This is a genomic window from Micromonospora sp. HM134, from assembly GCF_007833915.1.
In the GTDB taxonomy this organism is placed as follows: domain Bacteria; phylum Actinomycetota; class Actinomycetes; order Mycobacteriales; family Micromonosporaceae; genus Micromonospora; species Micromonospora wenchangensis.
On sequence record NZ_CP041061.1, the window covers coordinates 2,230,845 to 2,342,171 of the forward strand.

General features: G+C 73.8%; 107 protein-coding genes and 3 pseudogenes (2 of these 110 running past the window's edge). 54 read left to right on the top strand and 56 right to left on the bottom strand.

Going from position 1 to position 111,327, the window contains the following annotated elements; genetic code table 11:
• Window positions 1-131, bottom strand: partial view of a hypothetical protein gene (locus tag FJK98_RS09940; protein ID WP_145918765.1) — the 5' end (the start) only. 1,900 nt of this gene lie to the left of the window's left edge; 131 of the gene's 2,031 nt are visible here — the first part of the coding sequence; it begins with the start codon at window positions 129-131; its stop codon lies off the left edge, out of view.
• Between the two features lie 238 nt (window positions 132-369).
• Here FJK98_RS09940 and FJK98_RS09945 point away from each other — a divergent pair, with 238 nt between their 5' ends.
• The 4 genes from FJK98_RS09945 (at window position 370) to FJK98_RS09960 (ending at window position 5,240) form a co-directional block, all read left to right on the top strand.
• Window positions 370-1,326 carry an NAD-dependent epimerase/dehydratase family protein gene (locus FJK98_RS09945; RefSeq protein WP_145918766.1) on the top strand — a complete coding sequence of 319 codons (957 nt, stop codon included), beginning with the start codon at window positions 370-372 and terminating at the stop codon, window positions 1,324-1,326.
• A gap of 184 nt (window positions 1,327-1,510) precedes the next feature.
• The gene (locus tag FJK98_RS09950) at window positions 1,511-2,794 is read left to right on the top strand and encodes a lipopolysaccharide biosynthesis protein (protein WP_145918767.1); all 1,284 of its coding nucleotides are present in this window, start codon (window positions 1,511-1,513) and stop codon (window positions 2,792-2,794) included.
• A complete protein-coding gene (locus FJK98_RS09955; protein WP_145918768.1) occupies window positions 2,779-3,981 on the top strand; it encodes a glycosyltransferase in 1,203 nt (400 codons plus the stop codon). Before FJK98_RS09950 ends, FJK98_RS09955 begins: the two co-directional genes overlap by 16 nt.
• A 5-nt stretch (window positions 3,982-3,986) precedes the next feature.
• Entirely contained in the window at window positions 3,987-5,240 is a 1,254-nt protein-coding gene (locus FJK98_RS09960) for a glycosyltransferase (protein ID WP_145918769.1), read from the top strand.
• Window positions 5,241-5,300: 60 nt separating this feature from the next.
• On the opposite strand, the gene FJK98_RS09965 is transcribed toward FJK98_RS09960, so the two are convergent.
• Genes FJK98_RS09965 through FJK98_RS09975 form a run of 3 tightly spaced genes read right to left on the bottom strand, consistent with a single transcriptional unit; the run spans window position 5,301 to window position 8,774 of the window.
• The gene (locus FJK98_RS09965; RefSeq protein WP_145918770.1) at window positions 5,301-6,755 is read right to left on the bottom strand and encodes an O-antigen ligase; all 1,455 of its coding nucleotides are present in this window, start codon (window positions 6,753-6,755) and stop codon (window positions 5,301-5,303) included.
• 55 nt (window positions 6,756-6,810) lie between these two features.
• Window positions 6,811-7,800, bottom strand: coding sequence for an SDR family oxidoreductase (locus FJK98_RS09970; protein WP_205789410.1), 990 nt, complete (start codon window positions 7,798-7,800; stop codon window positions 6,811-6,813).
• The gene (locus FJK98_RS09975) at window positions 7,797-8,774 is read right to left on the bottom strand and encodes a polysaccharide biosynthesis protein (RefSeq protein WP_305070093.1); all 978 of its coding nucleotides are present in this window, start codon (window positions 8,772-8,774) and stop codon (window positions 7,797-7,799) included. Before FJK98_RS09975 ends, FJK98_RS09970 begins: the two co-directional genes overlap by 4 nt.
• A gap of 340 nt (window positions 8,775-9,114) precedes the next feature.
• Here FJK98_RS09975 and FJK98_RS09980 point away from each other — a divergent pair, with 340 nt between their 5' ends.
• The 3 genes from FJK98_RS09980 to FJK98_RS09990 are packed head-to-tail and all read left to right on the top strand — an operon-like array spanning window position 9,115 to window position 12,100.
• A complete protein-coding gene (locus tag FJK98_RS09980; protein WP_305070094.1) occupies window positions 9,115-9,876 on the top strand; it encodes a sugar transferase in 762 nt (253 codons plus the stop codon).
• Window positions 9,873-10,823, top strand: coding sequence for an NAD(P)-dependent oxidoreductase (locus FJK98_RS09985; protein ID WP_145918773.1), 951 nt, complete (start codon window positions 9,873-9,875; stop codon window positions 10,821-10,823). Before FJK98_RS09980 ends, FJK98_RS09985 begins: the two co-directional genes overlap by 4 nt.
• Window positions 10,824-10,828: 5 nt before the next feature.
• Window positions 10,829-12,100, top strand: coding sequence for a glycosyltransferase family 4 protein (locus FJK98_RS09990; protein WP_145918774.1), 1,272 nt, complete (start codon window positions 10,829-10,831; stop codon window positions 12,098-12,100).
• Here FJK98_RS09990 and FJK98_RS09995 read toward each other — a convergent pair.
• Window positions 12,063-12,497: a hypothetical protein gene (locus tag FJK98_RS09995; RefSeq protein WP_145918775.1), complete on the bottom strand. Its 435-nt coding sequence runs from the start codon at window positions 12,495-12,497 to the stop codon at window positions 12,063-12,065. The genes FJK98_RS09990 and FJK98_RS09995 overlap by 38 nt on opposite strands.
• Window positions 12,498-12,564: 67 nt before the next feature.
• A complete protein-coding gene (locus FJK98_RS10000; protein WP_240762727.1) occupies window positions 12,565-15,027 on the bottom strand; it encodes a Tex family protein in 2,463 nt (820 codons plus the stop codon).
• 165 nt (window positions 15,028-15,192) lie between these two features.
• Between FJK98_RS10000 and FJK98_RS10005 the strand changes: the two genes are divergently transcribed.
• The gene (locus FJK98_RS10005; RefSeq protein ID WP_145918776.1) at window positions 15,193-16,704 is read left to right on the top strand and encodes a deoxyguanosinetriphosphate triphosphohydrolase family protein; all 1,512 of its coding nucleotides are present in this window, start codon (window positions 15,193-15,195) and stop codon (window positions 16,702-16,704) included.
• Between the two features lie 15 nt (window positions 16,705-16,719).
• Here FJK98_RS10005 and FJK98_RS10010 read toward each other — a convergent pair whose 3' ends face one another.
• From FJK98_RS10010 to FJK98_RS33930, 3 genes are all read right to left on the bottom strand, one after another.
• Window positions 16,720-17,865, bottom strand: coding sequence for an MBL fold metallo-hydrolase (locus FJK98_RS10010; protein ID WP_145918777.1), 1,146 nt, complete (start codon window positions 17,863-17,865; stop codon window positions 16,720-16,722).
• Window positions 17,866-18,042: 177 nt separating this feature from the next.
• Window positions 18,043-19,059, bottom strand: a complete 1,017-nt coding sequence (locus tag FJK98_RS10015; protein ID WP_145918778.1) for a serine hydrolase — start codon at window positions 19,057-19,059, stop codon at window positions 18,043-18,045.
• A 79-nt stretch (window positions 19,060-19,138) separates the two neighbouring features.
• Window positions 19,139-19,390, bottom strand: a complete 252-nt coding sequence (locus FJK98_RS33930) for a hypothetical protein (RefSeq protein WP_240762729.1) — start codon at window positions 19,388-19,390, stop codon at window positions 19,139-19,141.
• A 53-nt stretch (window positions 19,391-19,443) separates the two neighbouring features.
• Here FJK98_RS33930 and FJK98_RS34520 point away from each other — a divergent pair, with 53 nt between their 5' ends.
• Window positions 19,444-19,569 (top strand): hypothetical protein, encoded by a 126-nt coding sequence (locus FJK98_RS34520; RefSeq protein ID WP_255470229.1) that lies wholly within the window; start codon window positions 19,444-19,446, stop codon window positions 19,567-19,569.
• 144 nt (window positions 19,570-19,713) lie between these two features.
• On the opposite strand, the pseudogene FJK98_RS33935 reads toward FJK98_RS34520, so the two are convergent.
• From FJK98_RS33935 to FJK98_RS10040, 5 genes and pseudogenes are all read right to left on the bottom strand, one after another.
• Window positions 19,714-19,848: pseudogene (locus FJK98_RS33935) on the bottom strand (SDR family NAD(P)-dependent oxidoreductase); the annotation flags it as partial.
• Complete coding sequence (locus FJK98_RS10025; protein WP_145918779.1) at window positions 19,845-21,029, bottom strand: zinc-dependent alcohol dehydrogenase; 1,185 nt, start codon at window positions 21,027-21,029, stop codon at window positions 19,845-19,847. The pseudogene FJK98_RS33935 and the gene FJK98_RS10025, both read right to left, overlap by 4 nt.
• A 162-nt stretch (window positions 21,030-21,191) precedes the next feature.
• The gene (locus FJK98_RS10030; protein ID WP_145918780.1) at window positions 21,192-21,953 is read right to left on the bottom strand and encodes a succinate dehydrogenase/fumarate reductase iron-sulfur subunit; all 762 of its coding nucleotides are present in this window, start codon (window positions 21,951-21,953) and stop codon (window positions 21,192-21,194) included.
• Complete coding sequence (locus FJK98_RS10035) at window positions 21,950-23,887, bottom strand: fumarate reductase/succinate dehydrogenase flavoprotein subunit (RefSeq protein ID WP_145918781.1); 1,938 nt, start codon at window positions 23,885-23,887, stop codon at window positions 21,950-21,952. Before FJK98_RS10035 ends, FJK98_RS10030 begins: the two co-directional genes overlap by 4 nt.
• Window position 23,888: 1 nt before the next feature.
• Entirely contained in the window at window positions 23,889-24,521 is a 633-nt protein-coding gene (locus FJK98_RS10040) for a succinate dehydrogenase cytochrome b subunit (RefSeq protein ID WP_240762942.1), read from the bottom strand.
• A gap of 128 nt (window positions 24,522-24,649) precedes the next feature.
• On the opposite strand from FJK98_RS10040, the gene FJK98_RS10045 reads away from it, so the two are divergent.
• Complete coding sequence (locus FJK98_RS10045; RefSeq protein WP_088646260.1) at window positions 24,650-25,588, top strand: LysR family transcriptional regulator; 939 nt, start codon at window positions 24,650-24,652, stop codon at window positions 25,586-25,588.
• Here FJK98_RS10045 and hrpA read toward each other — a convergent pair whose 3' ends face one another.
• Complete coding sequence (gene hrpA, locus FJK98_RS10050) at window positions 25,589-29,644, bottom strand: ATP-dependent RNA helicase HrpA (RefSeq protein ID WP_145918782.1); 4,056 nt, start codon at window positions 29,642-29,644, stop codon at window positions 25,589-25,591.
• A 268-nt stretch (window positions 29,645-29,912) separates the two neighbouring features.
• On the opposite strand from hrpA, the gene FJK98_RS10055 reads away from it, so the two are divergent.
• Entirely contained in the window at window positions 29,913-30,392 is a 480-nt protein-coding gene (locus FJK98_RS10055) for a cytidine deaminase (protein ID WP_145918783.1), read from the top strand.
• Between the two features lie 28 nt (window positions 30,393-30,420).
• Here FJK98_RS10055 and FJK98_RS10060 read toward each other — a convergent pair whose 3' ends face one another.
• The 5 genes from FJK98_RS10060 to FJK98_RS10080 all read right to left on the bottom strand — a co-directional run bounded on the left by FJK98_RS10060 (window position 30,421) and on the right by FJK98_RS10080 (window position 35,376).
• Complete coding sequence (locus tag FJK98_RS10060) at window positions 30,421-31,881, bottom strand: peptide ligase PGM1-related protein (protein ID WP_145918784.1); 1,461 nt, start codon at window positions 31,879-31,881, stop codon at window positions 30,421-30,423.
• Between the two features lie 181 nt (window positions 31,882-32,062).
• Complete coding sequence (locus tag FJK98_RS10065) at window positions 32,063-32,797, bottom strand: iron-containing redox enzyme family protein (protein WP_145918785.1); 735 nt, start codon at window positions 32,795-32,797, stop codon at window positions 32,063-32,065.
• Window positions 32,794-33,765 (bottom strand): U32 family peptidase, encoded by a 972-nt coding sequence (locus FJK98_RS10070; RefSeq protein WP_205789411.1) that lies wholly within the window; start codon window positions 33,763-33,765, stop codon window positions 32,794-32,796. Before FJK98_RS10070 ends, FJK98_RS10065 begins: the two co-directional genes overlap by 4 nt.
• Window positions 33,762-34,505 (bottom strand): hypothetical protein, encoded by a 744-nt coding sequence (locus FJK98_RS10075; protein WP_145918786.1) that lies wholly within the window; start codon window positions 34,503-34,505, stop codon window positions 33,762-33,764. The genes FJK98_RS10070 and FJK98_RS10075 overlap by 4 nt, the downstream gene beginning before the upstream one ends.
• 226 nt (window positions 34,506-34,731) lie before the next feature.
• The gene (locus FJK98_RS10080; protein ID WP_145918787.1) at window positions 34,732-35,376 is read right to left on the bottom strand and encodes a hypothetical protein; all 645 of its coding nucleotides are present in this window, start codon (window positions 35,374-35,376) and stop codon (window positions 34,732-34,734) included.
• Between the two features lie 604 nt (window positions 35,377-35,980).
• Here FJK98_RS10080 and FJK98_RS10085 point away from each other — a divergent pair.
• On the top strand, window positions 35,981-36,706 hold the full coding sequence (locus FJK98_RS10085) for a nucleotidyltransferase domain-containing protein (protein ID WP_145922673.1): 726 nt from the start codon (window positions 35,981-35,983) through the stop codon (window positions 36,704-36,706).
• A 180-nt stretch (window positions 36,707-36,886) separates the two neighbouring features.
• Here FJK98_RS10085 and FJK98_RS10090 read toward each other — a convergent pair whose 3' ends face one another.
• Window positions 36,887-39,400, bottom strand: coding sequence for an RNA helicase (locus FJK98_RS10090; RefSeq protein WP_145918788.1), 2,514 nt, complete (start codon window positions 39,398-39,400; stop codon window positions 36,887-36,889).
• 146 nt (window positions 39,401-39,546) lie between these two features.
• Window positions 39,547-40,173 carry a tRNA (guanosine(46)-N7)-methyltransferase TrmB gene (gene trmB, locus FJK98_RS10095; RefSeq protein WP_370517072.1) on the bottom strand — a complete coding sequence of 209 codons (627 nt, stop codon included), beginning with the start codon at window positions 40,171-40,173 and terminating at the stop codon, window positions 39,547-39,549.
• A 124-nt stretch (window positions 40,174-40,297) separates the two neighbouring features.
• Here trmB and FJK98_RS10100 point away from each other — a divergent pair.
• The 3 genes and pseudogenes from FJK98_RS10100 (at window position 40,298) to FJK98_RS10110 (ending at window position 43,282) form a co-directional block, all read left to right on the top strand.
• A pseudogene (locus tag FJK98_RS10100) lies at window positions 40,298-40,994 on the top strand (hypothetical protein).
• 160 nt (window positions 40,995-41,154) lie between these two features.
• Window positions 41,155-41,949, top strand: coding sequence for a class F sortase (locus FJK98_RS10105; protein WP_240762733.1), 795 nt, complete (start codon window positions 41,155-41,157; stop codon window positions 41,947-41,949).
• A 55-nt stretch (window positions 41,950-42,004) separates the two neighbouring features.
• Complete coding sequence (locus tag FJK98_RS10110) at window positions 42,005-43,282, top strand: lanthionine synthetase LanC family protein (protein ID WP_168222412.1); 1,278 nt, start codon at window positions 42,005-42,007, stop codon at window positions 43,280-43,282.
• Between the two features lie 18 nt (window positions 43,283-43,300).
• On the opposite strand, the gene FJK98_RS10115 is transcribed toward FJK98_RS10110, so the two are convergent.
• The 3 genes from FJK98_RS10115 to FJK98_RS10125 form a co-directional block, all read right to left on the bottom strand.
• Entirely contained in the window at window positions 43,301-43,621 is a 321-nt protein-coding gene (locus FJK98_RS10115; protein WP_145918791.1) for an antibiotic biosynthesis monooxygenase, read from the bottom strand.
• 182 nt (window positions 43,622-43,803) lie between these two features.
• Window positions 43,804-44,016 (bottom strand): hypothetical protein, encoded by a 213-nt coding sequence (locus FJK98_RS10120; protein ID WP_240762735.1) that lies wholly within the window; start codon window positions 44,014-44,016, stop codon window positions 43,804-43,806.
• Window positions 44,013-44,303 carry a hypothetical protein gene (locus tag FJK98_RS10125; RefSeq protein ID WP_370517030.1) on the bottom strand — a complete coding sequence of 97 codons (291 nt, stop codon included), beginning with the start codon at window positions 44,301-44,303 and terminating at the stop codon, window positions 44,013-44,015. The genes FJK98_RS10120 and FJK98_RS10125 overlap by 4 nt, the downstream gene beginning before the upstream one ends.
• A 459-nt stretch (window positions 44,304-44,762) precedes the next feature.
• Between FJK98_RS10125 and FJK98_RS10130 the strand changes: the two genes are divergently transcribed.
• Entirely contained in the window at window positions 44,763-45,353 is a 591-nt protein-coding gene (locus tag FJK98_RS10130; protein ID WP_145918792.1) for an XRE family transcriptional regulator, read from the top strand.
• Between the two features lie 20 nt (window positions 45,354-45,373).
• Here the strand turns inward: FJK98_RS10130 and FJK98_RS10135 are convergent, their stop codons facing one another.
• Window positions 45,374-46,186 (bottom strand): exodeoxyribonuclease III, encoded by an 813-nt coding sequence (locus FJK98_RS10135; RefSeq protein ID WP_145918793.1) that lies wholly within the window; start codon window positions 46,184-46,186, stop codon window positions 45,374-45,376.
• A 139-nt stretch (window positions 46,187-46,325) separates the two neighbouring features.
• The gene (locus tag FJK98_RS10140) at window positions 46,326-47,246 is read right to left on the bottom strand and encodes a proteasome assembly chaperone family protein (RefSeq protein WP_145918794.1); all 921 of its coding nucleotides are present in this window, start codon (window positions 47,244-47,246) and stop codon (window positions 46,326-46,328) included.
• 418 nt (window positions 47,247-47,664) lie between these two features.
• Between FJK98_RS10140 and FJK98_RS10145 the strand changes: the two genes are divergently transcribed.
• The 3 genes from FJK98_RS10145 to FJK98_RS10150 all read left to right on the top strand — a co-directional run bounded on the left by FJK98_RS10145 (window position 47,665) and on the right by FJK98_RS10150 (window position 49,745).
• Window positions 47,665-48,546, top strand: a complete 882-nt coding sequence (locus FJK98_RS10145) for a peptidase M23 (RefSeq protein WP_145918795.1) — start codon at window positions 47,665-47,667, stop codon at window positions 48,544-48,546.
• A gap of 163 nt (window positions 48,547-48,709) precedes the next feature.
• Window positions 48,710-48,859: a hypothetical protein gene (locus tag FJK98_RS33130; RefSeq protein ID WP_168222413.1), complete on the top strand. Its 150-nt coding sequence runs from the start codon at window positions 48,710-48,712 to the stop codon at window positions 48,857-48,859.
• A gap of 190 nt (window positions 48,860-49,049) precedes the next feature.
• Window positions 49,050-49,745 (top strand): EcsC family protein, encoded by a 696-nt coding sequence (locus FJK98_RS10150; protein WP_240762946.1) that lies wholly within the window; start codon window positions 49,050-49,052, stop codon window positions 49,743-49,745.
• 111 nt (window positions 49,746-49,856) lie between these two features.
• Here the strand turns inward: FJK98_RS10150 and FJK98_RS10155 are convergent, their stop codons facing one another.
• Window positions 49,857-50,711, bottom strand: a complete 855-nt coding sequence (locus tag FJK98_RS10155; protein WP_145918796.1) for a GDSL-type esterase/lipase family protein — start codon at window positions 50,709-50,711, stop codon at window positions 49,857-49,859.
• Window positions 50,712-50,961: 250 nt separating this feature from the next.
• Between FJK98_RS10155 and FJK98_RS10160 the strand changes: the two genes are divergently transcribed.
• The 8 genes and pseudogenes from FJK98_RS10160 to FJK98_RS10195 all read left to right on the top strand — a co-directional run bounded on the left by FJK98_RS10160 (window position 50,962) and on the right by FJK98_RS10195 (window position 57,379).
• A complete protein-coding gene (locus FJK98_RS10160; protein ID WP_145918797.1) occupies window positions 50,962-51,225 on the top strand; it encodes a DUF6343 family protein in 264 nt (87 codons plus the stop codon).
• A 12-nt stretch (window positions 51,226-51,237) separates the two neighbouring features.
• Window positions 51,238-52,650: an NADP-dependent succinic semialdehyde dehydrogenase gene (locus FJK98_RS10165; RefSeq protein WP_145918798.1), complete on the top strand. Its 1,413-nt coding sequence runs from the start codon at window positions 51,238-51,240 to the stop codon at window positions 52,648-52,650.
• A gap of 66 nt (window positions 52,651-52,716) precedes the next feature.
• Window positions 52,717-53,682 (top strand): TIGR03885 family FMN-dependent LLM class oxidoreductase, encoded by a 966-nt coding sequence (locus FJK98_RS10170; RefSeq protein ID WP_145918799.1) that lies wholly within the window; start codon window positions 52,717-52,719, stop codon window positions 53,680-53,682.
• A 37-nt stretch (window positions 53,683-53,719) separates the two neighbouring features.
• The gene (locus FJK98_RS10175; protein WP_145918800.1) at window positions 53,720-55,297 is read left to right on the top strand and encodes a Na+/H+ antiporter; all 1,578 of its coding nucleotides are present in this window, start codon (window positions 53,720-53,722) and stop codon (window positions 55,295-55,297) included.
• Window positions 55,297-55,554, top strand: coding sequence for a UBP-type zinc finger domain-containing protein (locus tag FJK98_RS10180; protein ID WP_145918801.1), 258 nt, complete (start codon window positions 55,297-55,299; stop codon window positions 55,552-55,554). The genes FJK98_RS10175 and FJK98_RS10180 overlap by 1 nt, the downstream gene beginning before the upstream one ends.
• A 96-nt stretch (window positions 55,555-55,650) precedes the next feature.
• Window positions 55,651-56,223, top strand: a pseudogene (locus FJK98_RS10185) (snapalysin family zinc-dependent metalloprotease); the annotation flags it as partial.
• Window positions 56,224-56,420: 197 nt separating this feature from the next.
• Window positions 56,421-57,188, top strand: a complete 768-nt coding sequence (locus FJK98_RS10190; protein WP_145918803.1) for a Scr1 family TA system antitoxin-like transcriptional regulator — start codon at window positions 56,421-56,423, stop codon at window positions 57,186-57,188.
• Window positions 57,185-57,379 carry a DUF397 domain-containing protein gene (locus FJK98_RS10195; RefSeq protein ID WP_145922678.1) on the top strand — a complete coding sequence of 65 codons (195 nt, stop codon included), beginning with the start codon at window positions 57,185-57,187 and terminating at the stop codon, window positions 57,377-57,379. The genes FJK98_RS10190 and FJK98_RS10195 overlap by 4 nt, the downstream gene beginning before the upstream one ends.
• 45 nt (window positions 57,380-57,424) lie before the next feature.
• Here the strand turns inward: FJK98_RS10195 and FJK98_RS33535 are convergent, their stop codons facing one another.
• Together FJK98_RS33535 and FJK98_RS10205 are read right to left on the bottom strand one after the other, a co-directional pair.
• Complete coding sequence (locus FJK98_RS33535) at window positions 57,425-57,835, bottom strand: hypothetical protein (protein WP_194823351.1); 411 nt, start codon at window positions 57,833-57,835, stop codon at window positions 57,425-57,427.
• A 134-nt stretch (window positions 57,836-57,969) separates the two neighbouring features.
• Entirely contained in the window at window positions 57,970-60,579 is a 2,610-nt protein-coding gene (locus FJK98_RS10205) for a glycoside hydrolase family 9 protein (protein ID WP_145922679.1), read from the bottom strand.
• 262 nt (window positions 60,580-60,841) lie between these two features.
• Between FJK98_RS10205 and FJK98_RS10210 the strand changes: the two genes are divergently transcribed.
• Complete coding sequence (locus FJK98_RS10210; protein WP_145918804.1) at window positions 60,842-61,567, top strand: PP2C family serine/threonine-protein phosphatase; 726 nt, start codon at window positions 60,842-60,844, stop codon at window positions 61,565-61,567.
• Window positions 61,568-61,589: 22 nt separating this feature from the next.
• Here FJK98_RS10210 and hrpB read toward each other — a convergent pair whose 3' ends face one another.
• Genes hrpB through FJK98_RS10225 form a run of 3 tightly spaced genes read right to left on the bottom strand, consistent with a single transcriptional unit; the run spans window position 61,590 to window position 65,221 of the window.
• Window positions 61,590-64,106 carry an ATP-dependent helicase HrpB gene (gene hrpB / locus FJK98_RS10215; RefSeq protein ID WP_145918805.1) on the bottom strand — a complete coding sequence of 839 codons (2,517 nt, stop codon included), beginning with the start codon at window positions 64,104-64,106 and terminating at the stop codon, window positions 61,590-61,592.
• Window positions 64,107-64,131: 25 nt separating this feature from the next.
• A complete protein-coding gene (locus tag FJK98_RS10220) occupies window positions 64,132-64,332 on the bottom strand; it encodes a DUF397 domain-containing protein (RefSeq protein ID WP_088644091.1) in 201 nt (66 codons plus the stop codon).
• A gap of 43 nt (window positions 64,333-64,375) precedes the next feature.
• The gene (locus FJK98_RS10225) at window positions 64,376-65,221 is read right to left on the bottom strand and encodes a helix-turn-helix transcriptional regulator (RefSeq protein WP_145918806.1); all 846 of its coding nucleotides are present in this window, start codon (window positions 65,219-65,221) and stop codon (window positions 64,376-64,378) included.
• A 142-nt stretch (window positions 65,222-65,363) separates the two neighbouring features.
• Between FJK98_RS10225 and FJK98_RS10230 the strand changes: the two genes are divergently transcribed.
• From FJK98_RS10230 to FJK98_RS10240, 3 genes are read left to right on the top strand one after another with little or no spacing between them, the layout of a single operon-like run.
• A complete protein-coding gene (locus FJK98_RS10230; protein ID WP_194822696.1) occupies window positions 65,364-65,990 on the top strand; it encodes a GPP34 family phosphoprotein in 627 nt (208 codons plus the stop codon).
• Between the two features lie 52 nt (window positions 65,991-66,042).
• Window positions 66,043-67,563, top strand: a complete 1,521-nt coding sequence (locus tag FJK98_RS10235) for an APC family permease (RefSeq protein WP_145918808.1) — start codon at window positions 66,043-66,045, stop codon at window positions 67,561-67,563.
• The gene (locus FJK98_RS10240; RefSeq protein WP_145918809.1) at window positions 67,560-68,153 is read left to right on the top strand and encodes an N-acetyltransferase; all 594 of its coding nucleotides are present in this window, start codon (window positions 67,560-67,562) and stop codon (window positions 68,151-68,153) included. The genes FJK98_RS10235 and FJK98_RS10240 overlap by 4 nt, the downstream gene beginning before the upstream one ends.
• Before the next feature lie 145 nt (window positions 68,154-68,298).
• On the opposite strand, the gene FJK98_RS10245 is transcribed toward FJK98_RS10240, so the two are convergent.
• Window positions 68,299-69,120: a SigB/SigF/SigG family RNA polymerase sigma factor gene (locus tag FJK98_RS10245; protein ID WP_088644086.1), complete on the bottom strand. Its 822-nt coding sequence runs from the start codon at window positions 69,118-69,120 to the stop codon at window positions 68,299-68,301.
• Between the two features lie 317 nt (window positions 69,121-69,437).
• Between FJK98_RS10245 and FJK98_RS10250 the strand changes: the two genes are divergently transcribed.
• Window positions 69,438-70,211, top strand: a complete 774-nt coding sequence (locus FJK98_RS10250) for an acetoacetate decarboxylase family protein (RefSeq protein ID WP_240762737.1) — start codon at window positions 69,438-69,440, stop codon at window positions 70,209-70,211.
• On the opposite strand, the gene FJK98_RS10255 is transcribed toward FJK98_RS10250, so the two are convergent.
• A complete protein-coding gene (locus FJK98_RS10255) occupies window positions 70,140-71,729 on the bottom strand; it encodes a phospholipase D-like domain-containing protein (RefSeq protein WP_145922680.1) in 1,590 nt (529 codons plus the stop codon). The genes FJK98_RS10250 and FJK98_RS10255 overlap by 72 nt on opposite strands.
• A gap of 137 nt (window positions 71,730-71,866) precedes the next feature.
• Here FJK98_RS10255 and FJK98_RS34525 point away from each other — a divergent pair, with 137 nt between their 5' ends.
• Window positions 71,867-71,995, top strand: a complete 129-nt coding sequence (locus FJK98_RS34525) for a hypothetical protein (RefSeq protein ID WP_255470155.1) — start codon at window positions 71,867-71,869, stop codon at window positions 71,993-71,995.
• Between the two features lie 59 nt (window positions 71,996-72,054).
• On the opposite strand, the gene FJK98_RS10260 is transcribed toward FJK98_RS34525, so the two are convergent.
• Both FJK98_RS10260 and FJK98_RS10265 read right to left on the bottom strand, forming a co-directional pair.
• Window positions 72,055-73,041 (bottom strand): pirin family protein, encoded by a 987-nt coding sequence (locus FJK98_RS10260; RefSeq protein WP_145918810.1) that lies wholly within the window; start codon window positions 73,039-73,041, stop codon window positions 72,055-72,057.
• Window positions 73,042-73,051: 10 nt separating this feature from the next.
• The gene (locus tag FJK98_RS10265; protein ID WP_145918811.1) at window positions 73,052-73,534 is read right to left on the bottom strand and encodes a MarR family winged helix-turn-helix transcriptional regulator; all 483 of its coding nucleotides are present in this window, start codon (window positions 73,532-73,534) and stop codon (window positions 73,052-73,054) included.
• A 114-nt stretch (window positions 73,535-73,648) separates the two neighbouring features.
• Here FJK98_RS10265 and FJK98_RS10270 point away from each other — a divergent pair, with 114 nt between their 5' ends.
• The gene (locus FJK98_RS10270; RefSeq protein WP_240762739.1) at window positions 73,649-74,197 is read left to right on the top strand and encodes a GNAT family N-acetyltransferase; all 549 of its coding nucleotides are present in this window, start codon (window positions 73,649-73,651) and stop codon (window positions 74,195-74,197) included.
• A 349-nt stretch (window positions 74,198-74,546) separates the two neighbouring features.
• Complete coding sequence (locus FJK98_RS10275; protein WP_145918812.1) at window positions 74,547-75,143, top strand: DUF1684 domain-containing protein; 597 nt, start codon at window positions 74,547-74,549, stop codon at window positions 75,141-75,143.
• A 50-nt stretch (window positions 75,144-75,193) separates the two neighbouring features.
• Here the strand turns inward: FJK98_RS10275 and FJK98_RS10280 are convergent, their stop codons facing one another.
• On the bottom strand, window positions 75,194-75,448 hold the full coding sequence (locus FJK98_RS10280) for a flavin reductase (protein WP_240762741.1): 255 nt from the start codon (window positions 75,446-75,448) through the stop codon (window positions 75,194-75,196).
• A complete protein-coding gene (locus tag FJK98_RS10285) occupies window positions 75,445-75,726 on the bottom strand; it encodes a hypothetical protein (protein WP_240762743.1) in 282 nt (93 codons plus the stop codon). Before FJK98_RS10285 ends, FJK98_RS10280 begins: the two co-directional genes overlap by 4 nt.
• Before the next feature lie 426 nt (window positions 75,727-76,152).
• On the opposite strand from FJK98_RS10285, the gene FJK98_RS10290 reads away from it, so the two are divergent.
• The gene (locus FJK98_RS10290) at window positions 76,153-76,920 is read left to right on the top strand and encodes a DUF5753 domain-containing protein (RefSeq protein ID WP_145918813.1); all 768 of its coding nucleotides are present in this window, start codon (window positions 76,153-76,155) and stop codon (window positions 76,918-76,920) included.
• Window positions 76,911-77,102 carry a DUF397 domain-containing protein gene (locus FJK98_RS10295; RefSeq protein WP_145918814.1) on the top strand — a complete coding sequence of 64 codons (192 nt, stop codon included), beginning with the start codon at window positions 76,911-76,913 and terminating at the stop codon, window positions 77,100-77,102. Before FJK98_RS10290 ends, FJK98_RS10295 begins: the two co-directional genes overlap by 10 nt.
• Before the next feature lie 160 nt (window positions 77,103-77,262).
• Here the strand turns inward: FJK98_RS10295 and FJK98_RS10300 are convergent, their stop codons facing one another.
• Window positions 77,263-77,850: a general stress protein gene (locus tag FJK98_RS10300; protein WP_145918815.1), complete on the bottom strand. Its 588-nt coding sequence runs from the start codon at window positions 77,848-77,850 to the stop codon at window positions 77,263-77,265.
• Between the two features lie 167 nt (window positions 77,851-78,017).
• Here FJK98_RS10300 and FJK98_RS10305 point away from each other — a divergent pair, with 167 nt between their 5' ends.
• From FJK98_RS10305 to FJK98_RS10315, 3 genes are read left to right on the top strand one after another with little or no spacing between them, the layout of a single operon-like run.
• On the top strand, window positions 78,018-79,865 hold the full coding sequence (locus FJK98_RS10305) for a glycoside hydrolase family 15 protein (protein ID WP_205789412.1): 1,848 nt from the start codon (window positions 78,018-78,020) through the stop codon (window positions 79,863-79,865).
• Window positions 79,866-79,905: 40 nt separating this feature from the next.
• Entirely contained in the window at window positions 79,906-80,685 is a 780-nt protein-coding gene (locus FJK98_RS10310; RefSeq protein ID WP_145918816.1) for an SDR family oxidoreductase, read from the top strand.
• 43 nt (window positions 80,686-80,728) lie between these two features.
• Complete coding sequence (locus FJK98_RS10315) at window positions 80,729-81,229, top strand: metallophosphoesterase (protein ID WP_145918817.1); 501 nt, start codon at window positions 80,729-80,731, stop codon at window positions 81,227-81,229.
• Window positions 81,230-81,231: 2 nt separating this feature from the next.
• Here the strand turns inward: FJK98_RS10315 and FJK98_RS10320 are convergent, their stop codons facing one another.
• Window positions 81,232-81,447 (bottom strand): DUF3072 domain-containing protein, encoded by a 216-nt coding sequence (locus FJK98_RS10320; protein WP_145918818.1) that lies wholly within the window; start codon window positions 81,445-81,447, stop codon window positions 81,232-81,234.
• A 93-nt stretch (window positions 81,448-81,540) separates the two neighbouring features.
• Between FJK98_RS10320 and FJK98_RS10325 the strand changes: the two genes are divergently transcribed.
• Window positions 81,541-82,479 (top strand): NAD(P)/FAD-dependent oxidoreductase, encoded by a 939-nt coding sequence (locus tag FJK98_RS10325; protein ID WP_145922684.1) that lies wholly within the window; start codon window positions 81,541-81,543, stop codon window positions 82,477-82,479.
• Between the two features lie 23 nt (window positions 82,480-82,502).
• Here the strand turns inward: FJK98_RS10325 and FJK98_RS10330 are convergent, their stop codons facing one another.
• The gene (locus tag FJK98_RS10330; protein WP_145918819.1) at window positions 82,503-83,798 is read right to left on the bottom strand and encodes a sodium:proton antiporter; all 1,296 of its coding nucleotides are present in this window, start codon (window positions 83,796-83,798) and stop codon (window positions 82,503-82,505) included.
• Window positions 83,799-83,964: 166 nt separating this feature from the next.
• Window positions 83,965-86,085: a SpoIIE family protein phosphatase gene (locus tag FJK98_RS10335; RefSeq protein ID WP_145918820.1), complete on the bottom strand. Its 2,121-nt coding sequence runs from the start codon at window positions 86,083-86,085 to the stop codon at window positions 83,965-83,967.
• Window positions 86,086-86,272: 187 nt separating this feature from the next.
• Here FJK98_RS10335 and FJK98_RS10340 point away from each other — a divergent pair, with 187 nt between their 5' ends.
• A complete protein-coding gene (locus FJK98_RS10340; RefSeq protein ID WP_145918821.1) occupies window positions 86,273-87,145 on the top strand; it encodes a hypothetical protein in 873 nt (290 codons plus the stop codon).
• A gap of 66 nt (window positions 87,146-87,211) precedes the next feature.
• Here the strand turns inward: FJK98_RS10340 and FJK98_RS10345 are convergent, their stop codons facing one another.
• Together FJK98_RS10345 and FJK98_RS10350 are read right to left on the bottom strand one after the other, a co-directional pair.
• Entirely contained in the window at window positions 87,212-87,577 is a 366-nt protein-coding gene (locus tag FJK98_RS10345) for a DUF6401 family natural product biosynthesis protein (RefSeq protein WP_145918822.1), read from the bottom strand.
• Window positions 87,578-87,767: 190 nt separating this feature from the next.
• Window positions 87,768-88,697 (bottom strand): hypothetical protein, encoded by a 930-nt coding sequence (locus FJK98_RS10350; RefSeq protein ID WP_145918823.1) that lies wholly within the window; start codon window positions 88,695-88,697, stop codon window positions 87,768-87,770.
• Window positions 88,698-88,902: 205 nt separating this feature from the next.
• On the opposite strand from FJK98_RS10350, the gene FJK98_RS10355 reads away from it, so the two are divergent.
• Window positions 88,903-89,736, top strand: coding sequence for a hypothetical protein (locus FJK98_RS10355; RefSeq protein ID WP_145918824.1), 834 nt, complete (start codon window positions 88,903-88,905; stop codon window positions 89,734-89,736).
• An 18-nt stretch (window positions 89,737-89,754) separates the two neighbouring features.
• Here the strand turns inward: FJK98_RS10355 and FJK98_RS10360 are convergent, their stop codons facing one another.
• Window positions 89,755-89,967: a hypothetical protein gene (locus FJK98_RS10360; RefSeq protein WP_145918825.1), complete on the bottom strand. Its 213-nt coding sequence runs from the start codon at window positions 89,965-89,967 to the stop codon at window positions 89,755-89,757.
• 161 nt (window positions 89,968-90,128) lie between these two features.
• Here FJK98_RS10360 and FJK98_RS10365 point away from each other — a divergent pair, with 161 nt between their 5' ends.
• Window positions 90,129-91,469 carry a sugar MFS transporter gene (locus FJK98_RS10365; RefSeq protein WP_145918826.1) on the top strand — a complete coding sequence of 447 codons (1,341 nt, stop codon included), beginning with the start codon at window positions 90,129-90,131 and terminating at the stop codon, window positions 91,467-91,469.
• Window positions 91,470-91,590: 121 nt separating this feature from the next.
• Here the strand turns inward: FJK98_RS10365 and FJK98_RS10370 are convergent, their stop codons facing one another.
• The 4 genes from FJK98_RS10370 to FJK98_RS10385 all read right to left on the bottom strand — a co-directional run bounded on the left by FJK98_RS10370 (window position 91,591) and on the right by FJK98_RS10385 (window position 93,946).
• Window positions 91,591-91,854, bottom strand: a complete 264-nt coding sequence (locus tag FJK98_RS10370) for a hypothetical protein (RefSeq protein WP_145918827.1) — start codon at window positions 91,852-91,854, stop codon at window positions 91,591-91,593.
• 115 nt (window positions 91,855-91,969) lie between these two features.
• Window positions 91,970-92,431, bottom strand: coding sequence for an SRPBCC family protein (locus tag FJK98_RS10375; protein WP_145918828.1), 462 nt, complete (start codon window positions 92,429-92,431; stop codon window positions 91,970-91,972).
• Between the two features lie 52 nt (window positions 92,432-92,483).
• Complete coding sequence (locus tag FJK98_RS10380) at window positions 92,484-92,900, bottom strand: DUF2795 domain-containing protein (protein WP_145918829.1); 417 nt, start codon at window positions 92,898-92,900, stop codon at window positions 92,484-92,486.
• A 62-nt stretch (window positions 92,901-92,962) separates the two neighbouring features.
• Complete coding sequence (locus tag FJK98_RS10385) at window positions 92,963-93,946, bottom strand: YihY/virulence factor BrkB family protein (protein WP_145918830.1); 984 nt, start codon at window positions 93,944-93,946, stop codon at window positions 92,963-92,965.
• A 167-nt stretch (window positions 93,947-94,113) separates the two neighbouring features.
• On the opposite strand from FJK98_RS10385, the gene FJK98_RS10390 reads away from it, so the two are divergent.
• Window positions 94,114-94,515: a ChaB family protein gene (locus FJK98_RS10390; RefSeq protein ID WP_145918831.1), complete on the top strand. Its 402-nt coding sequence runs from the start codon at window positions 94,114-94,116 to the stop codon at window positions 94,513-94,515.
• Window positions 94,516-94,566: 51 nt separating this feature from the next.
• On the opposite strand, the gene FJK98_RS10395 is transcribed toward FJK98_RS10390, so the two are convergent.
• A complete protein-coding gene (locus FJK98_RS10395; RefSeq protein ID WP_145918832.1) occupies window positions 94,567-96,000 on the bottom strand; it encodes an aldehyde dehydrogenase in 1,434 nt (477 codons plus the stop codon).
• A gap of 70 nt (window positions 96,001-96,070) precedes the next feature.
• On the opposite strand from FJK98_RS10395, the gene FJK98_RS10400 reads away from it, so the two are divergent.
• Entirely contained in the window at window positions 96,071-97,675 is a 1,605-nt protein-coding gene (locus tag FJK98_RS10400) for an NAD(P)/FAD-dependent oxidoreductase (RefSeq protein WP_145918833.1), read from the top strand.
• A gap of 28 nt (window positions 97,676-97,703) precedes the next feature.
• Here FJK98_RS10400 and FJK98_RS10405 read toward each other — a convergent pair whose 3' ends face one another.
• Together FJK98_RS10405 and FJK98_RS10410 are read right to left on the bottom strand one after the other, a co-directional pair.
• Window positions 97,704-98,471 (bottom strand): polyprenol monophosphomannose synthase, encoded by a 768-nt coding sequence (locus FJK98_RS10405; RefSeq protein WP_145918834.1) that lies wholly within the window; start codon window positions 98,469-98,471, stop codon window positions 97,704-97,706.
• A gap of 89 nt (window positions 98,472-98,560) precedes the next feature.
• Entirely contained in the window at window positions 98,561-99,010 is a 450-nt protein-coding gene (locus tag FJK98_RS10410; RefSeq protein WP_309236825.1) for an SRPBCC family protein, read from the bottom strand.
• A 184-nt stretch (window positions 99,011-99,194) separates the two neighbouring features.
• On the opposite strand from FJK98_RS10410, the gene FJK98_RS10415 reads away from it, so the two are divergent.
• The 8 genes from FJK98_RS10415 to FJK98_RS10450 are packed head-to-tail and all read left to right on the top strand — an operon-like array spanning window position 99,195 to window position 107,976.
• Window positions 99,195-100,892, top strand: coding sequence for an HAD-IIIA family hydrolase (locus FJK98_RS10415; RefSeq protein WP_145918836.1), 1,698 nt, complete (start codon window positions 99,195-99,197; stop codon window positions 100,890-100,892).
• Entirely contained in the window at window positions 100,889-101,851 is a 963-nt protein-coding gene (locus FJK98_RS10420) for a glycosyltransferase (RefSeq protein ID WP_145918837.1), read from the top strand. The genes FJK98_RS10415 and FJK98_RS10420 overlap by 4 nt, the downstream gene beginning before the upstream one ends.
• Window positions 101,836-103,053, top strand: a complete 1,218-nt coding sequence (locus FJK98_RS10425) for a glycosyltransferase (protein ID WP_145918838.1) — start codon at window positions 101,836-101,838, stop codon at window positions 103,051-103,053. The genes FJK98_RS10420 and FJK98_RS10425 overlap by 16 nt, the downstream gene beginning before the upstream one ends.
• Window positions 103,053-103,838, top strand: a complete 786-nt coding sequence (locus FJK98_RS10430; RefSeq protein ID WP_145918839.1) for an SIS domain-containing protein — start codon at window positions 103,053-103,055, stop codon at window positions 103,836-103,838. The genes FJK98_RS10425 and FJK98_RS10430 overlap by 1 nt, the downstream gene beginning before the upstream one ends.
• Window positions 103,835-105,319 (top strand): PfkB family carbohydrate kinase, encoded by a 1,485-nt coding sequence (locus FJK98_RS10435; RefSeq protein ID WP_145918840.1) that lies wholly within the window; start codon window positions 103,835-103,837, stop codon window positions 105,317-105,319. Before FJK98_RS10430 ends, FJK98_RS10435 begins: the two co-directional genes overlap by 4 nt.
• On the top strand, window positions 105,316-106,017 hold the full coding sequence (locus tag FJK98_RS10440) for an SDR family oxidoreductase (RefSeq protein ID WP_145918841.1): 702 nt from the start codon (window positions 105,316-105,318) through the stop codon (window positions 106,015-106,017). Before FJK98_RS10435 ends, FJK98_RS10440 begins: the two co-directional genes overlap by 4 nt.
• Window positions 106,014-106,991 carry a glycosyltransferase family 9 protein gene (locus FJK98_RS10445; RefSeq protein ID WP_145918842.1) on the top strand — a complete coding sequence of 326 codons (978 nt, stop codon included), beginning with the start codon at window positions 106,014-106,016 and terminating at the stop codon, window positions 106,989-106,991. Before FJK98_RS10440 ends, FJK98_RS10445 begins: the two co-directional genes overlap by 4 nt.
• A 1-nt stretch (window position 106,992) precedes the next feature.
• Window positions 106,993-107,976, top strand: coding sequence for a DNA topoisomerase IB (locus FJK98_RS10450; protein WP_145918843.1), 984 nt, complete (start codon window positions 106,993-106,995; stop codon window positions 107,974-107,976).
• Window positions 107,977-108,178: 202 nt separating this feature from the next.
• Here the strand turns inward: FJK98_RS10450 and FJK98_RS10455 are convergent, their stop codons facing one another.
• The 3 genes from FJK98_RS10455 to FJK98_RS10465 form a co-directional block, all read right to left on the bottom strand.
• Window positions 108,179-109,213: a helix-turn-helix domain-containing protein gene (locus FJK98_RS10455; protein WP_145918844.1), complete on the bottom strand. Its 1,035-nt coding sequence runs from the start codon at window positions 109,211-109,213 to the stop codon at window positions 108,179-108,181.
• 237 nt (window positions 109,214-109,450) lie between these two features.
• Window positions 109,451-109,954, bottom strand: a complete 504-nt coding sequence (locus FJK98_RS10460) for a hypothetical protein (protein ID WP_145918845.1) — start codon at window positions 109,952-109,954, stop codon at window positions 109,451-109,453.
• Window positions 109,955-110,017: 63 nt separating this feature from the next.
• Window positions 110,018-111,327, bottom strand: partial view of an ATP-dependent DNA helicase RecQ gene (locus tag FJK98_RS10465; protein WP_145918846.1) — the 3' portion only. It continues 322 nt past the right edge of the window; the window shows 1,310 of its 1,632 coding nt (coding positions 323-1,632); the start codon falls outside the window, past its right edge; the stop codon is at window positions 110,018-110,020.

A 111,327-nucleotide genomic window follows, 5' to 3' on the forward strand; every position in this document is an offset into this window, starting at 1 on the left:
CCGGAGTGCCACAGGCCGACCATGCTCTCGGCGTACGCCAGGTTGACGGGCATGACCACGTCCCGGGTGGCGTCGAACCGCGACCTGACCGACATCAGGGCGTTGGACCGGTAGACGATCAGTTCAGCCATCCCTCACACCTCCACCGGAAACCCGCGACGATGCTGTCACTGTGCGCGTTTGTGCAGCTGGAAGCGGTTGTCGGTCGGTTCCCGGACAGCACCACCGGCCGTTCGGGGGACCTCGGTGGGGCCACTCCGGGCCGACGAACGCGATGTTTGTCCTTTATGGGACTAAATTCCCTTTTCCGGCGTAATGTGCTGCACATCTGCTCGACAAACAGGCGACGTGCGTACTCGGGGGTCGTGCATGCGCATTCTGATTACTGGTGGGGCCGGTTTCATCGGCGCCAACCTGGCCCGCGCCGCCCTGCGCGAGCCGGCCGTCAAGGAGGTCAGCGTCCTTGACGACTTCTCGGTGGGGCTGCGGGGCAACCTCGACGGGCTGGACGTCGACCTCGTCGAGGGGTCGATCCTGGACCCGGCGGCCCTGGACGCGGCGATGGCGGGCCGGGAGGCGGTGGTCCACCTGGCCGCCCTGCCCAGCGTGCCCCGGTCGCTGCGGGACCCGCTCGCCTCCCACCACGCGAACGCCACCGGCACGCTGATGGTGCTGGAGGCGGCCCGCCGGCACGACGTCGGGCACGTGCTGATCGCCTCCTCCTCGTCGGTGTACGGGATGAACCCGGCGTTGCCCAAGGCGGAGCTGACCTGGACCCGACCGATGAGCCCGTACGCGGCCAGCAAGCTCGCCACCGAGGCGTACGCGCTGGCCCACCAGGCATCGTTCGGGCTGCCCACGCTGGCGTTCCGGTTCTTCAACGTGTTCGGCCCCGGGCAGCGCCACGACCACGCGTACGCGGCCGTCATCCCCCGGTTCACGCACGCCGCCCTGCGGGGCGAGCCGGTGCAGGTGCACGGCGACGGCAGCCAGTCCCGCGACTTCACCTACGTGGGCACGGTCTGCGAGGTCATCCTCGACGCGGTGCGCCGCCGGGTGCACCACCCGCATCCGGTCAACCTCGCCTTCGGCGCGCGGGCCAGCCTGCTCCAGGTCCTCGACGAGCTGGAGGAGCTGTTCGGCTGGCCGATCGCCCGGGAACACGTGGCCCCGCGTACCGGGGACGTCCCGCACTCGCTGGCCGACAACACCACCCTGCGGGAGTTGTTCCCGGACGTCACCCCGGTGGCCCGTCGGCAGGGGCTGCGGGCCACGGCCGAGTGGATGGCCGAGCGGCTGGCCGTCGCCCCCGCCATCCTCCGGTGACCCGGGCCGTGGGCGGGGCCGCCGCCGGCACGGTCCCCGCCGACGCGACGGCCGCCGGGAGCACGGCCGCCACCGCCACGACGGCAGCCGGCACGACGGCAGCCGGCACGACCACCACCACCGCCGCGCCGCCGGCCGGCCCCCCGGCCCCGGCATCGGGCCCGGCCGGGACCGGACCGTCACGGTGGGCATCGCCACCGCGATGGTGGCCAAGGGGATCGGCCTGGCCGCGCCGCTGGTCATGACCCCCGCCTGCTTCCGGTACCTCGGCGAGCAGCGGTACGGCCTGTGGATGGCGATCACCGCGCTCACCGGGATGGCCTGGTTCGCCGACCTGGGGCTGGGCAACGGGCTGCTCACCCGGCTCGGTCAACTCGCCGACGACCCCCGCCAGCAGGCCCGGGAGATCTCCGGCGCGTTCGCCACCCTCGGCGTGGTCGCGGTGCTGCTGCTGGCCGCCCTACTGGTGGTGACGCCGGTGGTGCCCTGGGTGGAGCTGTTCGCCGTCGGTGACCCGGGCGTCGCCGCGCAGACCCCCACCCTGGTCCTGCTCTGCTTCGGCGCCTTCGTCGTCAACATCCCGCTCTCGCTGGTCCAGCGGGTGCAGTACGCCCGTGGCCAGATGGTGCAGAGCAACGCCTGGCAGTCGGCCGGCGCCCTGGCCGCCCTGGCCGTGGTGCTCGCCGCCATCGCCGCCGGCTGGCCACCGCTTACGGTCGTCGCCGGTGCGGTGCTGGCCGTGCCGGTGACCAACCTGCTCAACACCGTCACCTACTTCTGGTCCTGCCCACCGGCCCACCGGCCGGGGCCGCGACTCGTGCACCGGGACACCGTCGTCGGCCTGCTCCGGCTGGGCGTGCAGTTCTTCGCGCTCACCACGATGTCGTCGATCGCGCTGAACGTGGACAACCCGCTGGTCGCCAACGTGCTGGGGCTCGCGGCGGCGGCGCACTACGCGGTCGTGGGGAAGCTGTTCGGCGTGCTGTGGGTCTTCGTCGGGCTGGTGGGCATGACGGTCTGGCCGGTCAACGGCGCCGCCCTGGCCCGTGGCGAGGTCGCCTGGGTACGCCGCAACACCCGGCGCATGGTGCTGCTCTACGGGGTGGTGGTGGGCTCGGTCGGGTTGGCGCTGGTCGGGACCGGTCACCGGCTCATCGCCCTCTGGCTCGGGTCCGTCGACCGGTCGACGATCCGGCTGCCCGTCCTCGTCGGACTGGCCGGCTGGTCGCTGCTGGTCGCGGTCACCTCCCCGCTGATCATGGTGCAGAACAGCATCGGCCTGCTCCGGCCGCAGTTCGTCGGGTGGGCGGCGTTCCTGGTGCTGGCCACCGTGCTGAAGGTGTGGGGGCTGCGCCAGTTCGGCCTGGCCGGGCTGCCGGCGGCGGCCTGTGTCGCGTACCTGTCGACCATGGTGCCGGCCGCACTGGTCGGATACCGGCGGGCGCTGGCCCGGTGCGGCCCGTCGTGACCGGCCGGCTGCGGGTGCTGCGGGTCGTCGGCGAGCTGAACTTCGGCGGCACCGAGATGCGTACCGCCGAACTGCTGCCCCGGCTCGCGGCCGGCGGCGTCGACCTGCACCTGGTGACGCTCAGCGACCGGATCGGGCCGGGGCCGCTGGCCGACGTGGTCGCCCGGCACGGCGGCAGCGTCACGGCGATCCCCCTCGACCCGCGCTTCCCGCTGCGGTTCCTGCGGCTGCTCGGTCGGCTGCGCCCGGACGTGGTGCACGCCGACTGCGCCAACTTCTCCGGCGTGCCGCTCGCGCTGGGCGCGCTGGGCGGCGTACCCGGGCGGGTCGCGCACTTCCGGGGCGACGACAACCGGCCCCGCACCCTGCGCCGCCGGGTCTACCGGTGGATCTGCGGGCGGCTGCTGCGGATCTGCGCCACCGACATCCTCGGTGTCTCGCCCAGCTCGCTGACGTTCGGTTACCACCCGTGCTGGCGCGACGACCACCGGTGCCGGGTGGTGCTCAACGGGCTCGACCTCGACCGGCTCCGCCGCCCCAGCCCCGACGACCTGCGGGCGCTGATCGGCGCGGGACCCACCGACCTGGTCTGCGTGACCGTGGGCCGGGCGTCGCCCGAGAAACGCCGCTGGCTGCTGCCGCCGATCCTGGCCGCGCTGCGCGACCGGGGCGTGTCCGCGCACGCGGTGCTCGTCGGACCGGGCGACCGGGCCGACGACGAGCGGGTCCGCGCGGCGGCGGACGCCGCCGGGCTCGGCGACCGGGTGCACCTGCTGGGCCCCCGCGACGACGTGGGCGGGCTGCTGCGGCAGGCCGACGTCGTCGTCCACCCGTCCTGCCTGGAGGGGCTGCCCGGGGGCGTGCTGGAGCCCGTCGCGTTGGGTATCGGCACGGTCGCCGCCGACCTGCCGGGCGTGCGCTTCATCGACGAGCGGCTGCCCGGCGTGACCGTCGTCGGGGTCGACGCCCCGCCGCAGGTGTGGGCGCGGGCGGTGGGCCGGGCGGCGGCGTACACCGCGTCGACCGCCCCCGCCGTGGCCGCCGACCGGTTCGTCCACAGTGTCTTCGCCATCGACACGGCGGCCAGCACCCACCTGGAGATCTACCACCGGTGGGCGTCGGCCCACCCCGGGCGGGACCGCACACCACGAGAGAGCAGCCGGCCACCGGTCGGCTCGGGACGGTGAGAGAGATGAACGATCAGACCGTGGTCGTAGGTCGGCGACCCCTGCCGGACGGCGGGCCGACCGGGCGGACCGGCCCACCGCGTCCGCTGCTCGTCGGCGCGTACGCCTTCCCGCACGGCGACGCCACCTCCAACCGGCTGCTGCAACTCGCCAGGTCCGCCGCGCCCGAGGGCACCCGCACGCTTGTCGTCAACGACTGGCCCTGCGAGCTGCCCTTCCCCGCCCGGCCACCCGGGGCGGCCGGCGTCGACCTGGTCACCCTGCGCGTGCGGGGCCGGCACCGGCTCACCCGGCTGCCGGCCCGGCTGGCCCGCCCGGTCCGCGTGCTGCGGGCCGCCCGCCGGCAGGGGGTACGCCGGGGCGACGTGAGCGTGGTGCTGCTCCCGATGGCGCTGATGACGCTGGGCAACTGGACGGTCCTGCGGCTCGCGCTGCGCTGCCCGGTGGTGGTCGACGCCAGCGAACGCCACGACCGGCGGCAGTTCCGTCACGGGTGGCTCACCCCGTACTACGTCCGGCACCGCTGGTCGACGTTCCTGGCCACCCGGCTGGTCGACCGGTCCACCGCGGTCTCCACCACGTTGGCCGGCTACCTCGCCGGGCACGGCATGTCGGTGCTGGTGGTGCCGCCGCAGGTCGACTGCGACGACTTCCCGGTGGCCCGGCCACCCGCGCTCTCCACCGGCCTGCGGCTGCTCTACGCCGGCACCCCCGGCCGCAAGGACATGCTGGACGTGATCCTGCGCGGGATCAGCCGGCTCACCCCGGCGCAGCAGCGACGGGTCAGCCTGACCATCGCCGGGGTCACCCGCGAGGACGCCGCCACCCACTCCGACCTGGACGTCTCGATCCTCGACGGGATCGTGGCCGAGGTGCGGTTCCTCGGTCGGGTCCCCCGTGACACGGTGCTGACGCTGCTCGCCGAGTCGCACTTCTCGATGCTGGTCCGTCCCACCGGCGGGTACGCGGCCAACGGTTTCCCGTCCAAGGTGCCGGAGAGTCTCGCCGCCGGCTGCCCGGTGCTGCTCAACCACACCAGCGACCTGGCCGCCCACGTGCACGACGGTGTCGAGGGGCTGGTGCTCGACGGCAACGGCCCGGACGACGTGCGGTGGGGCGTCGAGCGGGCGCTGCGGCTGCGCGACGAGGAGTGGACGGCGATGAGCCGGGCCGCCCGGTCGCGGGCCCGCGGGTCGTTCGACCACCGGGCCTGGCGCGACGAGGTCAGCGCCTTCCTGGTGGCCGACGACCGGCGCTGAACCGGGGTGCACACACGCCACGGTGGGCGTCCCGACCGGGACGCCCACCGTGGCGTGACCTCAGCGCAGGGCCGGGACCGGTTGGCGGGCGGGCTCGTCGGCCGGGACGCCGACCCACGGCGGGGTCGCCGCCGGGTCCGCCCCCGGTTCGTCGGCGTCGGCGCGTTCGCCGGGCAGGTGCAGCAGCACCCCGGCGGCCACGCACCAGAACACGTACGGGTACGTCTGCCCGGTGCCGAAGATGGCCGACTCGGTGATCTGGATCAGCAGGCCGGTGACGACGAGCCAGACCAGCCCGGAGTCGGCCCGGCGCACCGGTGCGCGCAGCGCGACCCGTCCGACGGCCAGCAGCAGCAGCACCAGCGGCGCCACGGCGGCGAGCCCCAGCTCCAGCAGCAGTTGCAGGTAGCTGTTGTGCACCACGCTCACCCCGGTCCCGAAGGACTCGTCGAGGCTGGCGAGGGTGAACAGGTGGTTGCGGGAGGCGTACCCGAAGCCCAGGGTGGGACGGTTCTGCCACCACAGGTCGACCGTGGCCTGCCACATCTCGGTGCGGCCGTTGGACAGGTCGCCGCCGGTGGGGTCGGTGAAGCGCAGCACGAGCTGCCGCATCCAGGGGCTGGCGAACAGGACCGGCAACAGGTTGAACAGGTACGCCACCAGCAGTCCCATGGCCAGCCCGGCGCCCAGCCGGACCATCCGGCCCAGCCCGTTGCGCAGCACCACCCAGCAGGCCCCGGCGAGTACGGCGATCAGGCCGGTGCGGGACTGCGACAGCAGCAGGCAGGCGACGGCCGGCACCATGCCGAGCAGGTCCACCCGGCGGCGGGACTGCCGGTAGACGGCCCAGCCCAGCGGTGTGGTCAGGGCGCAGACGATGCTGAGCATGTTGGGGTTGTTGTAGAGGCCCTCGAACCGGTCGGTCCGTGACAGCGCGGCGAGGAGCGTGCCGTCGGTGAACCCGACGCCGAGGCTGATCAGGGCGGAGCCGCTGAGGACCAGGTAGACCATGCGCAGGTCGGCCAGCATGACCGCGCGGTCGGGCCACCGGCGGCGTACCAGGACGTGCACCAGCGCGGCCAGCAGGAGCAGCGCCACGCCCCGTTGCAGGGTCTCCAACGGCACCACCGACCAGGTGAAGCTCAGCGTGGCCAGGCCGGCCATCGCCCAGAGCGCGCCGACGAGCAGGCGGGTCCACGGGTCGACCCGTGCCACCGTCCGGCCCGGCGCGCCCAGCGCCCAGACGATCAGGGCGGCCACCGCCGCGTACCGGGGATAGAAGCTGGCTTCCACCAGGGCCGGCAGCTTGGACGAGGCGCAGACCAGCAGCGCCATGGTCAGGCCCAGCAGCCAGCGCCAGCCGTCCATCTGCTGCGCGAGCGCGAACAGCGCGAGCAGCAGCAGCGCCACCGCGCCGACCGCGACCAGCGGGGCGGTGACGCTGGCGACGGTGGTGACCACCACGGCCATGACCGCCCCGACGACCAGGCACAGTTGACCCACTCGGTTCCCCACGTGATGTCCTTCGACTCCGACAGGCCGGCTGTGCCGGCGGTGGTCGTTTGCTGCCTCAGCGCGGCACGCCCGCCAGGCCCGGCCGGGCCGGGTCGGGCGCCCAGCGTGCCCGGGCGGCGTGCAGCGCGGTGATCATGTCCGGCCAGCCCGGTGGACGGTAACCGGTGGCGCGGGCGAGGGCGTCCGCGCGCAGCGACCGGTCGCAGACGAACCCGTCGTCCGGCACCAGCTCACCGGGCCACCCGTACACCTCGGCGACCAGCCGGAGCAGGTCGTATTTCGTGATTGGTTCGGCGGCGACGTGGTAGAGGCCGGTCAGCTCCGGCCGGGGCAGGACCACCGTGCGCAGCAGCCGGGCGAACTCCACGGTCGTCACCCCGCTGTAGACCGCCCTGGTGAAGCCGCGCACCTGACCCCGTTGGGAGAGGAACCAGTCCACCAGGGAACGGCGGGTGGTCAGCTCGTGCCCGACGATCGACGTGCGCAGGGTGAGCGCCGACGCCCCCGTCGCCTCGCCCAGCAGTTTGGACCGGCCGTAGAGGTCGGGCGGGTCGGGCAGGTCGTCCTCGAGGTAGCCGCCCCGCCGGCCGGAGAACACGCAGTCGGTGCTGACGTGGACGAGCCGGCCGCCGACCTGTGCGCAGGCGTCGGCCAGCAGGTGGGGGAGGAGCGCGTTGAGGGTGACCGTCGGCACCGCGTCCTGCACGTCGGGCCGCTGCTTGATGACGCCGACGCAGTTGACCACGACGTCCGGCCGCACCTCGTCGATGAGACGTCGGACGTCGTCGAACCGGGTCACGTCGACCGCCGGGACGATACGGGCCAGCAGGTGCGGCGGATACCAGCCCGCCCGCTCGTCGTCGATGCCGCGGGCGAGCCCGTGCACGTCGAGCGTCGGATCGTCGGCGAGTTCACGCAGCACGGCGTGCCCGAGCATGCCGGTGACGCCGACGACGAGGACCCGCCGCGCCGGGTCGGCGGCCTGCTGGTCGGTGCGGCGGCGGGGCACCCGGTCCGGGCGGGTGGGGTCGGTGGTCGCGTTCAACTCGTCACCACGGCCGGTGCGGCGGCCGCGACCTGCGCGCGTACCTCGGGCAGCGTCATCAGCAACGACTCGATCTCGGGTACGGACAGCCGGCGGGCGTTGTGCGAGTGGAAGTCGGCCAGCCCGCCGTGCTCGACGTCGCCCTCCTCGAAGTAGAGGGAGTAGTTGAGGTCGCGGCTGTCCACCGGCACCCGCAGGAAGTCGCCGAGGTCCTCGGCGAACGCGAGTTCCTCCCGGCTGGCCAGGGTCTCGTAGAGCTTCTCCCCGTGCCGGATGCCGAGCACGGTGAACTTCGCCGGCACCCCGAACAGGTTGCACAACGCGGTGGCCAGGTCGCCGATGGTGCAGGCGTCGGCCTTGCGGATGAAGACGTCCCCCGGCTGGCCGAACGTGAACGCGTGCTCCACCAGTTCCACCGATTCGGGCAACGACATCAGGAAACGGGTCATCGACGGGTCGGTGACCGTCGGCAGGCCGCCGCGCATGATCTGGTCGATGAACAACGGAATCACCGATCCGCGCGAGTACATGACATTGCCGTAGCGCACGCAGCAGACCCGGGTGCGGGCCGCCGCGTTGTTGCGGGAGTGCGCCTGCGCCACCTTTTCCATCAGCGCCTTGGTCATGCCCATCGCGTTGACCGGATAGACGGCCTTGTCGGTGCTCAGCAGCACCAGCGTCTCCACCCCGACGCGTTCGCAGGCGTCCACCACGTTGGCGCTGCCGAGCACGTTCGTGCGGACCGCCTCCAGGGGGAAGAACTCGCAGGAGGGCACCTGCTTCAGCGCCGCGGCGTGGAACACGAACTCCATGCCCCGGGCGGCCTTGAGCACGCTGTCGTAGTCCCGCACGTCACCGATGTAGTAGCGGACCCGGTCGTTGCCGAAGCGGTGGCGCATCGCGTCCTGCTTCGATTCGTCCCGGCTGAGGACCCGTACCTCGGCGGCACCGGCGTCGAGTAGTCGGGAAACCATTGTCTGGCCGAACGAACCAGTGCCCCCGGTGACCAGGAAACGCCTGTCCGCAAGCGAGGAAAGCATATCTCCTCCTGCCTTTTCCCGTCGGACCATCCTCGGGGATCACGATCTCGTCAATGGTGACCATACTGTTGCGATAACGAGACCGTGCGCGCTTCCGGTAAAGGGAGGAACAATCACGTTTCGCGTTTTGCGCGGTGCTTCGCGGCGACCATTGTCGACCCGCCGGTGCGGCAGATGTGAAACGGCGGGCCGGCCGCCCGGAAAGTGGTAGGTCTGTTCCATGTCCAAAGTTGCTGCCCCTGCGGCACAGCCGCGCGCCGGTGACGCCGGCCCGGTGACCGGACGGGAAACCGACCCGTCGACCCGCCGACCGTACGACCCTTGGAAGCGGCTGCTCGACGTGCTCGGCGCGCTGGTCGTGCTGACCCTCGGCGCGCCCCTGCTGGCGCTGGTCGCCCTGCTGGTGCTGGTCACCCACGGGCGACCGGTACTGTTCCGGCACACCCGGCCCGGCCTGCACGGCGAGCTGTTCGAGGTGGTGAAGTTCCGCACCATGCGCCACCCCGACCCGCAGCGGGGGCTGGTGACCGACGCGCAACGCCTCACCCGGTTCGGCCGGTGGCTGCGGGCGAGCAGCCTCGACGAACTGCCCGAGTTCTGGAACGTGCTGCGCGGCGAGATGAGCGTGGTCGGCCCCCGCCCGCACCTCGTGCGGTACCTGACCCTCTACACCCCCGAACAGGCCCGCCGGCACGACGTGCGGCCGGGCATCACCGGCCTCGCCCAGGTACGCGGGCGCAACGCCCTGAGCTGGGAGGCGAAGTTCGCCTCCGACGTCGAGTACGTCGACCGGCGGTCCTTCCTGCTGGACCTGCGGATCCTGCTGACCACCGTCCGGGTGGTGCTCGCCCGGGAGGGCATCTCGGCCCCCGGCACGGCCACCTGGCACGAGTTCACCGGCAACGCGCCGTCCCCCGCCGACGACCGGCCCGCCGCGTCGCCGTCCGGCGGCGACGGGTCCGCCGTGCCGTCGTCGGGTGCCGACCGGGCGTCCCGGGCGTCGGCCGACGCCCGGGATGTCGTGCCCCGCCGATGAACCGGGTGCTGCTGCTGGGCGCGGGCGGATTCCTCGGCCGGCACATCCACGCCGCGCTGGCCGCGCACGGCACCGTCCGGGCCCCGTCCCGCGCCCGGTGCGACCCGGCCCGGATGGAGCTGCCCGAGCTGACCGCGCTGGTCGCCCGGGAACGACCCGACGTGGTGGTGAGCGCCGCAGGCCGCATCGTCGGCTCCGGGCCCGACTTCGTGCAGGCGCACGTCGTGACGACCGCGAAACTGATCGAGGCGGTGGCCGTCGCCGCGCCCGGTGCCCGGCTGGTCCGGATCGGCTCGGCGGCGGAGTACGGCGTCGTGCCCCACGGTCTGGCCGTCACGGAGGAACATCCGGCGGCACCGGTGAGCGAGTACGGGCTCAGCCACCTGGCCGCGACCCGGCTGGCCGAGCTGGCGGGCGACGCCGGCCGGCTCGACACCATCGTGCTGCGGGTCTTCAACCCGGTCGGGCCGGGGATGCCGGCGGGCAACATGCTGGCCCGGGCCACCGCCATGGTCCGGGCGGCCACCGCCGACGGCGCGGACGCCATCACCCTGGGGCTGCACGACACCTACCGGGACCTCGTCGACGTCCGGGACGTCGCGGCGGCGGTGCTGGCCGCGACACGGTGCGCCCCCGTCGGCGCGCAACGGGTCGTCAACGTGGGCAGCGGGCGGGCTACGGCCACCCGCGACGTCGTCCGGCTGCTGGCCGACGTGGCCGGGTTCACCGGGGGGATCCGTCCCGGCGGCTTCCCCCCGGACGCCACCCGGTCCGCCGCGGTGCCCTGGATGTGCGCCGACGTCGAACGCGCCCGCCGGGTGCTCGGCTGGGCCCCCGCCTACGACCTGACCGCATCGCTGCGCGCCCTGTGGCGGGCCGACGGCGAACGGCCGGACCGGCACGGCGAACGGTCGGACCGGCCGGTGGCCGGCGTGGCGGCGGGGTGAGGCGGATGCGGATCGGTCTGCTCACCCAGTGGTTCGACCCGGAGCCCGGCCCGGCGGCCCTGCCCGGGATGCTCGCCCGTGCCCTCGCCGAACGGGGGCACGAGGTCCGGGTGCTCACCGGGTTCCCGAACTACCCGACGGGCCGGCTGGCCCCCGGCTACCGGCTGGCCCGCCGCCGCGACGAGGTCGACGGCGCGACCCGCATCCGCCGGGTGGCCCTCTATCCCAGCCACGACCGTTCCGCGCTGCGCCGGGTGGCCAACTACGGGTCCTTCGCGGTCTCCGCGCTGGTCTCCGGCACCCCGGCGCTGCGCGGCCTGGACGCCCTCTGGGTCGGCAACTCGCCGATCAGCGTCGCCCTGCCGATGTGGTTCACCCGCTACGTGCACCGGGTGCCGGTGCTGCTGCACGTGCTGGACCTGTGGCCGGACAGCGTGGTCGCGAGCGGTTTCCTCGGCACCGGCCGGGCGTCACGGACCGTCGAGCGGGGGATGGCCGCCTGGTGCGCGGCGATGTACCGCAGCGCCTCCCGGGTCGCCCACGTCTCACCCGGTGCCGCCGACCTGCTCGCCGACCGGGGTGTGCCCCGGGACAAGCTCGTGCACATCCCGGTGTGGGCGGACGAGACCCTGGGCGTCCGCGCCGCCGACCTGCGGGCCGAACTCGGGCTCCGGCCCGACCAGGTGGTGCTGGTGTACGCGGGTGCGCTCGGCGAGGCGCAGGGACTCGACTCGCTGATCGACGCCTGCGCCCGTACCGATGACCCCCGGCTGGTCTGCCTGATCGCCGGCTCCGGCACCACGCAGGATCGGCTGCGCCGCCGGGCCACGGCGGTGGGCGCGTCCAACGTCAGGTTCCTCGGGCAGTTGCCCCGGGAACGGATGCCCGCGCTGATGGCCACCGGGGACGTCCACTACGTGAGCCTGCGCCGGGGCGGCATGTCCGCGTACACGATGCCGAGCAAGGTGCAGGCGATCCTCGCCGCCGGGCGGGCGCTGCTGGTCGCCGCGGAGGGCGACGCCGCCGCGGTGGCCCGGGACAGCGGCGCGGGGATCACCGCCCGGCCCGGTGACCCCGACTCGATCGCCGACGCCCTGCGTGAGGTCTGCGACCTGGGCCGGGAGAAGCTGGAACTGCTCGGGCAGGCCGGCCGGGCGCACTACGACCGGATGTTCTCCGTGGCCGTCGGTGCCGACCGGGTCGAGCGGACCCTGTGCGAGATGGTGGCGGACCCGGGGTTCAGGGCCAGTCGTCGGCGGCGGCGAGCCGGCGGGTGAGCAGGTCGGCCAGCGGGATCGACTCACCGTCGCGTCCGCCGCGCCCGACGACCAGGGGTGGCCGGGCCGGTGGCACGTCGACGCCGAACAGCCGGGCGCGTACACCCGACGGCACGGTGAGCAGGTAGAACCGGCCGTCGACGGCGACCGCGCGCAGGCCGGCCCGGTCGACGTACCAACCGGTCAGCCCGGTCCGGTACCGGCCCCGGCCGTCGTAGCCCCGGGCCACCAGCCGGGTGGTGCGCAGCCCGCGCCGGGTCGCCTCGGCCGTGAACCGGGCCACCAGCTCCTCGGCCTGCGCGTGCTCGCCGTCGCGCTGGCGGGCGTCGGCCGCCGCGTGCGCCCGGACCGCCCGCTGCTGCCGCTCCCGCCACTGCGGACCGCCGTCACCATCCATGCCGCGACGGTACGCCCACCGCCGCCCCGCCCGGTCAGGTGCCGGGCGGGGCGGCGGTGGGCCGGGGTCAGGCCAGGCCGGCCCGGCGCAACGCCTCGGCCATCGCGTCGTTGGCGGGTGCCGGCGCGGAGCCGCCCCGGCCCTGCCGTTGCTGCGGCCCGCCCCGGGAACCGCCCCGCTGCTCCCGCTGGCCGCCGGACCCGCCCGAGCCGCCGGACCTCCCCGCGCCACCGGACCCGCCCGCGCCGCCGCGCCGGCCGCCCGGGGTGTCGCCGCGCCCGCCCTGGGGGGTGCCGCGGTCGCGCCGCTGCCCGTCGGCGGCCGGCCGGCCACCGCCCGCCGGCACCTCGTCGTCCAGCCGCAGGGTCAACGAGATCCGCTTGCGCGGCACGTCGACGTCGAGCACCTTGACCCGGACCACGTCACCGGACTTCACCACGTCGCGCGGGTCCTTGACGAAGGTGTGCGACATCGCCGAGACGTGCACCAGGCCGTCCTGGTGCACGCCCACGTCGACGAACGCGCCGAACGCCGCCACGTTGGTGACCACGCCCTCCAGCAGCATCCCGGGGGTCAGGTCGCCGATCTTCTCCACCCCCTCGACGAAGGTGGCGGTGCGGAACTCCGGTCGCGGGTCCCGGCCGGGCTTCTCCAGCTCGGCGAGGATGTCGGTGACGGTGGGCAGGCCGAAGGTGTCGTCGACGAAGTCGGTGGCCCGCAGCCCGCGCAGGATGGCCGACCTCCCGATCAGCGAGCGCAGGTCCTGCCCGGTGCTGGCCAGGATGCGGCGCACCACCGGGTACGCCTCCGGGTGCACGCTGGACGAGTCGAGCGGGTCGTCGCCGCCGGGGATGCGCAGGAAGCCGGCGCACTGCTCGAACGCCTTCGGGCCGAGCCGGGCCACCTTCTTCAGCTCGGCGCGGGTGCGGAACGGGCCGTTGGCGTCCCGGTGCAGCACGATGTTCTCGGCCAACCCCGCGCCGATGCCGGAGACCCGGGTCAGCAGGGGAGCGGAGGCGGTGTTGACGTCCACCCCGACCCCGTTGACGCAGTCCTCCACCACCGCGTCCAGCGAGCGGGACAGCTTCACCTCGGACAGGTCGTGCTGGTACTGGCCGACCCCGATCGAGCGCGGGTCGATCTTGACCAGCTCGGCCAGCGGGTCCTGGAGCCGGCGGGCGATGGAGACCGCCCCGCGCAGCGACACGTCCAACGTGGGCAGTTCCTGCGAGGCGTACGCGGAGGCGGAGTAGACCGACGCGCCCGCCTCGGAGACCATCACCTTGGTCAGGCCGAGCTGCGGATACCGCTTGATCAGGTCGGCGGCGAGCTTGTCGGTCTCCCGGCTGGCGGTGCCGTTGCCGATCGCGATCAGCTCCACCCGGTGCGCCCCGGCCAGCCGGGCCAGCGTCTCGATCGAGGCGTCCCACTGCCGGCGCGGCTCGTGCGGATAGATCGTGTCGGTGGCGACCACCTTGCCGGTGGCGTCGACCACCGCCACCTTCACCCCGGTCCGCAGGCCCGGGTCGAGACCCATCGTGGCGCGGCTGCCGGCCGGCGCGGCGAGCAGCAGGTCACGCAGGTTGGTGGCGAAGACCCGGACCGCCTCCTCCTCGGCCGCCTGCCACAACCGCATCCGCAGGTCGGCCCCGAGGTGGATCAGGATCCGGGTACGCCACGCCCAGCGCACGGTGTCGGCCAGCCACCGGTCGGCGGGCCGGCCCGCGTCGCTGACGCCGAACCGGCCGGCGATGGCCGCCTCGTAGCGGGTCGGGCCGGTCGGCGGGGCGTCCGGGTCCTCCTCGACGTCGGGGGCCATGGTGAGGTCGAGCACGCCCTCCTTCTCGCCCCGGAACATCGCCAGGATGCGGTGCGAGGGCAGCTTCGGGTACGGCTCGGCGAAGTCGAAGTAGTCGGCGAACTTCGCGCCGGTGTCCTGCTGGCCGTCGCGTACCCGGGCGACCAGCCGGCCCCGCGACCACATCTGCTCACGCAGCGCGCCGATCAGGTCGGCGTCCTCGGCGAACCGCTCGATGAGGATGGCCCGCGCGCCCTCCAGCGCGGCGGCGGCGTCGGCCACCCCACGCCCGGCGTCGACGAACCCGGCGGCCGTCTCCCTCGGGTCCCGGGTCGGGTCGCCGAGCAGCGTCTCGGCCAACGGCTCCAGCCCGGCCTCCCGGGCGATCTGCGCCCGGGTCCGCCGCTTGGGCTTGTACGGCAGGTAGATGTCCTCCAGGCGGGACTTCGAGTCGGCCGCCATGATCTGCGCTTCCAGCGCCTCGTCCAGCTTGCCCTGGCTGCGGATCGACTCCAGCACCGCGGCCCGCCGCTCGTCCAGCTCCCGCAGGTAGCGCAGCCGCTCCTCCAGGGTGCGCAGCTGGGCGTCGTCGAGCAGGCCGGTGGCCTCCTTGCGGTAGCGGGCGATGAACGGCACGGTCGCACCGCCGTCGAGCAGCTCCACGGCCGCCCGCACCTGGCGCTCGGCGACGCCGAGCTCGTCGGCGATCCGCTGATGGACTGACTGGGTCACGATGTTGATCCGCCTTCGTTTCGGGTTCCCTGCTGCATTCTGCCGCCCACCCCCGACGCCCCGCGCCACCCCCGCCGTCCCACCCGGGGCGCGCCACCCCCGCACCGGCCGCCGGCCCGGCCGAGCCGGCGCGACCGGCCGGCCCGCTGCGCTAGCGTGGCGATCATGGAGCAACCTGCGGACCCGCGTGCCCGTCGCCTCTTCGGCGGCAGCGCCCGAGCCCTCGGCGACCTGGCCGCGAGCCCGTTCCGGGCCGACCGGGACCGGATCGTCGCCTCACCGTTCTTCGCCCGGCTCGGCGGGGTGACCCAGGTGATCAGCCCGGTCGGCTCCGGGCTGCTGGTGCACAACCGGCTCACCCACAGCCTCAAGGTCGCCCAGGTGGCCCGCGCGATCGCCGAGCGGCTGACCGCCGACCCGGCCCAGCGGGACCTGGTCGACAAGCTGGGCGGCTGCGACCCGGACGTGGTGGAGGCCGCCGCCCTCGCCCACGACCTCGGCCACCCGCCGTTCGGGCACCTGGGGGAGCGGGTGCTGGACCGGTTGGCCCGGCAGCGGCTCGGGCTGGCCGACGGCTTCGAGGGCAACGCCCAGTCGTACCGGATCGTCACCAGCACCGAGATCCGGGGGGCCGCCACCACCGGCCTCGACCTGACCGCCGCCGTGCGGGCGGCGATGCTGAAGTACCCGTGGACCCGGCTGGACCACCCCGACCCGCACCCCCGGCACCTGCGTCCCGCCCCCCGGGGCGCCGCCGCCCCGCCGGACGACCCGGACAGCGGCTCGGTGAAGTTCGGCGCGTACGGCACCGAGCTGGCCGACCTGCGGCAGGCCCGCGCGCCGTTCGCCGGGCGGATCGCGCAGTGGCAGCAGACCGTCGAGGCGTCGGTGATGGACACCGCCGACGACATCGCGTACGCCATCCACGACGTGGAGGACTTCTACCGGGTGGGGGTGCTCCAGCAGGGCACCGTCGCCGCCGAGCTGATGGCCTGGCAGCGCGAGGGCGGGCACCTGCGGGCGGTCACCGACGCCGCGCTGGCCGGCGCCGCCCGCCGGCCCGGCTCGGCGATCGAGGCGCTGCGCCGGCAGCTGCACCGCAAGGACGCCTGGATCGCCGACGACGACGCGTTCGCCGCCGCCGTCGAGCACGTCCGCGAGGAACTGGTGGACGGGCTGCTGGCGCTGCCCTTCGACGGCTCGATCGAGGCGGAGCAGTACGTGGCCCGGTTCTCCGCCCGGTGGACCACCCGGCTGGTCGACGCGATCACGGTGACCGCCGCCCCGGACGTGCGCTCCGGCCACGTGCTGCTGGCCCGCGCCCAGTGGCACGAGGTGCAGGTGCTCAAGTTCGTCCACCACCGCTTCGTGCTGGCCCGCCCCGACCTGGCCCTGCACCAGCGGGGCCAGGCCCGGCTGCTGGGCACCCTGGTGGAGTCGCTGTGGGAGTGGCTGCTCGACCCCGAGGAGGAGTCCCGGCTGCCCCGCCGCCTGCCCGACCTGGTGGAACTGGCCGAGGCGGAGCTGCACCCGCGTACCCCGGACCGGATCTCCCGGGCCCGGGGCCGGGCCATCGTCGACTTCGTCGCCCAGCTCACCGACGGGCAGGCGGCGGCGATGCTGGACGTGCTGTCCGGCCGCTCCGGCGCGCTGTGGACCGACGCCTTCGTGCTCTGAGCGGCGGGCCTGCGGTCAGGCGATCGTCTGCCACCAGCCGTCGACCGGCGACGGGTCGTCGGCCACCACCCGCTCGCCGGGGCGGGGCACCGCCAGCCGTACGCCCCGCGCCTTGGCCTCGGCCCAGAGCCGGTCGACCGGCTCGGACCAGTCGTGCAGGGCCAGGTTGAAGGTGGCCCAGTGCACCGGGACGAGCAGGTCACCGCGCAGGTCGAGGTGGGCGGCGACGGCCTCCTCGGGGAACATGTGGATGCCCGGCCAGGCCCGGTCGTACGCGCCGATCTGCATCAGCGTCACGTCGAACGGCCCGTGCTCCGCGCCGATCTCGGCGTACCCGTCGAAGTAGCCGGAGTCGCCGGTGTAGAAGACCTTCCGGTGTGCCCCGGCGACCACCCAGGAACTCCACAGCGTGCCGTCGCGGCGCAGCCCCCGGCCGGAGAAGTGCTGGGCGGCGGTCGCGGTGATCTCCAGGCCGCCGACCCGGTGCCCCTGCGACCAGTCCAGCTCGACGATCCGGTCGTCGGGCACCCCCCACCGGTCGAGGTGCGCGCCGACGCCCAGCGGCACCAGGAACGGCGCCGACTGCCGGCGGACCAGCTCCCGGACGGTGGCCATGTCGAGGTGGTCGTAGTGGTCGTGGGAGATGAGGATCGCGTCGACGGCGGGCAGCTCGTCGAGGCGCACCGGGGGCTCGTGCAGCCGCTTCGGCCCCACCGCGGCCGACGGCGAGCACCTGTCGCTCCACACCGGGTCGACCAGCACCCGCCGCCCCTCGATCTCGATCAGCGTCGAGGCGTGGCCGTACCAGACGACGTTCAGCTCCCGCGCGACGTCGGTCGTCGGGGCGGGAGCCGGCCGCAGCAGCGGGACCGGGACGGTCGGGCGGCGGCGCTGCGGGCCGAAGAGCAGCTCCCGCAGCAGGTTGCGATCCGGGTCGCCGCCGGGCATGGTGCGGGTGGGCACCCGGTTGTGGAAGGTGCCGTCGCGGAACTGCGGTGACCGGGCGGCCCGCTGCGCCCGTGCGCCGGTCAGCCGGCCGCCCAGCGCCGCCGGCACGTCCCGGGCCGTCCACGCCAGGCCGGCGATCGCCGCCAACCCCGCCACCTGCCACAGCCGCCCGCCGAGCCGCCGCCCGACCGCGCGTTCCGCTGGTTGCCCCATGTGTCGTCCCCCTCGCCGGTGTCCCGCAGTACACGGTAGTCACCGCCGGCCGCTCCCGCCCACGCCGAGCCACGGTCCGCCCCGCTTCGGGGGCCGGTCGGCGGGAGACCGGGCCGTGGAGCGGCCCGGACGCCGGGCGGTGGGAGGTCCGGGTGGCGGGGCGGACGGCAGGGCCGGTCAGCCGCCGTTGCTGGGTCGTTGCCGGGCCACCCGGTGCCGGGGCGCGTCGGCGGTGCCCCTGAGCTGCGCGGTGGCGTCCAGGAAGAACCGGCCGAGCCGGGCCCGGGCCTGCACCACCGGGTGGGTGGCACCGAAGTTGTCCCGGTCGGCCTGGCCGTCGGCGAAGAGCACGTAGGTCAGCACGGCCGCCCCGGTGGTGTCGAAGACCACACCGGCCTCGTGCCGGGCGTCGACGAACCAGCCCGCCTTGGTGGCCACCCGGGCCCGCTCCGCCGAGGACATGGTGCGCCGGATGCCGTCGGTGAAGGCGACCGGGGAGCGCAGCAGCTTGAGCACGAGGGCGGTCGACGACGGCGACAGCAACGTGCCGGCGACCAGGGCGCGCAGCAGCGCGTGCGTCTCCCGGGCGGTGCTGGTGCCGAGATAGAACCGGTGAGGGTCGGACAGTGGCTGCACCTGGGTGTTGGGGAAGCCCTTGGCGGCCAGGGTGCGGTTGATCTCGGCGGCCGGGCAGACCAGGCCGCAGAGCCGCGACGCGGTGTCGTCGGAGACGGTGAGCAGGTTGGCCAGCACGTGCCCGACGGTCACCGAACTGGGGTAGGCGGTGTCCAGGACGAAGATGCCGTCGCCGCCGGGCACCACGGTCGAGGCGGCCACCTCGACCCGCTGGTCGAGGGTGAGCAGCCCCCGGTCGATCCGGTCGAGCACCGCGACGGCCACCGCGATCTTGTTGACGCTGTACGCCTCGACCCGCCGGTCGGCGGACTCGGAGACCGCGACCAGCGGGGTGACGCCGTTCTCCAGGCTGAGGTGGACCTGCCAGTTGCCGCCGGTCAGCGACTTCTCCCGCTGGAAGGCCGCAGCGATCCGCGGGGCGACGAGTTCCGGGCTCGCCGCGGGGGCGGCGGACCTGCCGGGGCGGCCGGCCGACGCCGGGGTGCCGACAAGCACCGCCCCGGCCGTGGCGGCCGTGCCGAGGCCCAGCGCGGTCCTGCGGTTCACCCTGGTGGTCACGTCTCTCCCGTCGGGTGGTGGCCCGGAGCTGTCTCCGGGCCACCACTCTAGGTGAGTGGCCGGGTCCGTGGGGGGCCGATCACCGCCGTCGCCGCCGGGCCGCCCCACCCGCCGCGAGTGCCGTACCGACCGCCAGCGCCGTCCCGGCCGCGACCACCACCCCCGTACCGACTGCGGTGGCCGTCCTGCCGGTCGGCACGGCGGACCGGCGCAGCAGGGCGGACAGCTCCGGCAACCAGCCGCCGCGCACCGCCGCGCCGGCCGGGTCCGGGGCGAACACGACGCCGTCGTGCGGGGCGACGGCCTGCCCGGTCAGCCCACCGCGACGCATCAGCGGCCCGACGCGCGTCGTAGACGCCCGGCAGGAGGGTGAAGCCGCCCCGCATGAGCAGGTTGACCCGGCCCACCGAGACCTCCCGGCGGGGCCGGTCGGCGCAGCGGGCGATGGCCCGCGCCACCCGCTGCGGGGTGGTGACCGGCAGCGGGGGCCGGCCGGCCCGCCCGAGGTAGTTCGCCGCCCGTTGGTAGACCGGGGTGTCCACACTGCCCGGGGTGACCAGGCAGACGTGCACCCCGGGCAGTTCCCGGGCCTCCGTCGGGGTCGGTGACGTCGGTGGGCACCGTCCGGACCCGTTCCGCGCCGGCGTCGTGGCACTCCCGGCGTACCTCGGCCAGGCTGGTGGGGGAGCGGGCGGCGAGGACCAGCCGGTCCCCGCGCCCGGCGAACTCCCGGGCCGCCGCGCGGCCGATGCCGCTGGTGGCCCCGGTGACCACCACCACCCGGCTCACGGTGCCAGCACGACCTTGACGCAGCCGTCCTCCTTCTTCTGGAACATCTCGTACGCCTTCGGCGCGTCGACCAGCGGCAGCCGGTGGGTCCGCAGGTCCTCCACGCCCAGCGGGTCGTCGTCGCCGGACAGCAGCGGCAGGATCTCGTCGGTCCACCGGCGCACGTGGCACTGGCCCATCCGCAGCTGGATGCCCCGGTCGAACATCTCCATCAGCGGCATCGGGTCCACCTCGCCGCCGTACACGCCGGAGACCGAGACGGTGCCGCCGCGCCGGACGGCCCTGAGGGCGGCCTTGAGCACGGTCAACCGGTCCACGGCGACCTTGTCGATCATCGTCCGGGCGAGCTTGTCCGGCAGCAGCCCGGCGGCGCTCTGGGCCAGCTTGCCGCTGGTCGAGCCGTGCGCCTCCATGCCGACCGCGTCGATCACCGCGTCCGGGCCGCGCCCGTCGACCAGGTCGATCAGCGCGCCGGGCACGTCGTCGAGCTGGCTGACGTCGAGCGTCTCGATGCCGTGCCGGCGGGCCATCTCCAGCCGCTCCGGCACCAGGTCCAGCCCGATCACCCGGCCCGCGCCGAGGTGCCGGCCGATCCGGGCGCAGAACTGCCCGACCGGGCCGAGCCCGAACACGGCCAGGGTGCCGCCCGGCGGGGTGTCGGCGTACCTCACCGCTTGCCAGGCGGTGGGCAGGATGTCGCTGAGGTACAGGTAGCGCTCGTCGGCCCCGGTCTGCGGGATGGTGATCGGGCCGAACTGGGCCTGCGGGACCCGCAGGTACTCGGCCTGCCCGCCGGGGACCGAGCCGTAGAGGGAGGTGTAGCCGAACAGCGACGCGCCCTTGCCCTCGGCGGTCACCTGGGTCGTCTCGCACTGGGCGTAGAGCTGCCGCTCGCACATCCAGCAGTGCCCGCAGGAGATGTTGAACGGGACGACCACCCGGTCGCCGGGCCTGAGCCGGGTCACCCCGGAGCCGACCTCCTCGACGATGCCCATCGGCTCGTGCCCGAGGATGTCACCGGGCTTCAGGTACGGCCCGAGCACCTCGTACAGGTGCAGGTCGGAGCCGCAGATCGCGGTCGAGGTGATCCGGACGACCGCGTCGGTCGGTTCCTCGATCCGGGGGTCCGGTACGTCGTCCACCCGGACGTCGTGCCGGCCGTGCCAGGTCAGCGCCTTCATGCCTGAAATCCCCTCTCGGTGCCGTCGACGGGACTGCTACCCCGAGGGAGGCGCTTGAACCGGCGACCCCGGTCCCACCTGCCCCGGGGCGACCACGGCCCGGGAACGGCGCGACCGCCGCATCCCGGGCGGGGTGCGGCGGTCGCGGTGGGGCTCAGGTGCTCAGGAACCGGGGGTGTCGCCGCGCTTGGCGGTCGCGGTGAGGTAGTCCCGGTTGAGCCGGCCGATGGTGTTCAGCGGGATGCCCTTGGGGCAGACCGCGGTGCACTCTCCGGCGTTGGTGCAGCCGCCGAAGCCGGCCTCGTCGTGCGCGTCGACCATGCCGATCACCCGGGTGTAGCGCTCCGGCTGGCCCTGCGGCAGCAGCGAGAGCTGGGTGACCTTGGCGGCGGTGAAGAGCATTCCGGAGCCGTTCGGGCAGGCCGCCACGCAGGCGCCGCAGCCGATGCAGGCGGCGGATTCGAAGGCGGCGTCGGCGTTGGCCTTGGCCACCGGGGCGGCGTGTGCCTCCGGGGCGCTGCCGGTCGGGGCGGTGATGTACCCACCGGCCGCGATGATCTTGTCGAAGGCGCTCCGGTTGACCACCAGGTCCTTGATCACCGGGAAGGCGCGGGCCCGCCACGGCTCGATGTCGATCGTCTCCCCGTCGGAGAACTGCCGCATGTGCAGCTGGCAGGCGGTGGTGCCGCGCTGCGGCCCGTGCGCGTCCCCGTTGATCATGAGGCCGCACATGCCGCAGATGCCCTCGCGGCAGTCGTGGTCGAAGGCGACCGGCTCCTCCCCGGCGAGGATCAGCCGCTCGTTGAGCACGTCGAGCATCTCCAGGAACGACATGTCGGGGGAGACGTCGTCGACCGGGTAGGTGACCATCCGCCCCTTGTCCTGGGGGCCGGACTGACGCCAGATGCGCAGGGTCAGGTTCACTTGTAGCTCCGCTGCGTGGGGTGGACGTACTCGAACTTCAGGTCTTCCTTGTGCAGCACGGCCGGCTCACCGGTGGCGGTGAACTCCCAGGCCGCCACGTAGGCGAACCGGTCGTCGTCGCGCTGCGCCTCACCGTCGGGGGTCTGGTGCTCGGCCCGGAAGTGGCCGCCGCAGGACTCCTCGCGGTGCAGGGCGTCGATGCACATCAGCTCGGCCAGCTCGAAGAAGTCGGCCACCCGGCCGGCCTTCTCCAGCGACTGGTTGAGCCCCTCGCCGTCGCCCGGCACCCGGACCCGCTGCCAGAACTGCTCCCGCAGCGCCCGGATCTCGTCGATGGCCTTGCGCAGCCCGGCCTCGGAGCGCTCCATGCCGCAGTGCTCCCACATGATCTGGCCCAGCTCCCGGTGGAACGAGTCCACCGTCCGGTCGCCGTTCACGGCCAGCAGCCGGGCGATCCGGTCCTCCACGTCGCGCCGGGCCTGCACCGCCGCCGGGTGGCTGGCGTCGACCTTCTCCAGCGGCCCGGACGCCAGGTAGTTGGCGATCGTGGTGGGCAGCACGAAGTACCCGTCGGCCAGGCCCTGCATCAGCGCCGACGCGCCGAGCCGGTTCGCGCCGTGGTCGGAGAAGTTCGCCTCGCCGATCACGAACAGGCCGGGGATGGTCGACTGGAGGTCGTAGTCGACCCAGAGCCCGCCCATCGTGTAGTGCACGGCCGGGTAGATCCGCATCGGTACCCGGTACGGGTCCTCGCCGGTGATCCGCTCGTACATCTCGAACAGGTTGCCGTACTTGGCCTCGATGGCCTTGCGGCCGAGCCGGTCGATCGCGTCGGCGAAGTCGAGGTAGACCCCGAGCTTGGTCGGGCCGACGCCCCGGCCCTCGTCACACACGTTCTTGGCGGCCCGGGAGGCGATGTCCCGGGGGACCAGGTTGCCGAACGACGGGTAGATCCGCTCCAGGTAGTAGTCCCGCTCGTCCTCCGGGATCTGCCGGGGGTCGCGGTCGTCGCCCTTGGCCTTCGGCACCCAGACCCGGCCGTCGTTGCGCAGCGACTCGCTCATCAGGGTCAGCTTCGACTGGTGGTCGCCGGAGACCGGGATGCAGGTCGGGTGGATCTGGGTGTAGCAGGGGTTGGCGAAGTACGCGCCCTTGCGGTGCGCCCGCCAGGAGGCGGTGACGTTGCAGCCCTTGGCGTTGGTGGAGAGGTAGAAGACGTTGCCGTAGCCGCCGGAGGCGAGCACCACCGCGTCGGCCATCTCGGTGCTGATCTCACCGGTGACCATGTCGCGTACCACGATGCCCCGGGCCCGGCCGTCCACCACGACCAGTTCCAGCATCTCGTGCCGGGTGTGCATCTCCACGTTGCCCAGGCCGATCTGCCGCTCCAGTGCCTGGTACGCGCCGAGCAGCAGCTGCTGGCCGGTCTGGCCCCGGGCGTAGAAGGTGCGCTGCACCTGCGCGCCGCCGAAGGAGCGGGTGTCCAGCAGGCCGCCGTACTCGCGGGCGAACGGGACGCCCTGGGCGACGCACTGGTCGATGATGTTGACCGACACCTCGGCGAGCCGGTGCACGTTCGACTCGCGGGAGCGGAAGTCGCCGCCCTTGACCGTGTCGTAGAAGAGCCGGTGCACCGAGTCGCCGTCGTTGCGGTAGTTCTTGGCGGCGTTGATGCCGCCCTGCGCGGCGATCGAGTGCGCCCGGCGCGGGCTGTCCTGGTAGCAGTAGCTGCGCACCCGGTAGCCCTGCTCGGCGAGGGTGGCGGCGGCGGAGCCACCGGCCAGCCCGGTGCCCACCACGATCACCGTCAGCTTGCGTCGGTTCGCCGGGTTGACCAGCTTGGCCTCGAAGCGGCGGGTCTCCCAGCGCTTCTCGACCGGGCCGTCGGGAGCCTTCGTGTCGGCGATCGGCTCGCCCTCGGTGAAGAGTTCCATGTCAGGACACCAATCCGGTGAGTACGGCGAACGGGACCACCAGGTAGCCGGCGCAGAGCACGACGGCGAAGACCAGCGCGGCGGTGCGGGCCCGCCGCTCGCCCCGGGGGGTCTGCTGGCCGAGGCTGCGCAACGCGGAGAACAGCCCGTGCCGCAGGTGGAAGCCGACGGTGACGATCGCCAGCGTGTAGAACAGCGTCACGTACCAGCGGTCCGGGGCGAAGTCGGCGACCACGTTGCCGTACGGGTTGCTGGCGTCGCCGACCGGGTTCAGGGTGCCGGTGGTCAGGTCCAGGATGTGGTAGATCACGAAGAGCAGGATGATCACGCCGCCCCAGCGCATGGTGCGCGCGGCGTAGCTGCCCTGGACCTTCCTGCGGTGGGCGTAGCGCACCGGGCGGGCGGCGCGGGCCCGTACGGCCAGCACGGTCGCCGCCCAGATGTGCCCGATCACCGCCACCACCAGCGCGGTGCGCAGGATCCACAGGAACCACACCCCGGGCAGCAGCGGCTTGCCGATGTCGCGCAGCCAGTGGGCGTAGTGGTCGAACGAGGTCTCGCCGGTGAACACCTTGAGGTTGCCGAGCATGTGGGCGACGAGGAACAGCACGAGCATGATGCCCGTCACCGCCATGACGGCCTTGAGGCCGACGTTGGAGCGGATGGGCGACCGAGTTTTCGTGATTACCACCTGACCGACGCTAGGAGCCCTGCAATCAGTCGTCCAATGCATCGACCTCGCAGTCTCGATAGCCATAAGCTATGAAGATGCAGCTCCATCAGCTGAGGTACTTCGTCGCGGTGGCTGAAGTACGACATTTCACCCAAGCCGCCGACATCGTCGGCATAACCCAGCCGTCGTTGAGTAAGCAAGTTCACGCTCTGGAGACCACCCTCGGCGCCCCCCTGTTCGAGCGGGTACGCGGCAACATCGCCCTCACCGCCGCCGGTGAGGTGCTGCTGCCGCTGGCCAAACGCATCCTCGCCGACGTCGACACCGCCACCCGGGAGGTGCAGGAACTGGTCGGCCTGCGCCGGGGCCGGGTCCGGCTCGGGGCCACCCCCAGCCTGGCCACCTCGCTCGCCCCGCCGGTGCTGCGCCGGTTCCGCGACGCCCACCCCGCCGTCGACCTGCGGGTCGAGGAGGGCGGCTCGCAGGACCTCGTCCGCGACCTGCTGCGCGGTGACCTCGACCTGGCCCTGATCATCATGCCCGCCCAGGGGGCCGACCCCGGGCTGCGGGTCGACCCGATCCTGCGGGAGAGCCTGGTGATCGCCTCGGTCGAGCCGCTGCCCGCCGCGCTGGTCAGCGGCGAGTTGCGGATCACCGACCTGCGCGACCAACCGCTGGTGATGTTCCGCGAGGGCTACGACCTGCGCGACGCCACCATCCAGGCGTGCCGGGAGGCCGGCTTCGAGCCCACCTTCTCGGTCGACGGCGGCGAGATGGACGCCGTGCTCAGCTTCGTCGAGGCCGGACTGGGCATCGCCCTGGTGCCGGGCATCGTGGTCAGCCGCCGCCCCGGCATCCGGGTCACCCGGCTCGCCCCGCCCGGGGTACGCCGGACCATCGCGGTGGCCCGCCGCCGCGACGTCGTGCCCACCCACGCCGGGCGGGAACTGCGCCGCATCCTCCTCGACTACGTGCACGCGGCCACCAGCACCAGCGACCTGCCGCCGGGGGTGGAACCGCTGCCCTGATCAGCGCCCCTCGGCGTCGTCCATCGCGCGGTAGATGCGCTGCTCGGAGACCGGATAGGGGGTGCCGAGGGCCTGCGCGAAGACGTTCACCCGCAGCTCCTCGATCATCCAGCGGATCTGCCGCACCGGGGCCGAGGCGCGGCGGGCCGGGGGCAGCGCGGCCACCATGTCCCGGTACTCCTGCTGCACCGTGGCGATCCGGTCCTGCTGCTGTTTGTCCCGCTGCGGGTTGGCGGTCAGCCGGTCCAGCCGGCGTTCCATCGCGGTGAGGTAGCGCAGCAGGTCGGGCAGCCGGGCGTACCCGGCCTCGGTGACGAAACCGTCGTGCACCAGGCCGGTGAGCTGCTGACGCAGGTCGGCCAGGGCGGCCACCACGGCCAGGTTGCGGGTCGCGCCGAGCCGCTGCTCCACCGCGTACGCGGCGGCGAGCACCTGGCGGACCCGGCCCATCACCTCGACCACCGTGTCGACCAGGTCGGCGCGGACCCGGTCGCGCAGGGCGGCGAAGCCGTCGGCGTCCCAGGCCGGGCCGCCCGCGTCGGCGATCAACTTGTCGATGGCGGCCCCGGCGGCGTCGGCGATGAGCTGCTGCACCCCGCCGTGCGGGTTGCGGCTCAACGCCAGCTTCGCCTCGTTGCTCAACCGCCCCTGGAGGAACTGCGCCGGGGACGGCACGGTCAACCGCAGCAACCGCCGGGTGCCCGCCCAGTGCGCGGCGGCCTGCTCGGCCTCGGAGTCGAAGACCTTCACCCCGACCGTCGTGCCCTCGTCGACCAGCGCCGGGTAGGCGGTCACCGCGTAGCCGGCCCGCACCTGCTCGATGGTGCGCGGCAGGGTGCCGATGGTCCACCCGGTCAGCCCGGTCCGGGTCACCTCCGGCGCGGCGGCGGCCACCACCTGACGTACCTCCTGGCGGAGCTGGCGTTGCAGGGCCGGCAGGTCCTTGCCCTCGGCGACCGGCTTGTCCGCGTCACCGATCACCCGGAACGTCACCCGCAGGTGCGGCGGCAGCTTCGCCGGCTCCCACGCCTCCCGGGGCACGGTCACCCCGGTCATCCGGCGCAGTTGCCGGGTCAACGCGTCCAGCAGCGGCTCCTCGCCGGGGGTGATCGCGGCGAGCGCCGCGCGGGCGTGGTCGGGCACCGGGACGAAGTTGCGCCGCACCGCCTTGGGCAGCGTCCGGATCAGCGCGATCACCAGTTCCTCGCGCAGCCCCGGCACCTGCCAGTCGAAGCTCTCCGCCGGCACCTGGTTGAGCAGCGGCAGCGGGATGTCCACGGTGACGCCGTCGGTGGGCGCGGTCGGGTCGAAGGTGTACGTCAGCGGCAGGGTCACCCCGTCGGCCCGCCACTCGTCCGGGAAGTCGGCCTCGTCGACCCCGCCGCGTCCGGCGTTGACCAGCAGTTCCCGGGTGAAGGTGAGCAGGTCGGGCTGCTGTCGGCGGGCCACCTTCCACCAGGCGTCGAAGTGCCGGCCGGAGACCACGTCGGCGGGGACGCGCTGGTCGTAGAAGGCGAAGATGCTCTCGTCGTCGACCAGGATGTCCCGGCGGCGGGCCCGGTTCTCCAACTCCTCGACCTCGGTGCGGAGCTTCTCGTTGTCCCGCCAGAACTGGTGGTGGGTCTGCCAGTCGCCCTCCACCAGGGCGTGCCGGATGAACAGTTCCCGGCTCAGCGCCGGATCGATCCGACCGAAGTTGACCTTGCGGGAGCTGACCAGCGGGACGCCGTACAGGGTGACCTTCTCGTAGGCCATGACGGCGGCCTGCTTCTTCTCCCAGTGCGGCTCGCTGTAGCTGCGTTTGACCAGGTGCTGGGCCAGCGGCTCCACCCACTCCGGCTCGACCCGCCCGGCGACCCGGCCCCACAGCCGGGAGGTCTCCACCAGCTCGGCGGCCATCACCCAGCGCGGCGGCTTCTTGAACAGCGCCGACCCCGGGAAGACCGCGAACTTCGCCCCCCGCGCGCCCAGGTACTCGTGCTTCTGGGCGTCCTTGAGCCCGATGTGCGACAGCAGGCCGGGCAGCAGCGACTGGTGCACCTTCGGGGTGTCGATCTCCTCCGGCAGGTCGGCGGCGACCCCGCGCCGGCCCCCGTCGGCCGGGGGCTGCGCCGCGCCCCGCCGGCCCCGCCGCCCGTCGCCCTGCTCCGGGGTACGCAGCACCTGACGCAACTGGGCGACGATGTCCTGCCACTCGCGCACCCGCAGGTAGTTGAGGTACTCCGCCCGGCACATCCGGCGGAACGCGCTGGAGGACAGCTCCCGCTGCTGCTCACGCAGGTACCGCCACAGGTTGAGCAGCGACACGAAGTCGGACTCCCGGTCGGTGAACCGGGCGTGCGCCTGGTCGGCCTGGGCCTGCTTCTCCGCCGGCCGTTCCCGGGGGTCCTGGATCGACAGGGCGGCGGCGATCACCAGCACCTCGGTGGCGCAGCCGTTGCGTTCCCCCTCGATGACCATCCGGGCCAGCCGGGGGTCGACCGGGAGCTGGGCCAGCCGCCGGCCCAGCGGGGTGAGCCGCTTGGCCGGGTCGGTCTCGGTCGGGTCCAGCGCGCCCAGCTCGTGCAGCAGGTTGACCCCGTCGGTGATGTTGCGCCGGTCCGGCGGGTCGATGAACGGGAACGCGGCGAGATCACCGAGACCGATCGCGGTCATCTGGAGGATGACCGAGGCGAGGTTGGTGCGCAGGATCTCCGGGTCGGTGAACTCCGGCCGGGAGGCGAAGTCCTGCTCGTCGTAGAGCCGGATGCAGATGCCGTCCGAGGTCCGGCCGCAGCGGCCCTTGCGCTGGTTGGCCGACGCCTGGGAGACCGGCTCGATGGGTAGCCGCTGCACCTTGAGCCGGCTGGAGTAGCGGGAGATCCGGGCCGAACCCGGGTCCACCACATACTTGATGCCGGGGACGGTCAGCGAGGTCTCCGCGACGTTCGTGGCGAGCACCACCCGGCGTCCGGGGTGCGGGGCGAAGACCCGGTGCTGTTCGGCGGCCGACAGCCGGGCGTACAGCGGCAGGATCTCGGTGCCGAGCAGCGCGCGTTTCGACTGGGTCAGCTTGCCCAGCGCCTCGGCGGTGTCCCGGATCTCCCGTTCGCCGCTGAGGAAGACCAGGATGTCGCCGGGACCCTCGGCGGCCAGCTCCTGCACCGCGTCGCCGATCGCCTGGATCTGGTCGCGGACGTTCTCCTCGTCGTCGGCCCCGTCGTCGTCGCCCTCGGTGACCTCCACCAGCGGCCGGTACCGCACCTCCACCGGGTACGTCCGCCCGGAGACCTCGACCACCGGTGCGGGCCGCCCGTCGGCGTCGGCGAAGTGCTGGGCGAACCGGTCGGTCTCGATGGTCGCCGAGGTGATGACCACCTTGAGGTCGGGACGCCGGGGGAGCAGCTGGCGCAGGTAGCCGAGGATGAAGTCGATGTTGAGGCTGCGCTCGTGCGCCTCGTCGATGATCAACGTGTCGTACTGGCGCAGCATCCGGTCGGTCTGCAACTCGGCGAGCAGGATGCCGTCGGTCATCAGCTTGACCAGGCTACGGTCGCTCACCTGGTCGGTGAAGCGCACCTTGTAGCCGACCACGTCGCCCAGCTCGGTGCCGAGCTCCTCGGCGATCCGGTCGGCGACCGTCCGCGCGGCCAGCCGGCGGGGCTGGGTGTGCCCGATCAGGCCGGTGATCCCGCGCCCCAGCTCCAGGCAGATCTTGGGTAGCTGGGTGGTCTTGCCGGAGCCGGTCTCGCCGGCCACGATCACCACCTGGTGGTCGCGGATCGCGGCGGCGATGTCGTCGCGGCGCTCGCTGACCGGCAACTGCGCGGGGTACGTGATCGTCGGCACGGCGGCCCGCCGGGTGGCCAGCCGGCCCTCCGCCCGGGACACCTCACCGGCGATCTCGGCCAGCGCCTCGTCGCGCCGCTGCGGGTCGCGCAGCTTGCGCACCCCGTCCAGCCGCCGCTGGAGGCGACGCTGGTCGCGGAACATCAACGGGGTGAGCCGGCGGTGCAGCTCACGGGCGGTCGGGGCGTCGGCGGGCGCGGCGGGACCGGAGGCGGCTGGATTCTGCATGTCGACGCCAAGGATAGGCAGCCCACCGCCGGACCGCCCCCGGGTTACGCCCCCGGGCTCCCCGCCACCCCCACGGCGGCCGTCCGGTGGCAGGTCCGGTGGGGTCCCGGTGCAGGTCGTGGCGGGTCGGGGCGGCCGGTGCGCGGCTGGCGGGCGGCACCCGGTCCGGCCGCTGCGGGCCGGCCGCGTCCCCCGGTGCGCTGCCCGGGAGAACGGCTGCCGCCGGGCTACGCTGAGCGTCGACGACGTGACCACGGGGGGCTGCCGGATGACGACGACGATGCTGGACACCGACCGCGCGCTGGTCCAGGCCGCCACGGCGGTCGCCAAGCTGCGCTGCCGCAGCGAGAACCACACCGTCGCGGCGGCGGCCCGGACCACCGACGGCCGGGTCTTCACCGGGGTGAACCTCTTCCACTTCACCGGTGGCCCCTGCGCGGAGCTGGTGGCCATCGGTGCCGCCGCCACCCAGGGCGTGGGCGAGTTGGAGACCATCGTCGCGGTGGGCGACCGGGGGCGCGGGGTGATCCCGCCGTGCGGGCGGTGCCGGCAGGTGCTGCTCGACTACCACCCGGGCATCCGGGTCATCGTCGGACCGTTGGACGCGCTGCGCAAGGTGCCGGTGGCCGATCTGCTGCCGGAGACGTACATCTGGGCCGAGCAGCGGCTCGACGCCTCCGCCATCGTCCGGACGGGGCAGTGGCCGATGCCGACGGTCCCGGCGAGCCGTCCCGCCTCGGAGGACTGAGCCGTCGTCGTGGCGGGGCGCGGCGGGCTCAGGTGCTGCGGGCCGCCACGTCCAGGGCGAGGGCGCGGGTGCGGCCCATCAACCCGGCCGCCTCGGCCGCGTTCCGGCCGATGCAGACCGCGCCGAACTTGCCGTAGGCGGGCAGCGCGCTGAGCATGTGCAGCACCGTGCCGGTGCGCCGGGTGTGGTCGTAGCGCAGCGGTGACCGCTCGACGGCGTCGATCAGCCGGGCCGGGGCCAGCCCCACCAACGACGGGTCGGTGATCGAGTCGGACGCCTGGTAGACCCGCTCCGCGCGGCCGTCGGGGGTGTCGGTGAACAGCCGGCCGTCGGCGTCCGGCACGGTGTCGAGCAGCTGGCTGGCCATCACGAAACCGTGCTTGGTCCCCGTCGCGCGGAGGTTCAGCTCGCAGCCGAGCACCCGGAACGTGTCACCCCGGCGGGCGGCGATGAAGTCGACGCCGTAGTCGCCGGTGGTGACGCCCCGCGCCACGAGATACCGGCCGACCCGCAGGCCGTACTCCACCACCGTGGCGCGGTAGCCGGCGTCGGCCGGGAACGAACTGCCGACGTAGGTGAGCCCCATCCCGCCGAGCACCTGGTCGTGGGTGGAGACGCACTCGACGGCACCGGCGGGGGTCACCCGGCCCTGGAAGCTGGGGCTGCGCAGCTCGTCGGCCTCGACGAACTCCTCGGCGACGATGCCGGCGCGGGGGATCAGGCCGGTGAACTCCGCCCAGCCCAGCCTGCCGTCGACGAGTCGGCTGCCGGGCAGCCGCTTGGCCACCTCGGCGACGACCTCGGCGCGGTCGGTGCCGGTGACGTCGGTCAGGTCGAGGGTGGCGTTGCCCATCCCCGCGCCGTACGCGGTGCTGCTCAGCTTCAGCACCAGCCGGCGTCGCCCGGCCAGCACGAGGTCGGCGACCGCCTCGGCGAGCGTGTCGACGTCGTGGCACTCGGGGGTGCCCGCCGGCACCTCGATGCCGAGCGCCCGGAACATGTCCCGGCCGGCGCTCTTGGTGCCGAGCGGGATGTACCCGGCGTCGGCCTGGTCCCCGGGGACGCCGAGGGCGGCGGCGTAGTCCTGGAGGTTGCGGGACGGTTCGAAGGAGCTCAGCGCGATCTCGTCGCCCGCCCGCCGGGCGGCGGCGACGAAGTCGGCCACGCGCCCGCGCAGCCGCGCGGCCTCCGGGTTCGTCGGGTCGAGCAGCTTGTCGCTCAGCCAGCGGGACGAGGAGTCGTCGAGGCTGCCGACGACCACCCGTTCCCGGCGGGGGTCCCGCCCGTCGACCGGTTCCTGCGGCAGCAGCCCGAGGAAGTAGTCCACCTGGCGGTCGGCGTCGATCATCCGGGGCGCGGTGACGTAGAGCAGCGAACCGCCACCTCGGCAGACCACCGCGACGATCGCCGCCCCGACCGGCCGTTCGGGAAACAACGTCGATCCGCTCAACCGTTCCAACAGTTCGGGGCTGCATTCCCGGCTTTGCACGGAAACGACGGCACGACGGTTGCCGGTGACGGCCATCGCGATCATTCTCCTCGGCGACGGAGGTCGACGGGCGGTCACGCCACCGGTGGTGACGTGACCGCCGTCCGACGGAAGGTGGGCCCGACACTAACACCGCGACCGGCGCCCCGAGGTGACCCGCATCCGCCCGCGATTCGCCCCGTCAGGGGTGGGTCAGCGCTTTCACCACCGCGAATGCGCCGTCCTGTTTGAGCACGGTGCGGTGGTACAGCTCGGTGTAGAAGGCGCAGAACAGCCGGTACACGTTGGTGATGTGTTCCACCACCCGTCGCCGGTCGTCGTCGGTGTGCACGAACGTCATGAGCACGTCCCACACGAAATCGGTGTGGTCGTCCTCCAGGTCGTGGTTGACGTGCGCCTGCTGCCCCTTGGCCATGCCCGCGCCGAGCACCTGCTCGACGTTCTCGATCCAGTCCGGTTGGGTCATCAGCGAGACGTTCTCGATGAAGTACGAGCTGGACAGCGAGGCGAGCGGCCGGCCCTCGTGTTCGAGACCGTAGTAGAAGTAGCCCTGGAGCAGTTTGGTGGAGAACATCGGCTCGGTCGAGTAGATCTCCTCCCGGCTCACCCCGACCCGTTCCAGGTCCTTGGCGAACATCGAGTCGTGCAGCATCTCGTCCTCGGTGTAGGCACACCACTTCTTGGCCAGCACCGGGTTGTGCTTGGTGAAGTAGTGAATCGTCAGCGCGTCGATCCACCGCTTCATCCGCAGCCGGAGAATGATCTCGATGACGTGCCGCTGGTAGTAGGCCATGTTGATGTCCCTGGCCCGGAAGAGGTGGTCCGCGCCCTCGACCTCGCGGTAGAACTGCTGCACCATCTGCCGCAGCAGTTCGTCGACCTCCTGCTTGAAAGCGGCGTGCTCGTTCTTGGTCATACGCTTGCCGGCCCCTGTCGTCGGTCGGACGCCGCGGCCGGAATCGCGTACTGCCGGCTGCGGCGGGAGATGGCGGTCTTGTCGGGAAGGTGGCGGTCCAGCATTTCCAGGCCGCGGGCGACGCGCCGGACCCGTTCGACGGTCCGTGCCTCACTCGGCGGGTCGTACGGGTGCTCCTGCACGCTCGCGCCCATCTTGAGCATCACCGGCGCGGCGATCTGGACGATCTCGGCCAGCTCGTAGAACCGGATGAAGCCGCCCTTGGTGCGGTAGACGTCGGTGGGCACGTCCATCGGCAGTTCGGGGTTGAGCCGCCGGATCTCCTGGATCATCGGCAGGCCCAGGTCGTGCGCCAGGGTGATGCTGTCGGCGCCGTTCTCGGCGAAGATCCGCGCCAGGAACGGGTTCGTCGGCATGCAGTGGCTGGAGGTCTTGAAGACCAGGTCGGCCGGGAGCAGCCCGTCGGACCGCAGTTCCGCGAGCACCCGCAGCACGCCGATGTCGTAGACGGTGATGCCCCGGCAGCCGAGCGCCGCGAGCCGCAGCGCCTCGGCCACGCAGGCGCGGATGCCGTCGCTGTTGTTGATCTGCCGGCCCATCTCCAGGCCGAAGCCGGTGCGGTAGAAGGCGCTCTTCGTGTCGTACTCGGGGCGGGGGCCGAGGCTGACCACGATGCCGTGGTCGTTCTCCCGGCACAGCGCGAACATGTCGGTCAGTTCGGCGTCGGAGAGCAGGAAGGACCCGAGCGTCTCGTTGAACCGGGTGACCCGGACCCCGTGCTCGTTGAGCAGTTTGACCATGATTTCGAGGTCGCGCATCGAGTTCACCGCCGGGATCTCGACGCCGAACTGGCCGCCCCCGTCGAACTCGCCGGCCGAGCGGCGGAATTCGACGTTGTCGGTGAACGGGTAGCCCTTCCCGGCCAGCCAGTCCCGTGCCGCACCGCCGGACATGGTTACGTCGTTCACGCGATCTCCTGTCGGGGTGCCGGATTCGGGGTGATGCGCAGCGCTGCGGCCAGTGCCGCGCGGGCGGCCGGTGTCGGGGCGTGCACCAGGCACAGCACCCGGTCGAACTCGCCGACCTCGGCGGCGAAGAACGTGTCGACGCGCCGGTTCCCGGAGCGTGGCCGGTACCGCCAGAAGTCACTGCCGACCGTGCCGCCGCCGTGCACGACCACCCCGGTACGGGGATCGAACCGGCACTCCGGTGACAGTCGGGCGGCCAGTCGGGCGGCCAGCCGGCGCACCTCGTCGGGGTCGGAGCCGTCGAGGGAGGGATAGCAGCGGATGTCGTCGTGGACGGTGAACCGGCGCATCACCGTGTACGCCTTCGGCGTGTAGGTCTTCATGGCCACCAGTTCCGGAAATTCGCCGAGTCGGTGGGTGATTTCGCGGAACAGTCGGGAGACCAGACCGAAGGCGACGGTTCCCCCGTGGTGTTCCTCGGCGACCAGCAGGGTTTCGACGTAGGTGAAGGGCCGGTCGTCGGGGTCGCGTTCGGTGGCGGCGATGAGCCCGACGCACCCGTGGGCCGTCTCGGCCGCGACGAGGTGGTGGCTCTCCCGCAGGATGTGCTGTTTGGTGGTCAGGTAGTCGGCCACCTGGTGGCGGGGCATCGACCGGGCCAGGTCGGTGCGTATTCGGTGGACGAATTCAGCGGGGATCGATTCGGCTCCGGCGAAGTAGCGGAAACGGACGTGACTCATCGGGAATTCCACCTCCGATCGACTGGTGCTTCCCTGCGCCATTACACATCGAGGTAGAGGGACCTGATTTCCGCAACACTCTACGGTCGGTGTCGGCTCTCGCGGTGATCGGAACGGTCTTTGGGAAAGTCTGCAACGACCGACAGATCGGACGGCTACACTGCCGTCCGATCTGTCTTAAACAATTATGCAGGTCAATGCATAAGTGGATGTGCCGGGAGTGCGCTCAGGCGGCGGTGGACCAGATGGCGCGGAAGGCGGCCGCCTCGCCGGCCAGCCACTGCTCGACCTGTGCCGGCTTGACGTGCTCGGGCGTCCGGTGTGCCACCCCCCGCCGCACGTCGACCAGGACCGGCTCGGCGTGCGGCAGCACCGCGTCCATGTGCCGGGCCATCAGGTGCAGGGTGGCCAGGGCCGCCTCCTCGCTCGGCGGGGTCTCGTCGAAGTGCAGCCGCACCGCCTCGGCGTGGCCGTCGGCGTACCGGACGCCGAAGTGGGGGTTGATCTTGACGGGTAGGTCGCCGAGCATCGCGAGGGCGTCGCGGGTCTGCGCCAGGTCGACGCCGGCCGGCTCGCCGAGCGACGCCAGCCATGCCGTCGCGCCGGGCGTCAGTGCCTGGTAGAGCGGACGCCAGCGCGGCTTGACCAGATCGGCCACCCCGGCCAGGTGGGTGCCGCCGGTGTGGAAGGCGATGTCGGCCTTGAGCGCCTTGACGAACTGGCCGTGCGGGTTGAAGCCGTGCCGGCTGGCCCGCTGCTTGCGCAGCCCGCCGACGAAGCTTGCCTTGGTGGGACCGGTGCGGTCGACGTACCGGGTGAAACCGAGGAGGGTGGCGTACGGCGTGAGGGGGGCGTTGATGGGCGCGGTCACGAGCGTCCTCCCAGGTCAGGAACTCGATTAGTACATACATTCTAATCGACGGGGGTGGCATCGCCCAGGGGTGGAGGCCGCCGATCCTGGTCCAGTCCGGCTGAAGTTGGCCAGTCCGCCGGAACATGGCCAACAGCGTGGTCTCGCCCGCCCGAAGACGGCCAGCCCGTCCCTGAGGTTCTCCCGCGGCTCCCTCCGACTGCCCCTCCGGACACTGGTCGCGCGACGAACGACGCAGAACGCGAGTTCGGGATGTACCCAACCAACTGCCCAGAAGGGGCCGGTATGGACGCACGGACCTGAACGCGACTCCCAGACCGCGACCCTGCCCGAACGCGACGGCGACCTCGTCCGCGACCCCCTGGTCGCCGAGAAGGCGCGGAGGGTCGTGGAGATCGGGCTCGCGTACGGGACCGCCCTCGCCATCGGAGAGGCCCTGCTGGCCGTCGACGCACCGAACCCCCGCCACATTGTGATCGATCCATTCCAGCAATAGGCGTACAGCGACGTCGGGTCGGACCGGACTGCGGGACAACAGTTGAGCGAGACCATCGAGCAGCGAAATTCATGTCGGCTGCTGCAGGCGTTTCCTACACTCGCCACCATGGCGACATCACCTGCTGCCGTTCGAGACCTTGGCTACGAACTGAAGGAACTCGGTTGGGTCAGCGATCTCCTGGTGGCAGGGTCGTTGGCCACCGGTGACTACGTCCCACGTATCAGCGATCTTGACCTGGTTGCGCTTGTTGACGGCCCTGTTGACACCGGTCGGCAGGCGGCACTTTCAGTGATCCACCGTCGACTCGACAGCGGGAGCGGCGCGGGCTTCAGCCTGGGCTGCGTATATGTCGACACCGCGACCATCCCCGCTATCGAGGAGCAGCATCCGACCTGGACTCACGGCCAACTCGTTCACCGCGTTCTTTCCCGGGTCACAAGAGCAGAACTGGCGAGACACGGATACGAGGTCTTCGGACGCTCGCCGCGCGAGGTCTTCCCCGCAGTCTCAGCCGAGGACATACGAGCGGCGGCCCGCGCCGAGCTCACCGGCTACTGGGCCTGGGCCGCTCGACGTCCGTGGATATGGGTGGACCCCACCATCGCTGAACTCGGCCTCACCTCCATGGCCAGGGGGCGCCACGCACTCGACAAGGGCGAACTCCTCACCAAGACGCAGGCCATCAAACAGGCGCACGCCCCAACCTGGCTGATCGACCAACTCAGCGCGAGACGGCGAGGCGAAGCCGTCTCCTCGCCTCGGATACGGACAGCCGTAGTCGCCTGGCTCGACGCCCGTCGGACAGTCGCTCGCGCGAAGCGCGCTCGGTGAACTCCCGACTCCCGCCTCGCCGTAACGCCCCAGGCGGCCAAGAATTGGCCAACTGATTCCGGACGAGATCACGGCGGATCGTCCGCAGGAAGCTGTCCCGCTGGTGGCCATCCACGCGACCGGCGGCCACCATTGCCCGGACCGGACACGGACGCACCGGACGGCCCCTGCGAAGAAAACTCAGAGCTGCCCGACCTCCGTCACCCGGACCACGGCGGCCCCCACCTCGTCCGAGGCGGCCAGGTCGACCTCGGCGCTGATCCCCCAGTCGTGGTCGCCCTCCGGGTCGTCCAGGATCTGCCGGACGGTCCACTTCTCCCGCCCCTGCTCGATCATGAGCAGCGCCGGCCCCCGCGCGTCCGGCCCCACCCCGATCGAGTCGTACGCCGCGAAGTACGGCTCCAGCGCCTCCGCCCAGGCGTCGGCGTCCCACCCGGACGCCCCGTCCAGCTCGCCCAGGTCCCACCAGCGGCGCAGGGCGGCCAGCTCGACCCGGCGGAACAGCGCGTTGCGGACCAGCACCCGGAAGGCGCGGGCGTTACGGGTGACCGCGGGCACCCGCTCCTCCAGCGACGCGTGGGCCAGGGCGGCGTCGGCGACGTCGGACGGGTTGCGCAGCCGCTCCCACTCGTCGATCAGGCTGGAGTCGACCTGGCGGACCAGCTCGCCCAGCCACTCGATGAGGTCGACCAGCTCCTCGGTCTTGGCGTCCTCGGGCACGGTCTGCCGCAGCGTCTTGTACGCGTCGGCCAGGTAACGCAGCACCAGCCCCTCGGACCGGGTCAGCCCGTAGAACTGCACGTACTCGCCGAAGGTCATCGCGCGTTCGAACATGTCCCGCACGACGGACTTGGGGGAGAGCTGGTGGTCGGCGACCCAGGGGTGCCCCTGCCGGTACATCTCGTACGCGGCGTGCAGCAGCTCCGCCAGCGGCTTGGGCCAGGTCACCTCGTCGAGCAGCTCGATACGGGCCTCGTACTCGATGCCCTCGGCCTTCATCGCGGCCACCGCCTCGCCGCGCGCCTTGAACTGCTGCGCGGAGAGCACCTGGCGCGGGTCGTCGAGGATCGACTCGATCACGCTCAACACGTCCAGGGCGTACGACGGGGAGTCGGCGTCGAGCAGTTCGATGGCGGCCAGCGCCAGCGGCGACAGCGGCTGGTTGAGCGCGAAGTCGAGCTGGAGGTCGACGGTGAGCCGGACCCGTCGCCCCGTCTCGTCGGGCTCGTCGAGCTGCTCGACCACCCCGCCGGCCCGCAGCGCCCGGTAGATGGCGATCGCCCGGCGGATGTGCCGGCGCTGGGCGGCGGCGTCCTCGTGGTTGTCGGTGAGCAGGTGCCGCATCGAGGCGAACGCGTCACCCGGCCGGCCGATCACGTTGAGCAGCATCGAGTGGCTGACCTGGAAGCTGGAGGTGAGCGGCTCCGGCTCGGCCTCGACCAGGCGCTGGAACGTCGGCTCGCCCCAGCCGACCGAGCCCTCCGGCGGCTTCTTCTTCACCACCTTGCGCCGCTTCTTCGGGTCGTCACCGGCCTTGGCCAGGGCCTTCTCGTTGTCGATCACGTGCTCGGGGGCCTGCACCACCACCCGGCCCAGGGTGTCGAAGCCGGCCCGCCCGGCCCGGCCGGCGATCTGGTGGAACTCGCGGGCCTTGAGCAGCCGGGTCCGCACCCCGTCGTACTTGCTCAGGCCGGTGAACAGCACCGTGCGGATCGGCACGTTGATGCCCACGCCCAACGTGTCGGTGCCGCAGATGACCTTCAGCAGCCCGGCCTGGGCCAGCGTCTCGACGAGCCGGCGGTACTTGGGCAGCATGCCGGCGTGGTGTACGCCGATGCCGTGCCGCACCAGCCGCGACAGCGTCTTGCCGAAGCCGGAGGTGAACCGGAAGTTGCCGATCGCGGCGGCGATCATGTCCTTCTCGGCCCGGGTGCAGACGTTCACGCTCATCAGCGCCTGGGCGCGTTCCAACGCGGAGGCCTGGGTGAAGTGCACCACGTACACCGGGGCCTGCTTGGTCTCCAGCAGTTCCTCCAGCGTCTCGTGCAGCGGCGTCATCGCGTACGAGAAGATCAGCGGCACCGGCCGCTCGGCCGACCGGACCACGGCGGTCGACCGGCCGGTACGCCGGGTCAGGTCGTCGACGAACCGGGTGGTGTCCCCCAGGGTGGCCGACATCAGCACGAACTGCGCCTGCGGCAGCTCGATGATCGGCACCTGCCAGGCCCAGCCCCGGTCCGGCTCGGCATAGAAGTGGAACTCGTCCATCACCACCTGGCCGACGTCGGCCCGCGCACCCTCGCGCAGCGCCAGGTTGGCCAGGATCTCGGCCGTGCAGCAGATGATCGGGGCGTCGGCGTTGACGCTGGCGTCGCCGGTCAGCATCCCGACGTTCTCCGCGCCGAACACCTCGCAGAGCGCGAAGAACTTCTCCGACACCAGGGCCTTGATCGGCGCGGTGTAGAAGCTCGTCCGGTCGTCGGCCAGGGCGGTGAAGTGCGCCGCGATCGCGACCAGGCTCTTGCCCGAACCGGTCGGCGTATTCATGATCACGTTCGCGCCGGAGACGATCTCGATGATCGCCTCCTCCTGGTGCGGGTAGAGGTCCAGCCCACGCTCGGACGCCCAGCCGGCGAACGCGTCGAAGAGGGTGTCGGGGTCGGCGCTTCGAGGCAGCGCGGCAGTCAGCGTCATAGCGCCCCCATCGTGCCCGCACCACCACCCCGTACGCCAACCGGGCCGTCCGCCCCGTCCCGATCACCCGTGCGCGGAACCGCCTGTGGGTCGAGGTAGCGGTATCGCCAGCGGTCGGATACCGCCGGACGGGCGACACAGCGGGCTCAGCCGCGGCGGTGCACCAGGTCGAAGACGGGCCGGCCGGCGGTCAGGGCCCGGCGCTCGAACTTGGTCACCGGGCGGTGGGCGGGCCGGGGCGCGTACCCGCCGTGGACGTCGACCAGCTCCGGGTCGGCGGTCAGCGTCGACCGCATCGACCCGGCGTACTCGGCCCAGTCGGTGGCGCAGTGCAGCGTCCCGCCGCCGACCAGCCGGGACCGCAGCAACGCCACGTGCTCCGGCTGGATGATCCGCCGCTTGTGGTGCCGCGACTTGGGCCACGGGTCGGGGAAGAACACGTGCACCGCGTCCAGGCAGCCCTCCGGCATGGCCCGGACCAGGTCCAGCGCGTCACCCTGGGCGACCCGGACGTTGCCCAGGCCGTGCCGCTGCACCAGGTCGAGCAGGTTGGCGATGCCCGGGGTGTGCACCTCGACCGCCAGGTAGTCCCGGTCCGGGTCGGCGGCGGCCATCGCCGCGGTGGCGTCACCCATCCCGGAGCCGATCTCCAGCACCACGGGCGCGCCCCGACCGAAGAACCCGGCCGGATCGACCGGCCCGTCGAGGTCGGCGATCTCGATCCCGTACGTCGGCCGCAGCCGGGCCAGCGCGTCGGTCTGCCGGCTGGTCATCCGGCCCCGTCGGGGGTGGAAGGTGCGGATCGTCCCGGTGCCCGGCCGGGCCACCGGGACGGCGGGGTTCTGGTCGATGGAGGTCACAGCGACCCGAGCGTACGCGACGGTTCCGCCGTATCGGATGTGCCGTCGGTCGGAGGGTGAGACGATTCATCCCGTACGGCAGGTCGGCGTCCGGGTCGGTCCGGCGCTGCCCCGGGGCGCCGGAAGGGGGAGACGTGTCGATTCCGCTGCACCGCGCCGCGCTGGCGGTCGCCGCCGGTGCCCTCGTCCCCGCGCTGTGGCACGCCGCCCCGGCATCCGCCGCCCCGCTCTCCGCCGCCCCGCCGGCCGTCGCTGCGGCCCCCGGGCCGGGCCAGCCCCCGCCCGACGGGGGCGGCGACCCGCAGCCGCCGCCCGGCGTGCTCTTCGTCGAGGTGACCCCGGGGACCGTCGAGCCGGGTTACCTGGTCGGCATCCGGGCGAGCTGCCACGACAACTCGATCCCGGCGACCGTCGTGTCCGACGCCTTCGGCCGGGTCCAGGTGCGGCCGCAGCACGGCCTGCTCACCGCCGCGCCGATGGTCAGGGAGCGGGTCCGGCCGGGCAACTACCGGGTCAAGCTGGAGTGCCCCGACGGGGCGACCGCCTCGACGGCGCTCCAGGTGGTCAAGAAGGTCAAGCCCAGCCCCGGGCCGCACACCGGCTTCGGCGGCGCGGCCGGCGACGGCGGGCTGCCCGGCGGGCTGCTGGTGCCCGGCGGGCTGGCGTTGACCATCGCCGGGGCCGTCGTCGGTATCGTGGCGGCCCGCCGGCCGCGTGGCGTCGTCGGGCAGTGACGTGCCGCCCGCCTCCCCGGGTCCGCGCAACGGCCCGCTCCCGCCCCCCGGCAGCCCGCCGCCCGGTGGTACGCGGTCCCACCGTTCCCCCTCCGGCGGCCCGGGGCCCGGCGGGGCCCGCCCACGCTGGGGTGGCCTGATCCCCCCGCCGGCCGGCCCGGTGCCCGGTCCCCCGCCGTCCGCCGCCGCGACCGCCCAGCGCACCACTCCGGCCCGGCCGCCCGACGATCCGATGTCGCCGCCGTTCCGCGCTCCGGTCCCGTCCAGCGGCGGCCCGACCGGCTCCGGCCCGGCCCCGGCGGCCCCGGAGGGTGGGCGGTCCTCGACGCGTGGCCCCTGGTCGGTGCCGCTGGCGGTGGCGCTGGTGCTGCTCGGGGTCTTCGCCACCGGCGCCGGGCTGGGGCGTTCGGTCGGGCCGCTGGACTGGACCGGCACGCCGTCGCAACGCCCGGCCGCCGGTGCCCGGCAGAGCCCCGCGCCGGGCAGCCTGCCGGCCAGCCGACCGGTACGGCTCACCGTGCCCGCGATCAAGGTGGCCGCCCCGGTGGCCCCGGTCGGTCAGGCCCGCGACGGGTCGATCGACGTACCGCCGCTCGACCGGCACAACGAGACCGGCTGGTACGACCGGGGCCCGACCCCCGGCGAGCCCGGCCGGGCGATCATCGTCGGCCACGTGGACTCGAAGGACGGCCCCTCGGTCTTCTACGACCTGCGCAAACTCGCCCCCGGCGACACGATCGAGGTGACCCGGGACGACCGGCGGGTGGTGGTGTTCCGGGTCGACTCGGTGGAGTTCTTCGACAAGTCGGCCCTGCCCGCCGACCGGGTCTACGGCCGTGACGGCGCACCCGCCCTGCGGTTGATCACGTGCGGCGGCCAGTGGATCGGCGGACGCACCGGATACGCCGACAACGTCATCGCGTTCGCCTCGTTGGCGGCGACCCGGTCCCCCTGACCGCCGGGACGTTATTGCGGCGACGCCGTACGGCGGCGGATGGCAGGATCGCGCGGTGACGGCGGACGTGGTGCGGCAGGCTTTCGCCTGGCTCGAGTCGGTGGCGGTGCCCGCCGACGGCGGCCCGCGCTGGCGGGAGGCGGGCGAACCCTTCGACGACCTGTACGCCGGCACCGCCGGGGTGCTGCTCGGCTGCGCCGAGGCCACCGCCGTCTCCCCGGCGGGCGGGGTGGCCACCGGGTCCGCGCGCACCGTCACCGGGCCGGACAGCGGGGCCGGGTCCGCTCTCGGCCGGGTCGCGGCCGGTGCCCGGGACCGGTTGGCGCACCTCGCCCGGCACGAGCCGGACGCCGCGACGGTGCCCGACGACGGAATGTTCGGCGGTTGGGCCGGAGCCGCCGTCGCACTGCGCGCCTGGGGTCGGGTCGCCGCTGACCCGGTCGCCCTCGACGTCGCCGCGTCGGTGACGGCACGCGTCGCCGAACGGCTGCGGGACCGCCCGGTGGACCCGGGCCGTTGCTCCGACGTCATCTCCGGCGACGCGGGCATCCTGCTGGCCCTCCTCGACGCCCACGACGACGACACCGGCCAGATGGTGGAGCAGGCGGCGCACCTCCTCGCCGACGGGCTGGTCGGGCTCGCCGAGGACCACGAGGACGGGCCGCACTGGCGGATGCGGGCCGGCGACGAGCGCCTGATGCCCGGCTTCTCCCACGGCACCGCCGGGGTCGCCTACGCCCTCGCCATGGCCGGTGTCACCCTGCGCCGCGACGACCTGCTCGACACCGCCGTCCGGGCCGCCGACGGCCTGCTGGCCATGGGCCGCCACCCGGACGGCTGGGCGTTGCCGCTGCTGGTCCCGCCCCGTCCGGACCGCCCGGCGGTGAACTTCGGCTGGTGCCACGGCCCCACCGGCACGGTGCGGCTGTTCACCCTGCTCGACACCGTCGACCCGCAGCCCCGCTGGCAGCGGGCCGTCGACGGGTGCCTGCGGGCGCTGCGCGACAGCGGCCTGCCGCAGCGGCGGTACCCGGGCTACTGGGACAACCTCGCCCGGTGCTGCGGCACGGCCGGGGTCGGACAGTTGCTGGTGGACCGCTACCGGGCCACCGCCGATCCTGCCCTGCTCGACTGGGCGCACCGGCTCGCCGAGGACGTGCTCGTCCGGACGGTGTCCACCCCGACGGGGGTCACCTGGTCCAACACCGAGCACACCCGGACCCCGGCGGAGCTGCCGCCGGAGCCCGGCTTCATGCAGGGCGCCGCCGGGATCGCCGGCTGGCTCGCCCGGCTCGCCGCCCCCACCACCGCGCCCGTCCTGCCCTGGCTCTGACCGCCCGGGGCCGCCGGGTCAGCCCTTGCCGGTCACCTGCTGGACCACCTCGAACTCCAGCAGCGTCGCGCCGGAGGCGACCGGCCGCTGCTGCTCGCCGCCCCCACCACCGGCGTGCGCGGCCCGCGACGGCCCGGCCGCCCACGCCTGGTACGCCTCCTCGGTCTCCCAGCGGGTGTACACGAAGTAGCGGCTCTCGCCGGCCACCGGGCGCAGCAGCTCGAAACCGAGGAAACCGGGGGAGTTCTCCACCGCGCCGGCCCGGGCGGCGAACCGCTTCTCCAACTCCGCGCCGGCACCGGGCGGGACGTCGATCGCGTTGATCTTCACGACTGCCATCTCCCCACCCTAGCCCCGCACCGCCGGGCCGGTCCCCGGCTGGCGGCCGGGTCCGGCGCACGGATCGTGGAGAGTTGTCGTCACCCCGCCCGCAACAACTCTCCACGATCCACCTGCCGCCGGCCGGTCCGGGCGGGACGATCAGTCGGTGGGTGGACGGAGCCAGGCCGGGAAGCGGTCGGTCAGGTCGACCTGACGACCCAGTCGAGCTGCGTCAGGTGTTCGGTCGCCTCTGCCGACAACCTGGCCAGCAGGACCACCAGGCCGGTCCGGTCACCGTCGTACCTGGCCAGGAGCGCGAGTTTCGCTTCTCCGCAGGGCCAGGGCCGGGCATCGACCCGGCACAACCAGATCGGCCGCAGCGGCGTGTGCCGACCCGACAGCGCTCCGGTCACCGGATCGCCGCCGTGGTGCGTACCGCTGCCGGGTCCGGCCGGGTGTTGCGCCGCCGGGCCGCCGGTGCCGACCGGGTGGTGGCTTCCCCCGGTCGCCGGCCGCTCGCCTGTTCCGGTGCCGGGGCGGGCCGTCGGGCACCGTCCGGCCTGAGGAACAGGGTCCGCCGCCGGACCGCGTCACCGGCGGCATTCAGCTGGTACGCGTCGACCCACACCCACCCGTCGTAGGTGTGCCAGCCGGTCAGCACCCGGATGACCCGGACGGTGATCGGCCGGATGAACTGCACGCTCGCATCTCTGGTGAGGTGCAGCAGTTCACCGGCTCGTACCGTTGCCGCCGGCAGCGGTGACCCCGGCCCCGGCCTTTCACCCGGCGACGGGCCGTGACGACGCTCGCCATCCGGGGCGGACGGTGGTGTCGGGCGCTTCTCGCTCACGGTGGCATCCCTTCGGGTGTCTGGCGGAGGAACGCAGTGGTGTCGCTGCGGCAAGAACCATCGCAGTCAGTGACGGACGAGTTAACCGCCCGTATGTCATCATCGAGGGACGTCTAGGAAAGGTCCCCTCCGGTGCCGAGGAATGAATCACTACGGGACGCGCTGACCGCTGCCGGGTTCACGGTCAACCAACTCGCGGAGAGGTGCGACGTCGATGCCAAGACCGTGCAGCGGTGGGTCAGCCGCGGCCGCCTGCCGCATCCACGTTCGCGGGTGCGGGTGGCAGGTCTCCTGGGTAAGGATGTAGACGTGCTGTGGCCTGATGCTGTGCGTCGCGCGGTCAAGTTGGGTGCGGACCGGGAGTTGGTGGGCGTCTACGCCCGCCGTTCCGACCTGCCCCGGTCGCTGTTCCGGGAGTTGATCGAGGGAGCGCGGTCCCGCCTCTGGTTCGGCGGCTACACGAGCTACTTCGTCTGGCTGGACGTGCCGAACGCCGCCGGGACCCTGGGGGCGAAGGCGCAGGGCGGGGCGGACGTACGTTTCCTGCTGGGTGACCCGGCGAGCCCGGTCACCGCTGGCCGGGACCGGATCGAGGCGACGCCCCTCGACCTCGGGACGCGGATCGCCATGACGCGTGCCGAGATCGGCAAGTCGCCCACCCCGCTGGCCGTGCGGTTGTCCGACCGGCACATCGCGATGTCGGTCTGGGTGTTCGACGACGACGCGATCGTGGCCACCCACATCGGCGGCGCGCTGGGCCAGGACTCCGTCACGTTCCACCTGCGACAGCGGGAGAGCGGCGGTCCGTTCAGCAGGTACGTCGAGCACTTCGAGGCGCTCTGGGCCGATGCGGCGCAGCAGCCCGCCGACGCGGCAGCAGAGCAGCCGGGCGGGCGCTGACCGTCCGGGGCGCGTGCGCGCTACCCCACCTCGGCCGGGTGGGTCGGTTCCGGGCCGGGCAGGTCGGCGTCGACCACGATCGGGGCGTGGTCGGAGGGGCCCTTGCCCTTGCGGGCCTCCCGGTCGACGTACGCGGAGCGGACCGCGCGGGCCAGCGGCGCGGAGGCGTACACCAGGTCGATCCGCATGCCCTTGTTCTGGTGGAACATGCCGGCCCGGTAGTCCCAGTAGGTGTACGGGTGCGGGCCCTTCATCGGGGTGGGCACCACGTCGCTGAGGCCGAGGTCGCGCAGGGCGGCCAGGGCGGCCCGCTCGGCGGGGGTGACGTGGGTCGAGGTGACGAAGAGCGCCGGGTCCCAGACGTCGGCGTCGGTCGGGGCGACGTTGAAGTCCCCGCAGACGGCGACGGGGCCACCGGCGGCCACCTCCGGCGTCACCGCGTCCCGCAGCGCCGCCAGCCAGGCCAGCTTGTACGCGTAGTGCGGGTCGTCGGTGGCGCGGCCGTTCGGCACGTACACCGACCAGATCCGGACCCCGGCGCAGGTGGCGGCGATGGCGCGGGCCTCGGGCCGGGGGAAGCCCGGCTCGTCGGGTAATCCGACGGCGACGTCGGTCAGGCCGACGCGGGACAGGACGGCGACCCCGTTCCACCGGCCGTCGCTGTGGCTGGCCACCTCGTAGCCCAGCTCGCCGACCTCGGCGACGGGGAAGGCCCCGTCGGGGCACTTGGTCTCCTGGAGGCAGACCACGTCGGGGGCGGTGCCGGCCAGCCAGTCGAGCAGGCGGGGCAGGCGGGCCTTCACCGAGTTCACGTTCCAGGTCGCCAGGCGCATGTGCCCAGCCTGCCGCATCGCGGCCCGCTCCACCGGGACGGCCCGCCGCCGGGACGCCCCCCCGGCGCGCGGGGGCCGCTGGTGGACGGGTCGGGCGGGCGGCGTCCCGGTCGGGTCGCCGCCCGCCCGACCGGCGGGGTCAGGCGCCCGGGGTCTCGCCGGGTCGGGTCTGCTCGGCGAGGAAGCGTTCCAGCTCGGCGCCCAGCTCGTCGGCGGTGGGCAACGGACCGGTCTCGGCGGCGAGCAGGTTCTTCTCACCCCGACCCCGGGCGAACGCGTCGTACTGCTCCTCCAGGGCCGTGACCAGCGCGGCGGCCTCGTCGGTCTGGGCGACCTGCCGGTCGATCTCCACCCGGACGACCTCGGCGGCGGAGCGCAGGCTCTCGTTGGGCAGCAGCAGCCCGGTGCTGCGGGACACGGAGGTGAGCAGCACCTCGGCGGCGGCCGGGTACTCCGTCTGGGCGACGTAGTGCGGCACGTGCGCGGAGAACCCGAGGGCGTCCCGGCCGGCCTCGCCGAGCCGGTACTCCAGCAGGTGGCCGACGCTGCCCGGGACCTGCACCCGCTGCAACCACGGTTCGTAGCCGGCGATCAGCTCGCGGCGGGTGGCGTGCGCGGTGACCCCGGTGGGCCGGGTGTGCGGGACGGCCATCGGGATCGAGTTGAGCCCAACGGTGAGCCGGACGTCGAGCCGGGCCGCCACCCCGCTGACCGCCGCCACGAACCGCTCCCACTGGAGGTCCGGCTCCGGGCCGGTGAGCAGGAGGAACGGCGTCTCGTCGTCGTCGCTGAGCAGGTGCAGGGCCAGCTCCGGGGCGTCGTAGTCCTCCCAGTGGTCCTCGACGAAGGTCATCACCGGGCGGCGGGACCGGTAGTCGAAGAGCTGGTCGACGTCGAAGGTGGCGATCGTACGGGCGTCCAGTGAGGTGAGGAGCTGCTCGCGGGCCAGCCGGGTGGCGTTGCCGGCGTCGACGAAGCCGGTGAGCGCCTGGATCAGCACCGGCTGTCCGAGGTCGGGCAGATCGTCGGTGAGCTGGTACAGCTCGTGTGGGTCGAGCACCGGTCGGACCTCCTGAGGAAATGCGCCTACGGGCGACCGCGCACGGACGGCACCCGGTTCGGGGAACGTACCCGTCGGCGTCATCCATTCCATCACTGGGCGCGTCGTGACCGATCCGGCTATCAAACCCGGAGGAAGCCACCAATTCGCCGGACGGGCCGGGGCGGCTGGTCCGGACGGTTCCGGCGTGTCGCCCGAAAGGGGGACATGATGGATCTTGCGGTCGGCCGGGGTGGTCTGGGCCGTCGACCCGCTCCGACGACGACGGGCGCGGTTGCTGACCGTAATGCCCGTTGCGAGTGGTCTGTTGCCCCGGTCCCGCGTCCGGGGCGGGCGTCCCGCCGGCCTGTCGGAAAGTGTGGCGAGGGCCACTTCCTGCTGGTGGGTGACCGGGAAAGGGCATGTCTAGCCTCGGCGGATGCGTGACGACGACACCATCGACGACCAGGGCGCCCCTCAGGGCATGACTGGCCGTTCGGACGACACCCCCTCGTCCGTTCAGGTCGGCGTTCTCCGTGAACCCCGCTCCCTCCGTACCCGCCTCGGCGGGCTCGTTAACCCCCGCCGCCGCCGGCCGGTGCTCCTCGCCGCCGGCGTGCTCTGCTGCCTCGGCGTCACCGCCGTCGCGGGCGTCCAGGCCCTGCCGGACGAGCGGGCCGACGACCGGGTCGGCACCGAGGCCGCCCTCGCCGAGCGCGGCCAGCAGGCCGCCTCCCGTGCCGAGGTCCGTACCCCGGTCACGGTCGTGCCCAGCAGCCCGGCCGCCGCCAGCCCGACCGCCGCCACCCCGAGCCCGACCCCGAGCGCGACCAGGACCACCAAGCCCAAGCCCCGACCGAAGCCGAAGCCGCGGCCGAAGCGGATCGTCCCGGTGGCCGGCCTCGACCAGGCCCAGATGGACAACGCCAAGGAGATCGTCAGGGCCGGCCGGGCGATGGGCGTCCCGCGCCGGGCCCTGATCATCGCGGTGGCCACCGCGATGCAGGAGAGCAACCTCTACAACTACGCCAGCGGGGTGCTGCCCGAGTCGCAGAACTACCCGCACCAGGCGATCGGCTGGGACCACGACTCGGTCGGGCTGTTCCAGCAGCGACCGAGCAGCGGCTGGGGCGAGGTCGGCCAGCTGATGGACCCGGCGTTCGCCACCCGGGCGTTCCTCACCGCCCTGTTGGAGATCCCCGGCTGGGAGGACCTTCCGCTCACCGTCGCCGCGCAGGCCGTGCAGATCTCCGCCTACCCGGACCTCTACGCCCAGCACGAGTGGCGGGCCACCGAGGTGGTCGCCGCCATCCTGGTCTGAGTCGCCGTCCCGGCCCGGCCGGATCCCGGCCCACCCGGGCGGGGTCGGTCGTGCCGGTTCGCGTCGACGTCGCCGGATGGCTACCCTCGACCGGACACAGTGGACGGTTGGCGGTTGCTCGGATCGGGTACACATGACGCAGGACACCCGATCGGAGGACGACATGTCAGCACTGATGCAGCGGATCAGCGCCTTCCTGCGCTCACCCAAGGGGCAGCAGCTGGTCGACCGGGGTCGGCGCGAGCTGGCCAAGCCGGAGAACCAGGCACGGCTCAAGCAGGCGGCCGGCAAGCTGTCGGGCCGTCGCCGCTGACCGTCCGCGAACCGATTCCACCCCGGGAGCATCTGTGACCGACGCCGTGCCCGTCGACGACGAACCGACCGTCCCCACGCCGCCGGTACCGGCGGACACCGCCGGTCCGGCCGTCCCCGCGACACCGGCCGTCGGGTCGCCGACCACCACGGTCCCGGCGGCTGCGGGGGCGTCGGCTCCGGTTCCGGCGGTGCCGGCCGGTGACCCGGGCGACGCGCCGGAGGCGCCACCGGCCCGGCTCTGGGACCGGATGCGGGACGACCCGCAGTACGCCCCGGAGCACCTGGCCCTGGAGGCGGTCCGCCGGCTCGGCCCGGAGGCGGCCCAGTGGGTCGCCCGGACCCGGGCGGAACGCCCCGACGCCACCGCCGACCAGCTGGCCGAGCAGGCCATCCGGCGCTTCGTCAACCGGGCCCGCCTCTCCGGAGCGGTCTCGGGTGCGGCGGGCCTGCCCGGTGCGGTGATCGACGTCGGCGTGCTGGCCTGGACCCAGGCCCGGCTGGTGCTGCACGTCGCCGCCGCGTACGGCGCGGACCCGGTGCACCCGGACCGGGCCACCGATCTACTCGTCCTGCAGAAGGTGCACAAGGCGGCCGAGACGGCCCGGTTGGCGCTGGGCGTCGCGGCCGGTCGGGAGCGGGCGGGCGCGCTGTTCGGTCACGCCGCCCAGAACCCGCTCGGGCGGGTGATGCTGCAACTCGGCGTCCGGCTGGCCCGGATGGCCGGGGTGCGGGCGGCCAAGCGGGTCTTCGCCAAGGTCGTCCCGGGTGCCGCGATCATTCTCGGCACCTGGGCCAACTCGTCGGCGACCAAGGATCTCGCCGAGCGCGCCCAGGCGCTCTACCGGGAGCACCGGGGCGGGCTGCCCCACCCGCGCCGCCCCTGACCGGACGTGCTGCCACGCCGCGGTCCGGCCCACCGCCGGGCGCGGCGTGCGTCAGACGCGGCCACGGGGCGACGCCCGCCCGCGAGCGGACCGCAGCCGGGGGTGGGTGGCTCAGAGCCGCCAGCCGGCCGCCGAGAAGGTCGCGTCGGCGAGCCGGTTCTGCCCGGCGACGTTGGGGTGGAACCAGTCCAACGCGTTGACCTCGTCCAGGCTGAACCGCACCCGGTGCACCGCGCCGCCGTCGTAGCGGCACCGCGACCCGTACGCCCGGCAGGCCGCCTTGAGCTGGCTGTTGTACGCGTCGATCCGCTCGGCGAAGCGGGCCCGACGGTCCCGGTCGGCCTTGGCGTCCGAGGTGGGGTTCGCCAGCAGCGCCGGGCAGATCCCGGTCTTCCAGATCCGTACCGCGCGGGACTCGGTGTGCCCGATCTCCCAGAGCCGGTTGAGGTCGGGGATGCTGGCCACCAGGACCCGGGCCTTCGGGCGGCCCTCCCGCAGCACCCGCAGCGCCCGGTCGACCTGGCTGCGGAAGGTGGCGGTCGCGGTCATCGCGTCGATGTCGTTGCGGCAGGCGTCGTTCGCGCCGATCAGCACGGTGACGTAGTCGGCCTTGTCCTTGACGGCGGCGCCGGCCTGCCCGGCGAGGGCCTCGGCGCGGGCCCCCGGTACGGCGTGGTTGCGGGCCCGGTTGCGGATCGGCGCCCCGGCGTCGAGCAGCCGCCGGTAGTGGCTCTCCACCCGGATGCCGTCCCCGGTCGACCAGGAGTTGCGCTGGCACGAGGTGAGCACCAGGCAGGAACCGAACCCGGTGGTGATCGAGTCGCCGAGGGCGGCCATCGTGGCGGGCAGCCCGGTCGGTGTCGATCCGCTCTTCGTCGGGCGGGGGGAGGCCCCGCCGCCCTCCTCGCAGGCGAGCGCGGTCAGCGCCAACAGGCAGGCCACGGCGGCGACCCAGCGTCGAGGCATGCGTCTTCCCCTGGTCAGACGGCGCAGAGCGACAGCCCGGTCACTCTACGGCCCGTACCGGGTGCGGTGGCCCGCTCGTGTCGACTTCCGGGCAGATTCAACAGCTAGAAACATGAATCTGGTAAGACCGGGTCGGACCGGGGCTCTCCGGGCAGGTCGCCCGCCCGGCACCGGCCCGGTGGGCAGCGCCGTCGTGGGTGATCCGGCGTCGGACCGGTTAGTGGCGTCCGTGCCGGGGTAGGCCGAGACGATGACGAGATCGCAGCCCCGGCGCGCCCGTGGCACGGTCGGCCACGCGTACAGCGCGTTGAACCTGCGCCTGGCGTTGGCCCTGTTCGGCCTGGTCACCATGACCGTCCTCGCGGTCGGGGCGTTCTGGGCCGGGCTGGCCTGGCTGGGCGTGCTCTGCGCGCTGTTCGCCGTCGTGGCGGTGGTCGACCTGGTCGTCATCCAGCGCCGCCGTGCCGCCCGCCGCCGTGAGCAGCCGGGCGCGCGGCACTCACTCTTCGAGTGACAGGAGCACGAGATGCCCATCGCCACCACCAACCCCGCCACCGGTCAGGTGCTCAAGTCGTACGAGCCGATGTCGGCCGAGCAGATCGACGCCGCCATCGAACGGGCCGACCTGGCGTTCCGGGACCTGCACCGGACCACGGTCGCCCAGCGGGCGCAGTGGATGAACGCCGCCGCGGAGCTGCTCGACGCCGAACGCGACGAGACCGCCCGGCTGATGACCACCGAGATGGGCAAGACCTACGCCGCGGCGCAGGCCGAGGTCACCAAGTGCGCCACCGCCTGCCGGTTCTACGCGGCGAACGCGGAGCGGATGCTCGCCGACGAGCCCGCCGACGCCGCCGCGGTGAAGGCGAAGCGGGCCTTCGTCCGCTACCAGCCGATCGGGGCGGTGCTCGCGGTGATGCCGTGGAACTTCCCGCTCTGGCAGGTGATGCGGTTCGCCGCGCCGGCCCTGATGGCCGGGAACACCGGCCTGCTCAAGCACGCCTCCAACGTGCCGCAGACCGCGCTCTACCTGGAGGACGTGTTCCGCCGGGCCGGGTTCCCCGAAGGGGCGTTCACCACCCTGCTGGTCGGCTCGGACGCGGTCGACCGGGTGCTCAGCGACCCCCGGGTCCGGGCGGCGACGCTGACCGGCAGCGAGGGCGCGGGCCGCTCGATCGCCCAGATCGCCGGCCGGGAGCTGAAGAAGACGGTGCTGGAACTGGGCGGCAGCGACCCGTTCGTGGTGATGCCCTCGGCCGACCTGGACCGGGCCGCCGAGGTGGCGACCACCGCCCGCTGCCAGAACAACGGCCAGTCCTGCATCGCGGCCAAGCGGTTCATCGTGCACACCGACGTCTTCGACGCGTTCGCCGAGAGGTTCGCCGCGAACATGGCCGCGCTGCGGGTCGGCGACCCGATGGACGCCGACACCGACGTCGGCCCGCTGGCCAGCGAGAGCGGGCGGGACGAGATCGACGCCCAGGTGCAGGACGCGGTGGCGCACGGCGCGACGGTGCTCTGCGGCGGCGAGAAGCCGACCGGCGACGGCTGGTTCTACCCGCCGACCGTGGTGACCGACCTGAACCCGCAGATGCGGATGTGGGCCGAGGAGGTCTTCGGCCCGGTCGCCGGGCTCTACCGGGTGTCGTCGTACGACGAGGCGGTCGAGGTGGCCAACGGCACGCCGTTCGGGCTGGGCGCGAACGCCTGGACCACCGACCCGGCCGAGCAGGAACGGTTCGCCACCGACCTGGACGCCGGCAACGTGTTCGTCAACGGCATGACCACCTCGTACCCGGAGCTGCCGTTCGGCGGGGTGAAGAACTCCGGCTACGGCCGGGAGCTGTCGGCGCTGGGGATGCGGGAGTTCTGCAACACCAAGACCGTCTGGGTGGGGGAGGGTGCCGCCACCGTCGGCGCGGGCGCGCACGCCGAGTGACCCCGTGCCGGGTGACCGGCGCGGGCGAGCTTTAGCCGGACACCGTCATGGGTACGGAAGGACGCCATGACGGTGTTCGGCTTCCACGCCTCCCACGAGCAGATCCATCCGAGCCGCCTGCTGGAGGCGGTGGTGCACGCCGAACGCGCCGGTTTCGACGCCGCGATGTCGTCGGACCACTTCTCGCCGTGGAGCACCCGGCAGGGCCAGTCCGGGTTCGCCTGGTCCTGGCTGGGGGCCGCGCTCCAGGCCACCGGGTTGCCGTTCGGTGTGGTCAACGCCCCCGGCCAGCGCTACCACCCGGCGATCATCGCGCAGGCGATCGGCACCCTGGGCGCGATGTACCCGGGCCGGTTCTGGGCGGCGCTGGGCACCGGCGAGGCGAGCAACGAGCACATCACCGGCGACGGCTGGCCGCGCAAGGACGTGCGGACCGCCCGGCTGCGGGAGTGCGTGGAGGTGATCCGGGCGCTGCTGGCCGGCGAGGAGGTCAGCCACGACGGGCTGGTCCGGGTGGACCGGGCGAAGCTGTGGACCCGCCCGGAGGAACCGCCGGCGCTGATCGGGGCGGCGGTCAGCGTGGCCACCGCCCGCTGGTGCGCCGAGTGGGCGGACGGCCTGATCACGGTGAACGCCCCGACCGCGCACCTGCGCGAGATGATCGACGCCTACCGGGACGCGGGCGGGCGGGGGCCGCTGCACCTCCAGGTGCACGTGAGCTGGGCGCCGGAGCAGGCCGAGGCGGAGGCCATCGCGTACGAGCAGTGGCGCAGCAACGTCTTCGCGCCGCCGGTCTGCTGGGACCTCGACACCGCCGAGCACTTCGACGTGGTCAGCGAGCGGGTGCCGATGGAGCAGGTCACCGAGGTGGTGAACGTGTCGGCCGACCTGGGCCGGCACGTCGGCTGGCTGGAGGAGTACCTGTCGCTGGGCTTCGACCAGATCGCCCTGCACCACGTCGGGCAGGAGCAGCGCGCCTTCATCGACACGTTCGGTGCGGAGGTGCTGCCGAAGCTGCGCGCCGCCGGGTGATCACCCCGGGCCGTCCGTACGCCTAGGCTGCTACTCCATGGAAGCTCTGTTCGAGGTCGTGGTCTTCCTGGCGATCGCGACCTTCGGTGCCGCGCTGGCCCGCAAGCTGGGTCTGCTCGCGCCGATCCTGCTGGTGGTGCTCGGCCTCGGGCTGTCCTTCCTGCCGGGCTTCCCGCACGTGCGGCTCGATCCCGACCTGGTGCTGGTGGGCATCCTGCCGCCGCTGCTCTACGTGGCGGCGTTGGGGACCTCGGTGCCGGCGTTCCGGCTCAACCTGCGGCCGATCCTGCTGCTCGCGGTGGGCCTGGTGATCTTCACCGCGTTCGTGGTGGGCACGGTGGTGCACCTGCTCCTGCCCGACCTGCCGTACGCGATCTGCGTGGCGCTGGGCGCGGTGGTGGCGCCGCCGGACGCGATCGCGGCCACCGCGGTGGCCCGGCGGGTGGGTCTGCCCCGGCGGGTGGTGACCATCCTGGAGGGGGAGAGCCTGGTCAACGACGCCACCGCGCTGGTGCTGCTGCGGGTGGCGATCGTCGCGGCCACCGCCAGCGCCGGTTCGGTCGGCTTCGGGTACGTGGCGCAGGAGGTGGTGGTCGCCACCGGCGGCGGGGTGCTGGTCGGGCTGCTGGGGGTGGTGGTCTTCGGGTTCCTGCACAAGCGGACCACCGATCCGCTGCTGGACAACGCGCTGTCGTTGATCGTGCCGTTCGCGGTGGTCTTCGCCGCGGAGGAGATCCACGCCTCCGGGGTGGTGGCGGTGGTGGTCACCGGGCTGGGGATCGGCCACAAGATGCCGCTGCTGCTGTCGGCCGCCTCCCGGTTGCAGACCGGCGCGTTCTGGCGGCTGGTCCAGTTCCTGCTGGAGGGGCTGGTCTTCCTGCTGGTCGGCCTGCAACTGCCCGAGGTGCTGCGGGATCTCGACGAGCCGACCGGCCGGCTGGTGGGGATCACCGCGGCGGTGTTGGCGGCGGTCTTCCTGGCCCGGTTCGTCTGGGTCTTCCCGGCCACCTACCTGGCCCGGCTGGTGCCCCGGGTCCGGCAGCGGGACCCGGCCACGCCGGTGCAGTTCCCGATCGTCATCGGCTGGGCCGGGATGCGCGGGGTGGTGACGCTGGCCGCCGCGCTGGGTCTGCCGCTGACCCTGGCCGGGGACCAGCCCTACCAGCGGGCGCTGTTCATCTGGCTGGCCTTCGCGGTGATCGTGGCGACCCTGGTCGGGCAGGGCGCGACCCTGCCGTGGGTGGCCCGCCGGTTGAAACTGCCCCCGGACGACCCGGTGGCCGACGCGCTCTCCGCCGCGACCGTGCAGCAGCAGGCCGGCCGGGCGGCCCGGGAGAAGCTGGACGAGTTGGCCGACGGCGCGCCGCCGGCCGTGGTGGAGCGGTTGCGCGGGCTGGTGCAGAGCCGCACCAACCTGGCCTGGGAGCGGCTCGGCGGCAGCGACCGGGAGACGCCGTCGCAGGCGTACGGTCGGCTGCGGCAGGAGATGATCGACGCCGAGCGGGAGGTCTTCCGGGCCGCCCGTGACGAGGGACGGATTCCCGAGGAGGTGCTGGTGCGGGCGTACCGCGACCTGGACCTGGAGGAGTCGTTGTTGCGACGGGAGAGTGACTGATGAGCTGTGCGCACCTGACCGGGGCGGGAGCCGCCGAGCCGAGCGTCACCGACGCCTGCCCGGAGTGCGTGGCCGTCGGCAACGACGACTGGGTGCACCTGCGGTCGTGTGTGGAGTGTGGGCAGGTGGGGTGCTGCGACTCGTCGCCGTACCAGCACGCGACGAAGCACTTCGAGTCGAGCGGGCACCCGGTGATGCGGTCCATCCAGCCGGGGGAGTCGTGGCGCTGGTGCTTCGTCGACGAGGAGATCGGCTGAGCCGTCCGGTGGTGGCGGTATGACGTAACCGCTATTCGACCGGGTTCCGACCGACCGCTTAACATCGGTGAACTTCTATCGATGGGAGGTCGGACGATGCGCCGACGACAGTTCTCGCGTACCGCCGGGACCCTGCTGGCGCTGGTGCTCACGGCGACCGGCGTGGTCGCCGCGGGCGGCGGCACGGCGTCCGCCGCCGCGCGGACGGTCTACTACGACGCGAGCCGGGCCGGGGAGTTCCGCACCAACTTCGACCAGGCCGCGACGATCTGGAACAGCTCGGTGACCAACGTCCGGCTGGTCGCCCGCACGCCCGGCAACATCACCATCTACGTCGACACCGGCTGGCCCCGCGCGCAGACCACCAGCCTGGGCAACGGCCGGGTCTGGATGGGCACCCAGGCTGTCGACCAGGGGTACGACCGGACCCGGATCGCCACCCACGAGATCGGTCACATCCTCGGCCTGCCCGACAACCGGACCGGCCTGTGCACCGACCTGATGTCGGGCAGCAGCGCCCCGGTGTCGTGCCGCAACGCCAAGCCGAGCGCCACCGAGGCGTCCCGGGTCAACGCGCTGTTCGCCGGCTCGCTCACCGCGCCGGCCGGGGTCGGCTACGTCTGGCGTGGCGACGGTGCCGCCGCGCCGGTCGCCGCCGGTGCCCCCGCCGGTTCCTGAGCCCCCGTTGGTCCATGGTGGAGGGGCCGTTCCCGCCCCTCCACGGGAACGGCCCCGGTGGGCGTCGCCGGTGGGGGTCCGGCCCGTCGGCGACGCCGTCCTGATCTCACCGTGCCAAAGGGTTGCGGTACGATCACACCGCGTAGCAAGATGACTCCGGATATCCAGGATGTCCGGGGAGGGTCAGGATGAATCTGGCAGTCAAAGAGGCGATGGCCGAGGCGGGTGAGACGGCCGAGAGCCTCGCCGCTCGCATCGGAGTCGACCCGAAGACCGCCGCGCGCTGGGCCAGCCAGGGGCGAATTCCTCAAACCCGGCATCGTGCCGAGGTCGCCGCGCTGCTCAAGCGGGACGTCCTGGACCTGTGGCCCGACCTGCACAAGCGACACGAGCCGGTGTGGTTCCGGCCGTGGGCCGACATCGAACGCGAGGCCGTCGTGCTACGCGGTTTCGAGCTGGCCTGGGTGCCCGGCCTGCTCCAGACCGAGGCGTACGCGCGGGCGACCCTGGCCGGGGAGACCCTGACCGAGGAGGAGGTCGACCAGCTCATCACGGCCCGCCTCACCCGCCAGGCGATCCTGCACCGCGACCGACCGCCGCTGCTGGTCGCCGTCATCGACGAGTCGGTGCTGCACCGCCCGGTGCGGGGCCGGCCCGAGCTGATGCGCGAGCAGTGCGCCCACCTTGCCGCCTGCGCCGAGCTGCCGACCGTGCAGGTGCACGTGGTCCCGGCCGAGACAGGCATGTACGCCGGCCTCGGCGGACCCTTCGTCGTCGCCGAGCTGGACGACGGAACGCGAGTGGCGCACGTCGATGGGCAGGTGCGCGCGCAGATCATCGACCAGCGCACGGATATCGCTGTCCTGGAGCGTCGGTGGGCGCGCATAGTGGGGGAGGCCCTACCCCGGGCGCGATCCCTGGAACTCGTCAGGAAAGCGGCGGCATCATGGAGCTGAGCGGCGCTCGGTGGCACAAGAGCACCAGGAGCGGCAACAATGGTGGCAACTGCGTCGAGGTGGCGGACAACCTGCCCGGCGTCGTCCTCGTCCGCGACACGAAGGACCGCGCCGGCGGCACCCTGGCCTTCACCCCGGGCGCCTGGCGTGGCTTCCTGCACCTGGCCCGGTCGACACGACAGGCCGGCTGACCGCCCCGCCCCGCCGCCGCGCCGGGACGATCGGTCGGGTGCGGGTCAGGGCACGGGGTGGTGGCGCAGCGCGGCGATGAACCAGTCCAGCACCGGCGTCAGGGTGGGCGGCGCGGTCCAACCGTTGACCGTCGCGAGGAGCTGGAAGTACCGCTCGGTCCGCGGGTCGTTGGCGACCTCCAGGCGGGCCAGCAACGCGCTGCGGTAGCCGGCGTCGTCGACCCGGTCGAAGACCTCGCCGTACGCGCGGACCAGCGCGGCCACCACGTGGCCGGCGCGGGGCGACTCGGGGGCGATGCCGGCGGCGCGGGCCAGTTCGACGGTGTCGCGGACCCGGTGGGTGAGGTCACGGACCATCGCCACCACCTCGGGGTGGGCGTCGCCGACGGTCTCGTCGACGAACTCGTGGACGATGCGCCGACGCTCGGCGTCGGAGATCGTGGTCGGCTCGGGCATCGGACTCGTCTCCACTGCTGGGCCGGGCGGGCGTGCCGGGCGGTCGGACGGGGGGCGCCGGGCGGTCGGGGGACGACCGCCCGGCGCGCTCGGACCCCGGGTGGCAGCCCGGGGCCCGAGGGTAGGAGAGCCGGTCAGGACACCGTGCAGGCGACGCCGTTGACGGTGATCAGGTCCGGTGCCGGATTGGCCAGCGTGCCGGTCCTGGCGAGCAGACCGAAGGTGATGCTGCCACCCGGCGCGATCTTCGCGTTGTACGACTCGTTCTTCGCCGTCACGGTGGCCCCGGACTGGGTCACCTTCGCCGTCCACGCCTGGGTGACCTTCTGGTCGCCGGTGTAGGCGTAGCGCAGGGTCCAGCCGTTGATCGCGGTGTCGCCGGTGTTGCGCAGGACGACCTGGGTGTTGGAGCCGTCCGGCCAGGTGCCGTGCACCTGGTAGCTGACCGCGCAGGTGCGCGGGGCCACCGCCTTGGCGTCACCCTGGTCGGCGAGGAACGACGCGAGCCAGGCCAGCGCCGAGTTCCAGTTGATCGCCACCTCGTTGGTCGAGTACGAGTTGATGTCGTCGACGTAGCAGAACATCGGCGCGCAGCCCTTGAGCAGCTGGGCGACGAACGGGTCCTGCAGGGCGGCGTTCGGGCCGCCGGCGAGCGAGCCCACCGGCGGGTTCGGCATGGCCGGGTTGAGCTGGTTGCCGAAGATCCGGCTGTGCTGGTTGCGCGCGTTCTGCTCGCCCCAGCCGGTCACGTACGACATGTTCAGCGCGTTGCGGCCGAGCAGGTAGTCGGTCGCCTGCACGGTGCCGTCCCGGTACTTCGCGTCCCGGGTCAGGTCGAACGCGGTGGCCAGCACCACCATGTTGTTGATGATGTTGCTGTTGCTGCCCCAGACGTAGCTGCCCGCCTCGCCCGGCACCGGCAGGCCGTACGCCTGGGCGTGCAGGGTGGTCAGGTAGTTGTCGGCGGCGGCGGTGACCGAGGCGCGGACCCGGGCCTTGTCGGCGGCCGGCAGGCCGTTCGGCACGGTGGCCAGGTCGAGCCGGCCGATCGCGGCCACGCTCTGCCAGCTGAACGCGCCGCCGGCGGCGAACACGTCGCCGGTGTGGTGGGGCGAGGCGGTCAGGTCGTCCAGGTACGCCTTCTTGCCGGTGGTCAGGTACAGCTCGACCGCGGCCCAGTAGAACTCGTCGGTGACGTTGGTGTCGTCGTACGCGCCGCCGCCGATGCCGTCGTTCGGGTCGGCGTAGACCGCCGGGTGCGCCTTGGCGGCGGCGTACGCGGTCGTCGCGGCGGTGCCGCAGCGGGCGGCGAACGCCGCGTCGTACGGGGCGAACAGGCGCTGGCACTGTGCGGCGACGGCGGCCAGGTTGAGGGTGGCGGCGGTCGACGGCGGGTGCAGCTCACGCGGCTGGGCGTCGTCCTGCGGGGCGAGCGGCAGGCCGGTCCACGCCTTGTCGTGGATCTTGTGGTGGGCCATCCCGGCCAGCGGCTTGCCGGCCGGCACCTGCATCCGGAGCAGGAACTCGATCTCCCAGCGGGCCTCGTCGAGGACGTCCGGCACGGCGTTGCCCCGCTCGGGCAGCCGCAGCGTCGAGTCGCCCAGCTTCGCGCCACCGGCGGCGGTCTCCGCCGTCTTGGTCCGCTCGAACGCGCTCAGCAGCTGGTAGGCGGCGATACCGCCGTTGACCACGTACTTGCCGTGGTCACCCGCGTCGTACCAGCCACCGCGCACGTCCAGCGAGTAGTCGCAGACGCCGGGCTGGCAGGGCACCTGGGTGTCGCCCTGATTGGGGGCCACCCCGAGGTGGCCGGCCGGGCGGGCGTACTCCTCGCCGATCAGGTCACCGTCGATCTCGATGCCGCTGCGCTGGGCGTAGAAGAACTGCATCGCGTCGGCCCGCAGCCGGTCGTAGAGGTCGCCGGAGATGTCGAACGGGTGGCTGGTCTCGCCGTCGGCGACCAGCGTGTAGCCGGTGCCGGGGGTGCGGAAGGACGAGAAGTCGACGGTCTGCACGTTCTGCCCGGAGGCGGCGTCGACCCCGCGCGGGGTGCTCCGGCCGCTGGCGACGACCGTGCCGGCGGCCGACTTGAGCTGCCAGGGCAGCGCCCCGGTCGACTCGGTCACCACGGTGGCGTTCTTCGGGCCGCCGGGCAGGTAGCCGACCTGGTTGACCCGGACCCGGGGGCCGGTGTCCGGCACGTACGGCGGGGCGGCCTCGCCACCGCGCAACGAGACGTTGTCCAGGCAGATCCGCTGCTCGGCGGCGGCCCCGCCGACCTGGAAGATCAGCTGGGCGTTCGGGTTGTCGTCCGGGACGGTGAACGTCTGCTCGACCCGCTTGCTCGTCGGGGCGGCCACCGCCGGCACGCTCGCGTACGAGGTGTAGGGGGCGCTGCCGAGCTGGAGCACGGCGTTGACGCTCAGCCCGGGGGTGGCCGAGATGTCGAAGCTGAGCTTGTACTCCGCGCCGGCGTTGAGCCGGACCCCGTCGTGGCCGATGCCGGCGTCCCACGGGTTGGCCAGCCCGGCGGGGACGGTGACGCAGAGCCGGCCGTCGACGACGTCGAGCGGGCCGGTGCCGTAGGAGAACCAGGGCGAGACGCCCTCGCTGAAGTCGCCGTTGCTGATCTGCTCGGGGGCGTCCGGCGGGACCTCGGCGTGGGCCACGCCGGTGCCGGCGCCGGTGAGGATCAGGGTCGTCGCTGCCAGTACCGCGAGATGCCGCCGACGTCGTCGGGTCAGGATCACGGGATTCCTTTCCGGGCGGAAGGGTGGTGGGGGTGTGCCGTCGATGCCTGTCACTGGGAGCGCTCCCAGCTATCAGCCAGATGTTTCCAGCGCGTCTCGTCCCTGTCAATCGATTCGACTGGATGACCTTCGGGCTGGTCGGGGCGTACCGCAGCGGCCCGGACCGACACCGACGGCAGTGAGATTCGCCGCGCCACGCGCAGTCGTCCTGATCTCCTAGAGACAACAACACCCTCCGCCTGGCAGGCTGCCACCCATGACCCTGAAGCTTCGTTCCGTCGGGACGAGCGACCGTGGGCTGATCCGCAGCGGAAACCAGGACGCCATGCACTCCGGAGCCTGGCTCGTCGCCGTCGCCGACGGCATGGGCGGGATGGCGGCCGGCGACCTGGCCAGCCGGATCGCCATCGACGCGGTCGCCCCACTGGACGTGGAGACCCCCGAGGACGCCCTGGTGGCGGCGTTGCAGACCGGCATCGAGCTGGCCACCGCGCGGATCCACCAGGCCGTCCGGGAGGACCCCGAGCGGCAGGGCATGGGCACCACACTGACCGCCCTGCTCTTCTCCCGCACCGGCAGCTGCCTGGCGCTGGCCCACGTCGGCGACTCCCGGGCCTACCTGTTCCGCGAGGGCACCCTCAAACAGGTCACCCGGGACGACACCTTCGTCCAGATGCTCGTCGACCAGGGGGTGATCAGCCCCGAGGAGGCGTCCAGCCACCCCCGCCGGGCCGTGGTCACCCAGGCGTTGCAGGGCGAGCAGGTCTCCCCGTCGTACGCCACGATGGTGCCCCGGGCCGGCGACCGCTGGCTGCTGTGCAGCGACGGCCTGTCCAACGTCGTCCGCCCGGACACCCTCACCGAGGTGCTCCGGGAGACCCCGGACCGGGAGGACTGCGCCCGCCGCCTGATCGACCTCGCCCTGCGGGCCGGCGGCCCGGACAACATCACCGTGCTCATCGCCGACGTCGTCGACGAGTGACCGCCACCGGCGGCGCGCCGGCTCAGCGGCGGCGGTGCGTGGTGTGCCGGGTCGGCGCGGCCGTGACCGGGTCCTCCGGCCAGGGGTGGCGCGGGTAACGCCCCCGCAGCTCCCCGCGCACCTGCGGGTAGCCGGTACGCCAGAACGACGCCAGGTCGGCGGTGACCGCGACGGGCCGGCCGGCGGGGGAGAGCAGGTGCAGCAGCACCGGCACCCGGCCGTCGGCCAGCCGGGGCGCCTGCTGCCAGCCGAACGTCTCCTGGAGCTTCACCGCCAGCACCGGCGCGGCCGGGTCGGCGTAGTCCACCCGGACCCGGGAGCCGCTGGGCACCTCGATGCGTTCCGGGGCCAGCTCGTCCAGCCGGCCCGCCTGCGGCCAGGGCAGCAGCCGGCGCAGCGCCCCGGTCACGTCGATCCGGGCCAGGTCGGCCCGGCGCCGTGCGGCGGCCAGCTCCGGCCCGAGCCACCGGTCGGCGGCGGCGAGCAGCGCGTCGTCGGAGACCTCCGGCCACGGCCCGCCCAGCGCCTGCCGGCAGAACGCCAGCCGCTGCCGCAGCGACCGGGCCGCCGGGGTCCAGGTCAGCAGGTCCAGGCCCGCCTGGCGGAGCCCGTCGGCCAGGGCGGCGGCCAGCAGCTCCGGCGTCGGCCGGGCGAGCGGGCGACTGACCAGCTCGATCGCGCCGAGCCGGGTCACCTGGCGGGCCAGCACGTCACCGTCGACCCAGCCGACCTCGCGGTCCTCGGTCAGCAACGCGCCGCCGACCTCCCGGGCGGTCGCCTCGTCGAGCGGGGCGGCCAGCCGGACCCGGGCGGTCGGTGCGCCCGGCGAGCGGTCGGCGACCGCGACGGCCAGCCAGCCCGTCCCGGTCAGCGCCGACCCGGCCGCCAGCTCCGCCCCGGTCCCACCCGCCATCAGGTACGGCGTCCCACCGGCCCGGCGCAGCCGGGCCAGCCGCTCCGGGTGGGCCAGCCCCACCAGCAGCCCGGCCGCCAGGTCGTCGGGCAGCCGTGCGCCGGCGCCGCCCTGCCCGGTGGTGCCGGGCAGCGCGGCACGCAGCCGCCGGACCTCGGCGCGCCAGCGGGCGGTGGCACCGGGGTCGCTGTCGTCGCGCAGCCGCCGCCACGCGGCGGTGAGGTCGTCGTGCCGCCCGGCCAGGCCGTCTTCGGCGAGCAGGGCGACCAGCTCGGCGGCCCGGTCCCGGCCGACCCGGGTGGCGCCGTCGAGCAGGGCCCGGCCCAGCCGGGGGTGGGTGCCGGTGGCGGCGATGGCCCGCCCCCGGGCGGTCACCCGGCCGTCGGCGTCGATCGCGCCGAGAGCGGTCAACGTCTCCCGGGCCACGGTCAGCGCGGCGGGCGGCGGCGGGTCGGGCAGCGCCAGCCCGTCGCCGTCCGGGCTGCCCCAGGCGGCCAGGTCCAGCGCGAAACCGGTCAGGTCGGCGGTGGCGATCTCCGGCTCGGGCTGCGCGGCGAGCCGGCCGTGGGTCCCCTCCGACCAGCAGCGGTAGACCACCCCCGGGGCCTGCCGGCCGGCCCGGCCGGCCCGCTGCGTCGCGGCGGCCCGGGACACCGGCACGGTGACCAGCGCGCCCAGCCCCCGGGCCAGGTCGGTGCGGGCCACCCGGGCCAGGCCGGCGTCGACCACCACCCGGACCCCGGGCACGGTCAGGCTGCTCTCCGCGACCGAGGTGGCGAGCACCACCCGACGCCGGTCGGCGGGGCGCAGCGCGGCGTCCTGCGCGGCGGCGGGCAGCCGCCCGTGCAGCGGCAGGACGGCCACCCGGTCGGTCAGGTCGGCCAGCCGGCGGGTCACCGCCCCGATCTCGCCCGCCCCGGGCAGGAAGACCAGCACGTCGCCGTCCTGCTCGTGCAGGGCCCGCCGGACGGTCGCGGCGACGTGGTCGAGCAGCAGCGGATCGACCCGTCCCGCGCCCGGTGGCGCGACCGGGCGCGGTGGTGGCGTCCAGACCCGGGTGACCGGGTGCAGGGCCGCCTCGGCGCGGACCACCGGGGCCGGCGTGTCGCCGCCGAGCAGGGCGGCGAACCGGTCCGCCTCCGGGGTCGCCGACATCGCCACCAGCCACAGCTCGGGCCGCAGCGCCGCCCGGGCCTCCACGGTGAAGGCCAGCGCGAGGTCGGCGTCGAGCTGCCGCTCGTGCACCTCGTCGAGCAGCACCGCGTCGACCCCGGGCAGGTCCGGGTCGCGCAGCAGCCGGCGGACCAGCAGGCCGGTGGTGACCACCTCGACCCGGGTGTCCGGTCCGACCCGGCGGTCGCCGCGCACGGCGTAGCCGACCCGCTGGCCGACCCGCTCACCGAGCAGGTCGGCGATCCGCCGGGCCGCCGCCCGGGCGGCCACCCGGCGGGGCTGGGCGACCAGCACCCGCCCGGCCACCCCGTCGGCCACGGCGAGCGGGGCCAGGGTGGTCTTGCCGGTGCCGGGCGGGGCGACCAGGACCGCGCCGCCGGCGTCGGTCAGCGCTCGCAGCAGGGATGCCAGCGCCGGTCGCACCGGCAGGTCGAGGGGTACGTCACGGAGCACGGCTGCCACTGTGGCACGCCGGGCGTCAGACCCGGCGTACCGCCTCCATGCCGGTGACGAAGGCTGTCCAGGCATCGGCGGAGAAGACCAGCGCGGGGCCGCACCGGTCCTTGCTGTCGCGTACCGCGATCCGGTCGTCGGTGGAGGCGATCTCCACGCAGTTGCCGTTGCCGCTGCTGCGGCTGCTGGTCCGCCAGTCCATCATGGACAGAGGCAGCGCCTGCATTCCGTACCTTCCGTTCCCCCCAGGGCGTGCCGCGGCGATGCGATCACGCAAAGTGACGAGAAGCCTCCTCCAGGCGGGCCAGGGACCGCTCCGGATCCAGTGCCATCCGGCACAGCTCCTCGTGCACAAGGGTATACCCGCGCACGTGTCCCGCTTCCTCCAGCGCCAGACCCACCGTGAGATTGTCCAGGTAAACCACGGAATTGTCGGCCGCGTCGGCAAACGTGAGGATCACGTACGGGGTGCTCATCGCGGGATGGCCCCCGGCCGAGAACGGAAGTACGTAGCATGTAACGTTCGGTGACTGGGCGACCCGGGCCATGTGGGTCAACTGCTCCGCCATGACGGCCGGCCCGCCCACCGGACGCAGCAGCACCGCCTCGTTGAGGACCACCGACAACTCGACCCGGGGCGAGTCCCGGTGCAGCACCTCCTGGCGTCGCAGCCGGGCGGCCACCTTGCGCTCCAGCCCCTCCTCGCCGGCCGTACGACGGAACATCTCCCGGGCGTACGCCTCGGTCTGCAACAGCCCGGGTACGGACTCCGCCTCGTACGTGCGCAGGCTCTCCGCCTCCGCCTCCAGGCCGACGTAGAACTCGAACCACTCGGGCAGCACGTCGCTGTAGTTCTGCCACCAGCCGCGCTGCTGGGCGCCCCGGGCGATCTCGATGAGCGCCTCGGCGTCGACACCGGTCACCTCGTAGAGGGCCAGCGCGGCACGCACGTCACGGGGTTTGATGCCGATCTGGGCATTCTCGATGCGGGACAGGTTGCTCTTGGACATGTCGAGTTGGCGGGCGGCGACGTCCAGTGTCATGCCCGCGCGTTCCCGCAGTTGGCGGAGTTCACGGGCGATGCGGCGGCGGCGAACGGTGGGGCTGACGGTCACCCTCCGAGTCTGTCACGACAAGATCCGCAGGTCGCACGAGCACGGAGTGCAACTATCGAATCCGGGAGTTGCAAAGCTGGAGCTCTGCGGGCATCCTGTCACCCGGCGTGGATCACCTGTGGACAATGCGTGGGAGGCTCGTTTGCTGGTCGCCGACGAGTTCTTTCTGATCGCCCACAACGACAGTCGTGGCAAGGCCAAACTGCACCCGAGCGCCACCGGGCTCGGCCTCGCCGCCGGACTGCTGGCCGAGTTGATCCTGTTCGGACAGATCACCGTCTCCGGTGGACTGGTCACCGTGATCGACCGGCGTCCCCCGGCCGACGCGCTGGCCCACACCGTGCTCGACCAACTGATCGGTGAGTCGCAGCACCAGGCGGTGCGCACCTGGCTCGCCTTCCTGGCCCAGTCGTCCACCACGTCGGTGGGGGAGCGGCTGGCCCGGGCCGGGGTGCTGCGCCGGCAGGAGAACCGCCGGTTGCTGCGTACCACCGTCAGCTACCTGCCGATCGACCTCAACGCCGCCGCCTGGCCGGCGACCCGGCTGCGGGCCCTGGTCGAACGGCCCGAACAGCCGCTGGTGTCGGACACCACGCTGCTCGGGCTGGTGGCCGCCGCCGGGCTGACCCGCGAGGTGCTGTGGAGCGCCGGACCGCGCGCCCACCACCGGCTGTCCACCCTCGTCGGTTCGCTGCCGGCCCCCCTGAAGGAACTCGTCGTGCACACCGAGGCCGCGGTCGGCGCGGCGGTGCTGCGCGGCATCCCCTGATCTCGCCGCGCCACCCCCTTCCCCCTCCTCTCCCCTCTTCCGGAGCAGCCCCATGCCCCCGCATCCGACAGTCGACCGCCCCAGCAACGTCAGCGACGCCCTGGCCCGTGGCCGCCTCGGCGTTCCGTCGGTCATCTTCTTCGTCCTCTCCGCCGCCGCGCCGCTGACCGTGGTGGCCGGCGTGGTCACCACCGGCTACGCGGTCACCGGCATCACCGGCATGCCGCTGGCCTTCCTCGCCGTGGGCGCCGTCCTGGCGCTCTTCTCCGTTGGCTACGTGGCGATGGCCCGCCGGGTGGAGAACGCCGGCGCGTTCTACGCCTACGTCTCGCGCGGCATCGGCCGGCCGGCCGGCGTCGGCGCGGCCTGGGTCGCGCTCATCGCGTACAACGCCCTCCAGGTCGGTCTCTACGGCGCGATCGGCGCCGCCGCCGCCCCGGTGCTCGGCACCCTGTTCGGCGTCGAACCGCACTGGGCCGTGGTGGCCCTGGTCGCCTGGGCCCTGGTCGCCTTCCTCGGCCTGCTGCGGGTGGACGTCAACGGCCTGGTCCTGGCGGTGCTGCTGATCGCCGAGATCGTGGTGATCGTCGTGTTCGACCTGGGTCAGCTCAGCCACCCGGCGGGCGGCTCGACCAGTTTCGCCGCCCTCGCCCCGGCCAACCTCCTGGTGCCGGGGGCGGGCGCGCTGCTGGTGCTCGCCATGACCGGGTTCGTCGGGTTCGAGTCCTCGGTGGTGTTCAGCGAGGAGAGCAAGGACCCGCGGCGGACGGTCCCGCTGGCCACGTACCTCTCGGTGGCGATCATCGCCGGGCTCTACGCGCTCTCCTCGTGGTCGATGACCGTGGCCGTCGGCCCGGAGAACATCTCCGCCGCCGCCGGTGAGCAGAGCATCGAGCTGATCTTCAACCTGGCCGCCGCGCACCTCGGCGACACCGCCGTCACCATCGGCCAGGCGTTGTTCATGACCTCGGTGCTGGCCGCGATGATCTCGTTCCACAACACCACCGCCCGGTACGCCTTCGCGCTGGGCCGGGAGCGGGTGCTGCCGGCCGCCTTCGGGCAGACCTCGCCGCGTACCGGTGCACCCCGGGTGGCCTCGCTGGCGCAGAGCCTGCTCGGCCTGCTGGTGATCGTGCTGTACGCGGTCAACGGCTGGGACCCGGTGGTGCAGCTGTTCTACTACGCCGGCACCGGCGGCGGCTTCGGCGTGCTGCTGCTGATCGCCACCACCAGCGTCGCCGTGATCGTCTACTTCGCCCGCTCCGACACCTCGGAGTCGCTGTGGAAGCGGGCGATCGCCCCGGCCCTGGCCACCGTCGCGCTGGCCGCCGTCGTGGCGGTGGCGGTGGCCAACTTCGCCACCCTGCTCGGTGTCGCGCCGGATTCGCCGCTGCGCTGGATCATCCCCGGGGTCTACCCGGTGGCCGCGCTGATCGGCCTGCTGTGGGGCCTGGTGCTGCGCTCCAACCGGCCCGACGTCTACGCCCGGATCGGGCGGGGCGCGGAGAGTGCGGCCACCTCGCTGTTCGCCCCGCCGGTGGAGCAGCCGGTGCCGGTGGAGTCCCGCCGGTGACCGCGCCGACCATCGGACGGCTCGCCGCCGCCGACACCCGCTGGGTCGCCGAGCGGATCGCCGAGGCGTTCCTGGTGCTCCCGGCGACCCGGTGGCTGGTGCCGGACGAGGCCAAGCGGGAGGCCGTCTTCGCCGACAACTTCGAGATCCTGGTCGACCACGCGATGCGGCACGGGCTGGTCTTCGGCACGGCCGACCGCGACGCGGTGGCGGTCTGGTTCCCGCAGGTCGGTGACGGGTCGCCGGCCCCGGCGGACTACGACGACCGGCTGGCCGCCGCCTGCGGGGAGTGGACCCCCCGGTTCCAGCACCTCGACGAACTGTTCGCCGCCAACCATCCGCACCCCGACCACCACCACCTGGCGTTGCTCGCCGTCCGGCCGGGGCGGCAGGGGCAGGGGCTGGGCACCGCGCTGCTGCGGCACCACCACGCCTGGCTGGACGCCCACGGGGTGCCCGGTTACCTGGAGGCCAGCAGCGAGGCCGGGCGGGACCTCTACGCCCGGCACGGCTACCGGCCGCGGGAGATCTTCCGACTGCCGGACGGCACGCCGTTCTATCCGATGTGGCGGGACCCGGCGGTCGGCTGACCCCGGACGGGGACCGGCCCCGGCACGCGTGCGTGCCGGGGCCGGTCCGTCGCTGGGAACAGGGAAGGCCCGGTCGGCGAACCGCCGACCGGGCCCCGTGGTCGTGGCGGTCACCGGCCCGCCGGGCCGGTGACCGCCTCCACCCCTAGTAGGTGCCGTCGAGCTGACCGCGCAGCTTGGTCAGGGCCCGGGCGAGCAGCCGGGACACGTGCATCTGCGAGACGCCGATCTGGTCGGCGATCTGCGACTGGGTCAGGTTGCCGTAGAAGCGCAGGGTGAGGATCTTCTGCTCACGCTCGTCGAGGGTGGCCAGCGCCGGGCCGAGAGCGACCCGGAGCTCGGCCAGCTCGAACTCGTTGTCCTCGCCGCCGAGCATGTCGCCCAGCTCGGTGGCGCGGTCGCCGTCGCCGGTCGGGGTGGACAGCGACACCGCGTTGTACGCGCGGGCACCCTCCAGGCCCTCCAGGACCTCTTCCTCGGTGAGCTTGAGGTGGGCGGCGATGTCGGCGACCGTCGGCGAGCGGCCGAGGGTCTGCAACAGCGAGCTGTTGGCGTCGGAGATGGCCAGCCGCAGCTCCTGGAGCCGCCGGGGGACCCGGATGTCCCAGGTGCGGTCGCGGAAGTGCCGCTTCAGCTCGCCGATGATGGTCGGGATGGCGTAGCCGGCGAAGTCGACGCCGCGCGACGGGTCGAACTTGTCGATCGCCTTGATCAGGCCGACGGCGGCGGTCTGGGCCAGGTCGTCGGTGGGCTCGCCCCGGCCGCTGTAGCGGTGGGCCAGGTGGTTGGCCAGCGGGAGCCAGGCCTCGATCGCCCGGTCGCGCAGCGCGGCCCGGGACGGGTGGCCGGCGGGCAGCGCGGCCATCGCGTTCAGCAGGTCGGCGGCGCTGTCGGTGAGTGCGCGCGGGTCCAGCTTCTCGGTGGTGGACGGTGTCGCCGCCGGCTTGCTCATGGTGGGCGCGGTCATTGGTGGTCCTCCCTGCACCTCGTCCGCGGTCAAAAAGACGTGACGCTTCGGTTTAGCTTCAGATGGGCCGTTCGGAAGCCACCATAGCCTGATCGGTGAGTGGAAATCTAGCCGAAAGGCTGATGTACTTAAGTGATTTTCTATCGCAAAGACGCACTATCGGACATGGTTTGCGTCGAATGTGATCACGGGCACCGGTCGATGCGGCAGGCCACCCGGAACCCGACACCACGGCAGCGGTGTCGGCTATCCGTCCTTGTCCCGCCGACAGGACCGCCCGTAGCGTCGCGGGAGACCACCGCCGTACGGAGGACCACGTGCTCGACCCCGCGCACCCGCAGCTCGTCGTCGACAGCCGTACGCTGCACTTCAGCTGGTTGCCGGCCGACCCGGACGCGGTCGCCGCCCTGGTCCCGCCCGGCCTGTGCCCCCGGCCCGACCGGCAGGTCTTCATGAACCAGTACGTCGTCGAGGACGCCGCCCAGACCTCCGGCCTCGGCGCGTACTCGCTGACCTACGTCGGGGTGGCCCTCGCCGGGGTCGACGCGCCCGACGGGGTCACCCCCGGCGGCTGGTGGACCCACTACGTCACCTCCAGCCCCCGGGTCCGGGACTACGCCGCCGCCCGGGGCGCCCCGGCCGTGCTGGGACGCACCACCCTGCGGGAACGGGGCGACGTGCTGGTCGCCGACACCGAGGTCGGCGGCGTCCCGCTGATCCGGACCCGGGCCCGGATCGGCCACACCGGCCACGAGTTGCGCGCCGGCCACCACCGCTACTTCACCCGGCGCGACGGCGAACTGTTCAGCGGGGTCTACCCCTACGTCTCCGAACCGGTCAGCCCGTTCGAGATCGAGTCGGTGGAGTTCCTCGACCCCCGGCACCCGAGCTACGCGCTGCGCCCGGAGAACCCCCTGCTCATCGCCAGCGGCTGCTACGCCCCGCGCACCTCGTTCGCCTACCCGGGCGGCCTGACCCGGTACCCCACCCCGCCCGCGCCGGCCCCCGACCGACGGGACCTACCAGGTGCCCTCGCGGCGGGCGTGCAGCGGCCTGCCGTCGGGGTCGTAGACCAGCCGGTACGCCGGTAGCGCCCACAGCCGGGTGTACCAGGGCAGCCGCTCGGGCCGGTGCGGACGCAGCCGGCCCGGCGGCCGGGGGCCCGAGCGGCCCGAGTCGTGCCACCGCTGGAGGGCGTCCGCCGTGGCGGTGATCGCCGCGACCGCGCTGGCCGGGTCCAGCAGGTCGGCGTCGTCGGCACCGTCCGGGTCCCGGTCCAGGTGCTCCCGCCACAACCGCAGCCGCAGGTCCCGGGCGAACACCCGGGCCCCGTCACCCCGACCCGCCGGGTCGACGGGGGCCCGCTCGTCGCGGGTCTCGTCGAGCACCGCGCAGGACAGCTCGCTGTCGTGCGTCCAGGACCGGCGGTTGAAGTTGTCGCTGCCCACGCTCGCCCACACGTCGTCGACCACGCAGATCTTGGCGTGCACGTAGACCGGGTCGCCCGCCCGGTTCTCCACGTCGAAGACGTGCACCCGCTCCGGCGCGGCCCGCTGGCACAGCGACAGCGCCTGCTCCCGGCCCACCATGTTGGGCGGCAGCGCCAACGCGCCGTCGACGTCCGGGTAGCGGGGGACCACCGCGACCAGGTGCAGGTCGGGATTGTCCCGCAGCGCCTCGGCGAACAGCTCGGCCACCTCGGTCGACCAGAGGTACTGGTCCTCCAGGTAGATCAGCCGGCGGGCCCGGCGTACCGCCTTGGTGTAGCCGCGGGCCACCGTCCGCTCGCCGTCCGGGGCGAACGCGTAGCGGGGCCGCACCGCCGGGTAGGTGCGCAGCACCTGGATGTGGTGCGGGCCGCAGGGCGGCGGGTCGGCCGGCGGGTCGGGCAGCGGATCGGGGCTCAGGTCGGAGCCGCGCAGCCGGTCCCGCAGGTAGGCCAGCGGGTTCTCCGAGTCCAACGGCATCGGGTCGGTCCACCGCTCGCGGAACGTGGTGTCCAGCGCGGCGACCACCGGCCCCCGGACGGCCAACTGCACGTCGTGCCACGGCGGGTGCGGGCCGTACCTCGGTGACATGGCGAGGGCCTGCGGGTCGCCATGGTGGTCGGCGTCGTCGCGGCGGCTGTGGCACAGGTCGATCCCGCCAGCGAAGGCGACGTCCCGCTCCGGGGCGTCGCGGTGGCGCAGCACCACCAGCTTCTGGTGGTGCGACCCGCCCCGCCGGACGCGCTGGTCGAGCAGCACCTCACCACCGGCGGCGTTGACCGTCTCGCTCAGGTCGCGGTTCTCCGCCTCGCTGTAGGACAACGCGTCGAGGTGGGAGCGCCAGAGCAGCCCCTTGACCAGCACGCCCCGCTGGGCGGCCCGCGCGAAGAGCTGGGCCACCGTCGGGCCGTCCGGGCGCATCCGCTCGTCCGGGTCGCCCCGCCAGTCGGTGAAGAAGAGCTGGTCGCCCGCGCCGAGCGCCTCGACCTCGGTGACCAGGCGGTCGAAGTACGCCGACCCGTGAATCAACGGCTCGGCGAGGTTTCCGGACGTCCAGACGGGTATCCGGGAGACCGGGTTGGCGCGTTCCTCAGCGGTCAGGAACCAGTCCTCGATCGCCACGTTCCAGCCTCCCGAGGTCGACGACGTCCTCACGGTAGGACCCCCGCCGTCGGTACGCACTCCGGGTCTCCCCGGAACCCGCCCGGACGGTGGCCTACCGCACCCCGCGAAGCCATGCACGCCGAGGAGGCCAGGCCATGCCCGCCGAGACGACGAACCCCGCGAACGAGGACCGTACGGATGCGGTCGAGAGCGAACGCGGCGCGATCCTGGCGGTGCTGCTGATGGTGATCCTCGGGGTGGCCGGCATCTTCGCGGTGTCCTGACCGTCGCGGTCCCGGCCCGGGCGTCCCGGTGACACCGGGACGCCCGTCGGAGGTCGGTCTCAGGGGCGGTCGCCCTGGCCGCCGGTGTGCGGCAGCCGCTGGGCGGGCACCACGCCCAGCTTGCCGGCCTGGAAGTCCTCGAAGGCCTGCATCAGCTCGGCGCGGGTGTTCATCACGAACGGCCCGTAGTGCGCCACCGGCTCCCGGATGGGCCGGCCGCCCATGATGTAGAGGTCCAGGGCCGGGGTGTTGCCGTCCTGCCTGCCGTCGGCGGTCACCCGCAGCGCGTCGCCCGGACCGTGCACCGCCAACTGGCCGCCCTGGAAGGGCCGCCGGTCGGTGCCGACCGTGCCGCGACCGGAGAGCGCGTAGACCAGCGCGTTGAAGTCGGCCCGCCAGGGCAGGTCCAGCTCGGCGCCGGGCTGGAGCGTGACGTGCGCGATGGTGATCGGCGTGTGGGTCGACCCCGGCCCCTGGTGCCCGGCGATCTCACCGGCGATGATCCGGATCAGCGCGCCGCCGTCCGGCGTGGTCAGCAGCGCCGACTCCCGGCCACGGATGTCCTGGTAGCGCGGCGGCATCATCTTGGCCACCCGGGGCAGGTTGACCCAGAGCTGGAGGCCGTGGAAGAGGCCACCGCTGGCGACCAGGTGCTCCGGCGGGGCCTCGATGTGCAGCAGGCCACTGCCGGCGGTCATCCACTGGGTGTCGCCGTCGGTGATGGTGCCGCCCCCGCCCTGCGAGTCCTGGTGGTCCATGATCCCGTCGATCATGTAGGTGACCGTCTCGAAGCCCCGGTGCGGGTGCCACGGGGTGCCCTTCGGCTCGCCCGGCGCGTAGTCCACCTCGCCCATCTGGTCGAGGTGGATGAACGGGTCGAGATCCGACATCGGCACCCCGGCGAAGGCGCGGCGGACCGGGAAGCCCTCACCCTCGTAGCCGCTGGGGGCGGTGGTCAGCCGGCGGACCGGCCGGTAGCTGGTGGTCTCGTCGAGCCGGGGCAGGCGGGGCAGGACGAGGACGTCGTCGACGGTGATCGCGGGCATCGCGGGCTCCTCAGGTGTCGCGGTGGGTGGACGACGCGTCCCGGTCGGCGCGCAGCCGCCGGCCGAGCCGGTCGAAGACCCGGGTCAGGGTGGCGACCTCGGCGTCGTCGAGGTCGTCCATCAGGTGCCGCCGGACCGAGGCGAGGTGCCCCGGCGCGGCCTCACGTAGGGCCAGCAGCCCGGCGGCGGTGAGCACCGCCTCGCTGCCCCGACGGTCCCCGGGGCAGGACTGCCGGGCGACCAGACCCCGCCGCTGCATGGTGGAGATCTGGTAGGTGAGCCGGCTGGGGGAGAAGACCAGCCGGGCGGCCAGCTCGCCCATCCGTAGCCGCTGGCCCGGTGCCTCGGAGAGCAGGACCAGCACGTGGTAGTCGGCGAAGCTCAGCTCGCCGTCGGCGCGCAGATCGTCCTCCAGCTGGGTGAACAGCCGCTGGCTGGCCTCGATGTAGGCGCGCCAGCAGGCCATCCGCTCGCTGTCCAGGCTCTCCGTCATGCCCCGAACAGTAGCACTCTTTCAAATTTAAACAAGCTCTCTGATGTGCCTGTGAGCAGCGAGACACTTCTCCTTGACGGGAGGAAATTCAGGATTTGAAGGAAAGAGTGGCCGGTGAGCTGGCAGACTGCCCCGGTGGAACCCGTACAGATCACCGCGCCCGGCCTGGTGCTGCGTCCCTGGCGGGCGGCGGACGCGCCGGCCGTGCTGGCCGCCCTCGTCGACCCCGACATCGTCCGGTGGAACGGGCAGGGGGTGACCGACCTGGCGCAGGCCGCCGCGTGGATCACCCGGCGGTCCGACCGCAGCGACGGCAGCCACGTCTCCGTCGCGGTCACCGACGCCACCGACGGGACGCTGCTCGGCGCGGTCTCCGTGCACCAGATCCGGGACGGCAACGCCGCCGTCGGCTACTGGACCGCCGGGCCGGCGCGCGGACGCGGGGTCGCCTCCGGCGCGCTGCGGGCGCTCACCGGCTGGGCCTTCACCCACCTCGACCTGCACCGGATCGAACTGTGCCACGCGGTCGACAACCCCGCCTCCTGCCGGGTCGCCACCCGTGCCGGCTACCGCTGGGAGGGCACGCTGCGTGAGTCGCACCGCTACGGCGACGGCCACCGGCACGACGAACACCTGCACGCCCGCCTCGCCACCGACAACTGACCCGCTCCGCTCCCGCTCACCCGTCGCCCCCGCTCACCCGTCGCCCCCGCCGCGGCCCTGCCCTGTCCCGGGTGATCAAGAGCTTTGCGTCACCGTTGAGCCCGATTTCCGCCCCAAACTTCTTGATCACCGCCCCTTCGGCGCGGTGTCCCGGCGGTGTCCCCGGTGATCAAGAGGTTTGCGTCATCGTTCAGCCCGATACTGACGCGAACCTCTTGATCACCGGGGACGGCGGCTCGGGGGAGGGCGCGGGGGTTCGGGGGAGAGCGGCTCAGGGCGGGGGAGGGGAGAGCGGCTGGGGTGGCGGGAGAGGGGCGGGTCGGGTTCGGCGGCTGGTTAGGGTCGACGGGTGGACGACCTCGACGTGCTCGACTGGCGGGAACGCACCGCCGCGCTCTACCTGTCCGACACCGACCTGGCCGGCTTCCGGGCCGCCCGGGACGAGCTGTTCCGCAGTCACCCGGCCAGCCCGCTGCCGGCCGCCGACCGGGCCGGTTTCCCCGGGCTCGGCTGGTTCCCGCCGGACCCGGGGGCGGTGGTCGAGGCCCCGCTACGCCCCGCCTCCGGCACCGAGACCATCGACACCGGCGGCCCGGACGGGGTGGTCCGCTACCGGCGGGTGGCGGTCGCCGAGACACCGTGGGGGCCGCTGACCGTGTGGTGGATCGAGGCGTACGGCGGGGGACTGTTCGTGCCGGTCCGCGACGGCACCAGCGGCCGGGAGACGTACGGCGGTGGCCGGTACCTCACCGACACGGTCAAGGGGACCTTCGGGCGGGGACTCACCGTGCTCCCCGGCCACCGGGTGCGCCTCGACGCCAACTACCTCTACAACCCCAGTTGCGCGTACGACGACACCTGGGCCTGCCCGCTGGCACCCCCGGAGAACCGGCTCGCCACACCGATCCGGGCCGGTGAACTGGTCTATCCTCGCCGCGACCGCTGACCCTGCCACCTCCCCGCCCCACCCGCCCCGCCGCTCGGCGAGAGGTGAGGTCAGCGGCCGGCCTGGCATGCCCAGGTCAGGAATCGGTCGGTCGCGTCCACTGGCCTGCCGCCGTCGAGCTGCGTGAGCTGGTCTTCGGCTTCCTCCTTGAGCTTCGACAGCAGGGTCAGCAGGCCCGGCCGGTCGTCGGCGTACGCCGCGAGGAGCGCGAGTTTCGCTTCCCCGCAGGGCCACGGGTGGGCGTCGATCCGGCAGAGCCAGGTGGGTGGTAGCGGCGTGTGCCGGCCGGGAAGCAGCTCGGTCACGCCACCACGACCTTTCCCGGGACCGGCCTGCGCGGAGCCGGTCGACGGGGGCCGGGCTCCAGGCGCGTCGCTCCGGCCGGCATCAGGAACAGGGTCCGCCGCCGGACCGCGTCGCCGGCTGCGTCCAGCTCGTAGGCGTCGATCCACAACCAACAGTCGTACGTGTGCCGGTCGGTGAGCACCCGGATGACCCGTACCGTGATCGGACGGATGAACTGCACGCTCGCGGCGCGCGTCAGGTGGAGCACGTCACCGGGGCGGATCGTGTGCGGGGTCACCGGGCTAGCTCCCGTTCCAGCCGGGGGCCCGGCGGTGGCAGTGGGCCCGGCGGTGGCAGGGGACGGCGTTCGCCAGCCGGCCGGGGCCCCGCCACGGTGGGACGAACGGCCCGATCGGGCCGGGCACCGACGGGCGTGCCGGTGGTGGGTCGTCAGGCTTGCGGCGCGGCTCGGGCGGTGGTGGGCTGTCGGGCTCCGGCGTGTCCGGCACGGTGCTCCCCCTTCGTAGCGGTGGATGGAACGGGGGCCGCCTCCTGCCCCTCCACAGGAGACGGCCCCCGCAGCAGACGCGGCCGGCGGATCTCCCCTCCAACCGGCGGCGCCGCTCCGGGCTCCACCTTGCCGAGGGTTGTGGAGCAAACACAACGCGTAGCAATATGCAGGCAGACGTTCAGAACGTTCGGCCGCAACGTGGGAGGGAACGGGATGAATCTGGCAGTCAAAGAGGCCATGGCGCAGACCGGGGAGACCGCCGAGAGCCTGGCAGCTCAGGTCGGGGTCGACCCGAAAACCGCAGCCAGGTGGGCACGCCACGGGAGCATCCCGCAGACCCGGCATCGCGCCAAGGTCGCGGCGGTCCTGGGCCGCGACATCCTGGACCTCTGGCCGGATGCGCTGAAGCGTCGTGAACCGGCATGGTTCCGGTCCTGGGTCGACATCGAGCGCGAGGCGGTCGCCCTACGGGGATTCGAGCTGGCATGGGTGCCCGGCCTCCTCCAAACCGAGGCGTACGCGCGGGCGACGCTGGCGCTGGCGACAACCACCCCCGAAGAGGTCGACGAACTGGTGACGGCACGGATGCAGCGGCAGGCGATCCTCCACCGGCCGCAGCCTCCGCTCGTCGTCGGGGTGCTCGATGAAGCGGTCCTCCGGCGGCGCGCAGGCCGCGACGGCAAGCTGATGCGCGAGCAGTGCGAACACCTCGCGGCCTGCGCCGAACTGCCGTGCGTGCAGGTGCACGTCGTACCGCTCGACACGCCTTTCTACCTGGGCATGGGCGGTCCGTTCGTCCTGGCCGAACTGCCGGACGGTGCGCGGATGGCGCACCAGGACGGTCCGGCCAGCGCACACATCACCGACGACGCGGCAGAGATCGCTAGCCTTGAACGTAGGTGGGCCCGCATAGTCGGCGAGGCCCTACCCCGGTCGCAGTCTCTCGACCTCATCAGGAAAGCGGTGTCAGCATGGACCTGACCGGCGCGCGGTGGCGCAAGAGCACGAAGAGCGGGGACAACGGCGGAAATTGCGTCGAGGTCGCCGACAACCTGCCCGGCGTCGTCCTGGTGCGGGACACGAAGGACCGTGAGGGTGGGACGCTGGCGTTCGCGCCGGGTGCGTGGCGGGGGTTCGTGGACTTCGCGAGGGCGTCCCGCTAGCCAGAAGTCTCAGGGCCCCCGTCGGCCGGGCCTTCCTCGCTGCCCGGGTGACGGGTGCTCCCGGCGTGTCATGGTCGGGCCGCCCGCCCCGGTCGGGGGCCGACCACGCGACCGCCGCCCCGGCGCTGGGCGCGTCGGGACGGCGGCGGGGTCGGACGGGTCAGCGGGCGGTGGCCCCGGTCGGGGTCAGGTGCATCCGGCCGAGCATCTGCCGCGCCTGGTCGGCCAGAGCGGCGTCGACGGTCACCGCGTACTGGCCGGCGCGGAGCGAACTGGCCGAGGTGAAGTCGCGCTGGCCGCCGGACATGGCGTGCGCCACCGCGCCGAACACGGCACCCCAGATGGCACCGATCACCAGTCCGACCAGGATCACCGCGAGCCAGTTGCCGACCGTGAAGATGCCGAACAACAGACCGATGAACAGACCGAACCACGCGCCGGTGCCGGCGCCCAGCAGGGCGGCGCGTCCCGTGGTGAGCCGGCCGAGCACCGTCTCCACCAGGGTGAGGTTGGTCCCGACGATCGCGGTGTGCTCCACCGGGAACCGGTTGTCGGCCAGGTAGTCCACCACGCGCTGCGCGGACGGGTAGTCCGGGTACGCGCCGATCGTCACCGTGGGCGGGCCGGCCTGCGGGCCGTGTCCGTCCCCCGGCGGCGTCGCCGGCCGGCCGGCCGGACCGGACGGGAGGTTGTCGCCGCCCGGCATCCCGGGTCGCCAGGTGGCGGTCGGGTTCGCTGCTCTGGTCATGGCATCCTCCTTCGTCAACGACCGGCGTTCCCGCCGGCCCGCCGAGGTAACGCCGGCAGCTCCGGCAATCCGGGCCCGCCGGGCGGCCGGGGTGACGGTCACGGGCGGACGGACAGAAGGCGGTGTGGTCGAGGAATGCGCTCCGCGGTGCCCGGGTAACCCGCCCCGTGGACAGCGGACGGATCAGCGAGCACGGGTTCCTCGCCGACGGGCGCAGCGCCGCGCTGGTGGACCGGTACGGCTCGGTCAACTGGTGGTGCCCGGCCCGGTTCGACAGCCCGTCGGTCTTCGGCCGGCTCCTCGACGACCGGGCCGGGCACTGGTCGATCACTCCGGAGGGCGACGACGTCCGGGTGTCCCGCTCCTACCTGGACGACTCGCTGGTGCTGCGTACCGTCTTCCACACCGGCACCGGCTCGGTGGCGGTCACCGACGCGCTGGCCTTGGAACCGGAGGCGCGCGGGCACGACATCGGCCTGCGCTCGCCCCGGGTGCTCGCCCGGCTCGTCGAGGGGCTCTCCGGCGAGGTGCCGGTACGCGTCGAGTTCGCTCCCCGGTTCGAGTACGGCCGGGTCACCGCGTACCTGACCCACGCCGCCGGGGTGATCGACGCGCGTGCCGGCGCGTGCCGGCTCAGCCTGCGCTCCGACGTGCCGTTGGCCTGCCGGCACGGTGACGCCGTCGGCCGGGCGACGGTCCGGGCCGGGGACACCCTGCGGCTCACCCTCGGGTACGCCCCGACCTACGACGGCGGCGAACCGGCGCTGCCCGCCGCCGACCGGGTGGTGGCCGACGCGGTGGCCGGTTGGCGCTCCTGGGCCGACCTGCACGACTACCGGGGTCTGTACCGCGACCAGGTACGCCTCAGCGCGATGGTGGTGCAGGGCATGACGTACCAGCCCAGCGGCGCGATCGTCGCGGCGGCCACCACCTCGTTGCCGGAACAGGTGGGTGGCGACCGCAACTACGACTACCGCTACGTCTGGGTCCGCGACTTCAGCCTCACCCTCCAGGCGTTGTGGCGCTCGGCCTGCCCGGACGAGGCCGACCGGCAGTTCTCCTGGGTGGCGCGGGCGATGGGCCGCATCGACGACGGCCGGGTGCCGATCATGTACGGCGTCGAGGGGGAGCGGGACCTCACCGAACACTCCCTCGACCACCTGCGCGGCTACGCCGACAGCCGACCGGTGCTGGTCGGCAACGACGCCTGGACCCAGCGGCAGAACGACGTGCTGGGCGAGATCCTCGACGCCGCCTGGCTGATGCGGCACTACCTGGACCCGATGTCGCCCGACGTACGGCACCTGCTGCGGGCGCTGTCCGACCAGGCGGTTCGGGCCTGGCACCTGCCGGACTCCGGGATGTGGGAGGCCCGCGACGCCGAACGGCACTACGTGTCGTCGAAGGTGCAGTGCTGGACGGCGCTGGACCGGGCGGTCCGCTTCGGTCCCCGGCTCGGTGACCCGGCCGACGTCGGGCGGTGGACGCGGGCCCGCGACGAGGTCCGCGCGGCGGTGCTGCGGCGGGGGTGGAACGACCGGCTGGGCGCGTACACCGGGGCCTTCGACTCCGACCGGTTGGACGCCTCGGTGCTGCTCATGCCGCTGGTCGGCTTCCTGCCCGCCGCCGACCCGAGAATGCGCTCCACCATCGACGTGGTGGAGCGGCGACTGTCCCGGGACGGGCTGCTGCGCCGCTGGGACGGTGACCCGGCCGGCTTCGTGATCTGCTCGTTCTGGCTGGCGAGCTGCCTGGCCCTGGCCGGCGAGCAGGAGCGGGCCACCCGGCTGTTCGAGCAGCTCGCCGGCCGGGTCAACGACCTCGGCCTCTACGCCGAGCAGATCGACCAGGCCACCGGCGAACAGGTGGGCAACTTCCCGCAGGCCTTCTCGCACATCGGCTTGATCAACGCGGCCGGGTTGCTCACCGACATCGCCGAACGACGACGCGACCTCGCCACCGACCGGCCGCACTTCGTGACGACCGGCACCGACGTCGTGGCGACGTCGACGTGAGCCGTGCCGACCGGCACGGACCGACGGAGGGAACACGCTGATGAGCGGACGACTGACCGGCCGCACCGCCCTGATCACCGGCTCGGACTCGGGCATCGGGCAGGCCACCGCGATCGAGTTCGGCCGGGAGGGCGCCGACGTGGTGGTGCACTACCTGCACGACCACGCCGGCGCGAACCACACCCGGGCCGAGATCGAGAAGGCCGGCCGACGGGCGGTGGTGGTGCAGGGCGACATCAGCGTCGAGCACCAGGTCGAGGCGATGTTCGACGAGGCGCTGGCGGAGTTCGGCGCGTTGGACGTGCTGATGAACGACGCCGGGGTGGACGCCTCCGGCATCGGCGTGGCCGACCTGGACACCGAAACCTGGGACCGGTGCATCCGCACCAACCTGTACGGGATGTTCTTCTGCTGCCGGCGGTTCGTCCGGCACCGCCGCGACCAGGGCGGCGGCGGGAAGATCATCAACATCACCTCGATCCACCAGGAGGTCGCCCGGGCCGGCGGGGCGGACTACGACGCCAGCAAGGGCGGCATGCTCGAACTGGCCAAGAGCCTCGCCCTGGAGGTCGCGCCGATGCGGATGAACGTCAACAACATCGGGCCCGGAATGGTGCTCACCCCGTTCAACCAGGAGGCCATCGACGACCCGAAGTACCTGGCGGAACAGGTGCAGAGCATCCCGTGGAAGCGGGCCGCCGAACCGGTCGAGATCGCCCGGCTGGCCGTCTTCCTGGCCAGCGACGACGCCGACTACGTGACCGGGTCGACGTACTTCATGGACGGCGGCCTGATGCAGAATCAGGGCCAGGGCGCCTGAGCCGGCCGGCCGCGCCCCGGCCCCCGCCCGGAAGGCCCGCCTGATGCGGCTGCTCATGATCGCCGACACCCACCTGCCCCGGCGCGCCCGGGAGCTGCCGGACGAGGTCTGGACGGCGGTGGACGCCGCCGACGTGGTGCTGCACGCCGGAGACTGGGTCGAGGTGGACCTGCTCGACCGGCTGGCCGAGCGGGCCCGTCGGCTGGTCGGCGTGTACGGCAACAACGACGGCCCCGACCTGCGAGCCCGGCTGCCCGAGGTGGCCGAGGTGGAACTGGCGGGCCTGCGGGTGGCGGTGGTGCACGAGACCGGGCCGAAGACCGGCCGGGAACAGCGCTGCGCGGCCCGGTTCCCCGACCGCGACCTGCTCGTCTTCGGCCACTCGCACATCCCGTGGGACAGCGTCGCGCCGGGCGGCCTGCGGCTGCTCAACCCGGGCTCACCCACCGACCGGCGGGCCCAGCCGTACGCCACGTACCTGACCGCCGAGGTGGCGGCGGGACAACTCGACCGGGTCGTGCTGCACCGCCTGCCACCCCGCTGAGGTCACCGGCCCCGGCCGGTCTCCTCCTGCAACTCGTCGATCCGCCGGGACGCCTCCGCCTTGGTCAGGTCGTCCGGCACCTCATCGCCCGCCTCCCGGGCGAGGGTGTGCAGGTACGACTCCTGGGCGGCGGTGGGCGGCTCGTCCCCGGTCACCCACTCCTCCGGGTCCTTGATCGCCCCACGCGGGTCGGGCTGCTGGTCGTTGCGGTCAGTCATCACGTCACCTCTCCTCGAACAGCCGTGCCAATACCCCGCCGGTCGCCCGGTCATGCCGGTCGCGGTGCCTACGATCAACCGGTGGACACGGATGTGATCGTGGTGGGTGCCGGCATCGCCGGGGTGGCGTGCGCCGGGGAGCTGGCGCGGGTGGGCGTACCGGTGCAGGTCCGGGAACGTGGTCGGGTGGCCGGCGGCCGGATGGCCAGCCGACGTTTCGACGGTCGCCCCGCCGACCTGGGGGCGGCGTACCTGACCGCCGACGACCCGGACTTCGTCGAGGTGGTCGGGCGCTGGCAGGCCGCCGGGCTGGTGCGGGAGTGGACCGACACCTTCGTCGCGTACGGCCCGGACGGCCGGCGGGAGGTGCCCGGACCGGTCCGCTGGGCCGCCCCGCGCGGCCTGCGTTCCCTGGTCGAGGAACTGGCCCGGGAGTTGCCGGTGACCGTGGACCGGTTCGTGTCGGGCGTCGCGCCGGGCCCGCTGGTGGACGGCGAGTCCGCCGCCGCCGTCGCGCTGTGCACCCCGGGACCGCAGGCCGCCCTGCTGCTCGACCCGGCGTTGACCGGGGCCACCCGGGCCGCCGGCCGGCAGCGGTGGTCGCCGGTGCTCGCTGCGGTGCTGCGTTTCCCCGGCCGGCGGTGGGCAGACTTCCGGGGCGCCTTCGTCAACGAACACCCGGTGCTCGCCCTGGTCTGCGACGACGGCGACCGGCGTGGCGACGCCGCCCCTGTGCTGGTCGCCCACACCACACCGGAGTTCGCCGCCGGTCACCTGGCCCAGCCCGGCGCGGCCGGCCCGGCGGTCGAGGAGGCCGTCCGTGACCTGCTCGGGCTGCCGGACCCGGCCGAGCTGGTCCACGTGCACCGGTGGACGTACGCCCGGCCGGTCGAGCCGGACGCCGACGGCGGGTTCTTCCTCGACGACGACCTGGTCGGGCTGGCCGGGGACGCCTTCGGCAGGCCCCGGGTGCAGAGCGCCTGGCGCTCCGGCCGGGACCTGGGCCGGGAACTGGCCCGCCGGCTCAGCTGACCGTCCGGCCAGCCGGTGACCGGTCAGCCCCGGGCGCCGTCCAGGGCCGGCTCGTCGTGCCGGCCCCGCTCCGCCGGATCGGAGGTGCGTTCACCGGCCCGGTCCAGCAACTGCATCACCGGGGTCGCGGCCATCCCGTGCACCACCACCGACACGACCACCACCAGGCCGACCGTCGCCCAGATCAGGTCCGCCTGGGCGAAGTCCGCCTTGGTGGTGGCGTACGCCAGGTAGTAGAACGAGCCGACGCCCCGGATGCCGAACGACGAGATCACCCAGTGCTCGGCCGGTCGACCCGGTGCGCCGCGCAGCGACAGCCAGCCGACCAGCGGCCGGATGACGAACACCAGGGCCAGCCCGACGGTCGCCGCCTGCCAGGTGAGCGGGGCGAGCAGGCCGGTGATCACCGCGCCGCCGAACAGGAGCAGCAGCAGGACGGTCAGCAGCCGCTCGGTCTGCTCGGCGAAGTCGTGCAGCACGGCGTGGAACTCGTGGGTCCGCTCGGCGGCCCGGATCGCCCGCGCGGCGACGAACACGGCCAGGAACCCGTACCCGCCGATCACCTCCACCAGCCCGTACGCCAGGAACGTGGCGGCCAGCGCGAGGAAGCCCTCGGCGTGCCGGGCCAGCCGCAGCTCGCTCGGGGCGCGGAAGAACAGCTTGCCGAGCAGCCAGCCGACCAGCAGGCCACCGCCGATCCCGACAGCCAGTTTGTAGAGCACGTCGACGGTGAACCACTCGGCGAACCAGCCCGACGGGGCGAGCCCGGCGGTGGCGATCGCGATGGCCGCGTAGACGAACGGGAAGGCCAGGCCGTCGTTGAGGCCGGCCTCGGAGGTCAGCGCGAAGCGCACCTCGTCCTCGGAGTCCTCCGCGTCGGTGGGTTCGCCGACCTGCACGTCGGAGGCGAGCACCGGGTCGGTGGGGGCGAGGGCCGCGCCGAGCAGCAGCGCGGCGGCCGGCACCAGGCCCGCCCACCACCAGCCGAGCAGCGCCACCGCCGCGATGCACAGCGGCATCGCGATCGCCAGCAACCGCCAGGTGGACGACCACTTCCGCCAGCTCAACGGTCTGTCGATCTTGAGGCCGGCGCCCATCAGCGCCACGATCACGCCGATCTCGGTCAGGTGGGTGGCGACCTGCGGGTACCGCAGCGGGTCCGGGGCGGGCAGCCCGATCGGCAGGGCGAAGACCAGCATCCCGAGGCCGAGGAACGCTATCGGCATCGACAGCGGGCGACGCTCCAGCAGGCGGGGGAGCACCCCGGCCAGCAGGGCACCCACGCCCACCAGCGCGAACTCGACATCGACCAGTTCCACCCCGACCACCTCTCACCCCCGGCCACGGGTGTGGGCGGGGGTGGGACTGTGCCCCGTGACCGGCCGGGCTAAGCCTGGGTGTCCGGCTTGTCCCGGCCCGGGGGTCGATCAGTGGCCGCCGATGGACCGCTGGCCGGCCGGGCCGGACCCGCCGGTGGGGGGCCGGTCAGCCGGTGGGCAGGAGGATCTCGAACCAGACCGTCGAGCCCCGTACCGTCGGGTCGGTGCCCCAGGCGTCGGAGAGCTGTTCGATCAGCCCCAGGCCCCGGCCCCGGCTGCTCAGCGTGTCGGTCTGGGCCCGGGTCACCGCGCCCCGGGTGCCGGAGTCGGCCACCGACACCAGCAGCCGTTCCGGGCTGAGGTCGATCTCCACCCGGGCGGCGGTGCCGGCGTGCAGCAACGCGTTGGTGGTCAGCTCGCTGGTGCACAGCACCGCCGCGCCGATCACCGCCTCGGGCACCTGCCACTCGGCCAGCTGCGCGGTCATCCAGTGGCGCACCCGGCTGGGCGCGGTCGGCTCGGCGGGCATCTCCATCCCGGCCGACCGGCTCGGCTTGAGCGCGTGCTCGACCGCGAGCACCGCCACGTCGTCCTCGGTGGCGCCGGGGACCGCGCCGGTGGCGACCGCGCACAGCGCCCGGGGGTCGCCGCTGGCCGCCCCGGCCACCGCCGCCGCCAACCCGGCCAGGCCGGCGGTGAGGCTCTGCCGCCGCCGCTCGACCACCCCGTCGCTGTAGAGCAGCAGGGTGTCGCCGGGGGTGAAGGGCACGGTCGCGGTGTGCGGCCGGCACCCCAACCCCAGGGGCGCGCCGGTCGGCAGCTCGACGAAGACGGCGGTGGCGTCGCCGTCCGGCCCGGACCGCCGGATCAGCGGCGGGGGATGACCGGCGCTGGCCAGGGTGATCTCGCCCCGGTCGGCGTCGACCACCCCGAAGGCCACCGTGACGAACAGTTCGTGGGTGCCGGTCTCGGTGCCCAGGCTCGCCACCAGCCGGTCCAGCCCGGCCAGGACGGCGTCCGGGCGGGGATCGGTCAGCGCCAACGCCCGCAGCGCCGCGCGTACCTGCCCCATCCGGGCCGCGGCCTGCACGTCGTGCCCGGCGACGTCGCCCAGCACCACGCCCAGGTCACCGGAGGGCAGCAGGAACGCGTCGTAGAAGTCGCCCCCGGCGGCGTTGCCGTCGACCCCGGGGTCGTAGCGGGCGGCGATGCGCAGCCGGGGCAGCGCCGGCAACTGCTCCGGGAGCATGCTGCGTTGCAGCAGCTGGGCGGTGCCGTGCTGGGTCTCGAACCGGCGGGCGCGCTCCGCCGCCTGGCCGACCAGCTCGGCCGAGGCGGCCAGCAGCGCCCGTTCCGCCGCCGTCCAGCCGTGCGGGGTCTGGTAGCCCACGGCGAGGCCGCCCCGGATCACCGACGAGCGCAGCGGCAGCGCGGCCAGCGAACGGATCTTCTGGTCGTGCCGGTCGACGGCGGTGTCCCGCAGCGGCTGGCCGTCGCCGGCGAAGAAGGGCACCCCGCTGCGCGCGCCGACCACCACCGGCGCGGTGGTGTCCGCCGGGACCGGCCGCCACAGCGGGGGCAGCCGCTCGTCGGCCTCGTCGAGCAGTTCGCCCCGGACGCGCCGGACCAGCCGCCAGGCGGGGCCGTCGTCGACGGCGAAGGACACCTGGTCGGCGTCGAAGGAGTGCAGCGCGTAGCGCAGCGTCACCCGGGCCACGTCGTCGAGGGTGAGGGTGCCCGACAGCGCGGCGGCGAAGTCGGACAGGCTCTGCAACTGCTGGGTGAGCTGGCTGGTCTGGGCGGCGACGGTGAGCACGCCGACGATCCGCCCGGTGCTGTCGCGGACCGGGGAGTGGCCCCGGGTGAAGACGGTGTGTTCGCCGGTGCCCTGCTGGTGGACGGGGAGCACCGACTCCTTCTGGAGGAAGGACTCGCCGTGCCGGTAGGCCCGCTCGATCACCTCGCCGACGCCCGGGGCGTGCCACAGGTCGGCGTAGACCTCGGGGGCCGGCCGGCCCATCGCGTCCGGGTGCCGGTCGCCGATCACCTCCGCGTACGCCTGGTTGTAGAGCAGCACGAAGTCGTCGCCGTAGTGCAGCGCCATCGGCACGGGGCAGGACAGGATCACGTCGACCAGGACGCGGATGGTCACGTCCCAACCCTGTTGCGGGCCCAGCGGGGTGTCGGCCCACGGGTGGGCCGGCACGGTCGCCGCCTCCGGTGTGACCCCGGCCGGCCCCGGTGCGGGGGTTGGTGACGTCGGGACCCGCCCGACCGTGCCTGGCATGTCCGCAGCCTATCCGGAGCCGGCCCGGGCGACCCGATCATGCCCGGCGCCTCCGCTGACGCCGACCTTCGTGTAGTTCCGGCGGGTTTTCCATAGACATGTCGGGAAAATCCGTGCGGATTCTCCGGCGTGCTGCTGCGGCGGACGGGTAACCGGGCGGCGCAGTCCATTGGACAGGAGGGACATCATGCCGGAAACCCTTGCGGTCAGGCAGGTCGACATCGGTAGCGCCTTGACCGACATGTGGCGGTCGGTGCTGCTGTTCGTGCCGAGAGCCATCGCGTTCATCGTCATCCTCGTGGTGGGCTGGCTCATCGCCCGCGCGGTACTCAAGATCGTGGACGCGGCGCTGGAACGGGTGGGCTTCGACCGGGCGGTCGAACGGGGCGGGATCAGACGCGCGTTGGAACGCACCAAGTACGACGCCAGTGACATCCTGGCGCGGCTCGCGTACTACGCGGTGCTGCTGTTCACGCTGCAGTTCGCGTTCGGGGTGTGGGGACCCAACGCGATCAGCGACCTCATCCGGGGGGTGGTGGCCTGGCTGCCGCGGGCGTTCATCGCGATCGTCATCGTGGTCGTGGCCGCCGCCATCGCCAACGCCGTGCGGGACCTGGTCTCCGGTGCGCTCGGCGGCCTGTCGTACGGCAAGGTGCTGGCCGACCTCGTGGCCGTCTTCATCCTGGCGCTCGGGGTGATCGCCGCGCTGAACCAGGTCGGCATCGCCACCACGGTCACCACGCCGGTCCTGATCGCGGTGCTCGCCACCGTGGCCGGCATCCTGATCGTCGGCGTCGGCGGCGGTCTGGTGAAGCCGATGCAGTCCCGCTGGGACGGCTGGCTGGACCGGGCGGCCGAGGAGTCGCGGGCGGTCCAGGAGCACCGGCGGGCCCGCGCGGCCGGGCAGGGCGACATGGGCCGGCAGATGGCCGACCGGGGCGGCGAGCGGACGCAGGCCATGCCGCGCGTCGACGAGGCCCGCACGATGGCCGGCGGCCGGGGCACCTACCAGTCCGGCTCCGGCGACGAGACCCAGCAGTTCGGCCGTCCGGGCAGCTGAGTCGGCAACACACCGCAGGGGGGTCCGCGCGTGGCGCGGGCACCCCTGCCGGCGTACCCGGGTGGGTCAGGCCGGGTCGAGGTGCCGGGGGTCGAGGGTGCGGGCCAGGGCGCAGACCGCGAGTAGACGGACCAGCACCCAGTCCGGGGCGGTGAAATCCGCCGCGCCGTCGGGGAGCAGGCCGTGCGCGCGGGCGGTGTCGCGGACCCCCTCGGCGTAGCCGGCCAGGGCGGCCGGGGTCAGCGGGCGGCGGTCACCGTCGAGGCTGTCCCTGATCGCCGCGGCGTGCTGGTCGACCAGCGCGAGCAGGCCGGGCCGGGCCGCGGCGGCAGCGAGGCCGGGGGCACCGACCGAGGCGGTGAGCAGGGCCAGGTGGGAGCGCGCCGCGCGCACGGCGGTCCGGGTCGCGACCTGGGGGTACGGCACTCGCATGAGGAACGAGGTTAACCACCCGGTAACCCCGGCGGAGTCGGCCACCCGGCCGGTATGGGTTCCCCCGCCGGTCGGCCGGCCCTCCGCCACCGGGACCGATCCGCGCCCCGACGGGCAGACGGCGCACCGGCCACCGTCGGCGTCGGGGCGGACCGCAACGGGACGCGGCGTCGGAATCCGCCCCCGGCCGTCAGGGGGTCAGTGACCCGAGCAGCACGGTGCCGCCGCACGGCAACTGCCCGACGTTGCCGACGGTCAGCACGTACTGCCGTTGCCGGGAGCCGTCCGGGTTGGCCCGCTGCACGTACCGGCTCCGGGTCACCTCCAGTTGGCAGGCGGTGCCGCCACCGGCCCCCGTCGGGGCCAGTCCGGGCAGGTAGACCGCGTTCAGCGGGTTGGCGTTGTTCCAGGTCCAGGTGGCCGAGGCCCCGACGGCGAGCGTCCCGGTCGACCACGACGCCGACGGGTCGGTCTGGGCGAGCTGGAACTGACCGGAGCAGGTGATCGTGCCGATGTTGCGGAGTACGAAGTAGAACTTGCGTACCCCGTCCGGCTCCTGCCGGTACCAGCTGCGGGTGATCTCCAACTGGCAGGCGGCCGTCGTGGTCGCCCCGGTCGGCGTCAACCCCAGCAGGTACGACACGGTGGGCGGGATCTGCTCCACCCAGCCGTAGTTGCCGCTGGCCCCGGGCGCGAGCGCACCGGTCGACCAGTCGTGGGTCGGCGTCAGCCAGGACAGCAGGACGGTGGCCGTGCAGGTGATCGTGCCGCTGTTGCGGACCACGAAGTGGAACCGCCGCTCGCCGCCCGGCTCCCGGGAGTACCAGGTCCGGGTGACCTCGAACTGGCAGGGGGTCAGGTCACCGGCCCCGGTGGGGGACAGCCCCACCTGGTAGGCGGCGTTCAGCGGGTTGGCGTTGTTCCACACCCAGCCCTGGGTGACGCCGGGCGCGACCGGGCCGGTGGACCACGACGCCTGCGCGGCGGCGCTGCGGACGGCGGCGAGGTCGCGGGCGTCCCGCTCGCCCACCGGCGGCGCGGCCGACGCCGGGGTCGGGGTGAGCGCCACCACCGCCAGCAGGCTCAGCAGCCACGTCCACACCGTCGGTCGTCTGGTCACGGTCGGCGCTCCTCGGGGTCGGGGGTGCCGGTGTACGGCGACCGGGGCGCGGCGGGTGCCGGGCCCGGTGCCGGGTGTGCGGCATGCCGACAAGGTCGCACACCGGTGGCCGCTGCGGCGGGGCCGATATCCGACAGCGCGGGACGACGCCCCGGACGGGCTGGCGTCGCTACAGTCCAGATCCCACCCGGAAGGAATCCCACCGATGGCCCTGTCCCGTTCCGCCCGCCGGTGGTTCGCCGCGCGCCTCGCCGGCACCGTCGCCCTGGCCCTGACCGTGCCGCTCGCCCACCCCGGGGCGGCCGTGGCCGGCACCGCGCTCGGCGACGGCGACGTGCAGATCGCCCGGACCGCGCAGGACTACACCTACCGCACCTACCAGCGGCACTGGTCGGTGGTCGCCGTCCAGCCCGCCGCCACCGCCGACTGGGACCTGACCCTGCGCGACGCCGCCGGCAGCACGCTCGCCACCAGCGTCTACGGGCTCGGCCGCACCGACTTCGTGGTGGTCGACTCCACGGCCGGACACCGGCCGTTCGGTGCCTACACGGCCGTGGTCAGCGCGTACACCCCCGGCGTGTACTGGGTGCAGCAGCGGACGGACACCACCACGATCACCCTGCCGCCGGTGACGCACTCCGGCACCACGGGCGCGTCCGACCCCGACCTGACCTTCTCCAGCCTGGTCGACCACGACGTGGTCACCGTCGCCGATCTCTGGCTGACGGCGGGGGAGTCGTTCTGGGCACACACCACGACGGCCGCGTCCTCGCTGCTGCTGGCCGAGAGCGACCCGGCCGACCCGACGAGCTTCGTCCAGGGCCGGGCCACCGTGGCGGCCCGGCAGCACACCGAGGTCATCGACGGCTGCACCCGGTACACCGCGCAACGCACCGGCTGGCACGCCCTGATCCAGATCGGCGACCGCGCGCCGGGCACGCACGTCCCGACCCAGGGCACCGCGTACGCCCTGCACCGGGTCGACCCGGCGCGCCCGCTGAGCTGCCCGCAGCGGGAGTTCCCCGGCCCGACCCCCTGACGGGGGCCGTTGTGCGGGTCAGTCCGCGGAGGTGGCGTCGGCCGGGCGACGACGGCCGGCGTCGTCGGCGATGATCACGGTGGCCACCATGAGCGCGACGCAGAGGCTGAACAGCCACGAGTCGTCGGAGGAGAATTTGGCGGAGACCGGGGCCTGGATGGCGGCGAGCAGGAAGCCGAGCCAAGCCAGGCGACGCTGACGAGGGGTGAGGAAACCGGAGCCCTGTTGCATCCCGAAAGTCTTGCGCGACCCGTTCGGATTACCGTCAGCCGAACGGCGGATTCTGGACGACCTGTCCGGTTTACTGCCCGTCCGGGCGTTCCAAACCACCGGTTCGGGGGAGGCGACAATCACGTCGACCCGTTCTCGGTGATGCGGCAGGATGAGCGTCCGTGTCCGTCGCCCCGCCCCGTACCTCCCTGCTCCTGCTCGCCTACCTCGCCTTCGTCAGTCTCGGCCTGCCCGACGGCCTGCTCGGCGTCGGCTGGCCCTCGATCAGCGCCGAGTTCGGCGTACCGACCGGCGCGGTCGGGCTGGTGCTCACCGCCGGCACGATCGGGTACCTGACCTCCAGTGTCCTGGCCGGGTTCACCCTCGCCCGGCTGGGCGTGGGCCGGCTGCTGGCCGGCAGCACCCTGCTGGCCAGCCTCGCGCTGACCGGCTACGCCAGCGCACCGGCGCTGACCGTGCTGATCGGCTGTGCGCTGGTGCTCGGCCTGGGCTCCGGGGCGATCGACTCCGGCCTCAACGCGTACGCCGCCGGGGCGTTCGGCCCCCGGCACATGAACTGGATGCACGCCTTCTTCGGCCTCGGCGTGGCCATCGGCCCGCTGGTGATGACCGCCATGCTGAGCACCGGCGCGGGCTGGCGCTGGGGGTACGCGGTCACCGCCGCCGCCCAGCTCGCGCTGGCCACCGCGTTCGCGCTCACCGTCGGCGCGTGGCGGGACCGCGCGGGCGGCCCGCCGCCTTCCGCGCCGGTCGACCGCACGGTCGGTGCGCGGCCCGACGACACCGTCGTCGCACCGGCCGGCCGCCCCGGACCGGTCGACGGGCCGGCGGGGGCCAAGCGTGTCGGGTCGGTCGACGACGCGACGGGGGCCGGGCGTGGTGGGTCGGTCGACGACGCGGCGGTGCCGGCCGGGGTGCGGATCGGGGAAACCCTCCGGCTGCCCGCCGTCTGGTTCGGCGCGCTCGCCTTCGCCGTCTACGTGGCGATCGAGGTGTCCGCCGGGCTCTACGCGTTCCTGCTGCTCACCGAGGGGCGGGGGTTGCCCGACGCGGTCGCCGGGCTCAGCGTCTCGGGGTACTGGGGCAGCCTGTTCGTCGGCCGGGTGGTGCAGGGGCTGGTCGCCGAGCGGCTCGGCACCACCCGGGTGCTGCGGGGCAGCCTGCTGGGGATGGCCGTCGGGGCGGCGCTGATCGCGCTGCCGGCCCCGGGCTGGGTGACGGTGCTCGGCCTGGTCGTGCTCGGCTTCGCCGCCGCACCGGTGTTCCCGCTGCTCACCCTGAGCACGGCGGAACGGGTCGGCCGTGAGCACGCCGACCGGGTGATCGGTGTGCAGATCGGCGCCGCCGGGATCGGGGCGGCCCTCATCCCGGCCGGGCTCGGGGTGCTGCTCGGCGACACGTCGGTGCGGTTGCTCGGCCCGGTGCTGACGGTGCTGGCGGTGGCGCTGCTGGTGGCGCACGCGGCCGCCGCCCGCCGGACCGCCGCGCCGCCCGCCGGCTGAGCCGTTTCCGCCCGATCGGGCTGAGCCGTCGCCGCCCGATCGGGCCTCTGCGCCGATGATGCGGTGTCCGATCGACCGGGACACCGCATCATCCGCCCCATGCCGCCGACGCCGAGGCACGTCACATGGTGTCGGGCCCGGTACGGCCCGTCGTGGAGGGGCGGTAGGCGCGCTCGGTGTCGGTCATCTCCCGGCGCTCGGCCTGCGGGCCGGCACCCCGGTCCACCGGTTCGGGGCCGTGCCCGAAGGCGGCCTCCTCGCCCGCGTCGTTGCCGGTCGGGTCGTCGGCCTGCCCGTCGATGGTAGACCGGGCGATCGCCCGGTCCAGTTCCTCCAGCGGCGTCCTCTGCTCGTCCCGCCACACCCTGCCGTCGTTGTCCGTCATACCTTCGCGGTACCCCGACCCGATGATCGCAAACGGTCGGACCCCGGACCGGCGACGGCCGCCGGGGAAACCGGCGGCCGTCGGGGCGGTGCGTCCGTGTCGGGGGAGAAGGGGATCAGGGCTGCGGACGGTCGACCGACCCGCGCCACGCCCCGGTCTCCTGACCGCGACGCTCGATGAACTGCTTGAACCGCTCCAGGTCGCCCTTCGCCCGCCGGTCGACCACACCCAGCTTGTCGCCCGCCTGCTCGACCACGCCGTGCGGCTCGAAGTCCATCTGCAGGGTCACCCGCGTGTTGTCCTCGTCGAGCCGGTGGAACGTCACCACACCGGCCTGCTGGGTGCCGCCCGTCGACTTCCAGGCCACCCGCTCGTCGGGCAGCTGCTCGGTGATCTCGGCGTCGAACTCACGCTTGACCCCGGCGATCTCCACCGTCCAGTGGGTCATCGTCTCCGACAACTGCCGGACCTCCTGCACCCCCTCCATGAAGTGGGGGAACTCCTCGAACTGGGTCCACTGGTCGTAGGCGGTCCGTACCGGTACCGACACGTCCACGTGCTCGATGACGCCGCTCATGCGAAATCCTCCTCTGGCCGCTGGTGCTCATCCGGATCGTGGGCCGATCCGGTCACCAACGCGTCGTCTCGTTCCGGTGCCCGAGTGCGGCCCACACCTCGGAAATCGTCTGGAAACGGGTGCCCTCCGGCAGGCGCTCCAGGGCGGCCACGAGGTCGTCGGGCGCGTCGTTCTCCCGGGCGTTGGCGACAAGCGTCAGCCGGTCCCCGGGCAGGGCCGTCATCGTGATGAACCGACCCAGCCGACTGCGCGCCTCCACGTCCTGCGGACTCATTCCCTGCGGGGTGCCGGTGCGCAGGTCGCCCGCCGGTGCCGTGGTCGCCCCCGGCTGGTCCTCGCCGGCCGGCTCCGCCTCGCGGAACTCCTCGACCCGCGAGCCACCGGCCCCCGACCCCTGGACGAGGCCGCTGACCTCCTGGCTCATCTGGTCATCGACCCTCGGTGCGTGCTTGCTGCTGCCACGTTCCATGCCTGTTGTGCTACCCGCGCCCGCCCCGGGGAAACACCGGCCCGGACGCCGGACCCGACGGGTCACGAACCGGCGGTGGCCTTCGGCGGCAGCACCGGCTCACCCGGGTCGTCCTCGCCCGCCTGCAACCGACGCCCCCGCTGCAACTCCGCGTTGATCTGCACCCCGAACATCAGCGCCGAGTTCGACAGGTACAGCCACACCAGGAAGGCGATCACCGCGCCCAGGCTGCCGTAGGTGACGTCGTACGAGCCGAAGTTGGCCACGTACAGGCCGAAGCCGAAGGAGACGACGATCCAGGACAGCAACGCCACCGCCCCGCCCGGGGTGAGCCAGCGGAACCGGGGCTGCCGGACGTTGGGGGCGATCCAGAACATCAGCGACAACAGCGTCATCATCACCAGCGCCAGCACCGGCCACTTCGCGACGCTCCACAGCGTCCGGGCCAGCCCGCCGGCACCCACCAGGTCGCCCACCGCGTCGGTCACCGGGCCGCTGACGATCAACCCCAGCGCCACCACCGCGAGCAGCAGCAGCGACAACCCGGCCAACCCGATCTGCAACGGGCGCAGCCGGTAGAACGGGCGACCCTCCTCGACCCCGTAGATCGCGTTGGAGGCCCGGGTGAACGCGCCGATGAACCCGGACGCCGACCACAACGCGCCCAGCAGACCGAAGCTGAGCAGCACCTTCGTCCCGCTCTGCTGGTCGACCACGGTGCGCACCGCCGACACGAAACCCTCGTTGCCGACCACCGAGCCGGCCCCGATGTCGCGGGCCAGGTCCAGCACGGTGTCCACCGTCCGTTCGCCGTCGGAGACCAGCCCCACCAGGGCCACCACCACGACCGTGGACGGGAACAGGGCGAGCACGCCGTAGTAGGTCAACGCCGCCGCCCAGTCGGCGCAGTTGTCCTTCACGAAGCTCCGGCCGCTGCGGACCAGCACCCCGCGCCAGGTCGACCAGCTCAACTGGCGTACCCGGCGGGGCACGCGCATTTCCGACCCGCCACCGGCGACCGTGGCCGGCTCCGTCGTCGCTGCCATGCTCGGCTCCTCGTCGCCCGACGACCCGGCGGACCCGGCGTCCGGCGCGCGTCTGGGCGGGGCGGTACCCGACGGCGGAAATCGACAAACCCGACGTCGGCGTTTGCCGGTGCCGGCGCAGGGAACCGTTCGGTCAGCCAGACGAAGTCGACGCGGAGGAGGACGGGATGCCCGGGCGCGAGGTACTGCCCAGCACGCTGCGACGCTCCCCGGAAAAGGCGCAGCGCACCTGGGAGAAGACGCACGACTCGGCGGTGGAGACCTACGGCGAGGGGGAGCGGGCGCACCGCGCCGCCTTCGCCGCCGTCAAGCACAGCTTCGAGAAGGTCGGCGACCACTGGGAACCGAAGGGCCGCAAGGGGCCCAGCGACCGGCAGGCCGAAGGCGGCGGCCCCGCCCGCCGGGCCCCCACCGCCGGTGGGGTGGACGCCAACGCCACCAAGGACCACCTGATGCAGGTGGCGAAGAAACTGGACGTGCCCGGCCGCAGCCGGATGACCAAGCCGGAACTGGTCAAGGCCATCGAGAAGGCCAACAACCGGGCCACCCGCAAGGCCCGCGGCGACTGACCGGCGGTACGCGCGGAACGCGGGGCCGCCCCGGTCAGGGGCGGCCCCGGTTCACCAGTGCCCGCCGGCCGGCGGTTGCAGGTGCACCGCCTTGACCGTGCTGAACTCGTCCAGCAACTCCGGGCCGTACCCGAAGCCCTGGCCGCTGCCCCGGCGCGGCTGCGCGGCACCACCCGGCGCGCCCCCGAACACCGCGTTGACCTTCACGGTGCCCACCGGCAGCTCCCGCCAGGCCCGCTGGGCGTGGCTCATCGACCCGGTCAGCACCGTCGCCGCCAGCCCGTACGGCGAGTCGGCGGCACACCGCAGCGCCTCGCTGAACGAGTCCACCGTCACCACGGCCGCCACCGGCCCGAACGTCTCCTCCCGGACCACTGTCATCTCGTGCCGGCAGTCGGTGACCACCGTCGCCGGATAGAACGCCCCCGGCCCGTCCGGCAGCACCCCACCGGCGCGCAGCGTCGCCCCCTGTGCCACCGCCGCCGTGACCTGCCCGTGCACCTGGTCGCGGTGCCGCCGGTCGACCAGCGGGCCCAACTCGGTCGCCGGGTCCCGGCCCGGCCCGACGACCAGCGCCCCGGCCCGCTCCACCAGCGCGTCGACGAAGTCCTCGGCGACGTCGCGGTGCGCGTAGATCCGTTCCACCGCCACGCAGAGCTGCCCGGCGTTGGCGAACGCCCCGAGGGCGGCCTGCTCGGCCGCCCAGCGCGGGTCCACCCCGGCGTCGACCACCAGCGGGTCGCTGCCGCCGTTCTCCAGCAGCGCCTTCGCCCCGGTCCGGGCGCAGGCCGCGGCGATCGCCCGGCCGGTCGCGGTGGCCCCGACGTGCGCCACCACGTCCACCGGCTGCGCGGCCAGCGCCGCGCCCACCTCCGCGCCCCCGGTCAGCAGGGACAGCACCCCCGCCGGGAACACCCCGTCGAACAGCCGGGCCAGCAGCCACCCGGTGACCGGGGTCCGCTCGCTCGGCTTGTAGAGCACCACGTTGCCGGTGACCAGGGCCGCGCCGAGCAGCCCGCAGGAGACCGCCACCGGGTCGTTCCACGGGGTGATCGCGGCCACCACCCCCCGCGCCTGCGGCAGCATGAAGTCGATCGCGTCGCCGTCGCCGTGCAGCGTCCGGCCGCCGCGCAGCGGGCCCAGCTCGGCGTACTGGCGCAGGGTGCCGACGCCGGCCGCCACCCCGCCCCGGGCGTCGCCCAGCGGCTTGCCCATCTCCGCCGTCGTCGCGGCGGCCAACTCCTCGGCCGCCGCCGCCACCGCGTCCGCCGCCTCGTGCAACAGGTGCGCCCGCCCGGCCGCCGACGTCGCCGCCCACTCGGCGGCCACCTCCCGCGCCGCCTCCACCGCCTTGGCGACCTCGTCCGCCGTCGCCACCGGCACGGTGCCGACCGGCCTGCCGTCCGCCGGATCGAGGACGGTCAGCTCACCGCCCGCCCCGCCCGCGCCCCACACCCCACCGATGAGTTGCTCCACCCGGTACATGCGGCGGGATGCCCCGCTCCCGCCGAAGCAAACGCGTTTCGCCCGGTTGCCGGCCGGGTAGCCGGATCTGATGATCTCGCCGGGCACGGACACCGCGGACGCCGTCGTCATCGGTGCCGGACACAACGGCCTGGTGGCCGCCAACCTGCTCGCCGACGCCGGCTGGGACGTCCTGGTGCTGGAGGCGACCGGCGCGCCGGGCGGGGCGGTACGCTCCGCCGAGGTCACCGCCCCCGGCTACCTCAGCGACCTGTACAGCTCCTTCTACCCCCTCGGGTACGCCTCCCCGGTGCTGGCCGGCCTCGACCTGCCCCGCCACGGGCTGACCTGGACGCACGCCCCCGACGTGCTGGCCCACCTGCTGCCCGACGGGCGGGCCGCGGTGATCAACCGGGACCTGGACAGCACCGCCGCCTCGCTGGAGACGTTCGCCCCCGGCGACGGGGACCGCTGGCGGCACGCGTACGCCGACTGGGCGCAGGTGTCCGGGCCGATGCTCGACGCCATCACCACCCCGTTCCCCCCGGTACGCGGCGGGCTGGGCCTGCTACGCCAACTGCGGGTCGGCGGCGCGTTGCGGCTGGCCCGCCGCCTGGTCCTGCCGGTCCGCAAGCTCGGCGCGGAACTGTTCACCGGCGAGGGCGGCCCCGCGCTGCTGGCCGGCTGCGCCCTGCACACCGACCTGTCCCCCGAGGAGGCCGGCTCCGGCGTGTACGGCTGGCTGCTGGCCATGCTCGGCCAACAGATCGGCTGGCCGGTGCCGGTCGGCGGCGCGCAGCGGATCACCGACGCGCTGGTGGCCCGGCTCACCGAACGGGGCGGCCGGATCAGCTACCGGGCGGAGGTCGACCGGGTGCTGACCGCCCGGGGCCGGGCGATGGGCGTCCGCACCGTCGACGGACAGCTGTGGCGGGCCCGCCGGGCGGTGCTCGCCGACGTGCCCGCCCCCGCCCTCTACCTGGACCTGGTCGGGGCCGCCCAGCTACCGCCCCGGCTGGTCGAGGACCTGGCCCACTTCCGCTGGGACGGCTCCACCCTCAAGGTCGACTGGGCGCTGTCCGCCCCGCTGCCGTGGACCAACCCGGCGGTGGCCGGCGCCGGCACCGTGCACCTGGGCGCCGACCTCGACGGGCTCACCGGCTACTCCGCCGAACTGGCCCGGGGTGAGATCCCGACGACCCCGTTCCTGCTGGCCGGGCAGATGACCACCGCCGACCCGACGCACTCGCCGGCCGGCACCGAGTCGCTGTGGGCGTACACCCACCTGCCGTTCCGGCGGCACTGGCGGGCCGAGGACATCGCCCGGCAGGTGCAGCGGATGGAGGACGTGCTGGAGGCCGCCGCCCCCGGGTTCCGCGGCCTGGTCGTCGGCCGGCACGTCGCCGGGCCGGCCGAGCTGGAACAGGGTGACCCGAGCCTGGTCGGCGGGGCGTTGGGCGGCGGCACCGCCGCGGCGTACCAGCAGCTGTTCCTGCGCCCGATCCCCGGCCTGGGCCGGGCCGACACCCCGGTCGACCGGCTCTACCTGGCCAGCGCGTCGGCGCACCCCGGCGGCGGGGTGCACGGCGCGCCCGGCGCGAACGCCGCCCGGGCGGCGCTGGCCCGCGACCGCGCCGTCACCGGCGGCGTGTACGCCGGCGTCATCGACGCCGCGCACCGGACGCTCTACCGCTGAACCGTCCACCCACGACCCCGTTACGGGGTCAGGAGTCCAGGTTGCGGTGCCGGGTGCGCAGCTTGAACGGCATCAGCGCGCTCTCCACCTTGGTCGCGGTGGTCATCTTGGACATGCCGTCGCGCCGCTCCTCGAACCGGATCGGCACCTCCAGGATGGTGTGCCCCAGCTTGGTGGCCAGGTAGTGCATCTCCACCTGGAAGCTGTAACCGTTCGACTGCACCCGGTGCAGGCCGATGTCGCGCAACGCGTCGGCCCGCCAGATCTTGAAGCCGGCGGTCAGGTCGCGGATGCGCACCCGCAGCAGGGTGTGCACGTAGAGGTTGGCCCAGCCGCTGAGTGCGCGCCGGTAGAGCGGCCACGCCTCGTCGAGCTGCCCGCCCGGCACGTACCGCGAACCGATCACCACCCCCGCCCGGGTGGACAGCAGCGCGCCCAGCATCCCCGGCAGCGCCTCCGGCGGGTGCGACAGGTCGGCGTCCATCTGCGCCACGTACTCGGCACCGTCGTCGAGGGCCCGGCCGATGCCGTCCACGTACGCCCGCCCCAGGCCCTCCTTGCCGGCCCGGTGCACGACCTGCACCCGGTCCGGGTTCTCGATGGCCAGCTTGTCGGCCACCTCACCGGTGCCGTCCGGCGAGTTGTCGTCGGCGACGAGCACCTTCAGGCCCGGCAGCGGAAGGGCCAGCAGCCGGTCGACCAGCACCGGGAGGTTGCCCGCCTCGTTGTAGGTGGGGACCACGACGGTCAGGCGTGCGTCCCGCCACGGTGACGGCAGCTCCACGGGTTCGATCATCTCGGACATCCTCAGTCGCGGTCGGCATTCCCCCACAGGGTAGCCAAAAGCCCGGCGGACCCCCGCCGAGGCTCCCCGCGACCGTCCGGTCACCGTTCGGTGCGCGCGTCGGCCTTCTGCCGGGTGGCGATGTCGGAGAGCCGGCGCAGCGTCTCCCGGTTGCGTTGGTGCAGCACCAGGTCGTTGAGCTTGTTGCGGACCCAGCGCAACGGGCCGGCGGCGAAGTCCTCGCCGATGCGGACCCGGGTCGCGCCGTCCCCGGTCGGGGTCAGGGTGAACACCACGACCGCCTCCCCGGCCGGCCACAATCCGGCCCGCAGCACCAGCCGGTGCGGCGGCTCGCAGACCAGCACCGTCGAGGCGTCCTCCAGGGAGAACGGCCAGGGACCGGCCCGGTGGTGCAGTCGGGTGCCGACCCGGGGCCACTGCGCGTCGACGTCGCGTACGTGCACCGTGCCGACCACCCAGTCGCTGTACGTCCAACCGTCGGCCAGCACGTCGAAGACCTGCTGCGGGGGTGCATCGATCACTTTCTCCACGGCTGCCACCGCTGAGCAGTACCCGGGCCCGCCCGGCCTAACCCGCCGCGTTAGCTTCTCCGGGCCGACGGGTAACGCTGCACCGACGCGGGCGGGTCGACGGCGCGTGCCGGGGAGCGGGCCGGGCGGCGTACCGCCCGGTAGGGCCAGGTTTACTCCCCGGGGCCTCGGGAACCCGCCGCCCGTGCGACGGGACGCGGAGCCGTATCAGCGCAGGTCAGGCCGGGTTGATCCGGTCACTGGCCGGGGCGGCCGCGCACTGTACGACGCGGTGCTGCTCGACCGGGACGGCACCCTGATCGAGGACGTGCCGTACAACGGCGACCCCGACAAGGTACGCCCGGTGCCCGGTGCGCGGGCGGCGCTGGACCGGCTGCGCGCCGCCGGGCTGCGGCTCGGTGTGGTCACCAACCAGTCGGGGCTGGCCCGGGGGCTGTTCACCGCCGCCCAGCTGCGGGCGGTCAACGCGCGGGTCGAGGACCTGCTCGGCCCCTTCGACACCTGGCAGTGCTGCCCGCACGACGAGCGGGCCGGCTGCGCCTGCCGCAAACCCGCGCCCGGCATGGTGCACGCCGCCGCGCGGGCGCTCGGCACCACCCCGGACCGCTGCGTGCTGGTCGGGGACATCGCCGCCGACCTGGGCGCCGCCGCCGCGGCCGGCGCCGCCGGGGTGCTCGTGCCCACCCCCACCACCCGGGCCGTCGAGGTGGCCGCCGCCGGGCAGGTCGCCGCCGACCTGCCCGCCGCCGTGGAGCTGATCCTCACCCGGTCCGCCCTGGTCGCCGGGCCACCGCCGCACCGGGCCGGCACCGTACTGGTGGTCCGCAGCGACTCCGCCGGGGACGTCCTGGTCACCGGCCCGGCCGTCCGGGCCGTCGCCGCGTACGCCGAGCGGGTCGTGCTGCTCTGCGGCCCCCGGGGCCGCGACGCCGCCGCCCTGCTGCCCGGCGTCGACGAGATCGTCGAGTGGCCGCTGCCCTGGATCGACGGCGCACCCGACCCGGTCGACCCGGCGGACATCGACCGGCTCACCGACCGGCTGCGCGCCGTACGGGCCGACGAGGCGGTCGTGTTCACCTCGTTCCACCAGTCGCCCCTGCCGCTGGCGCTGCTGCTGCGGCTGGCCGGCGTGCCGAGGGTCAGCGCGATCAGCGACGACTACCCGGGCTCGCTGCTCGACGTGCGGCACCGGGTCCCCGTCGGGCTGCCCGAGCCGGAACGCGCGCTGTCGCTGGCCGCCGCCGCCGGTTTCGCCCTGCCCACCGGCGACGATCCGCGACTGCGGGTCCGCGCCGACCGGGTGCCGCCGACGCCGGCCGGGCTCGGCGACCCCGGCTACCTGGTGCTGCACCCCGGTTCGGCGGTGCCGAGCCGGGCCGTGCCGCCCGACCTGGCGGCCCGGATCGTGCGGACGCTCACCGCCGCCGGCCACCGGGTCGCGGTCACCGGCGGACCCGACGAGACGGCGCTGACCGCCCGGGTGGCCGGTGACACCGGCATCGACCTGGGCGGCCGGACCGGCCTCGCCGACCTGGCCGCCGTGCTCGCCCACGCCGGCGCGCTGGTGGTCGGCAACACCGGGCCGGCGCACCTGGCCGCCGCGCTGGGCGTGCCGGTGGTCAGCCTGTTCGCCCCCACCGTCCCCTACGGACAGTGGGGGCCCTACCGGGTGCCGACGGTCCGGCTGGGCGACGCCGCCGCCCCCTGCCGGGACACCCGGGCCACGGTCTGCCCGGTGCCCGGCCACCCCTGCCTGTCGGCCGTCGAACCGGGTCGGGTCCTCGACGCGGTACGCCTGCTGGGCGTCCCCGCCGACGTGCCGCCGCCCGTCGGCGCGGTCGGGGTGACGCCGGTGCCGGCCGGGCGGGGGAGCCGGCGATGAACATCCTGCTCTGGCACGTGCACGGCTCCTGGACCACGTCCTTCGTGCACGGCAAGCACCGCTACCTGGTGCCGGTCACCCCCGACCGGGGCCCGTACGGGCTGGGCCGGGCGCGCACCTACCCGTGGCCGGACAGCGCCGTCGAGGTGACCCCGCAGCAGTTGCGCCACGCCGATGTCGACGTGGTGCTGCTGCAACGCCCCGAGGAGTACGACCTGGCCAGACAGTGGCTCGGCCGGGCGGTGCCGGCGGTCTACGTGGAGCACAACACCCCGAAGGGCGACGTGCCGAACACCCGGCACCCGATGGCCGACCGGGACGATCTGCTGCTCACCCACGTCACCCACTTCAACGAGCTGTTCTGGGACAACGGGACCACCCGCACCGCCGTCGTCGAACACGGCGTGGTCCCGCCAGCGGTGACCTGGACCGGTGAGCTGGACCGGCTCGCCGTGGTGATCAACGAGCCGGTACGCCGGGGGCGGATCACCGGCACCGACCTGCTGGCCCGGTTCGCCGGGATCGCCCCGCTGGACGTCTACGGCATGCAGGTGGCCGGGCTCGCCGACCACCTCGGACTGCCGGCCGACCGGTTGACCAGCCACGACGACGTCCCGCAGCACCGGATGCACGCCGAGCTGGCCCGCCGGCGGGCCTATCTGCACCTGTGCCGGTGGACCTCGCTGGGGTTGAGCCTGATCGAGGCCATGACGATCGGCATGCCCGTGGTCGCGCTGGCCACCACCGAGGCCGTGGAGGCGGTGCCGCCAGGGGCGGGGGCGCTGTCCACCCGGATCGACACCCTGCTGGCCGCCGCCGCCCGGTTCGTCGCCGACCCCGCCGAGGCGCGTCGCGCGGGTGCCGGGGCGCGTACCGCCGCGCTGGGCCGTTACAGCCTGGACCGTTTCCTCGCCGACTGGGACCGCCTGCTGGAGGAGGAAGTATGCGCATCGCGATGATCTCCGAGCACGCCAGCCCGCTCGCCGTGCTGGGCGGTGAGGACGCCGGTGGGCAGAACACGCATGTCGCGGAACTCTCCGCCGCGCTGGTGGCGGCCGGCCACGACGTCCGGGTCTACACCCGACGCGACGCCGTCGACCTGCCGGTCGCCGTCCGCGCCCCGGACGGGTACGAGGTGGTGCACGTACCCGCCGGCCCGGCCGAGCCGGTCGCCAAGGACGCCCTGCTGCCGCACATGAAGGAGTTCAGCCACTGGCTCACCGGCCGCTGGCGGGGCGGGGACTGGACGCCGGAGGTGGTGCACGCGCACTTCTGGATGAGCGGGCTGGCCGCGCTGGCCGCCGGCCGGCAGACCGGGGTGCCGGTGGTGCAGACGTACCACGCGTTGGGCACGGTCAAGCGGCGTCACCAGGGGGTGCAGGACACCAGCCCGGCCCGGCGGATCGGCTACGAACGGGAACTGGGGTGCGCCGTCGACCGGGTCATCGCCCAGTGCCGCGACGAGGTCGGGGAACTGGTCCGCCTCGGCGTCCCCCGGTCCCGGATGACCGTCGTGCCGTCCGGGGTGAACCTGGACACCTTCGCCCCGCTCGGCCCGGCCGTCGACCGCGACGCCGACCGGCCCCGGGTGCTCACCGTCGGCCGGCTGGTGGAACGCAAGGGCTTCCAGACGGTGATCCGGGCGATGGCGCTGGTGCCCGACGCCGAGTGCGTGGTCGTCGGCGGGCCGCCCGCCGGGCTGCTGGAGACCGACCCGTACGCCCGGCGGCTGCGGGCGCTCGCCCGCACCTGCGGGGTCGCCGACCGGGTCCGGCTGGTCGGGGCGGTGCCCCGGGAGGAGATGGGCCGCTGGTACCGGTCGGCCGACGTGCTGGTCGCCGCCCCCTGGTACGAGCCGTTCGGGCTGACCCCGCTGGAGGCGATGGCCTGCGGGGTGCCCGTCGTCGGCACGGCGGTCGGCGGCATCCGGGACACCGTGGTCGACGGGGTGACCGGTGACCTGGTGCCGGCCCGGGACCCGCAGGCGCTGGGCGACGCGCTGGCCGGCCTGATCGACGACCCGGCCCGCCGCTACGGCTATGCCACCGCCGCGTTGCAGCGGGCCCGCCGCAGCTACTCGTGGGCCACCGCCGCCGACCGGTTGACCGAGGTGTACGCCGAGGTCGCCGCCGTACGCAGGCCGAGCCGGGTGGTCGCCTGATGACGACCTCGACCCGGGCGGCGCGGGCCGGCCTGCTCGACGCCCACCTGACCCTGCTGGCCGAGGCGCTGCTGCCGTACCGTGCGGCGGAGCCGTTGCTGGCCCGCTGGGGCACCGAACTGGCCGGCATCCTGGTCGGCGGCGGGCGGTTGCTGGTCGCCGGCAACGGGGGCAGCGCCGCCGAGGCCCAGCACCTCACCGCCGAACTGGTCGGCCGGCTGCGCGACGAGCGCCGGCCGCTGTCGGCGATCGCCCTGCACGCCGAGACCTCCGCGCTGACCGCGATCGGCAACGACTACGGCTACGACGAGGTCTTCGCCCGCCAGGTGCGGGCCCACGGCCGTCCCGGCGACGTCCTGCTGCTGATGTCCACCAGCGGGGCCAGCGGCAACCTGCTCGCCGCCGTGGCGGCCGCCCGGGAGGCCGGGCTGCGCTGCTGGGCGTTCACCGGCCCGACGCCGAACCCGCTCGCCGACGCCTGCCACGAGGCGCTCGGCGTCGCCTCGCCGGACAGCCAGGTGGTGCAGGAACTGCACCTGGTCTCCACCCACGTGCTCTGCGAGTACGTCGACCGGGCGCTGCCCACGGCGTTGACCGCGCTGGCCGGCCAGGCGGCGGCCGCCGAGGTCGCCGCGTCGCCGGCCCGGCCCGTGGACCCGGCGGCGGACGTTCCGGTGGCCGACGACCCGCCCGGCCCGCCGGTGGCCGACGGCGGGCCGGTACGGGCCGGGGTGGAGGTGGTCGTCGACCCGGCGGCCGACGGACGGCGCGGGGACCCGGCGTGAGGGGCCCGCTGGTGGTGGTCGGGGACACCCTGCTCGACCGGGACGTCGAGGGGGTGGTGAACCGGCTGTGCCCCGACTCGCCGGTGCCGGTGCTGGACGAGACGGCCGCCGCCGACCGGCCCGGCGGGGCGGGCCTGGCCGCCGTCTTCGCCGCCGCCGCAGGTGCCGAGGTGGCGCTGGTGACCGCGCTCGCCGACGACGCCGGGGCGGCCCGGCTCAGCTCCCTGCTCACCGCCGCCGGGGTGCAGGTGTACGGGCTGCCGCTGGCCGGGGCGACTCCGGAGAAGGTCCGGCTGCGGGCCCGGGGCCGGGTGCTGCTGCGCCACGACCGGGGTGGCGCGGCGGGGGAACCCGGCCCACCCGGCGAGGCGGTGCTGCGGCTGCTCGCCGGGGCGTCCGCGGTGCTGGTCAGCGACTACGGCCGGGGGGTGGCCCGACAACCGGCGCTGCGGGCGGCGCTGGCCGCGACCCGCGCCCCGGTGGTCTGGGACCCGCACCCCCGGGGCCCGGTCGCGGTGCCGGGGGTACGGCTGGTCACCCCGAACGAGCCGGAGGCCCGGGAACTGGCCAAGGTGCCGCCGGGCGGGTCCCGGCTGGCGGTCGCCGCCCGGGCCGGCCAGGGGCTGCGGGAACGCTGGCGGGCCGGCGCGGTGGTGGTGACCCTCGGAGGCGACGGCGCGCTGCTCTGCTCCGCCGGGGCGACGCCGCTGATGGTCTCCGCGCCGGTCAGCGCCGAGGGGGACACCTGCGGGGCGGGGGACCGGTTCGCCTCGGCCGCCGCGGTGGCGCTCGCCGGGGGCGCACTGGTCTCCGAGGCGGTCCAGGCGGCCGTCGGGGCGGCGTCGGCGTACGTGGCGGACGGCGGGGTGGCCGCCGCGCTGCCCGTACCGGTGCGGGACTGCCCGCCGGTGCTGGTCGGCGGCGGGGAACGGATCGGGGCCGCCGCAGCGGGCGCGGTGGTGGCCGAGGTCCGCGCGGCCGGCGGCACCGTGGTCGCCACCGGGGGCTGCTTCGACCTGCTGCACGCCGGGCACGTGGCGACGTTGCAGGCCGCCCGGCAGCTCGGCGACTGCCTGGTGGTGTGCCTGAACTCCGACACCAGCGTCACCGGCCTCAAGGGCCCCGACCGACCGGTGATCCCGCAGGGCGACCGGGCCCGGCTGCTCGCGGCGTTGAGCTGCGTCGACGCGGTGGTGGTCTTCGACGAGCCCACCCCGCACGCGACCCTGGGCTGGCTGCGGCCCGACATCTGGGTCAAGGGCGGGGACTACGCCACCGGCGTCGACGACGAGCCGACCCTGCCGGAGGGCGAGCTGCTGCGCCGGTGGGGCGGGGACAGCGTGGTGGTGCCGTACCTGGACGGGCGCTCCACCACCGACATGATCGCGGCGGCCCGGGGTGAACGCCGACGCACCGGCCGGCCGGAACGCGCCGGGTCCCCGGTGGGCCCGGCGCATCCGACGACGGAGGGAGCACGATGAGCAGCAGTCCACCCGGTGCCGGTCCGGCCGTCCTGGTCACCGGCGGGTCGAGCGGCCTCGGCGCGGCCGTGGTCACCGCCGTCGCGCGGGCCGGCGGACGACCGCTGGTGCTGGACCGGCGACCCCCCGACGACGGGGTGCCGTGGATCGAGTGCGACCTGGCCGACACCCGGGCCGCCGAGGAGGCCACCCGGGACCTGGCCGAGCGGGTCGGCGGGCTGGACGCGGTGGTGACCGCCGCCGGCATGGACGTGCCGGGCAGGCTGGCCGACGTCCCCCGCGACACCTGGGAACGGATCGTCGTGGTGGACCTGCTCGCCACGGTGGCGGTGGTCCGGGCCGCGCTGCCCTACCTGGAGGCGTCGAGGGGCAACGTCGTCACGGTCGCCTCCACCCTGGGCGTCAAGGCGGTCGGGGACGCCACCGCGTACTGCGCGGCGAAGTTCGGCGTGGTCGGGTTCACCCGGTCGCTCGCCGCCGAGCTGGCCGGCAGCGTCGGGGTGACCCTGCTCATCCCCGGCGGCATGCGGACCGCCTTCTTCGACGACCGCGACCCGCAGTACCGGCCGGGGCCGGACGCGAAACTCAACGACCCGGCCGACACCGCCGCCGCGATCATGTTCGCGCTGTCCCAGCCGCCCGGCAGCGTCGTGCGGGAACTGGTGGTCTGCGCCGAGCAGGAGACCTCGTACCCGTGATCCTGGTGCTGCGGGCGCTCGGCGTCGGTGACCTGGCCACGGCGGTGCCCGCCCTGCGTGCCCTGCGGGCCGGGCATCCGGGCGAGGAACTGGTGCTGGCCGCGCCGGCCTGGCTAGGCCCGCTGGTCGAGCTGGTCGGCGGGGTCGACCGGCTGCTGCCCACCGACGACCTCGGCCCGCCGCCCTGGCCCGTCCCCCCGTCGGCCGGCCGGTCGTCGCCCGGCGCGCCGCCGTGGTCCGGGCCGCCGCCGGAGGTGGCGGTCAACCTGCACGGACGCGGGCCGCGTTCGCACCGGATGCTGGCCGGCGCGGGCCGGCTGGTGGCCTTCCGGTGCCCGTCCGCCGGGCACCGCGACGGCCCCGACTGGGACGACGACGAGCACGAGGTGGACCGCTGGTGCCGGCTGCTCGACTGGTACGGCATCCCGGCCGACCGCACCGACCTGGCGTTGCACCGGCCACCTGCGGGCCGGCTGCCGGCCGGGGTGACCGTGGTGCACCCGGGCAGCAAGGTCGAGGCGAAGCGGTGGCCGGCGGACCGGTTCGCCGCGCTGGCCCGGCGGCTGGCCGACCGGGGGCACCGGGTGGTGGTGACCGGCTCGGCCGGCGAACGGGAACTGGCCGCCCGGGTGGCGGCCGGCGCGGGCCTGCCCGGGTCGGCGGTGCTGGCCGGCCGCACCGACCTGGGTGAGCTGGCCGCCCTGGTGGCCGCCGCCCGGCTGGTGGTCAGCGGGGACACCGGGGTCGGTCACCTGGCCACCGCCTACCGGGTCCCGTCGGTGCTGCTGTTCGGCCCGGTGCCGCCGGCCCGCTGGGGCCCGCCGGCCGACCGGCCGTGGCACCGGGTGCTCTGGGCCACGGGCGAGGATTGCGGCGTCGCGCCGGGGGTAGGTACGGCGGCGAGATGGGCGGCGCTCCCGGTCGACCGGGTGCTGGCCGCCGTGGACGAGGCCGAGGAAACGGTACGGGTCTGAGGTGCGACTGCGGCGCAGTGATCCGGGTCGGGCGGGGTACGGGCGTCGCCGACGCGGCAAGGGCTGGACCTTCCTGGACCGGCACGGGGAGCGGGTGCGGGACCCGGACACCCTGGCCTGGCTGGGCGAGCTGGTCATCCCGCCGGCCTGGTCCGACGTGTGGATCGCGCCATACCCCAACGGGCACATCCTGGCCACCGGCACCGACGCCGCCGGGCGCCGGCAGTACCTCTACCACCCGCAGTGGCGGCGCAAGCGGGACGAGGCGAAGTTCGACCACGTGCTGGAGGTGGCCCGCCGGTTGCCGACCCTGCGCGACCGGATCGCCGGTGACCTGGCCGGGCGGGGGCTGAACCGGGACCGGGTGCTGGCCACCGTCGTGCGGCTGCTCGACATGGGCACCTTCCGGGTCGGCAACGAGCAGTACGCCGTCGGGGAGGACGCCACCTTCGGCGTGTCCACCCTGCGCCCGGAGCACGCCCGGTCCCGGGGCGGCTGCGTGGTCTTCGAGTTCCCGGCCAAGGGTGGCATCGAGCAGGTCCGCCGGATCGAGGACCCGCAGCTGTGCCAGGTGCTGACCGACCTGCGGCGGCGACGGCGCACCGAGGAACGGCTCTTCGGCTACTGGGACGGGCGGGTCTGGCGGGACGTGCGCAGCGACGAGGTCAACGGCTACCTGCGCGACGCCAGCGGCGGCGAGATGACCGCGAAGGACTTCCGCACCTGGCACGCCACCGTCCGGGCGGCCACCGAGCTGGCGACCGTGGGGACGCAGCGTTCGGTCACGGCCCGTCGGCGGGCGGTGGCCGGGGTGATGCGGGAGGTCGCTGAGCTGCTCGGCAACACCCCCACGGTGGCCCGTACGTCGTACGTGGACCCCCGGGTGGTCGACCTCTACCACGACGGCGTGGTGCTGCCGGTGCCCGCCGACGCCCCGCGTGAGCAGGTCGAACGGTCGGTGCTGGAGTTGCTGGCGGAGACCTGACCGACCCCGCCGCTGTTCCTGGGGGGAGGCGCGACGGGGTCGGGGCGGGTGCGGCCGGGAGGCCATCCGGGGCGACGACGGTCGCGCCTGCGGAGGGGCTGCGGCACCGGGCGGCCGCCCGTGACCCACCTGGGTCACGGACGCCACGCCGCGGTCCCCCGTTACCGTCGGGCCGGCCGGTCGGGTGACCGTCGGCCCACTGTCAGTATGTCGGTCCCGGGTTGACTGCGGACGCCGTGCTGTTGTCGATCCGTGCCTGTTGGAGGTGCAGCGTCCGGTACGCCTGGGGGGTGAGCTGGTGGGCGGCCCGGAAGACCCGGCTGAAGTGCGCCTTGTCCCGGAAACCCCAGCGCGCGGCGACGGCCTGCACCGGCCGGTGGGCCAGCGCGGGATCGGCCAGGTCCCGCCGGCACCGCTCCAACCGCAGTTCCCGGATGTACGAGGCCACAGTGGCGTGCTCCTCCTCGAAGAGCCGGTGCAGGCTGCGTACCGAGATGTGGTGTGCCTCGGCGATGGTGGCCGGGGTCAGCCCGGCGTCACCCAGTCGCCGCTGGACGTACGCCCGCACCTGGGCGAGCAGCGCCCGGCGGCGTACCTCGCGGGGCATCTCGTCCTCGGCGACCAGGTACCGGCCGAGCATGGTGGAGATCAGGTCCAGCGCCACCCCGCCCAGCCGCTCGGCGTCGGCCTGCTGGTACTGCTCCGGATGGGTGGTGATCCGGGTCAGGTACTGGGCAACCAGCGCGCCGATCCCCTCGCTTGCCGACATCCGGCCGGCCAGCAGCGGGGCGAGCTGGTCCGGGGTGAGCGGGATCGCCCCGTAGGGGACCAGGGCGACGATCGAGGCGGCGTGCTCCGCGCCGTTGCCGTCGCCGAGGTGGCTCACCTCGTGCGGCCGGGAGCCGTCGTAGAAGGTGAATTCACCGGGGCCGAGCCGGCTCTCCCGCCCGGCCTGCCCGGCGACGCCGGTGCCGTTGGTGGTGAGGGCGAGCATGTGGAAGTCCACCTCGGTGCGCCGGACCAGCTTCGGGGTGCGGACCGCCTCCAGTGACGGGTAGCGGTAGCGCACCAGCCGGATCGGGCCCAGCTCGACGAACTCGGCGCGGGCCCGGAAGTCGTGCTGGTGGTCGGAGCGGATGCGCAGCGGCGCGGCGGTCCGGGCGACCAGGTCCAGCCACATCCCGAACCGTTCCGTCGGCGGCAGTTGTTCGGTGTCGATCACCGTGCGGTGCACCATGTCCGGCCTCCCCGTCGGCGGGCACTTCCCCTCCATTCTGGACGAAGACCCCACCGGCCCGCTCCGCGCGGGGTCCGGGTGGGCGGTCGGGTTTGCTGCTTCGCCGATTCAGCGGCATCGAAGTGCCCGGGACACCGCACCATCGGCGACATTGGGTCGACCACGGCCGACCGGCCGACGAGACGGCGACGGGCCGGGCCGCCGTGAGGCTGGCCCGGCCCGTCGCCGTGGTCGACGTCAGTCGTTGAGGACCTGGGAGAGGCGGTCGCGGAACTTGCGCTCCGAGTCGCTGACCTGGTCGCCGCCGAGGCCGAGCAGCCCCCCGCTGGACGCCGCCCCGACCACCTGGTCGGCGATCTCCACCAGCCAGTGCCGGTACGCCCCGGCCTCGCCCTCGTCCACCTTCGCGGCCAGCAGGGTGGCCGCCTGTCCGGCCCGGACCAGCACGTCGTCGATGAGCGCCTGCGGGTCGGCCGGCGAGATCACCGGGAGTTCCTCGCCGGCCTCCGGGTCGCCCACCCGGGAGACGATCTCCCCGGCGACGGCGGCGACGAGCGGGCTGGCCGACTCCCGGCCGGCGGAGATGGTCTCCAGCCCGGCCGCGTTCTCGGCGCGGGTGCGTCGGGCGCCGTCCGACTCGGCGGCGCTGGCCGCGGTCAGGACCGACTGCGGCAGGCCGACCAGCAGCCCCCACTCCTCGTCGGAGAACCCGAACCCGGTGTACGCCGGCTGTTCGATCACGACTGAGCCCCTCTCGGTTCGTTTCACTGCAGGCACCGCACGCGGGCGGTCGCCCGGGTCAGGCTAGTCCAGCGTCAGCAGACCCTGTTCGGACACCACGCGCACGGAGAGCGTCTTGTAACCCACCTCGTCGAAGAGCACCGTCATCCGGTCCTCCTCGCAGTTGAGCACCAACCCGGGGCCCCACTCCGGGTGCCGCACCTGGCTGTGCACCGGGAACGGGCCGACCGCGCCGTCGCTTGCCACGCTGGTGCCGGCGTGGCAGTTGTCGCAGTGCCCGCAGACCTGCGACATCTGCTCGCCGAAGTAGGCCAGCAGCACCTGCCCCCGGCAGCCGGTGGTCTCGGCGAAGGCGCGCATCATGTCGGTACGCGAGCGGGTCACCGTCTGCTGCCGTTCGGCCTCGGCCAGGGCCGCCGCGCCCGCCTCGACCGGGGTGGGGGAGTAGCGCGGTGCGCCGATCTTCTGCCCGGCCCGGGGTTCGGCCGCCCCGATCTGCTCCAGCAGGGCCAGGTACTGCCCGAGCTTGCGCGGCCCGAGGCCGGTCGCCTCGCGCAGCGCCTTCTTCGTCGTCGCCCGGCGACGCAGCAGCGCGGCCAGGTCCCGCAGTTCGGTCTCGTCCGGCAGGCCGCCGGAGAAGAAGCGTTGCAGGCCGACGTCCTCGGCCCGCCACAGCAGCAGCACCCGGGCCGGCGCACCGTCGCGCCCGGCCCGGCCGATCTCCTGGAAGTAGCTGTCCGGCGAGTCGGGCAGCGCCATGTGCACCACCCAGGCGATGTTCGGCTTGTCGATGCCCATGCCGAACGCCGACGTCGCCACCATGATCGGCACCTGGTCGGCGAGGAACGCCTCGTGCAGCCCGTGCCGGGCGGCGGTGGGCATACCGCCGTGGTAGTACTCCGCCGGGAAACCGGCCGTGGTCAGCCGCTCGGCCAGCACCTCGGCGGCCCGCCGGGTCGGCACGTAGATGATGCCGGGCCGCTCGTCGTCGCGTAGCAACGCGATCAGCCGCCGCCAGCGGTAGTCGTCGGTGGGGCAGTAGGCGACCTCGACGAACAGGTTCGGCCGGTCCAGCCCGGAGACCACCACCTCGGGGTCGCGCAGCCGCAGCCGGGCGATGATGTCGTCGCGTACCGGTGGGGAGGCGGTGGCGGTCAGCGCCACCACCGGCGGACGGCCGAGACCGTCGATCAGGTGGCCCAACGCCAGGTAGTCGGGGCGGAAGTCGTGCCCCCACGCCGAGATGCAGTGCGCCTCGTCGATCGCCACCAGGGCCGGTCGCAGCGACTTCACCTCGGCCATCCGGTCGGGGTTGGCCAGCGCCTCCGGGGTGATGAAGAGGAACTCCGCCCGCCCCTGCCGGATCTCCTCGA

Bases quoted from the DNA above. Each gene is read 5' to 3' on its own strand.
- FJK98_RS09945 (WP_145918766.1), top strand. From the start codon at position 370: ATGCGCATTCTGATTACTGGTGGGGCCGGTTTCATCGGCGCCAACCTG.
- FJK98_RS09960 (WP_145918769.1), top strand. From the start codon at position 3,987: ATGAACGATCAGACCGTGGTCGTAGGTCGGCGACCCCTGCCGGACGGC.
- FJK98_RS09975 (WP_305070093.1), bottom strand. From the start codon at position 8,774: ATGGTTTCCCGACTACTCGACGCCGGTGCCGCCGAGGTACGGGTCCTC.
- FJK98_RS09985 (WP_145918773.1), top strand. From the start codon at position 9,873: ATGAACCGGGTGCTGCTGCTGGGCGCGGGCGGATTCCTCGGCCGGCAC.
- FJK98_RS09990 (WP_145918774.1), top strand. From the start codon at position 10,829: ATGCGGATCGGTCTGCTCACCCAGTGGTTCGACCCGGAGCCCGGCCCG.
- FJK98_RS09995 (WP_145918775.1), bottom strand. From the start codon at position 12,497: ATGGATGGTGACGGCGGTCCGCAGTGGCGGGAGCGGCAGCAGCGGGCG.
- FJK98_RS10005 (WP_145918776.1), top strand. From the start codon at position 15,193: ATGGAGCAACCTGCGGACCCGCGTGCCCGTCGCCTCTTCGGCGGCAGC.
- FJK98_RS10010 (WP_145918777.1), bottom strand. From the start codon at position 17,865: ATGGGGCAACCAGCGGAACGCGCGGTCGGGCGGCGGCTCGGCGGGCGG.
- FJK98_RS33930 (WP_240762729.1), bottom strand. From the start codon at position 19,390: ATGCGTCGCGGTGGGCTGACCGGGCAGGCCGTCGCCCCGCACGACGGC.
- FJK98_RS34520 (WP_255470229.1), top strand. From the start codon at position 19,444: ATGAGCAGGTTGACCCGGCCCACCGAGACCTCCCGGCGGGGCCGGTCG.
- FJK98_RS10025 (WP_145918779.1), bottom strand. From the start codon at position 21,029: ATGAAGGCGCTGACCTGGCACGGCCGGCACGACGTCCGGGTGGACGAC.
- FJK98_RS10035 (WP_145918781.1), bottom strand. From the start codon at position 23,887: ATGGAACTCTTCACCGAGGGCGAGCCGATCGCCGACACGAAGGCTCCC.
- FJK98_RS10040 (WP_240762942.1), bottom strand. From the start codon at position 24,521: ATGGCGGTGACGGGCATCATGCTCGTGCTGTTCCTCGTCGCCCACATG.
- FJK98_RS10045 (WP_088646260.1), top strand. From the start codon at position 24,650: ATGAAGATGCAGCTCCATCAGCTGAGGTACTTCGTCGCGGTGGCTGAA.
- hrpA (WP_145918782.1), bottom strand. From the start codon at position 29,644: ATGCAGAATCCAGCCGCCTCCGGTCCCGCCGCGCCCGCCGACGCCCCG.
- FJK98_RS10055 (WP_145918783.1), top strand. From the start codon at position 29,913: ATGACGACGACGATGCTGGACACCGACCGCGCGCTGGTCCAGGCCGCC.
- FJK98_RS10065 (WP_145918785.1), bottom strand. From the start codon at position 32,797: ATGACCAAGAACGAGCACGCCGCTTTCAAGCAGGAGGTCGACGAACTG.
- FJK98_RS10075 (WP_145918786.1), bottom strand. From the start codon at position 34,505: ATGAGTCACGTCCGTTTCCGCTACTTCGCCGGAGCCGAATCGATCCCC.
- FJK98_RS10085 (WP_145922673.1), top strand. From the start codon at position 35,981: ATGGCGACATCACCTGCTGCCGTTCGAGACCTTGGCTACGAACTGAAG.
- FJK98_RS10090 (WP_145918788.1), bottom strand. From the start codon at position 39,400: ATGACGCTGACTGCCGCGCTGCCTCGAAGCGCCGACCCCGACACCCTC.
- trmB (WP_370517072.1), bottom strand. From the start codon at position 40,173: ATGACCAGCCGGCAGACCGACGCGCTGGCCCGGCTGCGGCCGACGTAC.
- FJK98_RS10115 (WP_145918791.1), bottom strand. From the start codon at position 43,621: ATGGCAGTCGTGAAGATCAACGCGATCGACGTCCCGCCCGGTGCCGGC.
- FJK98_RS10135 (WP_145918793.1), bottom strand. From the start codon at position 46,186: ATGCGCCTGGCGACCTGGAACGTGAACTCGGTGAAGGCCCGCCTGCCC.
- FJK98_RS10145 (WP_145918795.1), top strand. From the start codon at position 47,665: ATGCGTGACGACGACACCATCGACGACCAGGGCGCCCCTCAGGGCATG.
- FJK98_RS33130 (WP_168222413.1), top strand. From the start codon at position 48,710: ATGTCAGCACTGATGCAGCGGATCAGCGCCTTCCTGCGCTCACCCAAG.
- FJK98_RS10155 (WP_145918796.1), bottom strand. From the start codon at position 50,711: ATGCCTCGACGCTGGGTCGCCGCCGTGGCCTGCCTGTTGGCGCTGACC.
- FJK98_RS10160 (WP_145918797.1), top strand. From the start codon at position 50,962: ATGACGAGATCGCAGCCCCGGCGCGCCCGTGGCACGGTCGGCCACGCG.
- FJK98_RS10165 (WP_145918798.1), top strand. From the start codon at position 51,238: ATGCCCATCGCCACCACCAACCCCGCCACCGGTCAGGTGCTCAAGTCG.
- FJK98_RS10170 (WP_145918799.1), top strand. From the start codon at position 52,717: ATGACGGTGTTCGGCTTCCACGCCTCCCACGAGCAGATCCATCCGAGC.
- FJK98_RS10175 (WP_145918800.1), top strand. From the start codon at position 53,720: ATGGAAGCTCTGTTCGAGGTCGTGGTCTTCCTGGCGATCGCGACCTTC.
- FJK98_RS10180 (WP_145918801.1), top strand. From the start codon at position 55,297: ATGAGCTGTGCGCACCTGACCGGGGCGGGAGCCGCCGAGCCGAGCGTC.
- FJK98_RS10190 (WP_145918803.1), top strand. From the start codon at position 56,421: ATGAATCTGGCAGTCAAAGAGGCGATGGCCGAGGCGGGTGAGACGGCC.
- FJK98_RS33535 (WP_194823351.1), bottom strand. From the start codon at position 57,835: ATGCCCGAGCCGACCACGATCTCCGACGCCGAGCGTCGGCGCATCGTC.
- FJK98_RS10210 (WP_145918804.1), top strand. From the start codon at position 60,842: ATGACCCTGAAGCTTCGTTCCGTCGGGACGAGCGACCGTGGGCTGATC.
- FJK98_RS10220 (WP_088644091.1), bottom strand. From the start codon at position 64,332: ATGCAGGCGCTGCCTCTGTCCATGATGGACTGGCGGACCAGCAGCCGC.
- FJK98_RS10235 (WP_145918808.1), top strand. From the start codon at position 66,043: ATGCCCCCGCATCCGACAGTCGACCGCCCCAGCAACGTCAGCGACGCC.
- FJK98_RS10245 (WP_088644086.1), bottom strand. From the start codon at position 69,120: ATGACCGCGCCCACCATGAGCAAGCCGGCGGCGACACCGTCCACCACC.
- FJK98_RS34525 (WP_255470155.1), top strand. From the start codon at position 71,867: ATGCCCGCCGAGACGACGAACCCCGCGAACGAGGACCGTACGGATGCG.
- FJK98_RS10260 (WP_145918810.1), bottom strand. From the start codon at position 73,041: ATGCCCGCGATCACCGTCGACGACGTCCTCGTCCTGCCCCGCCTGCCC.
- FJK98_RS10265 (WP_145918811.1), bottom strand. From the start codon at position 73,534: ATGACGGAGAGCCTGGACAGCGAGCGGATGGCCTGCTGGCGCGCCTAC.
- FJK98_RS10290 (WP_145918813.1), top strand. From the start codon at position 76,153: ATGAATCTGGCAGTCAAAGAGGCCATGGCGCAGACCGGGGAGACCGCC.
- FJK98_RS10295 (WP_145918814.1), top strand. From the start codon at position 76,911: ATGGACCTGACCGGCGCGCGGTGGCGCAAGAGCACGAAGAGCGGGGAC.
- FJK98_RS10300 (WP_145918815.1), bottom strand. From the start codon at position 77,850: ATGACCAGAGCAGCGAACCCGACCGCCACCTGGCGACCCGGGATGCCG.
- FJK98_RS10310 (WP_145918816.1), top strand. From the start codon at position 79,906: ATGAGCGGACGACTGACCGGCCGCACCGCCCTGATCACCGGCTCGGAC.
- FJK98_RS10315 (WP_145918817.1), top strand. From the start codon at position 80,729: ATGCGGCTGCTCATGATCGCCGACACCCACCTGCCCCGGCGCGCCCGG.
- FJK98_RS10320 (WP_145918818.1), bottom strand. From the start codon at position 81,447: ATGACTGACCGCAACGACCAGCAGCCCGACCCGCGTGGGGCGATCAAG.
- FJK98_RS10335 (WP_145918820.1), bottom strand. From the start codon at position 86,085: ATGCCAGGCACGGTCGGGCGGGTCCCGACGTCACCAACCCCCGCACCG.
- FJK98_RS10340 (WP_145918821.1), top strand. From the start codon at position 86,273: ATGCCGGAAACCCTTGCGGTCAGGCAGGTCGACATCGGTAGCGCCTTG.
- FJK98_RS10345 (WP_145918822.1), bottom strand. From the start codon at position 87,577: ATGCGAGTGCCGTACCCCCAGGTCGCGACCCGGACCGCCGTGCGCGCG.
- FJK98_RS10355 (WP_145918824.1), top strand. From the start codon at position 88,903: ATGGCCCTGTCCCGTTCCGCCCGCCGGTGGTTCGCCGCGCGCCTCGCC.
- FJK98_RS10360 (WP_145918825.1), bottom strand. From the start codon at position 89,967: ATGCAACAGGGCTCCGGTTTCCTCACCCCTCGTCAGCGTCGCCTGGCT.
- FJK98_RS10370 (WP_145918827.1), bottom strand. From the start codon at position 91,854: ATGACGGACAACGACGGCAGGGTGTGGCGGGACGAGCAGAGGACGCCG.
- FJK98_RS10375 (WP_145918828.1), bottom strand. From the start codon at position 92,431: ATGAGCGGCGTCATCGAGCACGTGGACGTGTCGGTACCGGTACGGACC.
- FJK98_RS10380 (WP_145918829.1), bottom strand. From the start codon at position 92,900: ATGGAACGTGGCAGCAGCAAGCACGCACCGAGGGTCGATGACCAGATG.
- FJK98_RS10385 (WP_145918830.1), bottom strand. From the start codon at position 93,946: ATGGCAGCGACGACGGAGCCGGCCACGGTCGCCGGTGGCGGGTCGGAA.
- FJK98_RS10390 (WP_145918831.1), top strand. From the start codon at position 94,114: ATGCCCGGGCGCGAGGTACTGCCCAGCACGCTGCGACGCTCCCCGGAA.
- FJK98_RS10395 (WP_145918832.1), bottom strand. From the start codon at position 96,000: ATGTACCGGGTGGAGCAACTCATCGGTGGGGTGTGGGGCGCGGGCGGG.
- FJK98_RS10400 (WP_145918833.1), top strand. From the start codon at position 96,071: ATGATCTCGCCGGGCACGGACACCGCGGACGCCGTCGTCATCGGTGCC.
- FJK98_RS10405 (WP_145918834.1), bottom strand. From the start codon at position 98,471: ATGATCGAACCCGTGGAGCTGCCGTCACCGTGGCGGGACGCACGCCTG.
- FJK98_RS10420 (WP_145918837.1), top strand. From the start codon at position 100,889: ATGAACATCCTGCTCTGGCACGTGCACGGCTCCTGGACCACGTCCTTC.
- FJK98_RS10425 (WP_145918838.1), top strand. From the start codon at position 101,836: ATGCGCATCGCGATGATCTCCGAGCACGCCAGCCCGCTCGCCGTGCTG.
- FJK98_RS10430 (WP_145918839.1), top strand. From the start codon at position 103,053: ATGACGACCTCGACCCGGGCGGCGCGGGCCGGCCTGCTCGACGCCCAC.
- FJK98_RS10440 (WP_145918841.1), top strand. From the start codon at position 105,316: ATGAGCAGCAGTCCACCCGGTGCCGGTCCGGCCGTCCTGGTCACCGGC.
- FJK98_RS10455 (WP_145918844.1), bottom strand. From the start codon at position 109,213: ATGGTGCACCGCACGGTGATCGACACCGAACAACTGCCGCCGACGGAA.